The organism is Burkholderia sp. BCC1993, from assembly GCF_905339865.1.
Taxonomy (GTDB): domain Bacteria; phylum Pseudomonadota; class Gammaproteobacteria; order Burkholderiales; family Burkholderiaceae; genus Burkholderia.
Genome location: NZ_CAJPGZ010000003.1, coordinates 169,615 through 284,957 on the forward strand (window position 1 = coordinate 169,615; position 115,343 = coordinate 284,957).

Below are 115,343 nucleotides of genomic sequence, written 5' to 3' on the forward strand. Positions count from 1 at the left end.
AGGGGCCTGGACACGGACAAGCCTCCTGCTCGTATCCACAGTGACGGGAAGGCGAACAAGCGTTAGCACCCTCGTTCGCCACCTGCCGCTGTGGTTGCCGTCAAGCCATCCGTCGTACGTTTCGCTGCGCAATCGCTAGATCCAGGTTGTCCTTTGCGACACGGATTGCGCTGTCGAAGCTTTGTTCCGTTGAGACGTGTCGATTATCGACACTGACGAACCAGCTTTCGCCAGAGACGCACCAGCGAATACGCCGCTCTTCAAGTAGCGAGGAGAACCAGCGCCAAATGGCCGCATCTTCATCGTTGGCAGCTCGAGCCGCGTTGACCCTTGCTTGTGTCATGTCGTTGTAGATATCCATACCCACCTCGTCGAACGTTGATCCCGATGTGCGTCAGCGTCCGGACATTCAGAGCTCCGCGTTCCTTGTCTCGGGCCCCATGAGTGCGCCAACACTGGCGACAATCCCGCCGATGACCAGTAGCGCGATCGGTGCATATCGCAACGGCATCATGGCACCGAGCCAGTTCATATAGAACGCGTAGAAAGACGGAACGATCACCGACAGACTATAGCCGACGCCAAAACCAGTGGCCCGGACGCCCGTTGCGAAGCGTTCGTTGATATACGTGACGATGACCGCCCACGCCGAACTGACGGTGATGGCTAGGCCGCATACGAGCAAGCCGATGTGAACGAGGCTCGCGCCCTTCGCTTCGATCAACGCGTATAGCAGAACGGCACCGATCGTCGACGAAAGCGCGCCGATCGCAGCCAGCATCGCCCGTCTGCCGATCCATTGCCCCAACATCCCGGCGCCGACATAGGCGAGACACAGCACGGTATAAGAGATCATCAGCGTGGTCGTCATCTCGAATGCCGATAGGTGCAGGGTTTTCAGCAGGATGCCCGTCGGCAGGAACAATCCGACCACGTTTTGCGTGAGCCAGAAGCCGGTCATCATCAGCAGCACCTGCATCAGGTTGCGAAACTGCTGGCCACTGACAAGTCGCGTCGCGGATGTCGCTTCAGGTTTTCGCGCGGATTTTCCCGCCCACACTTCGGACTCGGAGACCTTGCGGACGTAATACACGGCCAGCAACCCGGCCATCGCCGCGCCGAGGATGAATGGAATGCGCCAGCCCCACATGGCATACGGCGAATCGGGACCACCGAGCGGGAACAATTCGAACATGACCATCGCCATGACGCTAATCGCGACGTACGCAGCCGGGAACCCCGCCAGGACCAGGCCGCCGACCAGGCCGCGCTGTTCCTTCCGCGAGTATTCGATCGCGAGTGGCAGTGCACCGGTGTATCCGCCACCGAGAAATATTCCGTCGACAAACCGCAGGAGGACCAGGAGCCAGTACGAGGCGATGCCGATCGACACATAGCCAGGAATGAGGGCGATCAACAAAGTCGCCACGCCGAAACCGGTCACCGACAAGATCGATGCTGTGCGGCGACCGACGCGGTCCGCGATTCGACCAAACAGGATTGCGCCGAGCGGGCGACCAAGCAGCGTCGTAATGAAGACAAGTGACTCCAGAATCGCCTGATGGCCGCCGGACACGGTCTTCGGCAGAAAATATGACTGTATCGGTGCGAGGATGATCACCGGCAGATAGATATCGAACATGTCAATGAACTCGGAAAACACCGCACCCTTGATGGCGCTCTTCCGTTTCTCGTCGATCGACTCGTCCATGGCCACATGTCTCGTGTGGCTAGCGCGTGCAACTTCCATTCTCGTCTCCAGTTTCATTTTCTCTCGATCAGCACACGTATTGATCGACGGATCAAGGCATACCGCCTCAATAGTCGATTCCTTACGCAAGCACGGACTGACCGACCGTAACCGACGCCTATCTTGGCAGTGCCGGCGAACCATCCGGAATCTATCGAAGCGATATTCGTGCCAAGGGCGCGCCGATCCGCTTCACGCGTGTAATGCAGGCGAGTTTGTATGGCCGACCGGAAGCCGTCGTATTCGGGTTCTTCGACAGCAGCGCCGCGCCGTGACCGCGCTGAAGACACTGAGGCGATAGCCTGTCTTTCAGGTCGACACGTCGTACAGGACAATCGCGCGGATAGGGAGGATCTCCGCGCGAGCTCTCCAGCTTTTCAGCCCGCCGCTTTGCGCAATAGATCGACAGTGGTCGACAGTCGCACGCCAAATGGTGCGAGTACGAGAGACGTGGCGCACGCGCGGTTCGTATCCATCCGGTGATTCGCATGATACGAACCGGCGCGCGGCGATTGCACCCCATTGACCGACTTGCCAGTCGTTTCTCGTTGCTTGACAACGAAGGGATCGCTTGTCTGCCTTAAGTCAACCGGTTGGAAGCCCGTCTGGGCTTCGCGTGACGAATGTACCAGGTGGCGACAAGGTGTCGTCGAAGCGAGCATAAACGGCTTCTCAAGACGAATTGGACTAGGCATTCAATTGCATAACGCCACACATCCGCTGTTGGGTGGTCAGGTACGGCTTGCACCATAGTCATCGCCCCCTCCAACTCTTTTCCGAGCCCGATTTTCCCGACGCATAACAAATTGCTCGGCGTTTTCCTTCGCCATTCGAATGGCGCAGTCAAAGCTTCGATGGGTTGCAACGTAGCGGTTGTCGACGCTGACGATCCAATTCTCTCCCGCAAGACACCAGCGAATGCGGTGTTCCTCCAGCAAAGGCGAGAACCATCGCCAGATTGCCGCATCTTCGACGTTGGCGGCGTGCGCCGCCTCCGCCCTTACCTTCTGTAAGTCGTCGAGAAGACTCATGTTTCGCCCCCTAGTCGACATTGACGCGCGGAACTCAGCCATCAAGCAAGGCAGCGTTCAGTTCCGGCACGAGCGTGAACAGATCGCCGACGAGGCCGTAGTCGGCCACGCTGAAGATCGGCGCTTCGGGATCCTTGTTGATCGCGACGATCACCTTCGAACCCTTCATGCCGGCCAGATGCTGGATCGCACCCGAGATGCCGACCGCGATGTACAGCTGCGGTGCGACGATCTTGCCGGTCTGACCGACCTGATAGTCGTTCGGCACGTAGCCGGCGTCCACTGCGGCGCGCGACGCGCCCAGCGCTGCCGACAGCTTGTCGGCCAGCGGTTCCAGCACCTTCGTGTAGTTCTCGCCGCTACCCAGACCGCGGCCGCCCGACACGATGATGCTCGCCGACGTCAGTTCCGGACGGTCCAGCTTCGTCACCTCACGGCTCACGAACTGCGACTTGCCTGCGTCTGCCGCGGCTGCGATCTTCTCGACCGCTGCGCTGCCGCCTTCCACTGCAACCGGATCGAAGCCCGTCGCACGCACCGTGATCACCTTGATCGCGTCCGTCGATTGCACCGTCGCGATCGCGTTGCCTGCGTAGATCGGGCGCTCGAACGTGTCGGCCGAATCGACCGCCGTGATGTCCGAAATCTGCGCGACGTCCAGCTTCGCCGCGATACGCGGCGCGATGTTCTTGCCGTACGCAGTCGCCGGCGCGAGGATGTGCGAATAGTCCTTCGCGATGTTCAGCGCGGTCGCTTCGACGTTTTCCGCGAGGCCCGCTTCGAGTTGCGGCGCGTCGGCCAGCAGCACCTTCGAAACGCCTGCAATCTTCGCTGCTGCGTCTGCCGCTGCTTGCGCATTGTGGCCTGCGACCAGCACGTGAATGTCACCGCCGACGAATTTGCCAACTTCGGCCGCCGCTGCCACCGTGTTCAGCGTCGCGGCCTTGATCGACGCGTTGTCGTGTTCTGCAATCACCAGAATCGTCATTTCTTTCCGCTCCCTCTTACAGCACCTTGGCTTCGGTCTTCAGCTTCTCGACCAGCGTCTTCACGTCCGGCACCTTCACGCCGGCCGCGCGCTTCGGCGGCTCCGCCACCTTCAGCGTCTTCAGACGCGGCGCGACATCCACGCCCAGGTCTTCCGGCTTCACCGTTTCCAGCGGTTTCTTCTTCGCCTTCATGATGTTCGGCAGCGTCACGTAGCGCGGCTCGTTCAGGCGCAGGTCCGTGGTCACGACTGCCGGCAGTTGAAGCGACAGCGTTTCCGCGCCGCCGTCGACTTCACGTGCAACCGTAGCCTTGCCGTCGGCGATCGTGACCTTCGACGCGAACGTCGCTTGCGGGAGACCTGCCAGCGCGGCCAGCATCTGGCCGGTCTGGTTCGAATCGTCGTCGATCGCCTGCTTGCCGAGGATCACCAGCTGCGGCTGCTCCTTGTCGACGAGCGCCTTCAGGATCTTCGCGACGGCCAGCGGCTCGACGCTGTCGTTCGACTCGACGAGGATCGCGCGATCCGCACCGATCGCCAGCGCCGTGCGCAGCGTTTCCTGCGCTTGCGCCACACCGACCGACACCGCGATCACTTCGGTCGCGACGCCTGCTTCCTTGAGACGCACAGCTTCTTCCACTGCGATTTCGTCGAACGGGTTCATCGACATCTTCACGTTCGCGATGTCGACGCCCGTGTTGTCCGACTTCACGCGGACCTTCACGTTGTAATCGACCACGCGTTTCACGGCTACAAGAACTTTCAAGTCACATACCTCTGAATTTCAATTGAGCTTTGGCGATTGCCAGCCATGACCTGCTTCCCTCGCCGCTCCGCGGATGGTTAGCGAAGGCCATCCACCCGGCGCAGTGACGCACCCATCGTGATCTTTCAAGATGTACACACTGCAGCATCACGGATGAAGGCCGGAGACTAGTCATGACGTCTGTATCAGGCCGCAAGCAGTGGAGTGAGGTCTGCCAGGATGAATCCGTGTCCTGCTTCATCCGCGAGACGCTCGAGCTCGGATTCGAGCAGAATGCGATCCTGCTGGCGAGCCCAGAACACCGGACCGCCCTCCCAGCGCGGGAAGCCATATCCCTGTACCAGCACGACGTCGATGTCGCTGGGCCGGCTTGCCACACCTTCGGCTAAAAGCAAGCCCGCCTCGTTCACCATCGACAGCAAAGCACGGCGCTGGATTTCTTCGGGTTTCAGCGTCCGACGAACAATGCCGCGCTGCGCGCTCGCCTGCAGGATCACCTCGCGGACAGTGGCATCGGTAGTTTTCGTCTGCTTGCCATCAATGTAGGTGTAGTAGCCCGCGCCCGTCTTACGTCCAAGACGACCGGACTCGCACAACCGGTCCAGAATGGCGACGTAGCGCTCGCGCGGATCACGCTTGGCGGCTTGTGACTTGCGCATACGCCAAGCAATGTCGAGGCCAGACAGATCCGCGACCGCAAATGGTCCCATGGCAAAACCCATGGTAGTCAATGCGTTGTCAATATCTTCAGGCCATGCTCCATCCTCAAGCATGAACTCGCACTGACGCCGGTACGCGTTGTAAATGCGGTTGCCAATGAAACCGAACGCATTGCCGGTCAGCACTGGCATCTTCTTGAGGGTCGTGCCAAGGGCCATGCCGGTGGCGAGCGCGTCAGGCGCAGTTTCTGCGCCTCGAACCACCTCGAGCAGCTTCATCACATGCGCGGGGCTGAAGAAATGCAGACCCAGCACTTCCTGCGGACGCGACGTCACTGCTGCAATCGCATCAATGTCGAGGTAGGACGTATTCGTGGCCAAGACTGCTCCGGCGCGCGCGTGAGCATCGATCTTGCGGAAAACGTCCTGCTTGACCGCGATATCCTCGAAGACCGCTTCGATCACCAAGTCTGCCTGCTGCAGCAACTCCCACGTCGTACCCGTAATCAGGCGTGAAGCATTCGACGAAGCGGACGCTGCCGAAAGCTTGCCTGCTGCTACACGCTCGTCATAGTGGTCGACGATGCGTTGGCGCCCCCGTTCAAGCGCGGCGTCATCCTGCTCAAGCAATAGCACGCTCAAACCGCAATCAAGCGCTGAAATTGCAATGCCGGAGCCCATCGTGCCTGCCCCAATGATCGCAACCTGTTTCACCTGACGCGCGGGTGCCTGGAGTTCCGGGGGAAGCTTGGTAGCTTCTCGCTCGACCTTGAACTGGTAGCGCAGGGCCTGAGCCGCCGTCGTGGGTACAAGCGAGAGAAAAAGCTCGCGCTCCCGTTTCATTCCCTCGTCGAATGGCAACGTAGAAGCAACGAGAGCGTCAAGCAGGGCACCATATGCAGGCTGGAGCCGTTGGCGTGACGTGAGTTTCTCCCGTTGTGCGGCAACGACGGCCTGGACCGCGGCGGCATCAAGTTCGCAATCGCGCGCTCGCGGATAAGGAACGCCTTGTTGAGCGAGCGCCATCGCGCGTGCAGCGGCCGTTCCAACCACGTCATCGGCTACCACGTCGTCGAACAATCCCGACTTCGCGAGCTGCCGAGCACTCTGTGGCTTACCGCCGGACATCAGCGAATGAGCGATTTCGATTCCCACCAAGCGTGGCAGCCGTTGCGTCGCGCCCGCACCGGGTATGAGACCCAAGGTGATCTCTGGCAGGCCGATCCGGGCCGTTTCATGCGCGACGCGCCCGTGGCAACCAAGCGCCAGTTCGAGACCGCCGCCAAGAGCCAAGCCCGTGATGGCAGCCACGACTGGTTTGGTGCTCGCTTCGATACGTGCGATGACGGAGCGAAGGATGGGTTCCTCGAGTTGGCGGGGCGTGCCAAATTCCGTGACATCTGCGCCGGCGGAGAACGCCTTCTCATTGCCCGCGAGGGCGATCGCACGAACAGCGGGGTTGGCCAGCGCGGCGTCGAGCTGCTGCACGATGCGCTCACGCACCGCGTGCGCCAAACTGTTGACAGGCGGATTGTCGAGCGTGATGACGGCGACGTCGTTGAGAATATCGGACATGGTCAACCTCACGCCGTCTTCATCAACTGCTTGCCGATCACAACCTGCTGGATTTGCGTCGTGCCCTCATAAAGACGCAGCAGTCGGACATCGCGATAGAACCGCTCGACCTTGTATTCGTTGATGTAACCAGAACCTCCGTGGATCTGAACCCCACGGTCTGCAACTCGACCCACCATTTCCGTGGTGAACATCTTGGCGCACGACGCTTGCATGCTGACGTCTGAGTCGCTCACACCAAACGGCTTTGCATCGTAGCGACGCGCCACAGACTGCACCAGAGACCAGCCCGCGAGCAGCTCGGCCTGACTGTCGGCCAACATCGCCTGAACCAGCTGGAAGTCTCCAATACGTTGACCGAACTGCTTGCGCTGTTGAGCATAGGCTACGCTCTCATGCAAGATACGGCTCGCCATGCCGCATGCGAGAGCCGAGATGTGAAGGCGGCCACGATCCAGCACCTTCATCGCCGTCTTGAAGCCTTTGCCGGGTTCCCCACCGATGATGTTGGCAGCCGGTACGCGCACGTTGTCCAAGATTACGTCGCAGGTCTTGGTGCCCCTTTGGCCCATCTTGCGGTCAGGCTTGCCGAGCGAGAGCCCAGGCAGGCCGGCAGGGACGATGAATGCCGTGATACCGCCGGGACCGGCCCCTTCAGTACGCGCCATCAGCGTGAAGGCGCCAGCACGCGGTGCATTGGTGATGAAACGCTTGGTACCGTTGAGAACGTAATCGTTCCCCTCTTTCACCCCCGTCGTCTTGATCGATGCGGCGTCCGAGCCAGCATCGGGCTCGGTGAGCGCGAACGACACGATCAGCTCGCCGCTTGCGATGCGCGGCAGGTACGCGGCTTTCTGTTCGCCCGTCCCGTCCATCAGGATCCCTTGAGAACCGATGCCAATGTTCGTACCAACCACCGATCGGAACGCGAGCGCGGTATGGCCCAGCTCATAGGCGACCTCGCACTCCTGAGCCATGCTCAAGCCGATGCCACCGAATTCCTCAGGAATCGAAATCCCGAAAAGTCCGATCTCCTTCATGTCATTCACGATATCGGCCGGAACCTCATCGTGTTCCTCAACGTAATCCTCAGCGGGCATGAGTCGCTCCCGGACGAAGCGCTGAACGCTGTCTTTGAGGAGCTGGAAGGTTTCTTGATCGAGCGACATGGTATCTCCTGTGAGTTTGAGGTATTGTTCGCTCATCGAAGTGATTTGACAATCACAAATACAATGAACATTCCGTCAAGGATTTTTGACACATCGGAACGCAATGGACGCCCAATCGCTCGCGCTTTTTGTTGACATCGTCGAAGCGGGGAATCTCAGCCTCGCCGCTCGGAACATGAAAATGAGCCGGGCCAATGTCAGTTACCACCTGACCCAACTCGAGAAATCCGTCGGCATGCAATTGATGCGGCGCACTACGCGCCGCGTTGAACTCACCGAGGTCGGCCAGCGCCTTTACAACCATGGCCGCGTCATTCGCGATGAAGTCTTGGCCGCGAGGGAATCGTTGGCCACCTTCGGCAAAGGGCTGCACGGTTCTGTCAGGCTAAGCGTGCCAACCGGTTTCGGGCACATGGTGATGTCCGGCTGGCTGATCGAATTCAAGCGCTCCTACCCGGACATTTCGCTTGATCTGCTGTTCGACAACCGTGTCGATGACCTCTTGCGTGATGAAGTGGATGTGGCCGTGCGCGTGATGTCCGAGCCGCCTCAGCAAATGGTTGCTGTCGAACTCGCCCAGGTGCGCTATGTCACCTGCGCATCGGCCGAGTATGCGCGTGAGCACGAAATGCCATCGCGCCTGGAAGACCTCGGCAACGTTCCACTGATCACGTCGGCCGTCGCCGGGCGCGATTTGAGAGTTTCGGCCTATCAGAATGAGGAGCGGCGTGAGCTGACGTTACACCCTTCGCTGGCGTCCGAGAACTTCCAGTTCTTGCGGGAGGCGATCCTGGCCGGGCTGGGAATCGGTCTTGTGCCAGACTATGTCGTCGAACAGGATGTGGCCGAAGGGCACGTAGTCAGTGCCCTGCACGACTGGCGCCTCAGCGTGTTCGGAACACGCATGTTCCTGCTGCGAATGCCCGGTCGCTACCAAACCCTTGCCACGCGAATTCTCATCGATTTCGTCGTCCAGAAAGCCCGAGCCTGGGCGAAATGATTCGTAAGACGTTCGAAGCTTTTTCTTCCGTCGTAACAAACGCGGCGATGTCTCCGCAATGTCCACTGCACAGTATGTTCGCTGCGCCGTCCTCGAGCCGGCCTTCGGCTAGTAGCGACGCATCTGTCTCGCCCGTCGACTAGGCCCGAGGGCATCAGTCAGCGATCGTAATGGCGATCTTGCCGAATTGATCACCGGAAGCCAGTCGATCGAGTGCTGCGTGCACGTCATGCAACGGGTAACGCGAGTCAATGACGGGGCTCAGCGCCTTGCGTGACACCCATTCGAGCAGGGAACGGTACTCGTCGAAACTCCCAAGCGACGATCCGAAGATCTGCAACTGCTTAACGAAAATGCGGTTCAGATCAGCGGGAGGCTGAGCCCCAGTCGTCGCACCGCAGGTCACGATGCGCCCGCCGCGAGTCAGCGACTTTAGTGCGCTCGACCAAACTGCCTGCCCGACGTTCTCGACCACGACATCGACACCGCGACCGCCGGTCAGCGCCATCACTTCCCTGACGACATCCTGGGTACCGATATTGATAGCATGATCTGCCCCCAGCTCGACGGCGCGTTTCAGCTTGCTGTCGTCGCGGGATGCGACGACAGCTCGCCCGCCCGATAGCTTGGCTAACTGAAGGGCTGCAAGCGATACACCCCCGCCGATACCGAAGATCAGCGCCGTCTCCCACGGTTTGAATTGCGCCTTCGTAAAGAGCATGCGCCAAGCTGTCAGATGGTTGACGCCAAGCGCTGCTGCTGCAACGAAATCAAGTGACTCGGGCATCGGAAACACGTTGGATGCCGGCAGCGAAATATACTCGGCCAGGGTTCCGTCCCGGTGTTCGCCAACATACTGGATCGACGTGCACAATGCGGAGTCGCCACGTCGGCAGAACTCACAGCGCCCACACGCTATACCGGGATGCACCACGACGCGTTGATCGCGTGCGAACAGTGACGACGGGCCATCGGTTTCCTCGATGGTTCCGGCACCGTCGAGGCCCATGATCTGCGGCAATTGGTGCGTAATGCCTGCGCCGCTGTCCCGCATATAGAGATCGACACGATTGAGCGTCGCGGCCCGAAGGCGGACGAGCACCTCGCCCGGTGCGCGGATTGGCATCGGCCGCTCGCCGATCTCGACGACTTCATTGCCGCCATGTCCTGTAATGTATGCAGCCCTCACGGTATCCTCTCGTCCAGTTTGTTGACTCAAAGCGAGACAGCGAGCCGAGTTGCCTGGTCGATCGCGCGCAGTGCGTCCAGTTCGCTGGCGACATCTGCGCCCCCAATCAGCTTCGGCGAAAGCCCGCGCGCCCGCAGCGCCTCGTAGAGACTGCGATTGGAATTCTGGCCGGCGCACAGGACGACATGGTCAACGGGCAATACGTGCGGCTTGCCGTCTACCGTATAGTGCAGCCCGTCGTCGTCAATCGCGTTGTACGTCGCGCCCGAGATCATCGCGACATTGGCCTTGCGGAGCTTGGCCTTCAGGATCCATCCGGTCGACTTGCCGAGTCCTTTGCCAAGCGGTTCGGCCTTGCGCTGGAACATGTGGATGCTGCGCGGCGGCGCAGCATGAGCGGCAGCTGGAACGATCCCGCCGGCGACAGCGTTGGCTGGATCCACGCCCCATGCGCGGAAGAATGCCGTCCTGTCGAGGGATTCTTCGGGATCACCCAGCAGGAATTCCGCGACGTCGAACCCGATACCTCCCGCGCCGATGATGGCGACGCGCTGGCCGACTCGGACCTCGCCCGTGAGCACGTCTACATATGAGACCGCCTTCGGGTGATCGACACCGACGATGTCCGGCACGCGTGGCGTGACGCCCGTCGCCAGCACGATCTCGTCGAACTCGCCATCGGCAAGCCGGTCCGCGGTGGCCGCTTCGCCCAGGCGCAGCGACACGCCAAGCCGCTCGAGACGGACGCGGAAATAGCGAAGCATCTCGTTGAACTCAGCTTTACCGGGTACGACCTTGGCCATGTTGAGCTGACCGCCCAACCGCGCGTCGGTCTCGAACAACGTGACGCGATGTCCGCGCTCTGCCGCGTTCACGGAAAAGGCCATCCCGGCTGGGCCGCCGCCGACCACGGCAATCCGTTTGGACGTCTGCGCCGGCCCGACCGGGAACTCGATCTCGCGACCGGCTCGTGGATTGACGAGACAGGTTGCCGTGCGCTCGGTGAAGATGCGATCCAGGCAAGCCTGGTTGCAGCCGATGCACGTATTGATTTCGTCGACCGCGCCGATGCGGGTTTTCTTCGCAAATTCGGGATCAGCCAGCAATGGTCGCGCCATCGACACCAAGTCGGCAACGCCCGTTGCGATCAGTTCCTCGGCCACCTCCGGCGTGTTGATCCGGTTGGACGCCATGACGGGAATCGAAATCGCCTGCTTGACGTTGCGGATCGCGTCGCGCCAGGCCGCTCGCGGCACCGACGCTGCGATCGTCGGTACGGAGGACTCGTGCCAGCCCACGCCCGTATTGATGAGATCCGCCCCGACCACTTCGATTTGCTGAGCGAATGCGGCAATTTCAGCACCAGTCATCCCGCCGTCAACGAGGTCGATGGCGGAAATCCGGTAAATCAGCATCGGTGCATTGCCGATTTGCTCGCGAACAGCGCGTACCACTTCCAGTGGGAAGCGGATTCGACTGTTGAAATCGCCACCGAACTCGTCGCTACGGTGGTTCGTGACGGCTGCCGTGAATTCGTTGATCAGATAGCCTTCGGAACCCATGATCTCGACGCCGTCGTAACCAGCCTCGATCGCTAATGCAGCAGTCCGCGCGAAATCCGAGATCGTTGTCCAGACTTCTTCGGTGCTCAACGCACGCGGAGAGAACGGGTTGATTCGCGCCTTGCCGAGCGAGGGCGCAACACAGTTCGGCACCTTCGCGTACCGACCGGCATGCAGGATCTGCAGGACGATTTTTCCGCCAGCCGCGTGAACGGCACGCGTCACCGCGCGATGCTCGTCGAACTGGTCGGCCCGATCGAACAACGGCCCTCCCTCCTCCATGACGCCCTCGGGATTCGGCGAAAAACCGCCGCTCAGAATCAACCCGATTTCGCCGGCAGCGCGTGCCGCGTAAAACGCGGCAAGGCGCTCGTGAGGCCGGTCAAGTGTTTCCAGTCGCGTGTGCATTGCACCCATCACCATCCGGTTGGGCAGCACAACGGATGCGACGGTAAGCGGGGACAGAAGCTTGTCGAAGGTCGCCATGGGGTGTCTCGTCATGTTGTATTGCGTGTATAGACACTCTAGGCCAGGTTTTACATTACGTCAATATCATGATATATATTTTCCTGGGTGCCGCGGGAAATGTCCGCATCAAGTACACTGTACGTTCATTATGCGAGGCATCGCATCACGTAGATGTCGTATGCATCCCTTGTCTGCCCGGATGCTGAGTTGGAGGGAAACCTGCTGACGGGGCGTGGGAATTGAGTCCTCACCATGGCTGGCGAGGTAGGCGCGGGGAAGGACCATGCCCCAGTTGAGGGAGGGGCGGCCGGCAGCACTTCTCTGCAATACATGTCGGCAAGACCATGGCCACCGTAGAATAGCGGTACCAATGCGTTCCGCGGCGCCATCGCGAATTCCAGATCAGCTCATGACAAATTCTGACCCGTCCTACGATCAATCCGTCTCATCCATCCACAACCGCCTGTTCTTTCGGCTGTTCCAGGCAGGGAACACGCTCGACAGGCAGACGATCAAGGCCCTGGGCATCACGACCGTGCAGTGGTCGGTGCTAGGTGCACTGTCGCGCCCACAAGTAGTTGACGGTATGTCGTTCTCCGAACTCGCGGATTATCTGGTGGTCAGCCGCCAGAGTCTCGATGGGGTATTGAAGCGGCTGGAGCGTGAAGACCATGTCGTGCGTATTGCGGACACCGTCGACAGGCGCGCAAAGAAGGTCGTGCTGACGCCCCAAGGCCGCGCATTCTGGGATAGCCTGCAGCCGAAAATTTACGAATTCTATCGGCAAGCATTGGCAAACTTTCGTTTCGACGACAAGGTATCGCTAGTTCACTTCCTGAATCAGTTGAACAACGGAATGAATGACGTGAACTTGGGCGACTCGCTCTCGGTCGGCGAGGCGAGCAATTCGGCGATATCGGCACACGATTGAGCGGATACGGCGGATCGGTTGCTGGTCCAGCAGCGCTCATGAGCGTACGATCGCTTCCTCGACTGTCGCGCAGCCCCCACTTTCGCCTCACAAACAGATAACGGCGCGGGTGGCGTAGTTCGGCCGGCCTGCAGCTGCCTACGGAATTTCCGTTATCACATCAACCCCGTCTGTCGCGCTTCGCTCTCGTTTCATCGATGGCGTCGATGGCTCGTCGCGTCATGCGGGCGCATATTTTTCGGATCTGACTCCGAAGGTGGTGGGTACAATACGCCGATATACGACTACAGGATGTCATTCCTTCCGCTCCACTCCGCGAAATTTAGCTGAAATATTGCGGAATCAGAAAAAATATACATCAATATATTGACGCATGTGAGCCTGCGTCGTATCGTGCAGCCGTCAACAGGATTGCAGATAGGACGGCGCATACGATTCGCTGTTGAGCATGATCACCCGCTTGAGGGACAGCCGTAATTTGCGGGCGGATCACGGCTGCCGCGAGCGCTCGTTGGCGCCAGTGGATCGCCGCTGCGATTATCGCGAGCAACGGCCTGTCGTCACGGTCACGATCTTATCCGGAGCGCATCCAGTACCTGTGACGCGAATCAGCAATGGCGCGCCTCCTTCAGCGCGTGCAGCCCTCTAACTTGTTTGCCCAAACGGATATTCACCATGACCTTCAGTCGAATCAGCGTCACCACCGGAGCGGTCGCCCGGATCGTGCTCAATCGCCCGGACAAGCTCAACAGCTTCGACGAGGCGATGGTGCTCGAACTTCATCGCGCGATCGATCAGATCGAGGCGGACAGTCAGGCGCGTGTGCTCGTCATCACCGGCGCCGGCCGCGCATTTTGCGCAGGGCAGGATCTCGCCGATCCCGCCATGCAGGCCGTTGACGGCAAGCAGCCCGATATCGGCAATCTGGTGGAGCGCGTGGTCAAGCCGCTCGTGATGAAACTCCAGAATCTGCATGTGCCGACCGTGGCTGCCGTGAACGGACTTGCCGCGGGTGGTGGAGTCGGATTGGCCCTGGCGTGCGATCTGGTCGTCGCCGCGCGCTCGGCCTATTTCCTGCAGGCTTTCTCGAAGATCGGGCTGACGCCCGATACGGGCAGTACGTGGTTTCTGTCTCAACGCGTCGGCACCGCACGCACCATGGGCCTGACGATGCTCGCCGACAAGCTGCCGGCAGCCAAGGCCGCTGAATGGGGGCTCATCTGGGACGTGCTGGACGATGCCGAATTTCCGGCCGGTGTCGACGCGCTGGTCCAGCGTCTGGCCGGCATGCCCACCAAGGCGCTGGTTCGCACCCGCCAGCTCGTCCAGGCCGCGAACGGCCATTCGCTCGAGCAGCAGCTGTCGACGGAAGCCACCACCATTCGCGAAATGGGATGGAGCAAAGACTACGCGGAAGGCGTATTGGCATTCAGCGAGAAGCGGGAAGCCCGCTTCACCGGCGAATGATGTGACGTTTCGCTGATAACGCATCCGCCATGGACTTCGCGGCGGATGCGTTGATGGTCAGCGCTGCGCGTCACCAATGGATCGAGATGCGATGGCGACCGACGACGCATACGGAGTATGACGCTCAGGCCGAGAACGAATGTTCGGGCGCCGGAAACGTGCCGGCCTTCACTTCCGACACATAGGCGCGAATGGCGGCGTGGATCGACGTCTGCCCGTCCATGAAGTTCTTGACGAATTTCGCCTTGCGTCCGAGATACGTGCCTAGTACGTCATGCAGCACTAGCACCTGCCCCGAACAATGCACGCCCGCGCCGATGCCGATCGTCGGGACGGTCAGTCGCGCCGTCGCCTGAGCGGCCAGTTCGGCAGGAATGGCTTCCATGACGATCAGTTGTGCGCCGGCGTCCTGCATCGCCATCGCGTCCTCAAGCAACTGGGTGGCTGCCGAATCGGTCCTGCCTTGTACGCGAAAACCACCAAGTGCGTGCACCGATTGCGGCGTCAGGCCGACGTGTCCGCATACGGGGATGCCGCGTTCGACGAGGAAGCGAATCGTTTCGGCAAGCCACGCGCCGCCCTCGAGCTTGATCATTTGCGCGCCGGCACGCATCAAGCGTGCAGCGTGCTCGAATGTGTCGGTCGGTGTCGCATACGTGCCGAACGGCATGTCGGTTACGACCATCGCGGTCCGGTTGCCGCGAGCGACCGATTCCGTGTGGTAGACCATGTGGTCAAGAGTGACAGGCAGAGTCGTCGAGTGCCCTTGCAGCACATTGCCAAGCGAATCGCCTACCAGCAGCACGTCCGTGCCGCACTGGTCGAGCAGCGCAGCGAAAGTCGCGTCGTAACACGCCAGCATCGCGATTTTCTCGCCGGACGCGCGCATCTCGTGCAGTTTGGGGATCGTGACGGTCTTGCGGTCGGGTTCTTGCAGGTAGGTCATGGTGAGGGAGATCAGTTCAGGAATTGCACCAGCGCGAGCGAGCGTTTGCCCGCGTTAGTGCGGGACCAAGCGGCGTCGCAAGTATGCAGGTTCGTGCGAGACACACATGCGGCCACGACGGTCTCGTCGAGGCCGGGTGGCGGATCCACATACGGAAGCGACAGGGCCGCAACGCGATTACAACGCGTTCGCGGAAACCCAGTCTATGCTTTTCGTCGCGCAAATTCTTACCAATTCAGGCGCAATTTCAACCCCTCGGTAGTACGATTTCTCTATCAATCTGGAGATGTGTAGTTGCTATGGTGCATGAACACGACCTCGACAAGACGGACCTGAAAATTCTCCGGGAACTCGCGGTTGACGGCCGATTGAGCTGGCGCGAACTGGCCGAACGGATCGGTCTGTCGCTGACGCCTACGCTCAGGCGCGTTCACAAGCTCGAGGAACAGGGGTTCATTCGCGGCTACGTCGCGCAACTGGACGAGCGCAAGCTGATAGGCGGGCTCAATGTATTCGTTGCAGTCACGCTTGAAAACCAGTCCGAGGCAGCGATCAAGCGTTTCGAGAAGGAAATCGTCGTCGCACCGGAGGTCATGAGCTGCTTCACGATGACCGGCGATGCCGACTTCATTCTACGGGTGGTCGTGCACGATCTCGACTCGTACCAGAACTTTCTCACGAAGACGCTGACCCGGATACCCGGCGTCGAGCACATTCGTTCGAGCTTCGCGCTGAAGACTGTGCTGAACCGGGCCTCGCCGATGCTGTAGCACGCGGTCGTCGCGGACACCACGCCACGCCAGCTGGCGTGGTCGATGGTGCCGAGGCATGCTGCCGCACACCCAGTGCGGCGGCGCGCTCCTAGGAAGACAGCGGCTCGTCGAACTGCGCCTCGTCCATCATGCTCAAGCGCTTGTACAGATAGGATCGCGAAATGCCGAGCTCCTCGGCAACCCGTTTCTTGTTGCCGCCGGTTCGCCGCATCGCGTCACGAATGAGTTCCGATTCGACGCGTTCCTTTGCTTCTCGCATATCGACAGTGCCCTTGTTCAGCACCGGCAATGCCTCTGCGGCCGGCTCGGCGAGCCTCGGCTGCACCGCACCTTCCAGGCTGCCGAAGTCGGCGATCGACAGCACCGGCCCGTCGCAAAAAATCGCGGCGCGTTCGATCGCATGTTGCAGCTGGCGGATGTTGCCAGGCCATTCGCGCGACTGCAGGAAGCGAATGGCGAAGTCGGCGATCGACTTCTTTGGCGCGCCGTGACGAATCGCGAAGGCTTCCAGGAACGTATCGGCCAGCTCCGGAATGTCTTCGAGCCGCTCGCGCAATGCGGGCAAGCGCAAGGTGACGGCACTGATCCGATAGAAGAGATCGAGGCGGAAGCTCGAGCTCGCGATCATCGCCTTGAAATCGCGGTTGCTGGCCGAAATTAGGCGGAAGTCGGAATGGCGTGCGCGGTCGCCGCCGATGCGCTCGAATTGCCCGTCCTGCAGCACACGCAACAGCTTGACCTGCATGTCGACCGGCATGTCGCCGATCTCGTCGAGAAACAGCGTGCCGGTGTCCGCCGCTTCGAACTTGCCTTTTCTCCCCTTGCGATCCGCGCCGGTGAACGCGCCGGGCTCGTAGCCGAACAGCTCGCTTTCGACCAGGTTGGGCGGCATCGCGGCGGAGTTCACCAATACCAGCGGTTTGTCGCTGCGCGGACTGAGCATGTGGATCGCGTGCGCGACCATTTCCTTGCCGGTCCCGCTTTCGCCGACCAGCAGTACCGGCACATCGAGCGGCGCGACGCGCAGGATGTCCTCCTTGAGTCGCCGAACCGCTTCACTGCTACCAACGATTTGATCGAGTCCGTAACTGCGGTTACGAATGCCGGACAGTTCGCGCTTGTAGAAATCGAGCTCCTGCTTGACGCGCGCGAGCTCGGCTGTCAATTCGCGCATCACTTCGGGTCCCTTGAACATCACCTGGCCGACCGCCGCCACCACGCGCTTGTTGCGATCGAAGATCGGCAGACGCGAAACGACCCGGGAGATCCCGTTCATCTCCTGTAATTGGGCCACCTGCCCTTTCCCGGTCGCGACCACTTCATGCAGCTTGGTATTCTCGATGACTGCCGTGACATGGCGACCGATGGCTTCGCCATGCTTCAGTCCGAAGAATTTTTCATGGACCGGGCTCATGTAGGCGATCTTGCCGGCCGTATCGACGACTATCATCGCCTTGTACGGGTCGGTGATGAAATGCCTGAGGATGTCTTCCGCGAGGTCCACTCCCGCAAGGAATTCGCTCAGCGCGTCGGCTTCCTGGAGCGCAAAAATCAGGAAGCACACCGCGTCGCGCGTGGGAATCGCCGCGACCGTCAGCGGGCGCTCGAACTCCGTCAGCGCGGACAGGCGCTTGACCGGCGTGCGGTCCCGATTGCGCCACAGCCGGCCGAGCGCCGTCGAGACCAGCGCGTCCCGACCGAGGCCGCTGGCAAACGTGGTGTTCCCGTCGTCGTCCAGGACGAGAATGCCTTCAGATTCGCGTTTCATGTCTCCCACCATGACAAGGGTCTACCTGGACCCTGAAGTGTATTTGTCGACTACACATCTGTTGTCGAACACTGCGCCAAGTACAGCATGAATACAGTGCGATTCCAAGTCGACAACCATGATTTCGCCGTCATTCATCGCGCTTCCGGACGCTGTGCGTCCGTCCACACTGAGTCTGCGGCAAACCGTATAGAGATTAAGCAAATTCCACGCCAAAAAGTTGGCACGGTCATTGCATTAGTAGCGGTACCCACTCAAACTCGATCGCAATGGACGCACTGAATACACTTCCGCTGGTTGTTTCCGGGTCCGGACTGCAATGCCTGCATGGCGTCCGGGTGCTCGACTTCACGACGTCGGTGGCCGGCCCGTATGGCACGTTGCTGCTGGCTGACCTCGGCGCGGAGGTCATCAAGGTCGAAAAGCGCCAGGGGGGAGACGACACCCGAAGCTGGGGGCCGCCGTTTCTCGATGGCGAATCGCTGTGGTTCCTGAGCATGAACCGGAACAAGCTGAGCATGACGATCGATCTGACCCGCGCCGAGGGGCGCCGGATTGCCCATGACCTGGTCCGGCAATCCGATGTCGTCGTGCTGAACACGACGCAGCGCGTGCAGGAAAAGCTCGGGCTCGACTACGCGACGTTGAAGACGGTGAACCCGGCGCTCGTGCATGTTTCCGTGACCGGCTTCGGTCTTCAGGGAGACCGGGCGGACCTGCCGTGCTACGACCTGATCGCGGAGGGGTATTCGGGCGTCATGCATCTCACCGGCCAGGCGGACAGGCCGCCCCAGAAGGTCGGCACGCCCGCCGCCGACTTGCTGGCCGGTCATGACATCGCGATGGCCGTGCTCGCTGCGCTGTTCGAGCGCCAGCGCACGGGCGCCGGAAAGCAGATCGACATCTCGATGGTTGCCACTTCCGCGCGCTTCATGGCACCGAGAATCGTGCCTTACCTGGGTTCCGGCGAATCGCCGATGCGCTCGGGCGGCACGGATTCGGTCATCGCGATCTACCAGGTTTTCGATACGGCCGACTTCCCGATCACGCTCGGCCTCGGGAACGATGCGATCTGGCATCGGTTCTGGGCAGCCGTCGGCAAGCCCGAATATGGTCAGGAGTCCTGCTTCGACACGAACGCGAAGCGACGCCATGCCCGCGAGCGGATCGTTGCCGCGATCGCGGATGTGCTCGGCACGCAATCGCGCGACCACTGGCTGCCGTTGTTTGCCCGGCATCGCATTCCCGCCGGACCGATCAACACGATCGATCAACTGGTCGACGACGCGCCGCTGCGCGAGGACGGCATGTTCTTTGCCGCTCAAGGTGTGGCCGGCCGCGTGCCGCAAGTCGGCCTCGGCATCCGCTTCGATGGCGGCAGCGCCGTCTATCGCAGCGCCCCCCCTGCCCTCGGGCAGGACACGGAACGCATTCTCAGGGATCACTTATCCATGTCCGCCATTTGCATCGCGGGCCTTATCGACGCAGAAATCGTTTGAACAGGAGACACGATGAACTACTCGGAAATTCTCTACGAGGAAGACGGCCCGATTGGCACGATCACGCTGAATCGCCCGGACGACGGCAACATGTTTACGGAGACGATGTGCCACGAGATCCGAGACTGCATCAACGCGATCCGGCGCGAAACGCGCACGCGGGTGGTCGTGATCACGGGCGCCGGCGGCAAGTTCTTCTGCACCGGCGGTCGCAAGGAAGGCATGCCGGACACCACGCTCTATGCGGGCGTGCTGCCGACGCTGGAGATGTACGAGAGCATCGACCGCCTCCAGAAGCCGGTGATCGCATCGGTCAACGGTTTCGCGGTGGGCGGCGGCAACGTCCTTCAGGTGGTCTGCGATCTGACCATCGCGAAGGAATCGGCCGTATTCCGTCAGGTGGGCCCGATGGTCGGCAGTTTCGACGGCGGCTACGGCACGTGGTACCTCGAGGACCTGGTCGGCAAGAAGCGCGCGAAGGACATCTGGTTCCGCAATCCGAAGATGAGTGCGCGCGAGGCGCTCGAGATCGGCCTCATCAACCGCGTCGTGCCGGACGACCAGTTGAAGGCCGCGACGCGCGAGTACGCGCTGGAAGTTGCCGAGCGCGGTGCATTCGCGCTCGCGTCGTTGAAGGGCGCGTTCAATGCGCGCCACGGCGGCGTGAGCGGCCTGTCGCGCATGGCGCACGACCTGCTGCTGCGCGGCTATCTCGACACCGACGAGCACGACGAACTGGCGGCCGCATTCGCGGAGCGCCGCAAGCCGGACCCGAGCAAGTTCGGGCATTGATGCGCGGATGACGCCATGCAGAATATCCTGACCCTTCACAACCCGCAGAACGCGCGAGACTACTACCTGTCCGGCGTATGGCAGCAGGAGACGCTCTACACGCTGGCCCGCCGGCATGCGCGCGAGCGTCCGACGTCATGTGCGTTGCGCGACGCCGACGTGCGCCTGACCTGGCGCGAGGTGGTCGACTGGGTGGACAGCGTTGCGGAAGCGCTCCACCGGCAGGGCCTGAAACCGGGCGACCGCGTCGGCATCTGGCTGCCCAACGTCGTCCATACGGCGATCGTCTTTCTGGCCTGTTCGCGTAACGGCTACGTCTGTTGCCCGTCCCTTCACCAGAACTACACGGTCGAGGAGATCTGCACGCTGCTGAACCGCATCCAGTGCCGCGCGCTGTTCGCGATGCCGGGATACGGAGCGGACGCGGATCGCCACTCGATCTTCGCGCGTGTCGGCGAGATGCCGGCCCTTGCCGCGGTGTTCGCGCTTCTCAACCCGGTGCAGGATCAGCCGGCCGACCTTGCCGGCGCCCTGCCGTTTCCGGGACGTCAGCCGCCGGCGGCCGTGGCGCCCCCGGACCTGAACCCCGACAAGATCGTCTACCTGGCGTTTACGTCCGGCACCACCGGACAGCCCAAGGGCGTCATGCACAGCGACAACACGTTGCTGGCCAACGGGCGCGAACTGGTCGAGGACTGGGGGCACACGTCGGATACGACGCTGCTCACGCTCAGTCCGATGAGCCACCACATTGCGACGGTCGCGATCGAGCAGATGCTGGTGGCCGGTCTCGAACTGGTGATGACGAACCTGCGCGGCGGCCAGCACGCGCTGGACTGGATCCTCGAGACCGGTGCGACCTATGTGATGGGCGTGCCTACCCACGCGATGGACATCCTGCAGGCCGTGCGCGATCGCAACCTGCGGACGCTGGGCGACGTGCGGACGTTCTACATGGCCGGGGCCGCGATTCCCCGGGAAGTCGCGCAAAAGTTTCTCAGCCTCGGCGTGACCCCGCAGAACATCTACGGCATGACGGAAAACGGGTCGCACAACTACACCATCCCGACCGACACGCCGGACACCATCGTTTCGACTTGCGGCCGCGCATGCCGCGGTTACGAAGTCCGCCTGTGGAAACAGGACAACTCGGACGTCGAAGCCGAGCCGGGCGAGATCGGGGAAATCGGCGGCCGTGGCGGACTCCTGATGCTCGGCTATTTCAGCAACCAGGTCGCGACGGAAACGTCGTTCAACATCCACGGCTGGTTCATGAGCGGCGACCTCGGCATGTTCGACGAGAACGGCTGCCTCGTGATCGTCGGACGCAAGAAGGATCTGATCATTCGCGGCGGACACAACATCCATCCCGCCCGGATCGAGGAACTCGCGATGCGTCATCCGCTGGTCGAGCGCGCCGCCGCGTATCCGGTACAGGACGAGCGGCTCGGCGAGAAGGTCTGCCTGTCGGTGATCCTGCGTACCGGTCAGCGACTCGAGCCGAACGACATGCTTGCCCACCTCGCCGACTGCGGGCTGTCGAAATACGACATGCCCGAGTACTACCTGTCGCTCGACGCCTTTCCGCTGACCGCGAGCGGGAAGATCCTCAAGCGCGATCTGGTCGAGATGACGCTGCGCGGCGAGTTGAAGCCCGTCTCGGTCCGCTACAAGGCGTCCGTTACCGCAGGAGTCTGAACATGACGATCGAACTGGATTTTTCCGGGCCTTACGCGGTACTGACGCTGAATCGCCCCGACGCACGTAACGCACTGCAGTTCTCGATGATCGAGGCATTGGCGCGAGCGCTCGACGACGTTGCCGCATCCAGCGCGCGTGCGCTGGTCGTGACGGGCGCGGGCCTCAAGGCGTTTTGCGCCGGCGCCGACATCAAGGAATTGATGGATCGCGCTCTGATGGACCAGCGCCGTGGCGCACAGCTCGGTCAGCGTACGTTCGCCAGGCTGGCCGCGTTACCGATCCCGTCCGTGGCGGTGCTGCACGGATACGCGTTCGGCGGCGGCCTCGAGCTGGCAATGGCCTGCACCTTTCGCATCGCGACGTCGCAGGCGCGCATGGGGCTGCCCGAAATCAAGCTGGGCCTGATTCCCGGATACGGGGGGACGCAGCGCCTGTCCCGCCTGGTCGGCGAGGCACGGGCCACCGAGCTGGTGATGTCGGGCCGGACGGTCGACGCCACCGAAGCCGAACGATGGGGACTCGTCAACCGGATCGTCCCCGATGGCGATCCGGCCGAGCTCGGCAAGGCATTCATGTCCGAGTTCGTCGGCTACAGCCGGTGCGCATCGCAATTCGCGCGCGAGGCAGTCGTGCGCGGCACGGCGACCACGCTCGGCGAAGGCCTCGACATCGAAGCGGATCTGTCGACGCTCGCATACCAGACCGCCGACGCGGCCGAAGGCATGCGGGCATTCATCGAAAAACGTACTCCGGAGTTCAAAGATGCATGATCGTCTCAACGGGACCGTCATCGTGACGGGGGCGAGTCGCGGGATCGGGGCGTCCATCGCGGCCGAACTCGCCCTTGCCGGATTCAACGTCGCGTGCCTGTCCCGGTCCGGCGAGTTGCCGAACGTGACGGACCTCGATGGGGAGGCGCGGCGCAGGATGATCGCGATACGCTGCGACATCACGGACGCGCCGGCAATGCATGCCGCGTTCGCGTCGGTGCCCGACGCATTCGGGCAGGCGGTCGTCGGCCTCGTCAACAATGCGGGCATACACTTGCAAGGCCCATCCGCGACATTTCCGCTCGCCGATTTCGAGCGTGTCATGTCCACAAACGCTACCTCGATCTTGCTCGCGAGCCAAGCCGCCTACCCGCTTCTGTGCGATTCGGGTTCGTCGCTCATCGTCAACATCGGCTCGTTCTACGACAAGCTCGGTGTCAAGGGCAACGCCGCCTATTGCGCGTCGAAGGCCGCGGTGGGCGCCCTTTCGCGTTGTCTCGCGGTCGAGTGGGCGCGTCAGGGAATCCGCGTCGTCAATGTCGCACCGGGCTACATCGAAACCGACCTGAATCGCGACGAGTTGAACGATGGGGCACTGCAGTCGTTCCTGAAAAAGCGCATTCCGCTGGGCGGCCCCGGCAAGGCCAACGACATCGGGCGATTCGTCGTGACCCTGTTCCAGCTTCCGGCAGCGTTCGTGACCGGCGAGACATTCTATGTCGATGGCGGTCAGGGCATCGCCCTTTGATGCAAGGACCACACATGAACATTCTGGAACGGCTTGACGCGCGCCTCCCGCTCTCCGAAGAAGAACGGATGATTCTCGACAGCGTCAAGGATCTCTGCCAATCGCAGCTCGCGCCCCGCGCAGCCGAATACGATCGAAACGGCACGTTCCCGTGGGAGAACGTACGGGCGATCAACGAACTCGGGCTCAATGCGATGTTCGTTCCCGAGGCCTACGGCGGCGCGCAGCTTTCCTACCTGTGCTATCTGGCTTGCGTGCGCGAGATCTCGAAGGCGTGCGCGTCGACCGGCATCATCTGGGCGACCAATTTCCACGCGATCAAGCCGCTCATCGAGTACGGCAACGAAGAACAGAAGAGCCGGCTGCTGCCGCGCATTGCCGAAGGCGGCCTCGCATCGCTCGCGATCACCGAGGCCTCGGCGGGGTCCGATGCGACTGGCATGCGCACCACCTTCACGCCCGATGGCGACGACATCGTCATCAACGGCGGCAAGATCTTCATTACCAACGGCGACGTCGCGGACCTGTATCTGCTGTTCGGCAAATGGTCGGAAATCGATGATGCGAAATCCGCCATTTCCGTGCTGATTCTCGAGAAAGGCACCGATGGCCTCCGCGTGCTCGGCACCGAGCACAAGATGGGGACCCGATCGTCGAGCACCGCCAGTCTGTCGTTCGACGGCTGCCGGGTGCCGCGCGCTAATCTCATCGGCAGTCCCGGCGACGGCCTGCGCATCCTTTTCGGGTCGCTCAATCGGTCTCGCCCCAGTATCGCCGCACACGCCCTCGGCATTGCGCGGGCAGCGTTCGAAGATGCGGTCGACTACATCAACGAACGCCGTCAATCCGGCAAGCGCATCCTCGAATTCCAGGGTATCCAGTTCATGCTGGCCGACATGGCCTCCGAACTGCTGATGTGCGAATCGTTGCTGTGGCAGCTGGGTGGGATGGTCGATGCTGGCGAGCAGGATTTTGGCGTCGAGGCGTCCGTGCTCAAGCAGCGGGCTTCCGATGCGGCGATGCGTATTACGACCGACGCCGTGCAACTGTTCGGCGGATACGGGTACTGCAGCGACTATCGCGTCGAGCGCTTGATGCGCGACGCAAAGATCACCCAGATCTGGGAAGGCACCAACCAGGTTCATCGTCAGCTGATCGGACGCAGCTTTCTGAAGAAATAGGAGACATCCATGACTACCATCCAGACCGTCGGCGTCGCCGGCGCGGGCACGATGGGCGCCGGTATCGCGATCGTCGCGGCCCGGGCAGGTTTTCGCACCATCGTGTTCGATACGCGACAGGAGGCGCTCGACAAGGCGCGTACCCAGACCGAAGCCTTTCTCCGGAAATCCGAAGAAAGGGGCAAGTTGCCTGTAGGCGGCGCCGCCGCGACCATGGAACGCTGGCAGGCGACGACCGACCTGGCGAGTCTCGCGCAGTGCGACATCGTGATCGAGGCCGTGTTCGAGGATCTCGCCGTCAAACATCAGATCTTCCAGGCCCTGGACAAGGTGTGTCCGGCGACGACGCTGTTCGCGTCGAACACCTCGACGATCTCGATCACTGAAATCGCCGGCGGCTCCGGCAGGCCCGACCGATTCGTCGGCATGCATTTCTGCCTGCCGGCGCAACTGATGAAGCTGATCGAGATGTCGCCGGGTCTTGCCACGTCCGACGAAACATTCCAGCGGGCATGGGCATTCGCCGAGGCGATGGGACAGAAGCCGGTCGCCACGCAGGATACGCCGGGTTTCATCCTCAACTACTTCCTGATTCCGTTCAACAACGACGCGATCCGCCTCGTCGAGCAAGGCGTGGCAGAGCCGGCCGATATCGACGCCGCGATCAAGACCGCACTCGGTTATCCGATGGGACCGCTCGAGCTGCTCGACCTCGTCGGCATGGACACGCAGAAGCTGTTGTGCGAAGCCATGCACGGACTGACCCACGAACCTCGCGCGGCATGCCCGCCACTCGTGCGGCGGATGATCGCCGCGAATCGCCTCGGCAAGAAAACCGGCAGGGGTTTTCATGTGTACAGCGACAACAAGATGTTCGGAGCCTGACATGCGCTATGAGATCGTCAAAGCCGGCGACAGCCGGTCCTTCCCTACCCCGCATCCGTTCCTGGAGCAGGCATCGACAAGCGGCGACGCACTGGTGTTCGTCGGCAGCGACGCAGGCCGTGCCTACGCGGCGTCCACCGGACTGGCTACGCGGACGTTCGTTGCGATCGAGCTGGGTACCGAGTGCCTGGGCGTCCATACGGGCGAGCACCGCGGGCTCGAAGGGAGCAACGTCGTCGGGTTCGCGCGGTTCCGGCTTGGCGACGCGGCACCGAGCCCGCTCGTCGAACTGGTCCGGCAACCGGATACGGCGGCGGCGGCCATCGATGCCGCCAAGGCCGCGTTTCAGGCCGCGGGGCTGGTCGTCGCGGTCTGTAACGACTTTCCCGGGCGCATCGTCGATCGGTTGATTCGTCCGTACTTCAATGCGGCGCTGCGGCGCCTCGACGAGAAACTGGCGAGCGCCGACGACCTGGACAAGACGCTCTGCCTGGGGCTCGGCTATCCCGAGGGGCCGATCTCGCTGCTCGAACGCACGGGCCTCGCCCACCACCATGCGATTACCGAGGCGCTTTACCAGGCGCTCGGCCAGGAGCCCTACGCCCCGGCGCGCCGCGCGCGTGTCGCCGCCGAACGGGCAAGCGGAGGAACGCAATGACGCAACCGCTCGCCGGTATCAAGGTACTCGATTTCAGTACGCTGCTTCCCGGACCGCTGTGTTCGCTGCTGCTGGCGGAGGCCGGCGCCGAAGTGATCAAGTTCGAACGGCCGGACCGGGGCGACGACATGCGCTCGTACGAGCCGAAGGTCGACGAGGACAGCACCAACTTCGTGCTGTTGAACCGAGGCAAGAAATCGGTCGCGATCGACCTGAAGGCGCCCGATGCGCTTGACCGACTGGCGCCGATGATCGAAGCGGCCGACGTGCTCGTCGAGCAGTTCCGGCCCGGCGTGATGGAGCGACTCGGCCTCGGCTATGCAGCGCTGGCGAAACGCAACCCGCGGCTCGTGTATTGCTCGATCACCGGCTTCGGGCAGGATGGGCCGCGCGCGCACGAGGCGGCGCACGACCTCAACTATGTCGCGGCGGCCGGCATGCTGTCGCTGACGGCCGGCGTCGACGGCAGCCCCGGCCTTCCGCCGGCGCTGATTGCGGACGTCGCGGGCGGTGCGTATCCGGCCATGATCAACATCCTGCTGGCGCTGCGGCAGCGGGACCAGACGGGCCAGGGCTGCCATCTCGACATAGCGATGGCCGACAACCTGTTCACCTTCCTGTATTGGGGCCTCGGCAGCGGTGCGCGCGGCCAGTGGCCTCGTCCGGCGTCCGAACTGGTGACGGGCGGGTCGCCGCGCTACCAGATCTATCGCACCGCCGACGACGCCTTTCTCGCGGCCGCACCGATCGAGGACAAGTTCTGGAGCAACTTCGTCGCGTTGGTCGGGCTGGATATCGAGACGCTGGCCCGGATGTCCCCGGCTCAGGCGACCGACGCGGTGGCCGATGCCATTGCGCAGCGTCCGCTGGCGTACTGGCTAGATCGATTCGCCGGTCACGACGTTTGCACGAGCCGGGTGGCGAGTCTCGAGGAGGCCTGCCGCGATCCCCATTTCGTCGCTCGTGGTGTATTCGACCATACGGTACGGACCGCCGCTGGTACCGCGCTGCCGGCCCTTCCGGTGCCGGTGGCTGCGGCCTTCCGCGCCCCATGTACCGATCGGCCGTCGCCCGCGCTTGGCGCCGACAATCTGCTCTTGAACCGGTAAGGGTCTAACGACATGAAAGCGATTGTGATCCAGGCGTTTACGGAACCGGAACACCTGAGCATCGGCGAGTTACCCGATCCGCATGTCGACGACGACAGCGTCCTGATCGACGTCCGTGCCGCGGCCGTGAACTACCCGGACTTGCTGGTCGTCCGCGGGACCTATCAGGTGCTGCCCGAACGCCCGTTCGCACCGGGCAAGGACTCGGCCGGCATCGTGCGGGCCGTCGGGCGCAACGTGACGCGGGTCCGCCCCGGTGATCGCGTGGTCGCACAAATGGAGTACGGCGCATTCGCCGAACGGGTCAGCGTCAACGAGCGATCCTGTTTCGTGCTGCCTGATTCAATGCCGTTCGACGATGCCGCGGCCATGGGGTTGGTCTACCAGACCGCGTATTTTGCGCTCGTTGAACGCGGCGGGTTCCGAGAGGGCGAGTCGGTGCTCGTCACCGGCGCGGCTGGTGGCGTGGGTTCCGCGGCGCTCCAGATAGTCAAGGGACTCGGCGGGCGCGCGCTGGCGGCGGTCAGCGGGGCCGAGCAGGCAAGCGCCGTGACTGAGATGGGTGCCGACGCAGTCGTCGACCTGGCCGCGCCGAACCTGCGCGATTCGCTGCGCGAGCAGGTCCGCGCGGCAACCGGCGATCGCGGTGCCGATGTGCTGCTCGACACGCTCGGCGGGGACGCGTTCGACGCCGCGCTGCGTGCGATGACCTGGTGCGGCCGCGCGGTGGTGATCGGGTTCGCGTCGGGACGCATTCCCGAGGTCAAGGTCAATTACCTGCTCGTCAAGAACATCGCCGTCAGCGGCCTGCAATGGAGCGACTACCGTGATCGTCAACCCGAGAAGGTTCACGCGGTACAGCAGGCGATCTTCCGACTGTACGAGCAGGGCGCGATCAAGCCCAGGATTGCCGGCAGGCTCCCGCTCGCCCGCACCGGCGAGGCGCTGGCGAAGCTGGCCTCGGGCCAATCGTCCGGCAAGTATGTGGTGACGCTCGATTGATGATCCTGCGTGCGTCATGCAGCGGTCACGAGCTGACGCACTCCCCTGCCCCGTCGTTCCGGTGGGTCGTGCCGATCCACCGGAAGGACACGTTTCCGACTCCCAGCCTTCAGCAGAATGAACATGCAAACCACAACATCAATCCCGCCCCTCGAGACGATCGGCATCGTCGGCGCCGGCGCGATGGGCCGCGGCATCGCGCAAATCGCGGCGCGGGCCGGGCTCGCGGTGAATCTCTTCGATACGAACCCGCAAGCCCTTGACGCGGCCCGCGCGTACCTGTCCGACACCTTCGCCAAACTCGCCGACAAGGGCAAGCTGAGCGCCGACGACGGTGCAGCGGCGCTCGTGCGCGTACGCCCGTGTACGGCGCTCGAGGAGCTGACCGCCTGCGATCTGGTGATCGAGGCGATCGTCGAACGGCTCGACATCAAACGTCAGTTGATCAGCGAGCTCGAGGCGGTGCTGCGCCCTCAAGCCATCATCGCGTCGAACACGTCGTCGTTGTCGATCACCGCGATTGCCGCGGGCGCGAAGCATCCCGGACGCATCGCTGGCTATCACTTTTTCAATCCGGTGCCGCTGATGAAAGTGGTCGAGGTCATCGACGGACTGTCCGGAGATCCGGCCGTCGGCGATGCGCTGATGGCGCTCGCGCGCCGCATGGGGCATACGCCCGTGCGATGCAAGGACATGCCGGGCTTCATCGTCAACCATGCCGGCCGGGGCATGAACATCGAAGGTCTCAAGGTCGCGCAGGAAGGCATTGCGTCGTTCGCCGACATCGACGACATCATGCGCGAGCAGGCCGGTTTTCGAATGGGGCCGTTCGAGCTGATGGATCTGACCGGGCTGGACGTGTCGCATCCGGTGATGGAATCGATCTACAACCAGTTCTACCAGGAGCCGCGTTATCGCCCTTCGCCGATCACCGCGATTCGGGCGGTCGGCGGACTGGTTGGCAGAAAGGCGGGGGCTGGCTTCTATCGGTATGAAAACGGGCAGAAGCAGGTTCCGGCTGCGTCGGCTGCGCCGTCCGCCCGGCCGACCAGTGTATGGGTCAGCCGGGCGAACCGACGCGGGCACAACATGGTGGTCAGGCTGCTGGCCACGCTGGCTGTCACGCACGAGGCGGGAGATGCGCCGTCGCCCGATGCGCTGATCGTGGTGACACCGCTCGGACACGACGCGACCACATGTGCGGTCGACGAACGACTGGACGCGACCCGTGTGATCGCGATCGATACCCTGCTGCCGTTCGATGCCACGCGCCGCCGCACGTTGATGACCACGCCTGCAACCACGGCGACTGTCCGGGACATGGCACATGGGCTCTTTGCGAGCGACGGCGTACCGGTGACGGTGATCCGCGACTCCGCCGGGTTCGTTGCGCAACGCATCGTCTGCTGCATCATCAACATCGCCAGTGACATCGCCCAGCAACGAATCGCATCGCCGGATGATGTCGACCGCGCCGTCCTTCTCGGCCTCGGCTATCCGAAGGGGCCGCTGGCACTCGGGGATGCGATCGGCCCGCGCCTGGTGCTGTCGATATTGCAGAACCTCGCCGCCCTTACCGGGGACATGCGCTACCGCCCTAGCCCGTGGCTCTGGCGTCGGGCCGAGCTCGGCATCTCGCTCCTGACGGACGGCGCGTGAATACGCTCGTAGCCGAAGGGCGTTTTCAAATGTAAGGATGCCAGTCTGCGAGAGAAATGCTGGTCGCCTCGACGCGAACACTTCGCGCAGACTGGCGCGCGAAACTCAATCCTTAAGCGCGCATCCGCTTTGCGCGACCGCCTGGAATGCCTTGTCCTTCGGAATGACCTTGATGATCTTGAGCAGGTCCCAGTCCCCCTTCGATTCGGCCGGCTTCTTCGCCTCGGCCAGATACATGTCGTGGAACATCTGCCCGTTCGCGGCAATACGGCCGTTCTTCGCAAAGAAATCGTTGATCGGGGTCGCGCGCATTTTTGCCATGACCTTGTCCGAGTCGGCCGTTCCGGCTGCCTGGACTGCCTTCAGATACTGCGTGACGGCGGAGTACATGCCCGCCTGGACCATCGTCGGCATCGCGCCGGTCTTCGCGAAATAGCGCTTGCCGAACGCGCGGGTTTCGTCGTTGTAGTCCCAGTAGAACGCGGTCGTGAATTGCAGGCCTTGGGCAGCTTTCAGGCCCAGCCCCTTGAGATCGCTGTCGAAGATCAACAACGGTGCGACAACCTGCTTGCCGCCACCGAGGCCGAACTCGGATGCCTGGCGAACCGCGTTCTGGGCATCGCGTCCGGCATCGGCGAGCGCGATCACCTGGGCCCGCGACGCTTGCGCCTGCATCAGGAAGGAAGCGAAATCGGATGCGGCAAGCGGATGGCGGACCTCGCCGATCACCTTGCCGCCAGCTTGTTCGATGACGGCCGACGCGTTTTCCTTGAGGGAACGGCCGAACGCATAGTCGGCCGTGATGAAGAACCAGTTCTTCTTACCTTCTTCTACGATGGCTCGAGCTGTACCGTTCGCCAGTGCGTAAGTGTCGTAAACGTAATGGATACCGTAGGGCGAGCATTGCTTCCCCGTCAGCTCAGTCGTCGCGGAGCCGGCGAAGATCGTGATTTTCTTCTTGGTCAGGCCGATCTTCTGCAACGCCAGCGCCGAAGCGGAATCCGTCGATTCGATGATCATGTCGACGTTGTCCCGGTCATACCATTCGCGCGCACGCGTCGCGGCCACATCGACCTTGTTCTGGTAATCGGCACTCACGATCTCGATAGGCTTGCCGAGCACCTTTCCGCCAAAGTCGTCCACGGCCATCTTGACGGCGGCAACGCCACCGGTGCCGCCGATTCCGGCATACACGCCCGTCATGTCGACCAGAACACCGATCCGGAACGGGTCTCCCCCGGCAAACGCCGGCTGCCAAAGCACGGCACAGCAGGCGATGGCGCAGGTGCGCAGCATGGTGATCTTCATTGAATGTCTCCTGTCGTCGTTGTCGTCGGAACGCATGTCTTGTCGCAAAGACGCGGTTCCGCACTGATCTAGGTGCAACAAGGATGCCAGCACGCTTCCCGTGTCGCGGCGCGGACGCTGCGACCGATGTCCTCCTTCGCGTTCTCGGACATGTACTTGCTGAGTACATTTGTGTCCGGAACGTTCACATGTCGGCGAACGTGCACGAGCCCGTGCCAATGCGGCGAGCGCTGAGGTTCCCACACCGGTGCCGTGGCATGCACGTGCGCCGCGCGAGCGGAAAGTGCTGCAGCGTGCTCGACCGCGACACCAAGCGCGACTGAGTCGGATCCATCGCGCTGTCAGTGCGTTCAATCTTGGCGGATTCACCTTGTTAGTTCATTCGTACCATTAAATGCGTGCGTAATAGTTCATCAGTATTTAATTTTGCGGATCCGGTAATTCAACTTGGTGCAAAACGTTCTAAACGGCGCCATAAACTTACTCATCATTGGAGTAGTTGAATTCTGGAGACATTCGTGAGTACTGAGCTGACGCCGCATCGCGCTTCGAGCGTGGCCCAAAGCCAACAACGCACCTTCATCACCGGCATCCAGGCGCTGGTCCGCCTGCCGATGATTCAACGCGAGCGCGATCGGGCGCTCGGCCTGAATACCGGCGGCCTGATTTCCGGATATCGCGGATCGCCACTCGGCGTATATGACCAGCAGTTGTGGAAGGCATCGAAACAGCTCGCCGCGCACGACATCGTGTTCCAGCCGGGCCTGAACGAAGACCTCGCCGCGACCGCGCTGTGGGGCGCACAGTTGCATACCGTCTTCGGCGACACCAAGGTCGATGGCGTCTTCGGCATCTGGTACGGCAAAGGCCCCGGCGTCGACCGGACCGGCGACGTATTCCGCAATGCCAACATGATGGGGACGTCGAAGCTCGGCGGCGTGCTCGCGATTTCCGGTGACGATCACGCCGCACAGTCGTCCATGTGGCCTCACCAGACCGACGGCATCTTTCACTCCGCGTCGATTCCCGTCCTGCAGCCGAGCAATGTCCGCGAGGTGATCGAGTTCGGTCTGGCCGGCATCGAGATGTCGCGCTACACCGGGCTGTGGGTATCGCTCAAGACGATCGCTGAAGTCGTCGAAACCGCGGCGACGATCGATATGGCGACCTGGCCGACGTTCCAAGCGCCGACCGATTTTCCGATGCCCGCGCACGGCCTGAACTGGGATCCGACGCTGTCGTGGCCCGCCCAGCGCGGCGAATACGAACGCCGGCTGATCGACGAGCGACTGCCGGCGGCGCGCGCATGGGCACGGGCTAACCGGCTCGACCGCGTCATCGTGGACGCGCCGGCGAAGCGCCTCGGGATCATCACCGTCGGCAAGGCGCATCAGGACTTCATGCAGGCGTGCCGCGATCTCGGCCTGAGCGACGAGACGTTGCGCGACATGGGGGTATCGGTTTACAAGGTCGCGATGAGCTGGCCGCTCGAAACCGACGGCGCAACCGAATTTGCCGCCGGGCATAACGAAGTGCTCGTGATCGAAGAGAAGCGTGCCAACGTGGAGGCCCAGCTCAAGGAGGCCCTGTTCCATTGGCCGGATGCGCAGCGTCCCGCCATCTCGGGGAAAACCGACGTGGCCGGCAACATGCTGCTTCCTGAAGTCTGGGAATTCAGCGCCTATCTCGTCGCCGGCGTGCTGGTGCGCAGAATGCAGGCCAACGGAATCGATTCGCCCGAGTTGCGCGATCGTCTCGCCGAGCTCGACGCGGCGGCCAAGAAGCCGTCCACCGCGGTCATCCCCGTGCGTCGGCCGTTCTTCTGCTCGGGCTGTCCGCACAATACGTCGACACGCACGCCCGACGGCTCGATCAGCAGCGGTGGGATCGGCTGTCACGTGATCGCGCTGTCGCAGCCGGAGCTGAAGACCAAGGTGGCCAGCCACATGGGCGGAGAAGGCGCGCAGTGGATCGGTGCGGCGCCGTTTTCCAGGACCGCGCACGTGTTTCAGAACCTCGGTGACGGCACCTATCAGCACTCCGGCCTGCTCGCCATTCGTGCCGCCGTTGCGGCGAAAACGAACATCACGTACAAGATCCTGTACAACGATGCCGTCGCGATGACGGGCGGACAGCCGACCGAAGGCACCAACGATCCGGCCCGCATCACGCGCCAGTTGCACGCGGAAGGCGTCGAGAAGATCGCGTTCGTGACCGACAACCCGGCACGCTGGCAAGGCGATCGCGACCTCGCACCGGATGTCGGCGTGTACCATCGCGACCAGCTCGACGCAGTGCAGCGACAACTGCGCGACGTGCCGGGCGTCACCGCGATCGTCTACGAACAGACCTGCGCGGCCGAAAAGCGGCGTCGCCGCAAGCGCAAGGAAATACCCGATCCGGATCGCCGGGTCTTCATCAACCAGGAAGTCTGCGAGGGCTGCGGCGACTGCTCGGTTCAGTCCAACTGTATCTCCATCGAGCCGGTCGACACGCCGCTCGGTCGCAAGCGCGCGATCAACCAGAGCGCCTGCAACAAGGATTTCTCGTGCGTGAAGGGGTTCTGTCCGAGTTTCGTCGAAGTCGAAGGCGTGAAGGTCCGCAAGCCCGACAGCAAGCGACTCGTCGGAATGGAAGCGGATTACCTCGCCACCCTCCCCGCCCCGGTGCTGCCGGCACTCGCCGAGCCGTTCAACATCTATATCACCGGTATCGGCGGCTCCGGTGTGCTGACCATGGGGGCGATCCTGGGTGCCGCGGCGAGCGTCGACGGCCTCGCCTCCACGGTGCTCGATTTCACCGGCATGGCGCAGAAGAACGGCGCGGTGGTCAGTCAGGTGCGCATCGCCGCGACGGATGACCAGATCGCGGCGTCGCGGATCGGCGAGGGCAAGGCCGACCTGCTGCTGGGGGCCGACCTCGTGGTGTCGGCGGCGCCCGATTCGCTGCTTCGGCTGTCCCAGAAGCGAACGTCGGCCGTGCTCAATCTCGCCCCGACACCGACGCCCGATGTCGTCAGCAACCGGGATGCCGCATTGCCGACGAAGCTGATGCACGATCGAATTCGCAATCGGTGCGACGCCAACGCGTTTCATGCGTTCGATGCCGGTGCGATCGCCCAGAGCATCTTCGGCGACACGCTGCCGACGCATACGCTGATGCTGGGCTATGCATGGCAGAAGGGCCTAGTGCCGCTGAGCCGCGAGGCGATCGATCAGATCATCGAGCGCAACGGCGCGGCGGTCGAAATGAACAAGTCCGCGTTCAACTGGGGGCGCATCATCGCGGCCGTGCCGGACGCGTTGAACGTGATCCAGGTTCCCGCGGGCGCGTCGAAGGCAGAGCCCGCCAAGCTGGACGATCTCGTCGCACTGCACCGGAGGCGGCTTGTCGAGTACCAGGGGGAAGGCTACGCGAAGAAGTATGCCGATCTCATCGCACTTGCATGCCATGCGGAAGCGAAGGCCGGCGGCAAAGGCGATGCGTTCGCCACCGCCGTGGCTCGGAGCGCGTACAAGCTAATGGCGTACAAGGACGAGTATGAAGTCGCCCGACTGTATTCGACGCCGGAGTTCCGCGAATCACTGATGGCCCAATTCTCGAACGCCGACAAGGTCTCGCTGTGGCTGGCACCGCCGCTCTTTTCCGCTGTCGACCCGCGCACCGGCCGCCCGAGGAAGCGCAAGTTCGGCCCATGGATCTTTCCGGTCCTGAAGGCGGTCGCCGGCTTGCGTGACCTGCGCGGCACGGCGCTCGACGTATTCGGCTACACGGCCGAACGCCGCGCGGAACGACGTCTCATCGCCGAGTACTTTGACGATATTCGCGGCGTGTGCGAATCCCTGACCGAAGGCAAGCTCGAACAGGCGACCGCGCTGGCATCCTTGCCCCTGGAGATTCGCGGCTTCGGCCCCGTCAAGGAGCAGGCATTGCGTGAGCATGTCGGGCGGCGAGCCAGCGCGATCGCGGCGCTTTCAGCGCGTGCCGGCAACGGTGGCGATTCGCGCAGCACCGTCAAGGCCGCATAAGGCGTGTAGTCGGTTCGAAGCCGGTTCGTGATGGACGATCGTTCCGGCAAATGGGATGAACTCCGATGCCTCCGTGGCGCGGCGCATCCTGAAGGCCGCGGAACGGCCGCGAGACCCTGTGTCTCGCGGCCGGGCTCCTTCCGCAAAGCCTCTCCCCGAAAGCTCCTCCTCGAAAGCCTCGCAATCACCGCGGTCCGAAGGATTGCGCCAGTGCAACCTCAAATGGGTCGCCCGTTCAGTGCTGAAATAGCGAGTCGCGACGGCTGCATGGCCTGCCGTAATCGTGCCCGGCGAGGGCGTGCCGAAACCGAAAGTGCTGCAGCGTATTCCTGACTGTGCGTGCTTGCGCAAATGCCGCTGTCTGTCGCCTGGAATCAATGTCATGGCACTTCTGACAACAGGACGTGCATATGCAAGCGGCGCTGTAACCGGCGCGAATGTCGTGTGTGCCGGCCGGCCCAGTGGTTGATCAGCTTGGAAACATGCCGTTGCAGTGCACGGGCCGAAGATCAGACCGAGAAGGGACGGGTGTTGTGTGTGGGGAATCGGTGCGAAGCCGTCGTTTCGGATCACTGACGCGCGATCAGGTTCAGGCGCTTCGCCGAAATCGAGACCGAATGTCTGCGCGTGGAAGCGCTGTGCGCCGTCGATCGCTTGAGGATCGACGTCGGGACGATTCGTTTGACCTGTATCGCCCCTTCCCGATTCGTGTCGCACGTGCAAGTAGGAGACAGCAGCTCAGCTATGCTCCGCCGGCCCGTTGCAGGCCGGCGGCGTCATACGTCAACCGCCGAGATACGCCTGCTTGATCCGGTCGTTCGCCAGCAGGTTCACGCCCGTATCGGCAAGCACCACACGTCCCGTTTCAAGCACGTAACCGCGATCGGCCACGCCCAGCGCCTTGTTCGCGTTCTGCTCGACCAGGAACACCGTGACGCCTTCGTCGCGGATCGTCCGGATGATGTCGAAGATCTGTGCAATCACGAGCGGTGCAAGACCAAGCGTCGGCTCGTCGAGCAGCAGCAAACGCGGCTTGCTCATCAGCGCACGGCCGATGGCCAGCATCTGCTGCTCGCCGCCCGACATCGTGCCGGCCCGCTGCGTCGCACGCTCCTTCAGGCGCGGAAATAGCTTGAACACGTGCTCGATGCCGTCGTCGATCTCGTGACGGCTCGCGAAGAAGCCGCCCATCTTCAGGTTCTCGAGCACCGTCAGGCTCGGGAACACGCGCCGCCCTTCCGGCGAGATCGCCATCCCCTTGCGCATGATCTGGTGCGTCGACATCGCGGTGATGTCATTGCCCTCGAACAGCACGCGGCCCGACGATGCGCGCGGCGTGCCGCACACCGTCATCATCAGCGTCGTCTTGCCGGCGCCGTTGCTGCCGATCAGCGTGACGATCTCGCCCTTCTTCACCTCGATCGACACGCCCGCGAGCGCTTCGACCGCGCCGTAGTGCGTATGGATCTGTTCCAGCTTCAGCATCACTCTTCCCCCAGATACGCCTTGATCACGCGCGGGTCGTTGCGAACCGCTTCCGGCGTGCCGATCACGATCGGCCGGCCGTGCTCCATCACGAGGATGCGGTCCGACACGCCCATCACGAGGCTCATGTCGTGTTCGATCAGCAGCACCGACACGCCGAACTCGCGGCGCAGCTTGTCGATCAGGTGCTGCAGCTCGATCTTCTCCTGCGGATTGAGACCGGCCGCCGGCTCGTCGAGCATCAGCAGACGCGGCTCGGTGATCATGCAGCGCGCGATCTCCAGACGCCGCTGGTGCCCGTACGACAGCGTGCCGGCTTGCCGGTTGGCGACCGACTTCAGCCCCATCCGTTCGAGCCACACGGCCGCGCGTTCGAGCGCTTCCTTCTCGGCGCGGCGATACGCGGGCGTCGAGAACAGGCCGGGCAGCAGCCCTGCCTTCACCTTGCGATGCTGCGCGACGAGCAGGTTCTCGACGACGGTCAGCGACTTGAACAGGCGGATGTTCTGGAACGTCCGCACGAGGCCCTTCAAGGCGATCTTGTGGCTCGGCAGCCCCGCGATCGGATGGCCGTCGAGCACGACGTCGCCGCCGGTCGGCTTGTAGAAACCGCCGACGCAGTTGAACACCGTGGTCTTGCCTGCGCCGTTCGGCCCGATGATCGCGAACACTTCATCGCGGCGCACGTCGAAATCGATGCCGTCCACCGCGAGCAACCCGCCGAAGCGCATCTGCAGCCCGGCGACCTTCAACAGTTCTGCATTCGCGCTCATTGCGGCAGCTCCACGTGGGGACGGCTCGCGGGCAGCAGGCCCTGCGGACGCCACATCATCATCAACACCATCACGAGACCGAAGATCAGCATCCGGTACTCGGCGAAGCCGCGCGCGACTTCCGGCAGCACGGTCAGCAGGATCGCCGCGAGAATCACGCCGAGCTGCGAGCCCATCCCGCCGAGCACGACGATCGCGAGAATCAGCGCCGATTCGATGAAGGTGAACGATTCAGGGTTCACGAGGCCCTGGCGTGCCGCGAAGAACGCGCCGCCGAGGCCCGCGAACGACGCGCCGAGCGTGAACGCCGACAGCTTGATGCGCGTCGGGTTGAGACCCAGCGAACGGCATGCGATCTCGTCGTCGCGCAGCGCTTCCCACGCACGGCCCATCGGCATGCGGATCAGGCGGCTCGTGACGAACAGCGTGAAGCCCACCAGCAGCAGCGCGATCAGGTACAGGAAGATCACCATGTGCTCGCCGCTGTATTCCAGCCCGATCAGTTCATGGAAAGTCTTCGCGCCTTCGACGCTCGCCGAGCGCGCCATCTCGAAACCGAACACCGTCGGCTTCGCGATGCCCGAGATGCCGTCCGGGCCGCCGGTGAGGCTCGTCAGGTTGTTCGCGAGCAGGCGAATGATTTCGCCGAAGCCGAGCGTGACGATCGCGAGATAGTCTCCGCGCAGCCGCAGCACCGGGAAGCCGAGCAGGAAGCCGAACGTCGCCGCCGCGATCGCGGCGAGCGGCAGGCACTCCCAGAACGACAGCCCGAAGTACTGGTTCAGCATCGCGTACGTATAGCCGCCGACCGCGTAGAACCCGACGTAACCGAGATCGAGCAGGCCCGCGAAACCGACCACGATGTTCAGCCCGAGGCCGAGGATCACGTAGATCAGCGCGAGCGTCGCGACATCCACCGCGCCGCGCGAACCGAAGAACGGCCACACGAGCCCGACCGCGAGCAGCACCCACACGACCACGCGCTGCTGCTGCGCGCCCATCGCGGGCATCGCCGGCAGCTTCACCGCCGATTTCGCGCGCACGAGCCACGGCTTGAACAACTGGAACAGGAACACGGCCGCGACCGCGATCCATACCGGCCGCCAGTGCGGCGTGAGCACGACCTGATAGCCGTCGAGCTTCAATTGCAGCCCGAGCACCGGGATCGTGAGGATCGCCGTCAGGAACGCGGCGGCCGTGGCATTCTTCAGCGCCTGGCCGAACGAAGCGTCGGCGGCCGGGCGGCGAACGGAAATGACTGTACTCATCTGCGTCTCCCTTAGACCTTTTCGATGTCCGACTTGCCGAGCAGGCCGGTCGGGCGGAAGAGCAGGATCAGCACGAGCAGGCCGAACGCGACGACGTCCTTGTACTCGGCCGGCATGTAGCCCGCGGCGAAGGTTTCGGCCAGGCCGAGCAGCACGCCGCCGAGCATCGCGCCCGGGATGCTGCCGATCCCGCCGAGCACCGCGGCGGTAAACGCCTTGATGCCCGCGACGAAGCCGATATACGGATTCAGCTTGCCGATCGTCAACCCGATCAGCACGCCGCCGACGGCGGCCAGCATCGCGCCGAGCACGAACGTGAACGAGATCACGCGGTTCGTGTCGATGCCGAGCAGGTTCGCCATCTTCATGTCCTCGGCGCACGCGCGGCACGCGCGGCCCATCCGCGAATGCCCGATGAACAGCGTGAGCGCGATCATCAGCACGACCGTCACGCAGACGATCATCAGGCGCGAATACGGAATGGTCACGTCGAAGTCGCCGCCGAGATGGATGTCGAATGCGCCGGAGATCAGCACGGGCACGGACACGTCGCGCGCGCCCTGGCCGATCTGCACGTAGTTCTGCAGGAAGATCGACATGCCGATCGCGGAGATCAGCGGCACGAGGCGCGGGCCGCCGCGCAGCGGCCGATACGCGACGCGCTCGACCGCGAAGCCGTACAGGCCGGTGACGATCACCGATACGATCAGTGCGGCGCCGAGCACGAGCGGCAGCGGATAGCCGGCGGAGATGCCGATGGCGGTCAGGGTCACGAGGCCCACGTACGCGCCGATCATGTAGATCTCGCCGTGGGCGAAGTTGATCATGCCGATGATGCCGTAGACCATCGAATAGCCGATGGCGATCAGCGCATAGATCGCGCCCAGCGTCAGGCCGTTGACCAGCTGCTGGGCGAATTGCGGAAAGAAGTCAGTCATGGAGGTCGCTCTGGTCGGCCGCAAGGGCACTCGATCACGGCAACGATGCGAAGCGCCCCGCCCGGTACGCGGGCGGGGCGGGCGAGCGAAGATGGCGATCAGTTCGCGGCGACGGTCTTGGTCGCGTTCTTGTGCCACGTGTACACGACGAACTTGAACACCTTCAGGTCGCCCTGTGCGTCATACGCGACCTTGCCGATCGGCGTGTCGAACGTCGTCTTGTGCATGTACGCGGCGACCTTGGTCGGGTCGGTCGTCTTCGCACCGGCGATCGCGTCGGCGATGATCTTCACCGCTGCGTACGACGGCATCTGGAACGGGCCGTTCGGGTCGCGCTTCTTGTCCGCGAACGCCTTCACGAGCGCCGCGTTGGCCGGGTCGGCCGAGAAGTCGGCCGGCAGCGTGACGAGCATGCCTTCCGAAGCCGGGCCGGCGATCGCCGTCACGTCCTTGTTGCCCACGCCTTCAGGCCCCATGAACGTGGCCTTCACGCCCTGCTCGCGCGCTTGGCGCATCAGCAGGCCCATTTCCGGGTGGTAGCCGCCGAAGTAGACGAAATCGACGCCTTGCGACTTCAGCTTCGTGATGATCGCCGAGTAGTCCGAATCGCCGGCATTGATGCCTTCGAACAGCACGACCGGGATCTTCGCGGCTTCGAGGTCCTTCTTCACCGACGACGCGATGCCCTGACCGTACGACTGCTTGTCGTGCAGGACGGCGACCTTCTTCGGCTTCACGTTGTTGATGATGTAGTGCGCGGCGGCCGGGCCTTGCTGGTCGTCGCGGCCGATCGTGCGGAAGATGAAGTGGCGCTTCTTGCCTTCGGTCAGTTGCGGCGCGGTGGCCGACGGCGTGACCATCACGATGCCTTCGTTCTCGTAGATGTCGGACGCGGGGATCGTCGCACCCGAGCAAAGATGTCCGATCACGTACTTGATCTTCTGGCTGACGATCTTGTTGGCGACGGCGACGGCCTGCTTCGGCTCGCATGCGTCGTCCATCAACATGACTTCGAACTTGTTGCCGCCCGCACCGCCTGCTGCGTTGATCTGCTCGATCGCGGTCAACGCGCCGGCCTTCACCATGTCGCCGTATTGGGCGACCGAACCGCTCATCGGACCAGCGATGGCGATCTTCACGATTTCCGCTTGCGCGTAGGAGCCGCAAATGGCCAACGCAGTCGCGACAGCAACAGGATAGAAAGAGAAAGAAGGCTTCATGATAGGTTCAAAATGAAATATCGCAACGAGACGGCGAGCAGGTGCATGCTCGCCGAAACCGTCGCTACGGAGGGGAATCCAGCGCTACTGTGTATTTGCCAAAACGAGCGTGCCGACTGCAATCCGAACGATCCGAAGTCTCAGGACATGCGCGGGCGTCGGTCGCCCGCATCCCGGCACTCGTTATCCTCATCGGCCGCCACGTCATCTCGCCGAAACCGTGTCGGGCGCCCAACGCCCGTCACCAGGACGCAAACCTGCCGGATGAAGGTCTCGCGTTGCAGGCCGGTGCCATGACCCGAAACCGTGCCCCATGCGCGGCACATCCACGCACTCGAGGGAGCGCGTCAATTCACGATCCGGCTGCAGGCCGGTGCGCGGTGGCGTGCGATCGACCGACCATCACGTTACGTCCAGCGAGGTCGATCGCTTCGCTTTCCGCAGCGACGATGCCCGGATCCAGGCATCATCACGAAGGGGTCTGGCATGCCGCGCGGCACATGCAACGCATCGTTCAGAACAGGCGATTGAGCCAGTTGTGGTGATCCGCCGCACGGCCGTTCTGAATGTCGAGCAATGCAGCTTTGAGACGTGCAGTGACCGGGCCACCCGTGCCGTCCCCGATCGTGAACTCGTGGCTGCGCCCTTTCACCTTGCCGATCGACGTGACGACAGCCGCCGTTCCGCATGCAAACGCCTCCACGACGCGCCCGCTCTTCGCGTCAGCCTGCCACTGGTCGATTGCATACGGCTCCTCGCACACGGTAATGCCCAGATCCCGAGCAAGCGTGATCAGCGACGCACGCGTGATGCCCGGAAGGATCGTGCCGGTCAGCGGCGGCGTCTGGATCGAGCCGTCGTCGAACACGAAGAACACGTTCATGCCGCCGAGCTCCTCGATCCAGCGCCGCTCGACCGCATCGAGGAACACCACCTGGTCACACCCTTCGCGAATGGCTTCCGCCTGCGCGGCCAGGCTCGCCGCATAGTTCCCGCCACATTTCGCATCGCCGGTGCCGCCAGGCGCGGCCCGCGTGTAGTTCTCCGACACCCAGAGCGTGACAGCCGACGCGCCGCCCTTGAAGTACCCGCCGACAGGCGTCGCCACGACGCAGTAGAGATATTCGGGAGACGGCTTCATTCCAAGCACGGCCTCGGTTGCGATCATGAACGGGCGGAGATAGAGCGCCGAGCCCTCGGTCGAAGGGATCCATTCCTTGTCGACGCGAACGAGTTCGCGAACAGATTCGACGAACAGCGCCTCGGGCAGCAATGGCATAGCAAGGCGTTCGGCGGAATTGCGAAAGCGTCGGGCGTTCGCGTCGGGACGAAACAGCGTGGCACCGCCGTCAGGCAATCGATAGGCCTTCATGCCTTCGAAGATCTCTTGCGCGTAGTGAAGCACCAGCGTTGCCGGGTCCAGGCTGAACGGACCACGCGGACCGATCTTCGCGTCGTGCCAGCCATGCTCTTCCGAATACCGGATCGTCGCCATGTGGTCCGTGAACACCCGCCCGAAACCGGGGTTCTCGAGCAATGCAGCGCGCTGGTCGGCCTCGATCGGGCTGGGGTTGGGTTCGAACTGGAATGCCTGCATGCCGGTGGTGTTCATCTCTGTCCGCTCCTTCGTTTGCAGCGGGATAACCCCGCCATTCATTGGAGTTGATACTCTACCCCAAAAAAAATAACGTTTGGTTGCGTTTATGCCTTATTATCGATAACGTTTGGAATTCAAAACACGCTGCGTTAATATCGTTGGCATCGGATGCCACAAACGATGACGAGACAGACAGAACATGGAAAATCTAGACGAAATCGATCGCAGCATTCTTCGGACGCTGCAGCAGGACGGACGTATTCAGAACGTCGAACTGGCCGATGCGGTGGGATTGTCGCCTTCGCCGTGCCTGCGACGCGTGCGCATTCTGGAAGAGTCGGGCGTCATCGAGCGATACGTCGCGCTCCTCAACGCAAAGAAGGTCGGCGCCGGTTTGACGGTCTTTGTCCGCATCTGGCTGACCAGTCAAGATGCCAAAACGGTCAACCACTTCACCACCGAAATACAAAAACACCCCCAGATCGTCGAATGCCATCTGATGGCAGGTGATTGCGATTTCCTGCTTCGCGTTGTAGCGGCCGATCTGGACGCATACCGCCAGCTTCAGATCGCTCATCTGACGCGCATCAAGGGTGTGCAGAGTGTGAAGACCGAAATTCCGATTCAGCAGATCAAGCTGACGTCTTCGCTGCCGATCTGACTCCCTGTCGACACGGCACACGCACGATGAGGGCCGGCAACCACGTGCTTTTGTCACGGCGGCGTGCGCCGATGCACGGTACGCGCTACGGACCGCTCCAAGCGGCCGCCAGCGTTTGACGGAAGGCGTGGCGCTATAGCACACTACTCACCAAGCTCATCCGGACGGAATCGATCAATCATGTGCAAAGCTGCGTGCGGCCTCCTGGTCAGCCGCCATGATGGACGGTATTGTGCCCTTCAAATAGTCGACCCAGGTTCGAATCTTCGCATCGACATATTGCCGGGACGGATACATCGCATACAACCCCATCTGTTGCGACTTGTATTCCGGGAGCACCCAAGCCAGTTCCCCATTACGCAATCCTTCAATTGCTGAATAGATCGGAATCAGGCCGACACCGAGCCCCTCCCGAACGCAAGCGGCCAGCACCTCCGGTGTATTAACTTCCAGCATTGCCGGCCGGAGGCGAACCGACTTCTGCTTGTCGGGTCCATCGAAGGTCCAGGCGTTCATCGGAAACTCCGGCGTGTTCAGGTGGACGCAGATATGCTCCACGAGGTCATTTGGATCTCGCGGGATACCATGGGCATCAAGGTACGCCGGTGCTGCACACGCAATGCTGAATGCAGCGCCGATCCTCTGTGAAATCAACGCCGAATCAGACAACGCCACGGCAGCGACGATCGCCATGTCAAAGCCTTCATCGATCAAATCCAGTGAGCCGTGAGCGAGCGTCAGTTGAATCCGGACTTCTGGAAATAGACGCTGATAATCACCGATCGCCTTGATAAGGTAATGCTGTCCAAATCCAACGGGAGCACGCACGCGCAGCTTTCCTGACGGACGCGCATGCGCCATCCCTACCTCAGCCTCTGCCTGATCGACATGCGCGAGAATCTGCAAGCAGTGTTGAAAGTATCGCTCGCCGGCTTCCGTCAACGCAACGCGACGCGTTGTCCGATTCAGGAGTCGCACGCGAAGGCGCCGCTCGAGATCGGAAATCGCACGCGAGGCATGCGCGATTGTGAAGTCCAGGCTCAATGCTGCGGTAGTGAAGCTCCCTGATTCGGCGACGCGCACGAACGTGCGCATGTTTTGAAGTGTGTCCATCGAGACTTCCAGGTGCTGCTGGCCGTGCGCGCCGCGAAGCGATCTCCCTTAATGTTAGCTCGTCACTCGCACTCGACGAATCGCAAAAAATGAAGGATCAACTGATTCCGGCAAGGCACCGATGAGACATGAATAGGCGTTATCGGTAGCCGACACGGTGCAGTCGAATTCAGACGCCGGAATGCCCTTCCTTCCCCGCCTCCGTCACGACGCGCAATCCTCCGAGAGGATCGTTCTCATCGTGCGACCGTCACGATAATGCACGTGCCAGGCCAGCGCCTCTTCGAGGACATGTGGCGTTTGCCCGCCCATTGCGCCGGCACGCTTCACATAGTCGCGAAGTGCGTCCCGATATAGCGGATCCGCGCACTGCTCGATGATTTGCACTGCGCGCTCACGCGGTGCCAGACCACGCAGGTCAGCAAGGCCATGCTCCGTCACGATGACGTCGACATCGTGTTCGGTATGATCGACATGCGACACCATCGGTACGATGCTTGAGATATCACCGTCCTTCGCAATCGACTTGGTCACAAACACCGACAAATGGGCGTTACGCGCAAAATCGCCTGATCCACCGATGCCATTCATCATGTGCGTGCCACCAATGTGAGTCGAATTCACATTGCCGTAGATGTCGCATTCCAGTGCCGTGTTGATCGCAATCACACCGAGCCGCCGGATCACCTCGGGGTGGTTGCTAATCTCCTGTGGTCTGAGAACCAGGCGTGACTTGTATCGATCTATCTCGGCAAGGAAACGCTGCTGGACCGATTCCGACAGCGCAATCGCGCATGCCGATGCAAACTGGAGGCGTCCCGAGTCAAGCAAGGCGATCGTGCTGTCCTGCAGGATCTCGGAATACATCCGAAGATTGCTGAACGGCGATTCGACCATTTCATTCATTACCGCATTGGAAATCGTTCCAACACCTATTTGCAATGGCTGCAACGATGGTGGGAGGCGGCCTGTACGGACTTCACGGATCAGAAATTCGTTGAGGTGACGCGCAATATTCTGCGTGTCCTCGTCAGACGGCAGCAGGGTCGTCGGCGAATCGTTGACCTGCGTGAAGACGATCGCGGCAATCTTCTCCGGATCGACCTGGATGAAGGGCAAACCAACTCGCTGCTCCGGTGCGATCAGCGGAATCGGAAGACGATGTGGCCGATCGATCGGAACGTACACGTCGTGCAGACCTTCCAACGCCATCGGCATATTCAGGTTGATCTCCACGATAACGCGCTTCGCCATCGACGCGAAATCGGCCGATGCCCCTACCGATGTGGTCGGCACAATGCCGCCACTTTCGGTAATCGCTGTTGCCTCAATGACAGCGACATCCATCGGGCCCATATATTTTCCGCGCAACTGCTCGACCATTTCGGACAGGTGCTGGTCGATATACATCACGACCCCGGCATTGATCTTTCGACGCAGCGTCCCGTCCGATTGGAACGGCACCCGTCGGGTCGTAACGTTCGCGTCGGCCAGCACCTTGTCGATATCGTGACCGAGTGAGGCACTAGTAATGAGCGTCACCCGCGTCGCTTCACGCGCCGCACGCTTCGCGAGGGCAAACGGCACTCGCTTGCAATCACCCGCGTATCCGAAACCGCTCATGCCGATGGTCATGCCATCTTTGATCAGTGCAGCTGCCTCCTCTGCTGTCGTTACCCGGCTGCGCAATCGGTCGCAGCGAATCCGCTCCATCTCCATCGTCTCTCTCCTGAATCTGTTTCCGTGGTCACCAAACGCTTGATCTACCGGCCGGCTGATTGACCGACTCTCTGGGGGCGCGCTGCCGCTTAATCGGCAGCCAGAATGTCTGTTCACAATCGTTCGTCATGCGATGCATTGGATGTCATAAATCAAGGCCAATGATTCGCAAGAGCGTCATAATGGATCAGACCGTTGCCGCATTCCATTTCAAATTCGCGAAAACAATGCGCAGCTTTTCGTAACAATCGACTTTCAGATCGGCAGGTTCATCACGCATACAGATTAACGGCACCGACCAATGCGTCACGCCTCTTGCACAAAGAATTCGCACCTACTCCGCGCACGTCTCATCAGAATGCGTCCTCAACCATTTCCAGAGTGGCATCGGCACCATGAACGACCGTATGACTGTGCGCTGCCGAGAGTGGCAATACATGTTCGGCAAAGAAGCGACTGGTTGCGATCTTGCCTTCAAGGAAAGTCGGGGCTTCGGCGTTGCCTTGCAGAAGGCGATAAGCAGCCAGGGCAGCACGCCCCATCTGCCACCCGCATGTCACGGTGCCGAGCAGATCTAGAAACGGCACAGAAACCGCCAGCGCACGTTTGGGCGTTTGCGCATAGGTCTCGGCCAGGAAATCGACGGCACGGGACAGATCACCAATGGCCCGACGAAGCTGCACGCCGATCGCCCGGAGGTCCGCATGGTCTGCAGTCTCCAGCGCAGTTTGAGCGTCTTCCATGGACCGGATCAACGTCCGAATTGTCTCCGCACCGTCCCGACCGATCTTCCGCCCGACGAGATCCATCGCCTGGATTCCCGTCGTGCCTTCATAGATCGTCGTGATCCGTGCATCCCGCAAGAACTGCGCAGCTCCTGTCTCTTCGATGAAGCCGGTTCCACCGTGAACCTGAATCCCCATTGACGCGATATTCAACCCGGCCTCGGTGAACCAGCCTTTTGCGATCGGCATCATCAAGTCGACGAACGCCTGGTGCGAGACGCGCTCCGCGCGATCCGGATGTGTTTCCGCTTTGTCCATGCTGGCCGCGATGACGAGACTTAGTGCCCGCATCGCTTCGACACGCGCCTTCATGCTCATTAGCATGCGCCGAACGTCCGGGTGCCGAATGATGGGCACTTTCGTGCCGGAACCGGATCCGGCCTCGACACCCTGCACGCGTTCTCGCGCGTAATCGCGCGCCAACTGGTAGGCGCGCTCCCCAAGGCCGATACCTTCCAGGCCGACCGCGAACCGTGCGCCGTTCATCATGATGAACATGTTTTCCAGGCCATGGCTCTCTTCACCTACCAGATAACCCACGGCGCCGGCATCGTCCCCAAACGCCAGAACGCAAGTCGGCGTCGCATGAAGGCCGAGCTTGCGCTCGAGCGACACGCACTTCACATCGTTGAAGTCACCAAGGGTGCCGTCCTCGTTCACGAGACGCTTCGGGACCGCGAACAACGAGATCCCCCGGGTTCCGGCGAGAGCACCATCTACGCGCGCCAGTACCAGATGGACCACGTTCTCGGCAAGGTCATGATCTCCGTACGTGATGAAGATCTTGGTACCGGACAAACGATAGGTGCCGTCCCCGATCGGTCTCGCCGCCGTACGCACAGCGGACAGATCCGAACCCGCCTGAGGCTCGGTGAGTACCATCGTGCCCGTCCATTCGCCAGTTACCATGCGCGGAAGGAACTTCTCTTTTAATTGCGCCGATCCAACATGCTCGAGGACGTTGATCGCACCGCGCGTGAGCATCGGCAGCAACGCGAATGCAACGCTGGCACCGTTCCACATCTCGTCCACGGCGGCCGCCACGACACGTGGAAGATTCTGTCCGCCCAGCGCAGCGGGAACCGATAGCCCGTTCCATCCACCACGGACGAACTCAGCGTACGCTTCCTTCCAGCCTGCCGGCATCCTGGGATGGCCGCTCTCGAGACGGGCACCTTCGAGGTCGCCCGTACGATTGATCGGCGAGATCACCTCAGCGGCGAATGCGCCGGCTTCTTCGAGAATGGCGTTCACGACGTCGGGTGTCGTTTCCTCGTATCCCGGAAGTTCAGCAACGCCGTGCAAGTCGGCAAGTTCCTGCAGCGCAAACTGAATGTCCTGAATCGGTGCCAGGTATTGGTTCATGGATTGTCTCCTCAGAGCGACTTCGTCTGTATCTCGCACTCGTCAGCGTGCGTCGTCCGGTTGAACCGGTATGTTCTCGCGTCGCGTGAATGCCACGCGGCCGGTCCGGCAAAGGCGGGGCACCGACAAATCCCGGGGACGGCCGGACGGCGCCCGAGAACACATCGGGGCCGTCCAGTCAGACCCGCGCGGGATGCGCGGCTCGCGCAGCACGTCAGGTGCCGACGAACGTTGGCTTTCGCTTCTCGAGGAACGCGTGCATGCCTTCGCTCGCATCCGAGGTCTGAGTCGCGGCGACGAACAGATCAGCTTCAAGTCGCAAACCGTCTTCGAGCGATACGGTCAGCGCCTTCTCCACCGCCGTTTTGGCCAAGCGCAACGCAGCCGGGAAGCGGGTGCCCAATCCATCAAGGAAACGCGCCCCCAGCTCGACCGGATCTCCAGCCTCCACAACCTGATTGATCAGACCGATACGATCCGCCTCCTCCGTGCCGATCAGCCGACCGCTCGCTATCATCTCGAGCGCGCGCGATTTGCCGACCAGCGCAGGCAGACGCTGCGTACCCCCGTAGCCGGGAATGAGGCCAAGCTTGATCTCAGGGAGACCGAACCGGGTGTCCGTCATCGCGATCCGGAACGTGCAGGCCATGGCCAGCTCGAGCCCGCCTCCCAGCGCGACCCCTTGAATCACAGCCAGCGACGGAAAAGGCAACTGATCGAGCTTTGCGAACGTGCATTGGCCGGTCCGCGCGGCGGCGCGATGCGCGCTCGAGCTTCGATCCTGCAATTCCTTGATGTCCGCACCCGCGCAAAACGCCTTGCCGCCGGCCCCCTTGAACAGCAACGCACGGGGCGCGGACGCAGCCGCTTCGTCGATCAGTGCACCGATCCGCTCGATCATGTCGGCGTTCAACGCGTTCATCGCCTCCGGTCGGTTCAGCGTGATGACCGCGATATCGCCGTGATGCTCCAGTACGACGCTCATGCTTCGGTGCCTTCGTCGGGTGCCGGGCGGAAACGCGGCTTGCGCTTTTCCATGAATGCCGCGACGCCTTCGTGCGATTCGGGGGTGCCGTAGTACAGTGCCAGCGCCTGCATCCCGAGCCCGCCGATCCCGCGAATCGAATCGGAGTCCGCATTGAACGACCGTTTCGCAATCGCAATCGCCGTCGGGCTGAGCTGGAGAATTTCCTGGCACCAGCGGTCGACCTCGGCGTCCAGTTCGCTCATCGGCACAACTGCGTTGACAAGCCCCATCGCGAGCGCTTGTTGCGCGGTATAGCGGCGGCACAGGAACCAGATTTCGCGCGCTTTCTTCTCGCCGACGACGCGTGCCAGGAACGCCGTCCCGAAGCCGGGATCGACCGAGCCGACCTTCGGACCGACCTGCCCCAGCTGAGCGGATTCGGCTGCGATCGCCAAGTCACAGCACGTAACGAGCACGTTTCCGCCGCCGATCGCATAGCCGTTCACGCGTGCGATCACGGGCTTCGGAACGTCGCGAATAACGCCCTGCAGTTCCTCCACTGGCAGGCCGATGATGCCGCGACCGTCGTAGCCACCGTCATGGGCGGACTGGTCGCCACCGGTACAGAACGCTTTCTCGCCCACGCCGGTCAGGACGATCACGCCGATCGACTTGTCCCAGCCGGCGCGTTGAATCGCGTCGATGAGTTCGTCGCAGGTCTTGCCACGAAATGCGTTGTATTTGTCGGGGCGGTTAATCGTGATGCGGGCGACGCCCGCCTTGGCTTCGTACAGGATATCGGTATAGTCGCTCATGTTCGAATCACCCATGCATGGTCAAGCCACCGGAGACGGAAATGACCTGTCCGGTGATGAAATCGGCGTCATCGCTCGTGAGGAACGCTACGATGCCGGGGATGTCGGCCGGCTGGCCGAGACGCTTCAACGGGATCGCGCGCAGCAGACCGTCGTACACCTTCTGCCCGAAATCACCTTCACCCATGAAGGAGCGCAGCAGCGCCGTATCGGTCGGTCCCGGGCAGACGACGTTCACGCGCACGTTCTTGCGTGCACACTCGCGTGCGACAGTCTTGCTAAACGACGTAATGCCACCCTTGCATGCCGAGTACACGGACTCGCCCGACGAGCCCACACGGCCCGCGTCCGACGCGATGTTAACGATCTTGCCGCCGCCCTGCTCCACCATGATCGGAAGCACGGCGTGATGAAGATTCAACGGCCCCATCAGATTGATCGACACAACCTTGTTCCAGAAATCAGGGGTCGTCTCCAAAAATGGCATCGCAACGTCCCAACCAGCGTTGTTGACGAGGGCGTCGATCCGCTTCAGGTCGCCATGGACCTGCTGGATCGTGCGCACGACAGCAGCATGGTCGGTAATGTCCAGCGGCAACAGGGTGAGGCGATCCGAATATTCCTCAAGGCCGTTTTTCAGATCGTCGAGACCTGACTGGCTCAGGTCCAGGCCAACGACGTGAGCGCCTTCTTCGCAGAAGCGCTGCACGAGACTTTTGCCGATACCACCTGCGGCGCCTGTAATGACGACGACTTTGTCTTTGAGACCACGCATTTCCAATACTCCTTGGTTGATAGTCGTTACTCGGCGAAGGCGTCGTGTCTTTCGGAGTTCGAGAGACATTGTTATCGTCTTCGCGTCGCGATACAGCCGTTAGATGAGGCAGGCCATACCTGCAGTGAGCGTCGCCGCAGGTCGGAGCGGCTTGCGACGCGGATTAACCTCAGCGAGGCGAACAACTCGGCATCGAGAGTTTCTTCCCGGCTCATGCCGGTTTACACCGCCCTCCCCAAGTGTTGACGAGCCGCAGGCGCCTCACGGGCTCACACCTGCCGCGCAACGATGACCTCCGCCGCATGCTTGCGAAGCGCAAACTTCTGGATCTTCCCGGTCGCGGTCCGCACGATCGGTTCGAAAATCACGTGCTTGGGCGTCTTGAAGCCAGGGAGCTTCGCCCGGCAGAAGTGGATTACATCGTCCTGCGTAATCAGACCAACGTGATCGGGGTGCAATTCGATGATCGCGCACGGCACTTCACCCCATTTCTCGTCCGGTACGGCCACAACGGCGACGCCTATCACCGCGGGATGCGTGCTGAGCACCTCTTCGACCTCGATGGAGGACACGTTTTCGCCGCCCGAAATGATGATGTCCTTCGAACGATCCTTAATCTCGATGTAGCCGTCCACGTGCCTCACCGCGAGGTCCCCGGTCCGGTACCATCCTCCCGCAAAAGCTTCCCGGGTCGCCTCGGCATTCTTCAGATATCCTTTCATGCCGAGATTGCCACGGAACATGACTTCGCCCATGGTCTTCCCATCGGCCGGAACCGGCTCGCAGGTCTTTGGGTCGGCGACGATCAACTCCCCTGCGACCGCGGTGCGGACACCCTGGCGCCCCATACGGGCAAGTCGGTCGTCTTGCGGCAGGTCGGCCCACTCGTCCTGCGGCACACATACCGTGTTAACCCCGTGCTGCTCGGTCATCCCGTACACGTGGATCACCTTGAAGCCGAGTGCCTCCGTCTGCTTGATGACGCCGACCGGCGGCGATGCGCCGGCGCAAACGACCGAAATGGGGGTTGCAGGTTTGGTCCAGTCGGCGGGCTTGCCTGCTACCAGCGAACTCAGCACTGCAGGGGCGCCGCAAAAGTGCGTTACGCCATGCCTCGCGAGTGCGTCGTAGATGTCGTCGACAACGACCTTGCGCAGACAGACGTGTGTGCCGGCGACCGCGGCAAGCGCCCATGCATAGCACCAGCCGTTGCAGTGAAAGAGCGGCAGAGTCCACAGATAAACCGGCGTTCCGATATTCAGCCCGGCATAGATGACCGTGCTCAGTGCATTCAGATACGCGCCGCGATGGTGATACACAACCCCTTTCGGGTTACCTGTCGTGCCTGACGTGTAGTTCAGTGCAATCGCATCCCACTCGTCGTCCGGATACAGCACTTGCGCGTCACTCGGAGCATGAGTGAGGAAGACTTCATATTCGATCGTGCCGACCGGCACCGTGTCGGGGACATCGTCGTCGCGAATATCAATGACATCGATGTGCATTCCCGCCAGTGCAATGGCTTCACGGGCAACGTCTGCGAATGGCTGATCCACGAACAACAGGCGCGTTTCCGAATGCTTCAGGATGAACGCTATGCCGGCCGCATCGAGCCGAATGTTGATGCAATTGAGAACGCCTCCGGACATCGGCACGCCGAACTGCGCTTCGAGCATGGCCGGCACATTCGTGGCAAGAATTGAGACAGTATCGCCGCGCTGGATGCCGGCGCCAATCAGACTGCGGGCGAGACTCCGGCAACGTTGCGCATATTCACGCCACGTATAGCGCCGGTTCTTGTGGATGACAGCGGTACGATCAGGAAAAACCTCGGCCGCGCGGTCGAGCAACATAATCGGCGTCATCGCCTGGTAGTTGGCCGGATTCCTGTCCAGTCCCACGTCAAATTTGTTGCTCATGTCTCGCTCTCTTGGTCTCGTCACAAAGAAACTGTCGGCCGCTTGACCATCGTGCATCGCGCATCGCGCAGCGCATTCGTTCCTGCGGCTACGTCAACGCCGCAGATCGGGCACGACTTCACTCCCCTCAACCGCGACACGTCGAGCCGGTCACGGCAGCAGTAAGTAGCGACAACTACATAGTCAGCCAACCGCCTATACATGTCAAGTACTTGACATGTATTTCCACGAAAACATAGATACACCCCATATTGCGCCGCACAAACACAGCAACTAATGACATGTATATGTCACTTTCACTGACGATGTCCAAGTTAAACGCAACGGAGACTTCGCGATAGGCAGTCTGGAATCAAGGCTGAAAAAAAAGGGGGGTGCCCCTATGTCTTTCGTCAAGCGTTAGGGGCTGACTTGGGTTGGTAAATGGTGCCGTCACGCAGCATGGCGAACAGGACGTCGCAGCGTCGCCGTGCCAGTGCTATGAGCGCTTGGTTGTGGCGTTTGCCTTGCTGGATCTTGCGTGAGTAATAGGCCCGTGAGACTGGGTCCCGTAAGGCAGCGAAGGCGGAGAGGAACAAGGCGCGCTTGAGCACCTTGTTGCCTCGCCTGGATGGGTGCTCGCCACGAATCGACGAGCCTGAGCGCCGTGTGACCGGCGCAAGGCCAGCGTAGGCCGCCAGATGAGCGGCCGAAGCGAAGGCCTTATGGGCAACTTCGGTCAGGAGTCTGGCGGCGGTCCTGACGCCGACTCCCGGCATGCTGGTCAGGACCGGCCAAAGAGGGTGAGCAAGCACCAGCCGCTCAACTTCGGCGGCGATTTCGTCACGCTGCGTGCGCAAAGCGGCAAGTTGCTGGGCTAAACGGGGCATGACGATGGTGGCGGCCTGCGTGCCGGGCACGATCACGGCTTGTTCGCTCAGTGCCTGAACGATCTCGACCGCTAAGCCTTTGCCCATACGAGGAGCGAGCTTGGTCAGGCGATTGGCGAGCGTCTTCTCGCTGGCGCCGGCAAGCGCGGCGGGCGACGGGTAGCGCTCAAGCAGATCGAGCACCGCCGGATGGTCGAGGCGCGGTCCGAGAACGCGCTCGAGCGCCGGATGGATTTGAGTAAGCAGGCCGCGAATGCGGTTGCTGGTCTGCGTGACCTGAGCGGCGAGATCATCGTCGAAGCCGCACAGCATGGTGAGCTCGGCGAGTTGCTCGTCGGCCAATCGAAGCGAGCGCAGCGTATGCGGCATCGAGCGAGCGGCTTCGGCGATGATGGCGGCGTCGCGAGCATCGGTCTTGGCTTCGCCGGCGTGCAAATCAGCGATGCGGCGCATGGCCAGTCCGGGCAGATAGGCGACGAGTACGTCTTCAGCGCGGGCGACGGCTACAGGAAGCGCACCGATGGTGGAAGGCTGATCGACGACGAACAGCAGTCGACCGTGAGTCTTGAGTTCGGTGATGAGGGCGCGCAGCTTGGCCTCGTCGTTGGGCAGCGCCTTGTTATACAGACGCTTGCCGTTTCGATCGAGTGCGACGGCGTGATGCTGGCCTTTACCGACGTCGACGCCGACGAAGACATCGACGGCATCACGTTGTTGTGTGTCTTGCATCGCAGTTTGTGCAGAGTGAACGGGTTGGCCTGCAACAACGGTGGCAAGTCTCGGCATCCACGTTACGGACGGCGTCGGGATATCCCGGCCAAACCCCTATCAGCGATCACCAGCCACCCACCAGACCCGGCGACAACACCCCCCGGATCATGACTGCGACTGGGGGCGGGAATCATACCGGGCCTGGCTGGCCAAAGCCCCGATTATCGGGGCGTGAAGATAGTAACGGGGGGGGGGGAACGAGGCGCCTATTGCAGCAAGCTCGGCAAGGAGCATGAGCGCCCCGCGGCACCAAGATGCGACAGGATGACCGCGTTTCAAGGCGAGCGCGCAAACACGGTTGCATACGACGATTTCAATTGAACACTTAGCTCGCATGCCCGATCGACGTCTTCGCTGGACCGTCACGCGAAAGGTCGCGCAATCAGTCGCGGCGTCACCCAGGAGGCAGCGAGACGTCGTGGCGACAACCGATGCACGCGAGTGCCCAACGGTCAGTGCGCGGGCGTGCCCTGCGCAACCGCCTGGCCTGCAATGAGTCGGTCGATTTCGATGTCGTCGTAACCGAGTTGTCGCAGAACGCTACGACTATGCTCACCCAAATATGGCGCCCTACGCGGTGCGACTTTCGTCACCCCGGCAATCTGCAATGGACTACTGACCGTGTGAGTGGCATCACCGCACGGGTCGACCAGCGGCACGAAGATGTCGTTCGCATACATCTGCTCGTCGTTGACGATCTCTTCCATGTTCTGCGCGACACCGTAGACCACGCGACACTCATCGAAGAGCGCCTTCCAGTACACGAGCGGATGCTGGGCGAATGCGTGATCGAGAATGCCAACCAGGATACTGGCATTCTTCGCGCGCGCGTCACCGTCGGCGAATCGCGCATCGGTCAATAGAAACGCCAGTTGCATGGCTCGCGCGAACCCCTGCCAATCCTTGTCCTGCAGCAGGATAAGCAGCAACCAGCGGCCGTCCGCAGTTCGGTACGGATTGAACAGTGCATTCTGCGGAGTCTCGCGGTTCAGCGCCCGATCGAATCGCGCACCGTTCAACCCACCCTCCACCCACATCGCGGACGCCCACGCTCCCTGGGCAATCAGCGACGTTGTGACGTGGCTGCCTTTGCCAGTCTTCTCACGGCGATACAGACCCGTCACGATCGCCGAATAGAGTGTGCACGCGGCCGCATGATCGCCGATGCCTGGAACAGGAACGGCTGGTGGACTGTTACCGTCCCGGGTGATGTCCATTAGCCCGGAGCGAGCCCAGTAGGCGGTCACATCGAACCCTGGCTTGTCGGCTTCCGGCCCCCTTGCCCCATATCCGGTGATATCGGCATATACGAGCCGCTCGTTGAGCGCTGAGAGCGCCCCATACGTGAGGCCGAGTTTCTCCTTGACGCTCGGAGGGAAATTCACGACAGCGACATCGGCCCACTTGATCAGACGGGCGACCACATCTCGCGCGTCGGGTGACTTGAGATCCAGCGCGAGGCTTTGCTTGTTGCGATTAGTTAGTTGCCAGGGATAGTTGTATTCGCTGGCCGGATTGGGCGGCGCCTTGTAGAAATGACGATAGGGGTCTCCTGCGCCTGGCGGCTCGATCTTGACGACGGTCGCACCGAAATCGGAAAGGATCGTTGTGGCAGCCGGTCCCGCGACGTAACTTGCAAAGTCGACAACTTTCAGCGTCGAGAAGATGCTTTCGGTGGCTTCCATGGCATGTATGAACGCAATCGATGATGGATGGCCGCGCAATTCGGGCCTCGTCGATGGCCTCGAGACGCAGTCCCAATCTCCTGGCGGACCGTGCCGTTACGGCGCGCGCCATCACCATCTGCCTGCCCATGCTAGTCAAGCAGGGAATGTACGTCAAGTACATTACACATTTCATACTTCATATCGCCATATTTCCACACAAAACCGTCAATCCAAGGTGGAAAGATCGATATAAATGTCATGTTCATGTTGAGTTAGCCCAAGGTGAGCTAGAATGCGGCAACCATGTGCGGACGCTTGGCCAAGGGTTTCGCTGGGCACCGCGCCGCCCAGAGAAACCCGTGGCACTTGAGCACCGCGGCGGCCTTTCGCCCGTCGAGTCATGTGAAGTATCGAAACAGTCGCGCTCGCGACGTCGACCATGCAGCGTCGACAGAACGCTGAACAGGCGTAGCCGCCCTTGTGCCGGTGTCCGCAAATGGAGCGTCTTCCAAGGAATCGACCACGCTTGATGCTTATCGTTACGCCGGACTCCGGACCCCATTCGAACGGGTCACCGGTGCTCCCGCCCGGTTCGCCCCGACGATCTTGTCGCGACAGCCATTCGCCACGTCGTCAAAACACAGTCCGTTTCACGCTGACCAGATCGAAGATCTGTTGTACTTGGTTGCGCATGCGAGGCAGGCGAAGACAGTCGAAACGTGGCCCGCCACGACGCCCGCAGGCCGATGGCGCTGTCATTCGTACCGACTCCAGTGACACCCGCAACAAGACATCGTCGGAATCATTCGATCCCATCATTTCCAAGAGATCAACATGCATGACCCGCGCGAATCCACGGCATCCCGAATCCGCCGCCGACGAATTGCCCTCCCGCTCGTTGCGATCGCCTTGATCGGCACGTCCTTGACGGCTGCGTGGGCCTGGTCTGCCGGATGGATCGGAAATCAAGTCACAGCTGCGCGCTTTATCGATGTCATGGAACAAACCAACGGAAAGGTATATGCAGGCTTCCGCCGCGCGCACAGCAAGGGAGTATGCGTGACCGGTCGGTTCCATCCGAGATCCGCGGCGACGTCGCTATCCTCGGCTCGAGTTTTCCGGCAAACCGATGTGCCGGTGCTCGGACGTCTTTCGATTGCCGGCGCCGATCCGCACGCACCCGAGGCAACCCAGCGCGTACGAAGCTTGGCTTTGCTGCTTCGCACTGACGACGGGCAGCAATGGCGCATGGCCATGAACAGCTTCCCTTTTTTCCCGGTGTCCACGCCGCAAGGATTCTACGAACAGCGCCTCGCAGTCGCACCTGATTCAGCAACCGGCAAGCCGCACCCGGCAAGGTTGAGCGCCTTCTACGCGGCTCACCCGGAAGCGCGCCGTTACGACGCATGGGCGAAATCAGCCCCCTGGCCCAGTAGCTGGGCCAACACGCAATTCAACGGTGTCGATGCTTTCCGCTTCGTGGCAACCGATGGTACGCGACAATACGTCCGGTGGTCGATGCGGCCGCATGCGCCATTCGTTGCGATGAATGCCGAGCAGCGTGCGCGCGCCGATGGCGATTATCTGAGCGAGGAGTTCGAGCGACGCCTGACCCTCGGCCCCGTGCGTTGGGATCTCGTCGTCACACTGGCTCAGCCGGGCGACCTTGTCGACGACCCGTCGCGTCCATGGCCGGACGGGCGCACACAGGTGATTGCAGGGACACTGGAACTGGACGGGCTCATGCCACAGGCAACCGGAGCGTGCCGCGACGTCAATTACGATCCGCTCGTACTTCCGGACGGAATCGAACCATCCAACGATCCGGTCCTAGCGGCACGCTCTGCTGTCTACGCCCAATCCTACAACCGCCGCGAACGCGAGATTGCTCGTGGGCAGGCATCTGATGCCATTGGACTGGAAGCTCGCAGATGACCCGTCCCACCCATTTCAACCGACTCGCCCGCCTGTTGCATTGGACGATGGCGGTACTGATCGTCGCAATGCTGTTCATTGGCGTTGCCATGGTTGCGTCGCTTTCGCTGCGCCCATGGCTGCTCGATCTGCACCGGCCATTAGGCATCGCAATCGGTGTGCTTGTGCTCGTGCGCATTGCAAATCGTCTGTTCGGACGATCGCCGGCGCTACCTGCCGATCTGCCCCGATGGCAGATCGTAGCAGCGTACGGTTCCCACCTGTTGCTGTATGTGTTGATGATTGGTCTGCCACTAATTGGTTGGGCCATGCTGTCGGCGGGCAACTTTCCCGTGGAGCTCTACGGCAACGTTACTCTGCCTGCGATTTGGCCAACGAGTCCGATAGCATATGCAAGGTTGCATTTGGCTCACGTATGGCTGGCTTTCGCTCTGTTCGCGACAGTCGTCACTCATCTGTGCGCAGCATTGCATCACGCATGGGTGCGCCGGGATAGCGTGTTTTCTTCAATGGCCAGCGGTCCCGTGCGTTGATCGCGACAGATTGGCGCCTGCCCATTATCGATTGGATCCCGACAAGACCGGGCGAAGGGCCCGATCGACCTCTGTGCGACGAGCGGCGCACGGCTCATGGGGGCCGGTCTCGTCGTCACGGTCAATCCGGTCGAGGAGGGGCTGCAGAAGGCGAAGACGATGGGCGAGGACGCACTGCTCGATCCGACGAAGCGCGACTTGGTTGAGGAAGTGATGAAGCTCACGCAGGGCGTGGAGCGGACGTCGACGCCGAATGTCGCGGCCGGGGACCGGACGATCAGGAGGTGCGTCAACGTCGCGCGGCCGGGCGGCACGATCTCGAGCGTCGGCATCAACTCGAAGAGCATTCCTATCCCGCTGGACGGCTTCGGCGCCGGTCTCGCCAACAAGCGCATCGTGACGTCGAACTGCTCGGGCGGCAAGGAGCGCATGCGCCGACTGCTCAACGTGGTGTCGAGCCAGCGCATCAAGCCAGACCATCTCGTGACGCACCGCTACTCGCTCGACGACGTCGTGGAAGCCTATGACCTGTTCGGCCATCAAGGCGACGGCATCGTAAAGCTGGCGTTGAAGCCTTCACCGGCTTCGTCGTCACGTGAATAATCGGACCGCGCCGCGCTCGCCTCCTCAATCGTCGATGCAGCTCTGCCGCCTGCACGCTGGAACCCGGCGTGTCCGGCTGTTCCGAGCCCGGCTGCCCGCTCCGCAGGCCCATGGTCTGGCGCGGGCGGATCAACGACCTTCGAACTGCGGTTTGCGCTTCTCGACAAAAGCCTGCACGCCGTTTGCGAAGTCGGCTTCCACGACGCACGCGACAAAGCTCTCCTGTTCCGCAAGCAACTGCTCGGATAGCGTGCGGTTCAACGACTCGTTGAGCAATCTCTTCGTCCGGCCGAGCGCGCGTGTCGGACCTGCGGCAAGGCGTGCCGCGAGGGCGCGCGTGGTATCGACCAGATCCCCGGTGGGCACGACACGGTTGACCAACCCCAATTCCAATGCCCGCTGCGCGTCGAAACGATCGCCTAGCAGCGCAATCTCCATGGCCCGCTTAAGTCCGACGACGCGCGGCAGGCCGTATGTGCCGCTCCCATCGGGGCTCGCGCCGATGTTGCAATAGGCCATCGTGAAATAGGAATCGGTTGCAGCCACAACTAGATCACAGCTGTTCATCAGCGACAGTCCGAATCCGGCGACGGCCCCGCGCACGCTGGCGACGACCGGCTTTTCCATGCGTCGGATACGGATGATCGACTCGTGAACGTCGCTGATGAACCGCTCGAACAGGCGGCGGCGCTCGTCGGGAGGTTGGCGGAGGGTCGCGTGAAATGTCTTGATGTCGCCGCCGGCCATGAAATGTTCCCCGGCGCTTTGCAAGACGACGGCACGAACCTCGTCGTCGAATTCCACACGCCCCACCGCGTCGCGCAAGCACTCGGTCAGCGTGTAATCCAGCGCATTGAGGGCCGTTGGCCGGTTGAGCGTAACGGTGGCGACACCTGTTGAGGCGTGGATATCGAGCAGGACGGCGTGCGTCGTCATTCGGGGCTCCTTTGCGGGATTATCGCGACTGTCGATGCAACCCTGCGCCGGTTCCGAATCCATGTCGGTTCGCCCGGCAACGGTTCATCGCGGATGTCGGCCCGAAACGAAAATCAGTGCAGCGATGCTTGCCCGTGGACCGGGCATTCGACGCGGCGCATCTCCCTCGATTCATTTCGTGACCGATAGCTATCTGCCTTCACTTCACGCGAACTTGGCGTCGCATTCGTGGATCGGTGCGCGCCCTTCCCTGACTCGCCGCGCCGGCCTCATTGCGGCGGAGCAGCCCGGACATCAGCAATGCGATGCATTGGTCGGCGACTTGCTCCGAGCTCAACTCGCCGTCGGGCCGATACCACCGGCCGATCCAGCTGAGGGCGCCTGCCAGGGTGAAGGCCGCGAGTTTCGGGTCCACCGATGCAATGGTGCCTTCGGCGATCGCCGATTCGATCAGATGCCGGAATTCATGATCGATTTCGGCCTTCAATCGACGCAGTGTTCGACGGCGATCCAGCGGAAGCGGCTCCTCACCCACACATATCACACACTTGCCGAAGTCCATCGTGACCGCTTCGGCATAGCGGCGCATGGCTGCCGCAAGCTTGTCGATTGCAGTGCCCCCGGATTCGGACGCTTCGGCGACGGCGTCGCGGATCATCTGCAACCCGATACGGACACACTGAAACAGTATCTCGTCCTTGCTCTTGACGTAGTAGTAGAGCGTCGGCTTGGTGACGTTCAGGCGCTCCGCGACTTCGTCCAGCGACGCGGCGTGAAATCCCTTCTCGTTGAATACTTGCGCTGCGGTCCGCAGCACGGCCGCACGTTTGTCTTCACGTTCGCCCTCCCGCTCATGCTTCTTCGTCCAGGGCGACCGGACCGGTTGCGTGTCGTCCATGTTTGACAATCAATCGGCTGCGCGAGCGAGGTCGGCAGGCGACGTTACTCACGAGTAAATAAATTACTCTGAAATATAGTCGCCGATATGCGCGGTGTCAAACCGGTGGCCGGCACGACCAGTTCACGCAAGCTTCCGAAGCCGATCATTGCGCGCCTTGCACCTCAATTGAGGTCGATCAGACGCGATTGCAGGTTCGTTTGCTGACGAGCGCGCGATTATGAGCGCGGAACCCTCCGGTGGTTTCACGCGTGAACAATGCCGTCAGAACAAAAGCAACGATCGTGAGACTCGATATGAGGTAGAGCGCCTTGTTGTAGCCCGACGCGGAGCCGAAGTCACAATCCTCACCAATAAGCGCTCCGAGCACGAATGATCGGTCAGTTCAGAGATGTACGGGCATCCCCGCTTACGGGTAGTGAAGCGGGATGCATCTGATCCGAATGCAGTGGGAAGAGCCTTTGAGATGCACCCCAATGTGGCGACGTTGCCCGTGAACCGTTCGACGCGATTTGCATCGGGATCAAACGATTCCAAGACTCCGACGAGACGCGTCGATCAGACGGGCGGAACGCCTTCGATGCTGACCTCACGACGGCCTGATGGCTCGCTCTCGCTGCCGCGCTCGACCCGTCTGCTCATCCAGAACAGAACGACGAACCCCACCACACCGACTGCGGCAATCAGCAGCAAGCCCGCGCTATAGCTCCCGGTCCTGTCGCGAATGACGCCCATCAGAACGGATTGCACGAATCCGGACAGATTGCCGATCGAAGTGATCATCGCAATGCCGGCCGCGCCTATGGTCGACCTCGTCAGAAGGTTCGGCAAGGTCCAGAAGATCGGCAGCGCCGACATCAGACCGAGCGCGGAAACGGAGAAGGCGACGATCTGTGCGATCGCTGATGGGACAAAAACTGCCGCTACCAGACCGGCGACAGCCAGCCCGAGCGCGACGAGCGCATGGCCACGACGCTCCTGATGATGATCGGAACTGCGCCCCCACAACACCATCCCGACGGCGCCGATCAGGAACGGAGCGGCGGTCGCGAAACCGGTCTGAATGATGCTCAGGTGGGCTTCCTTCATGATTTGCGGCAGAAAGAAGGCCAACCCGTATGAAATGCCTGCCAGACAGAAGTAAATATACGCGAGCCCCCACAGCTTCCCGTTCCTGAGGATCGCCACGATGCTTTCATGCCGATGCCCGACTCCCTGCGCCCGCTCGGCGGCCAATGTCGCGACCAACCACCGCTTCTCTGCGCAGTTCAACCACTCGGCATCCTCGGGCTTGTCGCGCAGCACTTTGAACACCACGAGTGACAGGAACAGTGCGGGCATCGCCTCGACGACGAACATCGTCTGCCAGCTCTTGAGCCCCCAGAGACCGGATCCGTTGATCAGAAACGCGGATACCGGGGCACCGATGACGCTGGCCATGGGTATCGCTACCATGAACGTGCCGACGTAAGTCGCCCGCCAGCGACTCGGCACCCAGAGCGTCAGGAAGAAGATGATGCCGGGAAAGAAACCGGCCTCCGCGGCTCCCAGCAGCAATCGGACGACATACAGGCTCATCTCACCCTGGACAAGCGCCATGGCCGCCGAGAGGACGCCCCAGGTGAACATGATGCGGGCGATCCAGCGACGGGCGCCGAAGCGTTGCAATGCAATATTCGAAGGAATCTCGAACGCGAAATACGTGATGAAGAACAGCCCCGCGCCGAGCCCGAACGCGGCATTGGACAATCCCAGGTCCTGATTCATCGTCAGCGCGGCATAGCCGACATTGACGCGGTCAAGATGGGAAACGACATAGCAGACAAGCAGTAACGGCAAGAATCGCCGCAAGACCTTGCGCATGCAACGTTGATCGACGGCATCCATGTCTCTTCCATCCTTCGCATATAGTGCCGCCAAGCACAAGCTATACCGGATTCGTCCGTTCGAATCGGTTATCGCCATGCCGGGCAGCTTGTTGTGTGGTGTTTGAATGCGTCCGGCGGATCAACTGTCGTAACGAGGCAGCTCGCGCTCCACGAGCCTGACCGCGGCGTCGAACCCGACCTGCTGATAGCTCAGTACCCCGCCGGTGTCGATCGCGTCATCCGCGATATCGAGTTTCGCGAACTGGTCGGACGTATGCTTGCGCACAACTTCCGGCGGATAGATCAGTTTGCTGCCGCCTGCCAGGGCGGCAATTTGGGCCTGGCACGCGCGCTCCAGGTAATAGATGACGGTCCACGCGTCCGCTACCGTATTGCCTGCCGCCAGCAGCCCATGGTTGCGGAGAATCATCGCCTTGTTGTCGCCGAGATCGGAGACCAGTCGGGCACGCTCGTCCGCGTCCGATGCGATGCCTTCGTAGTTGTGGTACGAGAGTCGTCCGTAGAATTTCAACGCATGCTGACTGATCGGCAGCAACCCCTCCTCCTGTGCAGAAGCGGCAATCCCGGCTGCCGTGTGGGTATGGATCACACAGGCGACGTCATGTCGCGCCATGTGCACGGCCGAATGGATCATGAAGCCCGCCTTGTTCACACGCTGACGCCGGTCGGACCGTGCGTCCACGATGTTGCCGTCCATGTCGATCTTGACCAGACTGGACGCCGTGATCTCATGAAACATCTGACCGTAGGGGTTGATCAGGAAGTGGTGCGCATCCGTACCGGGAACGCGCGCGCTGATATGGGTGTATATGTGATCGGTCATCCGGTGATACGCGATCACCCGGTACAGCGCGGCGAGTTCGCAGCGAATTTTCCATTCCGTGTCACTGTATTCGTATGCCATCGTTGTCTCCTTTTGATTGTCCTGACATGCTCGAAACGTATGCGCATGAACGGGCGTCGGTGCAACGCCCGCCCCTTCCGACGATGATGCGTGTCGCGCTCTCAAGCGACACGGGCAAGATCACTCGCCTTGCCAGACCGGCGAGCGCTTGCCGATGAATGCGTCGACCCCTTCCTTCGCATCGCGACTGGACCAGAGGCGGCCGATCGCCGGATGCGCCCAAAGCGCGGGATTTGCAACGCCGGCCATCGCGGGGGTTTGGCCGACGACCTCGATCGTGGCGGCAATCGCAACCGGTGAACACTCGAGAATCGACGTCGCGTAGCGCATCGCCGCGTCCAGAAGCCGATCCGGCGATACGACTTCGTTGACGAGCCCGAAGCGCAGCGCGGTTTCCGCGTCAATCGACGTACCAGTCAGCAGCATCTGCATCGCGAATTTCAATGGAATATGCTGCGCGAGGCGCTGCAGTCCGCCTTCGATGGCAGCGAGACCGACTCTCGGCTCGGGAAGGGCAAAACGCGCGGTATCCGCGGCAACGGCAAGATCGCATGCGAGAAGAATCTCCACGCCGCCGCCCAGCGCAACACCGTTGACCGCCGCAATGACGGGCTTGCGCCGCCGAAAGCGCCGGCTGAGCCCCGCGAACCCGGACAACGGCTTCCTTGCCGGGTCGAGATCGTCCTTGATGTCACTGCCCGCACAGAACGCATGGGGCCCCCTTCCGGTAATGATCGCCACCCGTAGCGATGCGTCTGCCTCGAAGCCGTCGAAGATCCGCGCGAGCTCGTGATGCGCGTCGACGTTCAGCGCATTCCGGAAGTCGGGACGGTCGATGGTGACCACGAGTACCTGATCGCGAACGTCGCATGTCGTAAACCGGAGTATCATGAGCCCATCCCCACGTCGATTTTGAAGTACCCGTCATCGATGACGACAGCATCGCGCAACGGGGCACGTACCTGGAATCGAACAGCGTCGGATCGTGATTGCCAGATCTCGAGCATCAGGTCGTCGCCCGGATAGACGGGGGCGGTAAAGCGAACGCGCATCTCGCGCACCAAGCCCGGATCGTTTCCTGCGATCGCCCTGACGAGTGCATGCCCGACGATCCCGAACGAACACAGGCCGTGCAGGATCGGGCGTTCGTATCCCATCGTGGCGGCGACGGCCGGATCGACGTGCAGCGGGTTGTCATCGCCGCTCAGGCGATAGATCAAAGCCGTATTCGGCGCGACGCGAAGCGGGATGCTTCGATGCGCGTCCTCGGTGGGCATCGGCTCCCTCTCCACGCGCGGAAACGCAGGCCCACCCCACCCGCCGTCGCTTCGACAAAGCTCGGTGCTCGTGACCGATGCGATCGGCGTGCCGGCATCCGCGTCGATGATGTCGCGGGACGTCATCAACACGGCGCCCCGGTCCGGCCCGCGGTCATAAAGCCCGTCGACTCGCGTCCGTCCGACCACCGTTCCTTCGGCACGGATCGGCCGATGAACGACCAGATTCTGTTCGACGTGCAGCACCGCGCGCCAGTCGATGCCCGTTTCGGGCCGGCGAATCCAGAACCCCGGATAGCCAAGTACGACGGCCATGGTCGGCAATGCGCTCAGCGCCTCTTCGTAGACATACCGGAGATCGTCAGGATCGTGCGGGACTGCACCCGCGCCGACACCCAGCGCATAGAGAATCGTGTCCCGCTTCGTATACCGGTGTTGCACGTCCGCGAACGTCCGGTTCGCCAAGGCGGCGTGGTCGATAGCCAATTCACTCCTCCATTTCCGTGTCATCGCAGGGAATTGATCGTGGTGCCGATCTCGGGCGCGGCGTCGCGCCCTGGCTTGTCCGCATGCCCTCCGTCGTTTCCGGAAACCGCGATGTTCTCGAGATACGTTTCACGGGCGGTGGCGACGGCGATCAGCGAAAGCAGCCCGCCGATCATGATGTAGAGCGCCAGCGGCCACGACGCGCCGCTCGACGCGAACAATGCCGCCGCGACGAACGGGACGGGCCCGCTCGTGATCAGGCCGCCGACCTGATATCCGATGGCGGACCCCGTGTAACGCAGGCGTGTCTCGAATTGCTCCGGCATGAAGCTTGCGATCGGGCTGTAGGTACTGGCATGCAGAAGGGGCAGCGCGAGCATCAACGCCAGAAAGACGTATACCGGCTTGCCGCTGTCGATCAGCCAGAAGAACGGATACGCAGACAGCACGACGAGTAGCGAGCCGCCGAGCAGCACCGGGCGACGCCCGTACCGGTCGGCCAACAGCGCGAACAACGGGATCGTGAAAATTTGCACGAACGACGCCGCGCAGACGGCGCCCAGCACGATGTCCCGGGAAATCCCCGTGCGTTCGGGGGCGTAACGCAGGATGAACACCGTGGCCAGGTAGAAGAGGATATTCGGCGACGCAATCGCGAAGATGGTCACGAGCAGCGGCCTGGGCGCGGTCCGGATCACGTCGACGACGGGAAAGCGCGCCTCCTGCTTGCGCTCCCGCACTGCGGCGAACGCGGGCGTTTCCTCGATCTTCATGCGGATATAGAGGCCGAGCAGCACCAGCACCGCACTGCCGATGAAGGGCACGCGCCAGCCCCAGCTCATCATGTCGTCGGCGGGGAGTTTCTGGACCAAATAGAACGATGCCGTCGCCAGCACGAGCCCGGCCGGAATCCCGCACTGCGGCCAGCTTCCGTAGAACGCCCGTTTGCGCGGCGGCGCATGCTCGACCGCCATCAGCACCGCTCCGCTCCACTCCCCGCCGATCGCGATACCCTGCAGGATGCGAAAGAACACCAGCAGGACCGGCGCCAGTATCCCAACCTGATGATAGGTGGGCAACAGGCCGACCATGGCCGTGGACACGCCCACGATCGACAGGCTGATCACGAGCATCGCCTTACGTCCGAGCCGGTCGCCGAAATGGCCGAACACGACCCCGCCCAGCGGCCTGGCGACGAACGCCGCCCCGAATGCAGCGAATGACGCCAGCGTGCCGGTCAGCGCATTCAGGTTCGGGAAGAAGATCTTGTTAAAGACGAGTGCGGCTGCCGTGCCAAACAGAAAGAAGTCGAAGTATTCGATCAATGTCCCGATGAAGCTGGCTGCGGCGACCTTGATGATGCCGGTACGCGCCGAGGTTCCGTTCGAACTGCGCATGCTTGTCTCCAATGGTGTTCTTCATGACTCGCGTGCCGCCATGCACAGCGATGCGACGTGCCGGCATCGCGATACGCGAACCTGGTTTTCCGGTCGGCATGCGTGCCGACGGCATCTGCTCCGGTCACTCGCCGAATTCACCTCACGGTCAACCCACCATCGACGACGATCGCCGTGCCATGGATGAAATCGGCGCCCGGGCCGCACAGGAAGAGCGCGACGCGAGCGATGTCCTCCGGCCGCCCCAGGCGCCCCGCAGGTACGCGCTTGAGTGCGCGAACGCGTGCCGAATCCTCGTCGTCGAGCACGGCGCGGGTCATCGCCGTGTCGATCATGCCGGGGCAGATCGCATTCACGCGGATGCCGAACCGGCCGTAGTCGCTGGAAAGCTGCCGCGTGAAGCCCAGGACCGCGTGCTTGCTCGACGTGTAGGCCGCGCCGCCCGCTCCCGCCTTGAGTCCGGCAATCGAAGCCATGTTGACGATCACGCCGGCCTGGCGTCGGATCATGTGCGGCAGCACTTCATTCGTGATGCGATACAGCGACTTGACGTTGACGTCGAAAACCCGATCCCAGCGCGCTTCGTCCGTCTCGAGGCTTTCCCTGAAATCGTCGAGAACGCCGGCGGTGTTGCACAGGATGTCGACGTTCTCGAATGCCTCGATCGCCGACGCCACGACGCGATGGATATCGTCGATGACGGTCAGGTTCGCGTTCACGCAAAACAGGCGACCGGCGTGGGATCCGGCTGTCGACATGCGCTCGAGGCGGTCGCGGTCGATATCCACCGCCACCACGCGTGCGCCTGCCGCCAGAAACAGGTCGACCTGGGCGCGCCCGATTCCTGACGCGGCACCTGTAATCAGCGCGACCTTGCCCGCGAGGTCGACCATTGCAGCGGGGTGCTCCGAATGGATTCCATTCATGCGGACACCTCGCGAATCCCGTTCCAGCGCACCGGCTGAGGCACGAGCCGCCCGCCCCTCACCTGGGCCGACAGTTCGCGCTTGAGGATCTTCCCGCTCGCGGTCAGCGGGAAATCGTCGATGCAGATGAAGTACTCCGGCATGTCGTACTTGGACAGCCCGGCGTTGAACAGGTGAGCGAGGATGTCATACGCATCGACCGGGACCCCGTCTGACGCGATGATGCCGAGGCACACTTTCTCTCCGAGGCGTTCATCGTCGACCGGAAATGCGGCTGCCTTGACGACGCGTTCATGTCTCAACGCAAGCCCCTCGATCTCCGCCGGGTAAATGTTGTGGCCGCCGCGGATGATCAGATCCTTCGACCGTCCCGCGATCTCCAGGTCTCCACGCTCGTTGAATCGGCCGAGGTCGCCACTCATGAACCAGCCGCCGGCATTGAACGACGCCTGGGTCGCCGCGGTGTTGTTGAAATAGCCGAGCATGAGCGACGCGCCTCGCCCGCCGATTTCGCCGATTTCTCCCGGTTCGGCTTCGACATCGCGATCGTCTGCGCGGAAGATTCGCAGCTCGTAGCACGCATTCCCGCGCCCGACGGTTTGTCCGACCGTCCGGATCAGCGTGTCGATATCGTCGGTCGGAATCGTCGACGTATGCGAACCGTTCTCGGTCATGCCGTACGTGTTCTGAGGCTTGATGCCCCGTGCCGCGAGACGACGTGCAAGCTCGGCCGGAATGGCGGTGCCCGACAGATAGAAGACGCTGACGTCACCCAGCCGGTCGAGTCCACGTGCGTCCAGCTCGCGGAGGATGTCGATCGCATGTGTCGGCACGCCCATCAGATAGCGGGCCTCCGACGCGATGATGCGGTCGAGCGGATGTTCGCCCTTTCGCAAGTCGTTCACGACGAACTCGCATCCGCACGCGAGGCACTGCTCCAGCCCGACCGTCGCCAGGTGATGGCTGAGCGGCCCGAGGCAGTACATGATCAGATCGTGCGTATGCCCCCAGTCGGCCACCATCGCCCGCCCGTTCGCCAGCAGCGTGTTGTCGCTGTGCATGACAGCCTTGGGCTGCCCGGTCGTTCCCGACGTGAACGCGAGATAGGTCACCTTGTCGGGATTGTCGTTGACCGGCTGCTGCGGCCCCGTCGGCTCACCGCGCGGGAACGCCCGCAGGTGCTCGAGGTGATCCGTCGGCGTCCCGTCGCGATGCGGAAATGCGTAGACACGTCGAATGCTGGCGATCGACCCGACATGCTCGAACACATCCTTCACGTCCGCGTCGGCGCCATATCCGGGCTGACCCACGAAGGCCGAAACCGAACAACGGTCGAGCAGCGACAGCACCTCGTCGACCGTGTGATTCTGATGCAACGATAGCGTGCAAATGTAGCCGTTTCGCGAACATGCAAGCATCAGCACCACGCATTCGACGCGATTCGGAAGCCATCCGGCCACCCGGTCTCCCATCCGCACGCCTGCATCGTGAAGGTCGGTGGCCACTGCGTCTGCCCATCGAGTGAGTTCTCGCCATGTCAACCGCTCACGCGAATCGCGCAACGCATAGCTTGTCGGCCGCGCGTCGGCATGCTTTCGCGCCAGTGTGTACAACGTATCGTTCTGCCACACGCCTCTGGCGTAGTATTCGCGCGCAAGCATCGGATCATGCAGTGTCAGCATGTTCGAACGCATTTACGTCTCCAAATCTAGTTTTGTTTTTCCGAATCGATCGGCACCGATTCGCCATTCCAAATGAAATCAGGCGTGGCTTCTGACGTTGACAACGACCTTGCCGCGCACATCGCCGTTCCGGACGAGCGTCATCGCTTCCGCGGCCTCCTCGAAGGCGAATGCACGCATGACTACAGGACGAACGTAGCCGGCGCGCCAGAGCCCGAAAATGCTTTCCTGCGCTGCCCGCACCTTCTCAGGGGCACGCTCGCGGTAGTCGCTCCATTGCAGGCCGGCAATTGAAATGTTCTTGAGCAGCAGGTAATTGACCTTCACCGAGGGAATCTCGCCCGCGACAAACCCGATGATGACCACGCGACCACACCATGCGGCCGCTCGAATCGCGCCGTTGAAGAACTCGCCGCCGAGCGGGTCAAGGATGACGTCCGCACCGCGCCCGTCCGTGATCGCATGAACCTGTTCGCGCACACTGTCCCGCAAATTGCCGCCGGACAAGTCGATCACGTGATGAGCGCCGGATTCCAGGACGACCTGTCTTTCCGCCTGACTCCGGACAGCGGCGATCACCGTCGCGCCCAGGCCGACCGCAAGCTGGACGGCTGCGAGGCCGACACCGCCGGCGGCTCCGCCGATCAACACCGTCTCTTCGGATTTGTACTGACCGCGCTCCATCAGCGCGAACCACGCCGTCTGATAGACGAGCCCCATGGCGGCCGCCTCCTGATACGCCATCTCGTCCGGCACGCGAAATGCCTGCGAGGCGGTGGCAAGCGCCTGCTCTGCAAGTGCACCGAATTCGATTTGCGACATCACTCGATCGCCCGGAAGGTATGCTGTGACGTCAGGGCCGATGGCCCGTACCACGCCGGCAAAATCCTTTCCCGGCGCGAACGGACGTTGCGGTAACAACTGATACGTGCCGGCAACCGTGAGAATGTCCGGAAAGTTGATACCCGCAGCTTCCACGTCCACCAGAATCTGTCCGGGGCCCGGTATCAGGTCCGGCACATCCTCGATACGCATCGTCGACGGTTCGCCGTGTTCGTACACTTGATAGCTACGCATGAATCTACCTTTGTTGAGATGAGAAAAGCAGATGCAGTTCGCGCTCCAATCCGCTTATGGCGGAGCAGTCGCATTCACAAACTTTCATCGTTCTGAATTGATCACCCACAAGTCACCTTTGGTTGAGTTCCGCCGGTCACATGCCTCATTGTTCGGACAGTCGTTCGTCGCCAGACGATCGCAACCGTCGCAATCACGACATGATTGCCAATTCAGTAGAGCATTCCTCGGGTCTGCAAGTACCATGCCAAACAGACAAATCATGAATTCCTTAATAAAATCATTGCCGTCAACATCGTAGTCGCAGCCAGACATTTGTCTCTCAGGTGTGCACAGAAGACTTTGGAACACACATTGTGTCTTCCCGGACGACACTCTCGCGAGGCGCGGGCGACCATGTTCTTGCACCTACGGCTTTACCGAAGGCAAATCGTTTTGAGGCGGTTCGCGTCGAAGGCGTAGGATGTCGGCGTCCATAATTTGCGCTAGCCGTGTTCACCGGAGCACTAACAAAATTAGTATCCCGTCTAGCGTAAGAGTGCTGAGTCGTGGCAAGGATCCCAGTACGTCATCGTTGACGATGTAATGCAGGTTTCCGCCTCGGAGAAGGGGCCCAAAACAAGATCAGCTTGCTTGTTGGGCGTCTGCCTTCGCCACCAGTAAGGCCTTCATGTTGTCGATCCGCCGTACCGTCGACGACACTATCAGTATCCCTAATCGTAAAAAATGGAATGTCGTCGGCCGATGTACAAGATCTGATGCTGACGCTCAACAGATCGGCCATCGAACAGGCGATGGACGCCGAGATGTATCTGCATCGGGATACCCTCCGGGTCGACCCAAGCTACCCGGTCAGGCCAACGCCACTAATAGCGCCAGGCAACGAGGTCATCACCGATCGCGGCCCCGTGCGGGCCGACGTTCCCCGCGATGAGGACTGCGGCCTCGGGCGCACGCTCCAGGCGATGTACCCAGTAGTGTTCTTCGACGCCCTACGTAACAAAATCCGTGACGGCGGCGTTATCAACAACCATGTCGTTAATCTCGCCCTAGGCATCGAGGCCGATGAACAGCGCTGCGTGCTCGAGAAAACGGTGGCGTTCCTCTCTTCGCGGAAGGTACGGCATGCCAGCCACCGGCCGACGTCCTCGCCATTCCGTCGAGCGTTCACCGTCGCCATCCGGGCATGCCATCGGATCATCACGCGAATCGCCAGGCTGATTGGACGGCCAGGGCTTGGATATGTATGTAAGCATGCACTTATATATCATCATATTGATGCATGTTTACGCTAAAAACAGGGTTAACACCCGCATGCAGCATGTTTACTCTCGTAACAATGACAGCATATAGTCACAAATGCGCGCCCAACCTTTGCGCCAAGCCCATCGACGGAGACTACTCATGCGCCGCATAGACGTATACGAACTGGCTGACAGAGCCAGATTTAACGCATTTCATGCCAAGGTTTTGATCTGGTGCCTGTTGGTAATTGTCATCGATGGTTACGACATCGCAGTCGCTGGTGCCGCGTTGCCGTCGATCATGAAAGACATGGGCGTCGAAGCATCGACGGCCGGCTTCATGGCCAGTTCCGCTCTCTTCGGGATGGTTTTCGGGGCGATCTTTCTCGGCGCGTTATCGGAAAAAATTGGACGCCGCTGGACGATCTCCATTTGTGTCTTCTTGTTTAGCGTGTTTACCGCAATCGCGGGGCTCACTCACGATCCTATTACATTCTCCGCGATGCGCTTCATCGCCGGCCTTGGAATCGGCGGAGTCATGCCCAACATTGTGGCGCAGATGACCGAATACTCCCCTCGTAGGATTCGCAGTCTATTGACGACGGTGATGTTTTCTGGATACGCCATTGGTGGAATTCTCGCTGCGGTGATCGGCAAGCAGTTCATAGCGGAATTCGGTTGGCAGGTGGTATTTCTCGTGGCGGCGGCACCTGCAGCGCTAATCCCATTCATCCTGACATCGATGCCGGAATCTCTTTCGTTCCTTATTTCACGAAAGGACGATGCTCATTTGCGAAAGGTAGTTGGCAATATTGATCCGAGCCTCAAGTTGACTGTCGCAGACACCTTGCTGATGCACTCTCAGGATCGTGAAGCCGGCGCTCCCATGGCAAAACTCTTCCAAAACGGTCGAGGTATCAGCACGATCATGTTCTGGATTGCGTTCTTCACGGGACTTTTCATGATCTATGCATTAAGCACTTGGCTTACCAAGCTTATGGCGATGTCGGGCTATAGCCTAGGCTCGGCACTGAGCTTCGTAATCTCACTGAATGTCGGTGCCGTAATTGGCGCGATTGCGGGTGGTTGGCTAGCGGATCGCTTTCACATTAAATGGGTTCTGGTCTGCATGTATGCCCTCGGCGCGATTTTCCTCTACCTGATGACTCTCAAGACATCGACCGAAGTACGGTACGCAATAGTCGCAGCCGTCGGGGCATGCTCCACTGGCGCGCAAATCGTGGCATACGCGTACTGCGGGCAATTTTATCCGACGGCAATTCGCTCGACGGGAGTTGGCATGGCCTCAGGTATTGGCCGATTGGGAGCAATCGTGGCACCTGTGCTGATCGGATTCATCGTCTCCTTGAAGCTTCCCCTCGAACAAAACTTTCTCGTGATCGGGTCGGCAGGAATCGTCGGCGCCCTTGCACTGGCATGCATCAACCACCGCCTGTCAGTGTCTGCGCAAAAACGCGGTGCGCAGGACTCCCCTACCGTACCGGAACCCGAGAAGCGTCTTGATCTTCAAGCTTGACCGATTCGTTTCATTTGCCACCGCGAAGTTTCGGTATACCCGGCCAAGACCTACAGTACTTCGTACGCCGACCGTCGGGTGATACTCGGAATTTCGCGTGTTAGGAAGAAGGTTCCGAGGTTGGTATTGTGGTCGCATCGCGGGTAAGACAACGCGAACCGAGTGATCGCATGCTGCCAAGCAGGGACACCCGTCCACTGCGCAACGAATTCGTAGCAACAACCGGAACAACTTCAGCGTGACTTCCGCTGACACGGAATCACATGCAAGATGCGAGTCTTGACTGCCGTTTCAGCGAAGACGTGTGCTGATCGCTTCCAGAATGCCCTCCGCCAGACGCCGAGACTGATCGCCCTTGTCGCAGGCCAATCCGTTCAGATGCAAGCAACCTAACAACATGACGCCGTCGGCATCTTCAGTGGCGTCGACGTCGATAAAGACCAGCATCACGTCGTCGATCTCGATCGGAACAGCGAGCGTCTGTCAACGAGGCGCTCGCCCAACGACGCGGTCAAGCGTCGGGCCTTCATCGCCTAACTCGAGACTCGCGGTCGACGACTGCTGTTCGTGTCGATTAACCCTCCACCGTCAATACACTCCCTGGAGCGGTCGCCCGCGTCGAAGGCGAACTCGTCTCCTATCCGTTCGGACCGGCCATTCGCCGCGTCACCCTTGAACTGCACACCCACGAAATCGAGATCGATCCCCGAGACGCGGCAATCATTGCCGAAACCCCTCGCTCGATGCCGCATACGCCGTGCTCGCTTCGACGACGATCTCGCTGTTCAGATTACTCAAACCAGCAACCGCATTCACGGCATGCTTATTTGGATCCATCTGACGCTCCGCTCGCGAGCGCCCCGACGTGTATTGCATCATGCCATTGATGCATATTCCAGACTGAATCCACCACCGCACCTAAGAATTCGTATATCTTGCGTGTTCGCGGGTAGCCGCATCGTCATGTATATGTTGTAATTCACCTATGCAAACCAGCATGACGGAAACTCGCGGAACTCATCGGCCCCTCCCATGTCGCCGCGAGCAGCGATGTTAGCCGCTGGCGGCCCCCGCCGCTATGATCGGACATTAAGGATGTTTACCGGTCGAGCAACGGCTCAGAGTAGCGAGACCCAGGTTCCCGGCTGATATGACTCCCGCTGTCAATCGGGAACGATTTTCAGTTTTCGAGGGGTTTCATTCGAATTCCCTGAGGGCGGCGTAGCAGTACGTCTCGACGGTGGATCACGCTGATATCCGCGGGTTGGCTACCGCATTACAGAGGTCCGCCCGATGAGCCTGCCGCTATCTAGCGTCGCAAGTCGAATCGGATTCGTTGCGTAGCCGAGTCGCGGGTTACTCGTGTGCCGGGCTACGCCGCCTTCAGGGAACTCTTTGCTCGGTGATTGAGGACTCGCGCTCGCCTGCTCAAGCCTCGCGCCTCTGCGGTTGCGAGGCAAGCGACATGGCAAGCTGGCTGATGTCCCAGATAAACCCGCTCAGTTCACGGGCGACCGCGACCACGGCGATGTTCTTCTGCTTGCCGCGTGCAACGAGCGTTCGATAGCGTCGGCACAGGCGCACCTGCGCGTCCCACGCTCGATCTACGATGGGCTTGGGAATCCCTTCGTGGCGGCACTGAATCTCCGGACTGACACGAGCCGGATGCTGATAGCTCCATGCCGATTCGACGAGCAGCTTTCTCGCATAACTGTTGCCATTCTTGGTGATACTGCCCTGACGGCGCTTCTCGCCGGACGAGTGCTCGCTCGGCGTTACGCCCAACCATGCCATCAACTGGCGGGGATGCGTGAAGCGTGACAGATCGCCCAACTCGGCAAGCATGCCGACCGCCGTGGTGAACTGCATGCCGCGCATCGTTTGCAGACCCAGTACTGCCGGGTAAAAGCGCCAGGCAACCACTGCCTCGCGCAGCGCAGCTTCCAGTCGATCGCATTGCGCAAGACGATCCTCGATCGTGCGTCGATGTTCTTCGAACGCCAACTGCTGCCATGCGCTGTCGAACGCAAACGTGCTCAGCCAGCGCCGGTGTGCTGCCCTCCAGTCGGCTCGACCGGTATAGCCGACCCCATGCGAAAGCAGAAAGGACTTCAGCCGCTGACGCGCACGCTTCAGATCATCCTTGGCACTCACCCATGCCCGTGCCAGATCGCGAAACGCTTCGTCTTCGACGGTAGGGACATAGACTTCCGACAGGTCGCCAGCCCTGAGCGAACGCGCCAGTTTGATCGCGTCGCGCCGATCGGTCTTTACGCGCTCTCCCGGCTTCCTTGGAATCAGGGACGGTGCACACACCATGCAGTCGATTCCCTTCTGCTGAAGTTGACGGTAAAGCCCGTAACCACATGGGCCCGCCTCGTAGACAATACGGATGCGCGACGCCTTCGATTGCAGACGCTTGCATAAGCGATCGATATCCGTCTTCGTGGTGCCGACCTTGCCGAGCAGTTCAACCTCGCCCATGCCGAGCGCATAGGCGGCCGTGATCGACTCCTTATGGACATCGAGCCCGACGTACAGCGTGCTATCGTGTTCCATGCTGGCCTCCGTGCTGGAAATCGCCGGGTGCGGCCCTGTCCGCACCGTGCGGCTCTGGCAGCAATGCTAACCCGCGTTTGATTCCTCACGGCAGGCCAGCCTTTGCCCCACGGGAGTCATACTGACTAGCTAGCCTGGTCCGATTCACAGGTAACCCATGACAAACTTCGACCCTTCGTACGATCAGTCCGTATCGTCCATCCACAATCGTCTGTTCTTCCGGTTGTTTCAAGCTGGCAACACGCTCGACCGGCAGACGACCAGGGCGCTAGGCATCACGACAGTGCAATGGGCGGTACTAGGCGCACTATCGCGCTCCCAGGCGGCCGACGGAATGTCGTTCTCGGAACTGGCTGACACTCTCGTCGTGAGCCGACAAAGTCTTGATGGCGTCCTGAAGCGGCTGGAGCGCGAGGAGCATGTGCTGCGCGTGGCCGACACAGTCGACCGGCGGGCGAAGAAGGTCATGATGACCCCAAAAGGCCGAACGTTCTGGGACAACCTGCAGCGCAAGATCTACGAGTTCTATCGGCAGGCAGTAGCGAGTTTTCGCTTCGACGACAAAGTATCGCTGATCCACTTCCTTAATCAGTTCAATAAAGGTATGGACTACGTGAAACTCGATGATCAAAACGAGAGCGAATCGCTTGACTTGGCGATATCACTACAGGAAATAGACTGAGTCGAAGCCACGATCTTCCTGAATATTCTCAGCTCTCAGAAGAATTCGTGATAATGTTGGCCTTTGCAAAAGATAATGCACCGCGACTTGCATTCGTTATCGCTACCCGATAAAAATCGAACATGGTATAGCAATACTTCGATCCTTTCTTGCAAATCGCATGTAACTCTTGGCAACGTTGTCCGCCCAAATACAGCCTATAGAATTCGACTGTAAATTACTGCTGCTCGCCACACATCATCATTATGCATTCCGCATGGACCGCACATTACACGGCACACATGTGCCCTCAGGCAGCATCAGCGACACCATCGCATACGCTGCCTGAGTCAAACCCCGGGATCCAGGCACAGTCCATCGTGTTACCCAAGATCCCGGTGAAACTTCATAAGTGGCCGTTCCGCCACGTGGGTCGATCCCCTTGCCTTGCAATTGGGGCTCCCATCCACCAACGCATTGATTACTCGACACGACACGCAGAACGGACAAGGTCTCATAGGCAGTCGTAGCTCGCTGCGACTGTAGGATTCCCGCTGACGAAGGTGATCTTCTTTGGATACACGCAAATGGGCATGCTGCGAGTCGTATTGCCGCTGGTTGCCTGCAACGTGACCTTGTCGGGAACCGCCCCCTTTTCCACCCAGTCGGTGAGTAGGCTATACATCTGGCCCGGCGCGAAATTCGGAATGATAGCCGCGGGATTCGATGTGCCATTGGGAGTGCTGTGCCCGAGACCTGGCACGAGATACAGTCGATAGAAGTTTTGAACGGCCGCCATGCTCCCCATCTGCGCCGCAACACGATTGTAGTAGTTAATTGTGCCCTGCGGGGCGATTAACTCGTCGGCCAGACCATGGTAAGTGAGAAGCTTGCCTCCACGATTTCTGAATGCCGACAGATCCGGATTATCAGTATTGATGCCACCGAACTCGGACTGCAGCGCAACCCCGCGATCATAAGCGTTCGACAGCTGGACATATGACAACTGCTTCCACAGCGATTGTCCATTGCCTGTCGCATTAGTGAATCCGGTGCCTGCGACAGTCGGATTCTGAAGTTCCAGGGCCACCATGTCGGACGCTATGATGAACTCTTGATTAGGATTGGCCAATCCGAGGAAGAACGGTGAATAGAAAGCGGTCCCACGCGTCAGGCCGAACCAGCGGTGATTCCCGTTACCCATAAGCGTGGTTGACGACGCTTGCGACCATCCATTGTCGACTGCGGGGTCTGGCACGCTGCTATCAGCCGTCATGCCATACCAGATCTTATTGACTACCTGCGCCTGCGTTCTTGTCACGCAAGCGGAAGTTGCATTCGTGCCGCCATCGGAGACGCAGAGCACGTTCGGATCCTTTAGCGGATCATACGCGCAGCTAGACGGATCGATGATGTATCCCAGGTGCTGTCCGCCGGTGATGTCACATGCGGCGATAGCTGCATTGGATACCAAATCTTCCTGTTCCGTGCTTAGCGGTGTGCCGCCGAGATCTCGTTGGAACACGATCTGTGGATACAGTTCGCTAGTAATGAATCGTGTCCAGTTGATCGCCGGGTACAGCGCAATTATCCCGTCGAAATCGTTCGGATTGTTCTGGGCAAGGTTCAACCCTTGGCGCCCCCCTGTCGAGCCGCCGTCCCAATACGAGAACTTTGGGACGCGTCCGTAGTAAGCCGCTGCGAGCGCCTTTGTCTTTACCGCTTGTTCATGAACAGCTCGCGATGCGAAGTCGGTCCAGAGGGTGCTGTTGATGGTCCCGTCCGGATTCATCGCAAATGACCCCACGCCCGGAATGGTGTGCCCAGTGTCGGTCGTCGATGAAACGGCACCTTCGTTACCGGCAACACTTGCCGCCGCAACACTGGCAATAGCGGTCGCAGAGCCCGCGGTTCCACCCTGCCAGCCGCTACCTCCGATCGCATGGACACGGCCGTTCCAATTTGACCTCGACGGCAGCCAGATCTCGATTCCGATTCCAGCTGAAGTCGACGGGGCACCGGCCGGCCCGGCGTTTCCGGGGCCAACGCTGAGCTTTACCATGCAGACGTCATTAGCCGCGGTCTGCGCGCTGCCACTGCTCTCGTCTCCAAGGACGAGAGGGTCCCCTTTTTTGAATGCTTTCACCGCTACTACCGACGTTTGAGCATCCGGCTTGAACGACGTCTTAAGCGTGTCGTCGCATACCAGAGACGCGTTCACTGCCGAATTGCTATTGTCTCCGTTGCAGGCAGTGAGCACCGGAACTGCGAACATGCAAGCTACCGCGCCTAAACGCGCATTCCTAATCCTCGATCGTTTGGATAGGTTCATTTTCATCTCCTCTCGCGTGGCGTCTTTCACTCGACATTGCCGGGCAACTTGGTGGGACCTAGACTTCCCTGCCCGCGGCCGTATCACCTCGGAGCGGACGATAACGGCGCTAGTCGACACGGGTCTATCGAAATTCGACTGCTGCGTTTCAACTTTCTGCTGTCTGGCGCCATGGGTTTCCCCGAGGTTGTGAACGGCCAACCGAGAGCCTTAGAATGCTTCCGGGATTTTTGGCAATGTGTTTTTGCTCTGCTATCAGATACGACGGAGATATCTCTCCTTGAAGTCAGACTGGGGAACTTGCGATACCGCGTCCGGAACCGACGGCGACAAATTGCTCATCCCCGTGAGACGTGCCCACTCGTCTTGGTCTGGACTCCCGATGATGATTCAGATGCTTCCGGGAGACGCCGAAGTCACCAATTTGATACCAAACCATCATTCTCTCGCCATAGCCCGCTCGGGCCGCAGGAGACGCCGATACGCGAGCCGCAACTATGTTCGCGACCTTGATGCGTCCCCGATGATGTTCGATCTATATAGTGACAACTATTGCGTCGATCACGCGACTTGGCAGGGCGTCCGGGGCGAGGTAGTGGGTGTGCAGTTCCCGGCCGTGATGGTGAATCAACTGCTGCATGCTCAAGGCAGCGGCTTCCATTTGACGACAACCCACGAATTGTTCGATGCCCCCCTCACTGAGCTGACGATATCGCTTTGGTACGAGGCAGAGGCAGGTGGCCCGCGGGGCGCACTCTACGCGCAGGGTCTCTCCATCGCTTTGTTGGGCCTATTAATAGAGCGCTATGGGGCATGTCGCCGAGCCGACACGAAGTCCAGAGCGAAATTTTCCACTTCGGAGCGCTTGCTCCTCCGCGACTATATTGCGCAAAACCTCGCCACGGATCTTTCGGTCGAAATTCTCGCAACGCTTGTCAGCATGAGCCCGTCGCACTTCTCTCGCGCCTTCAAAGCGACTTTTGAAATGGCACCGTATGGCTATGTCACCGAACGGCGTATCGAATCTGCTAGCCGGATACTTCAATCGGATACGAGTCGCTCCATTGCTGACATTGCGTATGGTCTCGGTTTCTCAAGCCAGTCGCATTTTACGGAAGCGTTCCGACGCAAGATCGGCACGACGCCGGGGCGATGGCGTTCCAGAAATTGACGAGCGGGTAGCTTCCGCTGTTCCTGACTGCGAGAGCGATAAACAAGGCGGACTTCGACGAGCCGGCCCGTCCGTAGCTGGACATCCGCCTGCCTTCGATCGACGCACTGCTGGCCGCAGGGTCGAGCGCAATCGTGCGAGTCTCAACGGCTCCTATGAACGGAGCCATGCCGAGTCCGCCGTTACCGAGTTCTCGCTTTCGCCGTACGGTGCGGGAGATTGCAAATTTCTGCTCCGCGCTGCTGCAGTCAAGCTGGATACATACCATCAGTTCCAGATCGATCACCTGACGAGAAACAAGGGCGCGTAGAGTGTGAAGACCGAGATTCCGATTCGGCAGATCAACCTCATGTCCTCGCTGCCGATCTGATTCGGCAGGAACGTGGCATTCGGCATGGCATCGCCCGCCACGAAGCGCTGACGGCAACCGCCCGGCGTGCCGCGTAGTTCGGCATGTCGATCCGGAAAAACTCACTCATCATCGCGCAAAGGGACGCACCGCATCCTGATCGGTTGCCATGATCGCCGGCATCGTGCTCTTCAAATAGTCGACCCAAGTGCGAATCTTCGCGTCGACATATTGCCGGGACGGATACATCGCATACACTCCCATCTGCTGCGACTTGTACTCGGGAAGTATCCAGGCGAGTTCCCCGTTGCGCAGCCCGCCAATCGCTGAATAGATCGGAATCAGGCCGATCCCCAGGCTTTCCCGCACGCCAGCGGCAAGCGCTTCCGGCGTATTGACTTCCAGCATCGCGGGCCGAAGTCGAATCGTCTGCTCTCCGTCTGGCCCGCCGAAAGTCCATACGTTCATCGGGAATTCCGGCGTGTTCAAGTGGATGCACGTGTGCTCCAAGAGATCGCCGGGATCTTGCGGGATCCCATGCGCATCGAGGTAAGCGGGTGACGCGCACGCGATACTGAACGCGGCGCCGATTCTTTGCGAAATCAGTGCCGAATCCGACAGCGCTATCGCCGCAGCGATGGCCACGTCATAGCCTTCGTCGACGAGATCAACCGAACCATGGGCAAGCGTGAGCTGCACCCTAACGTCTGGATAGCGTCTCTGATATTCACCGATCGCTTTGATCAGATAGTGCTGACCAAATCCAATAGGCGCGCGCACTCGTAGTTTTCCAGACGGACGTGCATGTGCCCTCGCCGCTTCCGCTTCGGCTTGATCGACATGGGCGAGGATTTGCCGGCAGTGCTGGAAATATCTCGCCCCGGCTTCGGTCATCGCGACGCGACGTGTCGTTCTGTTGAGCAACCGAGTTCTCAGATGGCGCTCGAGATCGGAGACCGCGCGTGACGTATGGGCTGTCGTGAAGTCAAGGCTCGATGCGGCCGCAGTGAAGCTTCCCATTTCGACGACGCGCATGAATACGCGCATATTTTGAAGTGTATCCATAGAGCGTCCAGATGTGACCTGCCGCGATTGTTGCACGGTCCGCAAAAAACATCATTGCAATCCACTTAAAAGCAGATTGCAAAGACGGCGATTTATCGCAGCATTTGCAAAAAATACAATCTGTTCCACCCTGGGAAGCCGGTCCGGCATGGTCCTTGGGCGTATCCGGATTCAAAATATGGATGTCGTGAAATCGCCAAAACCCGCGCGAGCGGCGGAATGGTCCACCATCGCGACGGACTGGCTCCAGACGGACGGCCTCACCTGGCTGTATATGGCGAAGGTCCTACTCGCGGTGTTTCTGTCGCTCTTCATTGCGATGAAACTCGAGCTCCCGCAGCCGCGCACGGCGATGACCACCGTGTTCATCGTTATGCAGCCACAGAGCGGCATGGTGTTCGCGAAGAGCTTCTACCGGATCTGCGGCACGCTGGTCGGCCTAGTCGTGATGCTAGCGCTCGTCGGCTTGTTTCCGCAGCAACCAGAGCCATTCATCGTATGCACGGCCCTTTGGGTCGGAATCTGCACGGCCGGTGCCGCACGAAACCGGAATTTCCGCTCATACGGCTTCGTGCTCGCTGGCTACACGGCTGCGCTGATCGGTATACCGGCGTCCCAGCACCCCGACAGCGCTTTCCTGTCCGCGTTGACGCGCGTCGCCGAGGTGGTGCTCGGGATCGTCTGCGCCGGCGCCGTTAGCGCGCTGGTGTTCCCGCAACATATCGGGCCTCGCATGCGTACTTCGGCCGGCACGCGCTTCCAAACCTTTGTCGACTACGTCTGCGCGTTGATGGGCGGGCGTATCGATCCCGACAGCATCGAGTCGGCCAACGCCGATTTCATCGCGGATGCCATCAGCTTTGAATCCTCGAGAAGCATGGTGCTCTTCGAAGGCCCAGAGGGTCGGCGGAGAACGGTGCGATTGGCGCGTCTCAATGCGGAATTCATGGCGGCGGCCACACGGCTTCATGCACTCCACCAGCTGATGGACAGACTACGGACGTCGCAATCCGCGGCCGTCGTTGTCGCGTTGCACGAGCACTTCAGAGAGATTCCGCCGCTACTCTGTCGAAATGGGACGTCGTCCGAAAAGCCGGAGGATGCGGCCGTAGTCGCGAATCAATTGCACGCGTACAGGACAACATTGGCCGACCGAGCGACGAAGCAACGAAGCCTGTTGACCAACGAATCGGCGATCGCCCTGTTGGAATTCGAGACCGGCATCGAGCTTCTCCGCCGATTTGTCGACGACATGCAGGCCCTGGCCGCAACGTATGCGTCCTTGGTGGGCTACGGTCATGCCCGGGACGACTGGGATGGCACATTTGAACCGAAGACGAGCATGCTCGCAGCATGCGTAGCCGGCGTGCGCGCCGCGCTTGTCGTAACGCTGCTCGGATCATTCTGGATCACCACCGCGTGGCCCAGCGGCACGACTTTCACGCTCGTCGGGGCCGCAATTTGCGCACTAGTATCTTCCACCGCGAATCCGAGCCGCACCGCGCGGCAAATGGCCGGCGGGACGATTCTCGCCGCCATCGCCGGCATGCTAGCGACATTCGGCCTCTACCCTCGGATTGACGGCTTCCCGCTGCTGTGCGTCGCACTCACGCCATTTCTGCTGCTGGGCCTGTTCATGTCGGTTCGGCCACAATGGGCGGGGTACGGCGTTGGCTATTGCATCTTCTTCTGCTTTCTTGCCGGGCCGGACAATATGACTGTCTTCGCGCCGGACGCATTCATCAACGACGCCATCGCCCTCGTCCTGGCAATGCTCGCGTCGTCACTTTCATATGCGGTATTTGCGCCCCCGGCCGCCGCATGGCTGCGTCGTCTACTGCTGATCGAAATCCGACGGCACATCATAACTGCGTGTGACATGCCGGTGCGCCGCGACGTTAGGCACTTTCGCTCACGCTTCGAGAGCAGCGCTCGCGATTTGGCCTTCCAACTTCTTGTGTTTTCCGGATCCGGACCGGCCGCGCGGAAAGAAGCGTTGCGGTGGTTCTTCATCGTGATCGAAATCGGTAGCGCGATGATCGATCTTCATCAAGCCTGCTATGCGCCGCTAGTCGAAAAAACACCTCGTGACGCAAAGTACTTTGCAGATTTGGACACATTGCGAAACCGGATCGGGGGGCTATTTCGCCATCCGACTCGGGCACGATTCAATCGAGCATTGTCGGCAACACGTGCGGCAACCGATGCGGCGACGCCGTTCCTCGAGGAAATGTCAGCAACCGAACTCTCGGACGAGCGTGGTCGGCGCATCTGGCAGATCGTCGGACACCTACATCTCATTCGTTCAGCGTTGCTCGATCCTCAATCGCCACTTGAAGAAGTGATCGCGAAGGGTAACTCCGAGGCGACGCGGAGCACATAGCATATCCAGACGGAATGCCGGTGCCTATACGAAATTTTCGCCTCAACCAACAAGCCGTACATCGAATACGACCTTACTCGGACTGCGCACGAACAATGGTTGTGCAGATGATGGCCCACCCTTGCTCAGGTCGAGCAAATCACCCGGTGCGTCTATATCATTCAAATTCACGGAGAAAAGCCCACGATGTGTAAAAGCAAGTTCATATTTTCGATCGCGCTTATCGTCCCCGCATTTGCGTTTCCCCAAACCAGCCAACCGTTGTCGCGCGTGCAGGTGTTCGACGATCTGGTTCGATATGAAAAGGCTGGCTATTCCCCGGCATTGAGCACCGATGCGTCTTACTATCCTTCAGATCTGGAGGCAGCCACAGCGCGAATAGAAGCCGCCCGCTCACATATGGTCGACTACGGCGCGACGGCTAACGGAAATGTCGAATCGAGACGTTCGACTGATTCGATCGAGCATTGAACCTCCGTTTCCTGCCGTGGCCTTTTCGACAGGCAGGACGTGGCCGTCAGCGCCCCATGCCCGCACGATTACCGGCCCGAAGAGGACGGCTTTTGCTCGAAACTCGCTCGAGCCCGCACTGCCAATGGTGGGCCGTGAATGCGCTGCAGGTCGGCACCTTTTTTCCTGAACCCGGGATGCGCGACGATGCATCGGCGAGGAACGATGGATGCAAAATCGGATAAATCGTCACAGGCTGTAGAACCGAGATGCACGAGCGCTATCGGTAGGGAGCGCGGCACCGGCAGACACAGAAGCTCTATGCCAGCGTGCAACCCGGCACTGCGGTGACGACAGACCGGTGCGCACGCTGCAACTACATCGCCCACGATCACAGGCTCGCGCATCTCCGATACCGGCGCTTCTACGCCGAGTCTTCATTGAGACCGAGGACTCGGTGCCTGGAAGCACTATCGTTCATGGGCTCCTATCCAGCTCACCGTCGCCACGCTAGGCGGCACACAATTTTGCATCATGTATATGATGAATAGTCCATGAAAATCACCTCCACCCCGCCAAATCCATCGTAAAAAAACATAGCCAAGAACGCATATTATATCATGATCTTGTTGTATTTTGTTACCGATGCGCTAGAATAGGTCGGCCGCCGCAAGCGCCGGTATTGATGCGGGTGTGAAACCGACTGGGGCGACTGCCAACTTGCAGGACGTAGGTCTCACGCCCGAACTCTAGGTTGCGCAACTCAGTGCGGTCCTGGTGCAGGAACGCTATTTGGGCAGCGCATTTGGCCCTAATGTTTTGCAGGGTACGAGGCAACAGCGTCAGGCAGCCCCTGCTATTTCAGCGCTATTTTCACAGGAACCCCACCATGCTAGATGCCTATCTGTACGCCGGGCTTAGGACGCCGTTCGGCCGAGTCGGGGGCGCGCTCGCCCCAGTCCGCCCTGACGATCTCATCGCCGCTGTTATTCGTCGCGTTGTCGAAGACAGTCCATTTCGCGCCGACCAGATCGAGGACGTGGTCTTGGGTTGTGCGTGCCAAGCCGGCGAGGACAGCCGAAACATCGCTCGCCATGCTGCACTATTGGCCGGCCTGCCTGCTAGCACGCCGGGCCAGACTGTGAATCGACTCTGTTCGAGCGGCCTCGCCGCAGTCCTTGACACGGCTCGAGCTATCACCGCCGGAGAAGGTGAACTATATGTAACAGGTGGTGTGGAAAGCATGAGCCGCGCTCCCTTCGTCGTCGCCAAGAGCGAGGCAGCGTTCGGTCGGGAGTTCAAGGTTTATGATTCGGCGATCGGCGCCCGTTTTCCGAATCCTGCGATTGAACGTGAGTTCGGTGCCGACACGATGCCGCAAACCGCCGATAACGTGGCCAGTGACCTCGCCCTGACTCGCGATGACAGCGATCGCTTTGCGGCAGGCTCTCAGGCAAAGTTTGCCGCTGCGCAGATGTCTGGATTTCTCGCCGGCGAAATCCTTCCGGTTTCGGTGCCTACCGGCAAAAAAAGTCCGCCCAAAGTGATCGAGGTAGATGAGCATCCTCGTGCGGAAACCACAATAGACACATTGGCGGCGCTCCGCCCGCTTCACGCGGGGGGCGTGACGACCGCCGGAAACGCATCAGGCGTAAACGATGGCGCAGTGGCATTACTCGTGGGAAACCGGGCCGTCGGCGACGAGGCCGATACCAAGCCCATGGCTCGAATTCTGGCGGGTGCCGCAGCTGGCGTTGAACCTCGAGTGATGGGCATCGGGCCAGCCTACGCGATTCCCAAAGCGCTTGAACGGGCTGGATTGACGCTGAGCGATATGGACGTCATCGAGATCAACGAGGCGTTCGCTTCGCAAGTGCTCGGATGCCTGAAGCTATTAAACATTGCGTTCGACGATCCGCGCGTTAATCCGAACGGCGGTGCCATCGCAGTCGGACATCCTTTGGGCGCATCCGGCGCGCGTATTTTGCTGAATGCCGCACGAGAGCTCGAGCGACGCGGCGGACGGTATGCGGTGGTCAGTCTGTGCATTGGAGTTGGGCAAGGATTGGCGGTCGTCATCGAGCGGGTCTGAGTAGGACCGGGGATCGAGAAGCAACACAAAAAAGTATGTCGGAACGGCACTTCATCTATTCCGTTCCGACATGCCATTCGTCGATTTGCCAAAGTGGCACGGCGAACGTGTGCGTATTCAGACTACTCTATTGTTTCCCTGACCTGGTCCACCACTATGAAAATTGCCTTCATTGGCGGCGGTAACATGGCCGCCGCACTCATTGGCGGCTTGATCCGCAAGGGCGTATCCGTCGAGCATCTGTACGCGATCGCACCGAGCGAGGAAACACGCAAACGCAACGAGGAACAGTTCGGGATCCGCACCAGTATGGCCGCCGACGGTGCGCTCGCCGAATACGATGCGGTTCTGCTTGCGGTCAAGCCGCAAATCGCAAAAACCGTGGCCGGATCGCTCGCACCTCACTTGAGCGCGCATCAGGTCGTTATCAGCATTCTCGCTGGAGTCCGCGTCGAAGACCTGTCTCGCTGGCTAAATGGCCACGCTCGCATCGTGCGCGCAATGCCAAATACGCCCGCGCTAATTGGAATGGGCGCGACCGGCCTCTTTGCCAGCAGAAGCGTGGACGCGGCGGGCCGTCAACTCGCCAGCGACGTGCTCAGCGCCGTCGGCCAGACGGTCTGGTTCGACGACGAAACGAAGATCGACGCGGTTACGGCCATTTCGGGCAGCGGCCCAGCTTACGTGTTCTATTTCATTGAGGCTCTTGAGGACGCAGGGCGCCGGCTCGGAATGGACGAGCAGCAGAGTCGCGCGCTCGCCATCGCAACCTTCGCAGGTTCGGCCCAGCTCGCGCTGCAGTCTCACGATTCGCCGGCAGTACTGCGCGAGCGCGTGACGTCCAAGGGAGGTACGACAGCGGCGGCGCTCTCGTCATTCGATGCCTCCAACATCAAGGATGCGATTGTGTTCGCAGCATTCGCGGCGAACGCCCGTGCAAAAGAAATGGGCGAGGAATCCAGCAAACAATGATGTTGAGCATATTGTTCGACGAACTCGTTTCGCTCAATTGATCCGAGCGTATCTTCTCTAGCCGCCTGAAAATTGAAATGGCGCAAACAGGCCGAAATCAGCCTTCCAGGAAATCATGACCAGTTCCGCTACCAAAGTCTTGGGAGAAGATTTCGTCTTTCCCCATCCTCTCGATCAGCTACCCCGCCGTCTCTCGGATTTCACTGATCTACGCATTGAACGGTTTATCACAAGCGACGGCGTCGAGCTCGCCTACTGGACTGCGGGCGAAGGGGCGCCAATCATCTTTGTTCCGGGTTGGAGCGCGAGCGGAGCGCACTACATCAATGTGCTCTTTCTGTTGCGAAAGAAGTATCGTGTGTACGTTCTTGACCCTCGGAATCAGGGGCTTTCACAGCGCGTCAATTTTGGTATGCGTATTGCACGATTTGCTATGGACCTCAAGGAATTCTTGGACCACTTGGGAATCGATCGTGCGCACTTCTGTGGATGGTCTATGGGCGCTTCCGTCATCTGGGCCTATATCGACTTATTCGGTACCAGAGCAATACGAAAGGCAGTTTTCGTGGACGAGCCCATTTCAATTTACTGTCACTCAGACTGGAGCGAAGCGGAACGTTTGGCAGCAGGCGGCATGACGACGTCGGTCGAGAGAATGATTGCCGCGTTCGTCGATGGCGCGTCAACAAACAGCTTGATTGTTGATGCGAAGGTGGTCGAACGATATCTCACACGAGGATCAAAGCCCTACGAAAACTCAGAGGCGTTCGCGAACTATTTCATCAGGAACGATCCTGCCTTCCTGAAACTCGTTCTTTTCGATCACGCAACCAATGATTGGCGTGATGTGTTGCGAAGCAAGATCAACATTCCGACCGCCCTGTTCACCGGGGAAGAAACGAATAATGTTCCGAGTCAGCGTTGGGCTCAATCCGTGATCGAAGACGCAAAACTTCACATCTACACCAGGGGCGATGAAGGAGATCACTTCCTGATGTTTAAAAACCCCTTTAAGTTCACGAACGATTTATGTGCGTTCCTTGAATCCGTGGATTAGCACCAACCTGACGATTCACCTTCTCTTATTCCAAATGAGATACCTTCGCTCATGGCGGCTCACGCAATGCAACGACCCACTGGCTTAGAGTTTTTCCCACACTACCTTTAGACTAGTTGCTACTCCGATAGGAAGTATCGATTGCCTACTTTTCTCATCGATACGGTAAGCCACACTTCCATTTCGCGTGCCACGATTGCGAGCAATTACACGATCCAGGCACATACATTTTGATTTTTTAAGGACCTCCATCATGCCCGTTGTGCGAGTAAGCTGGTTTGAAGGTAAGGACAGCGCTGCCAAGAAGGCAGTCGCAGCCGAGATCACCGAGAGCATCTCCAAGAATACTGGCACCGATCCAAAGTACATCTACGTCATTTTCGAAGATGTTGCGCCGTCGGATTGGGCTGGCGGTGGCCAACTTTTTGGTGAAGCATCGGCAACATCCTGAAGCTATCCGCTTGTGAATCGTCAGGAGATGGTTTCTCGCTGCGGGAAGCAAGCCATCGGCGCAACGCCGCCGATGGCGCGATTTGAAAAATGCGAGGTATAGTAATGCTACCAGCGTACCAATATGCTGAATTTTCACCGTCGACGATCACTTACAATCTAGACCGACATTTTTTCCAACGCATAGTGAATCTGAGGCTCTAGCTTCAATTTGACTGACCCGCCTTTGCATCCAAGCGTCCCGGACAAAGAGGTAGTCGTCAGTAGCCGCTTTTCGGGCCTCGTCGAACGGTAAAGCCTGCGCTCTTGCGTTGGTCATCTGCACGAGAGTCAACCCATTGGCAACCGTTGCATTTGACACTTTGCCGATTGGAGAAATCTGTTGGTCTCCAAACATCGCAACAGAATCTCGAAGTGTCCGGGGCCCCATAAGAGGAAGCACCAAATACCGCGAATCACGCCATCCCCACGCCGCAAACGTCTGACCAAAATCAGCGTCCTCCTTCTGTATTCCAAGACCGGTCGCCGGATCAAAAATCCCGCCAATTCCTACCGTTGCATTTACGACAAATCGACCTAGAGACTTTGCAGCCCTTCCCGGCCTGCCTTGCAGAATTTGATTGACAGCAGAGGCCGGTTCTTTCAGGTTTCCAAAGAACTTTGTGACACCTGTCTGCACTACGTTGGGCGTAATGGTGTCGTACACTTTCGCAATAGGATGAGTAACAAACCTGTCCAGTACGTTATTTACGCCGTGCATACGACGATTGAAACCCTCCCAAGGGTCATTCACCATTACATTTTTTTGCTCCAAATCAAATGCGCGATGAACTATCGAAGCTGATCCTTCGTTCCTTGCCACAGAGGTGATATCACGCCCATCCAACGGTCCGACGATCTCTTGACCCGCCGACACTTCCCGGGCCCGCTCATCCGCAATTTCTGACGTCGACTGCGTCAGAGCCGGCGCATAAACCGACAAGCCGATTTCCTCCTGCCTCTTGACATTCCCAGCACATCCACAAATAAATGTAGCAATCCAGATTACTAGTACGATGCGAGCCGAATTCATCGAATTTCCTCTTTCATATTTGAATGTCGAGCCATTTCTACACGTGCCCACCCTATTACTTTATGACCGATTTACTTACTTCCCACTTACACGCTCGAACGGCTCTTATCAAGCATCGACGTCAGCGTCGCCGGTCAGATGTGCGGATAATCGGAGAAAATGTTGACATAGATGATATGTTGACCCCATCAATCTTCTCGCAAACCATTATCTGCGAAGAAAACAGTAAACCTCGCTCCAGACGATTGATTTTTGACCGATATTGACCACCCATGCGCACGCACAATCTCGCTGCAGATAGCGAGGCCTAACCCGGCTCCCTCATGGATCGTACCAGGGGCTCGCCAGAATCGCTCGAACAAGAACGGAAAGTAATCGGGGTTAATTCCCGGCCCCTGATCTTGAACGTGTATCGCGTCCGAGACTACGAGGACATGCACGGTTGAACTCGGTGGAGAAACGTTGATCGCATTTTCAATTAGATTCTTTAACAGAACGAAAAATGCCCCTTCGTCGGCAATCACATGCTTCGCCGGGCTGAACTCACTCACCTCGAGTTTGACATGCATGCTATTGGCCTTTCGACCCAAGTAATCGGTGACATCCTGCACGGCACTCGACACCTTCACATCACGAAAACTGAAATTCTGCTCTTCGCTCACTTCGGCTAGATGAAGAAGTTGCCGGACTTGTCTTGCCATCAGATCGATTTCCGAGATCAGTTGCTCTTTATCGTCTATATCTGGATGGAGTTCGATTCTCCCTCTAATCAGAGTCAGCGGCGTTTGCAGCTCATGAGCAGCCGATGAAATAAAGCGATGCTGAACAATATATCCATTTTCCAGGCGGTCGAGTGTTTCATTAAATGCCTTGATCAACGGCTTTATTTCCAACGGAATATCGACAGTAGACAAGCGCGCAGTTATATTTCGTGGCGTAATGAGTGCAGCTTCGCTAGATGCATTGCGCAACGGCTTGAGCACTCTGCGTACTGTCAACGTCATGGCAAGCCCAAAGACGATCGTCGCGAAGAACAGAAACAGGATTCCTTTCGCAACTCTGCGAATGGGCTCGATTTCCTCACTCGCGATGATATCCACTAACTTCTCATCGATCGATGTTTGAATAAAGAAGCTTGTCGCACCTCGTGGCAGCCGCAGCGTAACAACCTTGAAAGTCCCCTGCCTATCCGTGACACTGGATTCCGTTCGCGTTATGAGACCGTTGATCCTCGGCCATTTCATGCGGCCTGCCCCACGAGAAGCCGCCACGACCTGCGCGCGACCATCCAGTATCTGATAGCTCGCAGCCTCGGGAAACGTATCAAAGAACCAAACCAGATGCTCCGGCAACCGGACCGACAATCCATTATGTTGCTCATCGAACTCGACGTAGGTAGCAACGTTACCGGGGCTAATCACTTTGTCGGGGCGACCGAGTATCTGTTCTGGAAAATATTTCAATACGACAACTATGACACCCGCCAGCAGCGCAGTACTGACAGTCAACGCGATAATACTCGTGAAAAGCAATCTCGCGGCCAAGCTTCTAACCCAATAGCGCAACCGGTCTAGCATACTGTCACCACGATCGATCTTTCCGGTTAAAGTGCATACCCAGCATCTCGAACGGCATGTATCAGTCGAGGAATATAACCACCATGCATCAGGACTCTACGCGAGCAATGCCCCATCGATCCACTGATCGGGAATTTCTCGAACCATCCGGATGGATGGACGTTGCAATCGCTTCCCTCAATCGAACACGCCCAGACAAGTACGAAGAGTCACATATTTCGCTCGAGCCATTTGAACTGAGTGATGGCTCAGGCGAAATCATGTGTCGCGTTCACCTGCCAACCGTGTACCCACATCACTGGCACTTCGCGTCGTTTCGCCCGCATTCAGTGCAAAGCCCGCGCCCCTCACGTTGCAAATCCATGTGTCCGCTCCGAGCGCCCGCAACTTCTTACGCAGGCGGTGCAACGTTACCTCGAGTGCATTCGGTGTAACAGCCTCTCCTAATCCCCACGCTGCATGCTCCAGTGCCGCATGCCGGACCGTCCGACCTTGTGCGGACGCGAGGCATTGCATAATCTGCAGTTCAGCCGGTGCCAAGAGAACTGACTCCTTCCCGCGATACATCGACCGCTCCCGAGGATCGATGGACACATCACCGTACTGCACGACAAGATCGGTCAGCGCCTGTGGCCGGCGCATCAGGGTTCTCACACGAGCAATCAACTCACTCATCGCAAATGGCTTGGTCACGTAATCGTCCGCACCACTCTCTAGCCCGTCGATTCGATCATGGAGCGCATCGCGGGCAGTCAGCATTAGACAGGGTGTCATACAGCCCGTGCCACGCAGCGACCGCAAAAATGCCAGACCGTCACCGTCAGGCAACGCCCGATCGATCAACAGCACTGCGTAGTCTCCAATGGAAATCCCATTTCTCGCCTCCGACAGGGTATTGAAATGATCCGTTTCGATCCCGGCGGACGAGAGCGCCATTCGCACCATCTCGGCCAGTCGGTGATGATCCTCTATGAGTGCAATTCTCGACATACTGAAGCACTTATTTGAATTGATACGAATAGACAAGTCTCGCCTGAGGAATGAATCGACGCCCCACGATCGGACTTTCCGTCACACTGTTACCGAGACGAGTTGCCCCGACATCGATGCCAACCATCTGCTGACGCGTGATCCGGTAACTGGCGCGAGTTCCGACAGAAACATTCCATGTGGATTCGCCTGTATAAGCGGGCCGCCATGCACGAGCCTCCCAAGGGCGAACACCATAGTAGTAGTCGACGTATTTCGCGCTCCACCAGTTTGCCCCAACATAAGGCTCTAGACTCCATCGTCCAACCTCGAACGACCTGTTAAAGTCTACGTTCCCGACCGTGCCCTTGTTTCCGCCAAGCAAGAACCCACCGGATAGGGTACCGACAGAGGTCCTCCATTCAAGTGAGGGGCCATACCAGAATGCTCCACTTCGTTTCTCCATATCATTCAGTACTGGCGCGTCACTACCCTTGAACCCGTCAAATAATGCCGCCCGTCCACGCAAGACGACACTCACGTCGCTCCATGCGCCGATCTTCATATCCATTGTCGTACCGGCGACATGCACCCATTTGTTGTCAAAGGTGACTAATGGGATCGGCAGATAGCGCGTGCTATCCCCCTTATAGGGAGACGGCATTACCCCAACGCCGGCCCCCAAACCCCAGTGTGTAACGTTCGGTGAATTATTCAAGAACGAAAACCCGTCAGCGAACTTTCCGAAGGGTTGAGAGTCGGCATCCTTGGCCAGACCCGAGACGGGTTGCAACACAATCAGCGCCATCGCCGACACCAAGGCAGGATTCAAGCAGCACGCTTTCTTCACAGTCGGTCCTCATGTTTGTTCACAAGACTGGAACGACTGTATTGCGGATCGACTTACCAGATACTTACGCTCGTTGACGGCCCGGCTCATTCTCTACACCAGCGCCGCACGTTTGAATCGCTCCGAAAACTGGGCCGGGTCAGCGAGACGCTGCTAAATACAACCGCACTGGCCGGTGCTGATGAGGATTGCCCGTGACCGATGGGGCTACCACCCGGTCAAACTCCGGATCTTCGGAATCAACACTATCGGCGGGCCATGTCTCCAATCCATGGTCCGCCGATATCGCCGCTTGTAGATCGAACGGAGCCTCTGGCGGTGGTACGCTGCAACGCACGTGTTCCGCGATAGCCGGCCCGCTATACGGCTCAACAGTAGGGGACATTCATGGCTGGCTCGCGATGACATCGCGACAACCTGGATGTTCAGCCCAGCATTGTACTGGAGCCATCGACTTGGCCGCCAACCACGTCACCGCCGACAGCCGCAGCGCGAGGCGCCCAGAATCCAATAGAGCCGGCTGACGGCTCAGGCTTCGTCGTAGGGGGTGGTCTCATGAATGGCGCCCGCACCGACATCAAACTTGATAGCTACTTGTTAGCCATCTTCATAGCTGAACAGGGTTAAGCGCCTATGTGGAAAGCCACGTTCATCGCAACGGCATCACTCATATAGCGACAGTTCCACGCCAACCTTTAGGCAAAGCTCGCGTTTACCACAGTAATCATGCCTCCTTTCGGGGACATGAATGCACGGCTTGCGACTAGACGTTCATGTGAGCGCCCCATGGAACGTCTCGAGATCCGTGCACATGACGAGTCGGCATCCAGGACCCGCTCGCGCTATCTGAGCTCGCCGACGACTAGCCCGAAATGATAAAGGTGAGGAACATCACGTCCAGTTTTTTCGAACTGGAAAAAGATGCGCCGGAAGTCTTTGAGGCGCCGAAACAGGCGCTCGGCTTCGTCTCTACGCTTGTACATTTCTCGACCATATTCGCGTGGGCGAGGGCGGTTACTTTTCGTTGTAACGACGGGAATGGACTGCCTGATTTCTTCGGATTATTTCAGTCTCGGAGAACCACCTCGATCGCCTCTGTAAAACAATACTGCCGCTTAAACTCGTTGGGCGTCAGATAAGCCACTCCCCAACGCGCATCGAAGGGCATTGTAGCGACGTACAGTGCTCGATCACGACCTTCGCCTCAAGGTGCATCCCCAACCATTCTCGGCTCGTACATTCGAGCCCCGAATTTACCGTTGACGCTTTCATCCGGTCCATTGTTTGACAGCCCATCAGTCGCCTCGCCTCATTTGCATGCGCGCCCGTTCCGGGCGCGGTCCACATACAAAGAAACAGATGTGAACTGAGGAATTCAGCGACGCGCGAAACCTCGGCATACAGCCAATGACCGACCGCGCGATTGCGCAGAACCTGCACTTCCACCGTGCAAGCCGACTTGCCGTCGCGCTGGGGCACATGGCGGGGCCGGCTCTGGATCGTCGATCGCGATCCATCGCTTCGGATCCAACGCGTTCGAGCACGTCGAGAACTCGACGGCACCGAACTGTCCGCCGCACCTATTTCTTCGCACCGCAGTGCAACGACAGCAAGGTGCGCTCGTCGGCGCGGTTCATCGCATTCGAGCGAGTTACCTCACCGTGCGTCATTCGGCTCCGCGGTATCGGAGGCTCGCGCACCATCACCAACAGCAGCGGTGGTGCGCGACCCACCCGATCAAACTAGGGACCTTGCATGCGTGCCACCCGATCCTCTCGTGAGACTCGCCGCTTCCTAGCACCCGAATTCTCTGGTGGCAGCAGCTCGGCAATCGGACAAGCATCAGCCCATTGCTGAACCTCGTGTACGAGCCATCCTACCCTCCGGCCCGATAGCAGTCGCGGCTCAGGGAAGCTCTTCTCACGTACAAGCTTCTGTACCGTCGCCGGTGATAGTGAAAGTGCCACTGCCACTTCTTTCAGAGAGAAACAGATCTTCATTGCGACTTCACCTTTCGTCTGTTGCCGTTGATTCCCTGCGCGCGGAGGCGTTGTCAACGCGACAACAGGAGAATCGATGAGGTACGGCAAGCCCTTCATGCTTACGATAGACCGCGCACATACAAATTTAATGGGTGATGTCACGCGTGGCAAACGCACTTACAGAAACAAAATTCTGTTTGTCGGCGCTTCCATTGGACGATAGGTTTCCTCGAAGTTCCGCTACAGTCCTCTGCTAAAAGAGGCTGAGCCGAAATTCCTTGCAGCTCTGCCCCTTGGCGTTGATCCTTTTCAATTCAGGGATGGTGGAAATCCTATTCGGGCGGCATGTTCAGGAGATGAACATTGTTTCGCGCCTTACTTGTCGCGATGTCGTTGGGCGCAATTGCTAGCCGACCGTAGAGGTTACCGTCTGAAGTCAGCGTCAGAAATTTGGTCGCGAAAAACAGCCTCGCATGTCAGGCTCAGCGTCGCACGGTCCACACGCGAGATCGAGGCACGATCCAAGCGCGCGATATCCGATTGCTACCCACCCTCGAACACCAGCCACTACAATCGGTATCGCTGATCTACTTCTTAGCGGGATACGTCGCAGCGATCGATTCCAAGCGATGCGACAACTGCGTGAGCCACTCGCGCCGCTCCCTGTCATAGGTGTGTCTGTTGTAGACGCCGATGATTCCAGGTTGCACATGGCCGAGGACGGCCTCGGCAATCTCATTGGGACATCCCATCATTGCAAGCAAGGTCCGGGTTGTGCGTCGAAGATCGTGGGCTGACCAGTGCGTGACCGGCAAACGCGGCCGGTCGTGTTTCGGTGCGACCTTGCAATATGGTTGATGATAATAGACGCCGTGCTGGACCACGGTCTGGTCCATCGACGTCCCGCGCGACGATGGAAATAAGAAGGTTCCCTTGACCTGATCGAGGCGCCGTCGCACAACAACCTCAGCGCGACCGATCAGCGGCACGCGCAGATCCGTTGCCCTCTCGTTTTGCAGCCCCTTGGTCTTGTGTTTGGGGATAGTCCACCACAGGCCGTCGGCTTCCTCCGCCACCTCGGTACTCTCCATGGCGACGATCTCGCCGCCCCTCGCGCCGGTCCAAAGATAGAGCGTCAACGCATCAGCCACATTCAAACTGAAATTTGGCAACCACCGAATCAATGTGCCGAGTTCGTCAACCGACAGCACTCGTTTCTGCGTCCCTGTGTATTTCCCTTCGACCTTGCGCCCTTTGCTCTTCAATCGCCCTCTTAGAATATCCTTCCACCAATTCGCTGTGTTTTCGGGAAGGCGCCCGGCATCAAGCGCATAGTTCCAGGCACCACCAAGCTCCATGCGAAGGCGCGCCGCGAGAACAGGCGTCGACCGATATGAATCGAGGAAATCGAACGCCTGGGCGCGTGTGACGGTCGCCGCGCTTGCATTCGCAATAGGCCCCAGCATCGCCTTGAATATACGGGCGACCTCGATCGCTCCCTTTGTTTTCCGATTTACCTCTATGTACCCTTCCAGATAGTCGCGACACAGCTCCCTGACGGTGTACGTGGCCGGTGAGGGACGAGCAGCGGCTGCTTCCCGCTTTCGACGTAGAGCGGAAAGCTCGGCGCCAGAATCGCGCTCGACGCGGCTCTTTTCCCACGCAGATATCGCTGCGGCAAACGACATTGCGGGCCATTCGCCGAGCTTTACCTGCCGCATGCGGCCATCGACCGGCGACTTGTAGCGATATGTCCATGACTTGCGACTCGTCCAAGCTTGGAGGCGAAGTCCCGGAAACCCCTCAAAGGTCATGTGCTCGCCGCTCGGCAGCGCGGCCGCGACGCGTGCATCAAAGCGCATTCTTCCCTCAGCGTAGGTTTTCCCAAGGGAAGCATACGCGGCGTAGGTTTCGTGCACAACGCCGCGGAAACCTACGCCGACGCAGCAAGTTTAGCCAAGCGGAGACAAGCGTTGACACAACGAAAGAGCGCGGAAAATTCTTTAATTTTCGTTGCAATTCAATTACTTAAAGACGTCCCCGGATCAATTCGGACCACCTCGGACTAGTCCGAAATTTCCCCTACTCGTTCTCTTCGAAGTAATGCCCGAACTTGACCTGCTTGGTCCGGATGTAACGCTCGTTTTCCTCGCGCACGGGCACGGCGAGCGCCACGCGTTCACACACGGGAATGCCGTGCTTCACGAGCGTGTCGAACTTCTTCGGGTTGTTGCTCATCAGTCGCACCGACGTCACGCCGAGGATCCGCAGGATCGCGGCGGCCGAATCGTATTCGCGGGCGTCGTCGGGCAGGCCGAGGTCGAGATTCGCTTCGACGGTGTCGCGCCCCTGCTCCTGCAGCGCATATGCGCGGATCTTGTTGCTCAGGCCGATGCCGCGCCCCTCGTGGCCGCGCAGATACAGCAGCACGCCGCGATCTTCCGCCGCGATGTAGCGCAGCGCGAGATCGAGCTGCTCGCCGCAATCGCAGCGGAAGGAGCCGAACACGTCGCCGGTCAGGCATTCGGAATGCAGCCGCGTGAGCACGGACTGCTCGCCGGTGACGTCACCCATCACGAGCGCGAGATGTTCGGCATCGCTGCCCGATACGCGGAAAGCGTACGACGTGAATGTACCGTAGCGCGTGGGCAGCGACGCGGTGGCGACGAGCGTCACGCACTCGTCTGCCTGGCCATTGCCCTGCGTGGGCGATTGGGGACGCGAAGACATCATGAATTCAATCGAAACGATCTGGAATGTAGGAGTTGTGTGGATAGTGCGTGACCGGAGTTTACCGCTAATCTGGAAACGTCACGCGACTGCCGCAGCAGGCCCGGCTATACTGGGCCCGTCGGGTACCGCGCATCACGCCCTGCCTTCCCTGCATCGTCCCGCACACGGAGAAAGCAAATGAGCACGACTGTCGCGCAAATTCTCAAAGCCAAGCCGGATTCCGGCCGCACGATCTACACCGTCACGAAAGCCGATTTCGTCTATGACGCCATCAAGCTGATGGCGGAAAAGGGAATCGGCGCATTGCTGGTCATGGACGGCGACGACATCGCGGGCATCGTCACCGAGCGCGACTACGCGCGCAAGGTCGTGCTGCAGGACCGCTCGTCGAAGGCCACCCGCGTCGAGGAAATCATGACGGCCAAGGTGCGCTACGTCGAACCGTCGCAATCCACCGACGAGTGCATGGCGCTGATGACCGAGCACCGGATGCGCCACCTGCCCGTCATTCAGGACGGCAAGCTGATCGGCCTGATCTCGATCGGCGACCTCGTGAAAAGCGTGATTGCCGACCAGCAATTCACGATCAGCCAACTCGAACACTATATCCACGGCACCCCGACGGTCACGTCCGCCTGATCCGTCCCAGCAAAAAAGGCCCAAACGCGCGAGCGTCTGGGCGGGAAAGCCGCCGGAATGCGGCGACGGAGGTTCTGCTCTGCTGACGCAGACGCGCGCAAGCGGCGCACGTCCCGTCGGTCACGTACTGTGCTCGGGCAGACCCGGCGATGTTCAGTTGCCGAAGTAGACGGAGTTCACGGGATTCGGGGCGTCATGCGTCATGCGGCGGCCCGATTGGCCAGCGCCCGTCGCCACCGCACCATAACCGCTCGTATCGGCTTGGGCGAGCATCGGCTGGTTCGGCTGGATCCGTTGTTCCGCGGCCTGGATGTTGTCCGGATATTGCGAATCGCTCGCGAGCGGCTTGTAGCCATTCTGTTCGAGTTGCACGAGCTCGCCCCGGACCTGGTCACGAGTCAAGCCCTGCTCGGACTGTGCGAACGATGCGATCGGGGCGGCAAGAACGGATGCAGCGATCGCTGCGTAGATGATCGACTTCATGGTGGACCTCCGAAATATGTTCTCTTTTGACGTCGCTCCCGGCGGGACTGTCTGAAGCGATGGATCAAGTGTAGTGCTGGCGATACCAAGGGGAAACCCTTGGTTTGAACATACAGCGTTGCATTTTCGGAAAAAATCGACCGCTGTCACCGCGTGTGATCGCTATTACTTAAATCATTTTCACAACAATGCCTGACGAAAGGCCGACAGCCGAAGCACCGATCCGGAAGGTTGTGTTGTAGAATCGTAAGGTTTTATTCGACTGTCGATACCCTATTCATCATGTACGCGCCCACGTCTCTCTCGGTGTCGCCGCCCGGCCCGGTCGGCGTGCGCGTGCGCGCCGGGCAGCCGGCGCACCCCCTCGTTCGACGCACGGCCCAGGCGCCGCTCGCGCCTGCCCGGCGCCTGATCTGACGGCTCGGTCTCCTTCCCGGAGCCAGGTCAGACAGGCTCCGGGCGATCCCCATAGGCACGCCCCGCCTGCCCCATGCCGATCATTTGGAGAACTGCCATGAAACAACGCCTTTACCAGTTGACCGAACTCGACGTTGCTCGCCTCGAGAAGCACGCCGAACACAACCCGCGCTTCCAGACGATGCTCGACACGCTGCTCGAGCGCGCGGACATCGTGCAAGCGGACGCCATCAAGGCAAACGTCGTCACGATGAACTCGCAGATCACGCTGCTCGACGAAGCGACCCAGGAGCAGGCCACCTGGACGATTGTTTATCCGGACGCCGCCAATCTCGAGCTCGGCCGCCTGAACGTGTTCTCGCCGGTCGGCATGGCGCTGCTCGGCACGCAACGCGGCCAGCTGGTGAAAGTGCTGCAGCCGAGCGGCGCCGAAAGACTGATGAAGGTCGCCGCGATCGTGTTCCAGCCGGAAGCCAACGGCGAATACACGCGCTGATGCTGCTGCGGCCGGCAGCACACATGTCGGCCACACCAAGCAAAAAGCGAGGCTCAGCGCCTCGCTTTTTTGCGTCCGGACGATACACAGCCTCATCGCAGCCCGCGTCGCTGATGCGGCGGGCGAAAAAAAAGGCGCCCGAAGGCGCCTTTTTCGATACTGCGAAGCTGGTTACCCAGCCGTCACGCTTAGAAGCGGTGACGCAGACCAACCGTTGCTGCGGTTTGGTTGATCGACGAGCTCGGCAGCGTGTTGACGTCGCCGTTGTAGATGGATGCGCCAACGCCGTTCTTCGCAGCGCGCTGGTACACAGCTTGTGCGTAGACGTCGGTGCGCTTCGACAGCGAGTAGTCAGCTTGCAGGCCGAACTGGTTCCAGTGCGTGCTTTCGCCAGCAACCTTCGCGTTCGTGTACGTGTACGCTGCGCCCAGGCCCAGAGCCGGCGTCAGGTTGTACTTCGCGTTGACTTCGTAGTTGTCAGCGTGGAACGTAGCCGCGCCGTTAGCTTGGTTGTCGACACGCGATTGCGTCCATGCTGCGCCAACTTGCGCCGGGCCGAATGCGTATGCAGCAGCCGCGCCGTACGTGCGCAGGCGGCCTTGGCCGTTGAACAGAGCCGACGACGAGTCAACTGCGCCCGTGCCGTTGTTGTTCGGGTTGTTCGCTTGCGAGTAAGCTGCACCCAGCTTCAGGCCCTGGTACTGGTACGACACGCCGCCGCTGTAAGCACGGTTGTTGCCGAAGTTCGTGCTGTTCGAGAACGAGTACGTGCCGCCGAATTGCAGGCCAGCGTAGTTCGCGCTTGCGAACTTGATCGTGTTGTTAGCCGAGTAGCCGCCGTTCGTGCTCAGGTTGTCGTTGTTGAACGGGTGAGCGAAGTACGTACCGCCCCACGAGCCCGTTGCGGTCAGCGGTGCCAGGTAGTCCTGGACGGAGTCGTACTGCTTACCCAGCGTAACCGTGCCGTACTGGCTCGACAGGCCGACGAAAGCCTGGCGGTTGAACATGCCGTTGTTGTTCGCGAACTTGCCGTTGCCGATATTGAAGCCGCTTTCCAACGTGAAGATCGCCTTCAGGCCGCCACCGAGGTCTTCCGAACCACGCAGGCCGAAGCGGCTCTGGTCAATGCCCGAACCCATCGACCACAGCGACTTGCCTTGGCCGGCTGCGTTCTGGACGTTGCTTTGGTAGGTGATGCCTGCGTCCAGCACGCCGTACAGCGTGACGCTGCTTTGCGCGTGAGCGACGGTAGCGAACGATGCTGCAGCTGCTGCAACGATCAGAGTCTTGTTCATTCGTGGAGCTCCCTTCTAAAAAGAGGCAGGTCTCGCGACCTTGTTCATAAACGGTCTGCAACCGTCCGGGAGCGCCATCGGTCCTTCTGGCCGCGCCCGGATAGTTGCCCGTTTGGGAACCGTGAGTTTAGGGGTGTACCCTAGGGGTGCGATCTGCAAATAAAGAAATAAGCTTTTCCAGAACTAGAAATAATGAAAGTGGGGACGCGTTATAAGTATTTGTTTTAACGTCTTTTTTTGACCTATTGACGGATGCTTTTTGGAGGCTTTCATCCCACCATTCTTTCGTGTCATCGTCTTGACGGTTGCATAGAAACAACAAACGGAATCGATGGAACCACACGAAAACGGTAATTTTTACCCAAACCAATCTCAAATATTGGGCCTGGCCGCCTAAAACGCAGAGACTGAACGGTAAACATTCGGCCGCGCGGCCGTAGCCGCCCCCATTGGCCGTCGGCGCCAACTCCAACGGGGAGATCGGCGGCGGCGCCCCGGCTGCCGCCGGGCCGTCGTGACATGCGGTAACAGCCTTAACTGCCCGCGTAACCCGGCTCCGGGACCGGCAGGCTAATGTAAGGCGGCTCCGACTACCTATATAGAGGACACGCGATGAATCGACGCTCGTTGCTGCGCGCCGTCGGACTGACCGCCGCCTTCGCCGCCACCGGCGGCTGGCTGCGTACCGTCTCGGCTCAGCCCGCTCCACCCGGGTACCGGCCGCCCGGACCGCCTCCGGGCCCCGGCAGGCCGCCTTATTCCGATCGCCCTGGCTTCGCGCCGCCTGCACCGCGGCATGATCGCCGGCCGCCGCCTCCACGGCCGCACGGCTATGTCTGGACCGACGGCTACTGGCGCTGGCAGCGCGGCCACTATATATGGGTGTCCGGACGCTGGGCCGCCCGCCGCCCCGGGCGCAGGTGGGTACCTGGCTACTGGCGGCGCCAGGGTCAAGTGTGGGTCTACGTCGACGGCACCTGGCGTTAAGTCGTCCGCGCCGGCCGTCGGTCGGCGCGAATCCGCCGCTTCCACGCCCTTGCCGATCGACACGCCGCCCTGTCCTGCATACGAGCTGCCCGACCGGGCGGATGCCGATCGCGCTTGCCCCGGTCACGACAGTCGTCGGCGCCCTTCAAACGCCGATCGCCACGCGTGCGTTGCGCCCTTCGCGACACCGCATGCGAAAGCAGCGCCCCCGAAACGTTCGGATAACGAAATCATCTGCTGCTGCCGCAACGCACGCATCCCGTCGCCGGTCGTCACGCGACCGCACGACGTACTCCGCTCAACGCCCGCTGCTTTCCTGCTCGCGCACGCGGCGACGGGCCGCGCAAATCGCACGATGATGTTCGTCGGCCCAGCGAATCAGCGCGTGCATCGGCGTCAGGAACGAACGCCCGAGGTCCGTCAGCGCATATTCGACGCGTGGCGGCACCTCGGCATACAGCGTGCGGCTGACGAAGCCGTCCTGCTCGAGCCGCTTGAGCGTGCGCGACAGCATCTGCTTCGACACGTCGCCGATCGCACGGGCGAGTTCGTTGAAACGCATCGTGCCGCCGGACAGCGCCTCGAGCACGAGCAGGCTCCACTGGTCGCCGATGCGGTCGAGCACATCGCGGATCGGGCACGGCTGATCGAATTCGACGGATTCGTCGGCGGACGGAAACGACATGACGGGATTCTCTTTCACGGGTAATGCACGGTCACCGCGGTGTGACCTGTTCACACCGTGGTGACTTCTTGTGACGGGTTCGCGGCAACTGTACCATTCGATCGACTCGATGGCCGAGCGGATTTGCCAGTTCTACGAAGCATGCGCACGCGCACCGTCGGCACCCCGTCGTCCGCCGATGACGACGATCGGCGTCATCCGCAGTCTCACACCGCGCACCGCGCGTCCGTCCACGCATCTCCAGACAAGGAACCTGCCGCATGTCATCGCTCCGCTCGCCCGTCCGCACCGTTGCCGCGTTCGTCCTGCTTGCCGCATCGACCGCCGCGCTGGCCGCCGGCCCGGCCGCGCGCGACCTGGCCGCCGAGGAAGCCAACCGCCAGCTCGTGCTGACGTTCTACGACCGCTTCTTCAACAAGCACGAAGCGCTCGAGGCTGCCGCCGTCGTCGCCGACGACTACAAGCAACACAACCCGCACGTGCCCGACGGCAAGAAGCCGTTCGTGTCGTACTTCGTCGGCGCGTTCCAGAAGAACCCCCAATCGCGCGCGCAGATCGTCCGCAGCGCGACCGACGGCGACCTCGTCTATCTGCACGTGCATGCGACCGAGCGCCCGGGCGATCGCGGCGAAGCGGTCGTCGACATCTTCCGCGTGAAGGATGGCAAGATCGTCGAGCACTGGGACGTGATCCAGCCGGTGCCCGAAAAAACCGCGAACGGGAACACGATGTTCTGACCGGGCGGGCTGCGCGCCGATGCGCGGCCGACCGCTTCGCGCACTTGAACGCGGCCAGCGCACCGGCCGCGCGTGCGTCAGGCGACACCGAGCGCGAGCACCTGCCCGGTCGTCAGCACGTCGCCGAACGTATCCGACAGCGCGGCCAGCGTCGCGCGATGGAGGTCGCGGTGCGGCACGGTGCCGCCGTCCGCGACATCGAGGTCGCGCGTCGCACATGCGTCGTCGACGACGATCACCGCATAGCCGAGCGGCACGGCATCGCGGGCCGCGCCGGCGACGCACGCGTGCGTCATCAGCCCGGTGACGATCAGCGTGTCGATGCCGGCCGCCTTCAGGCGCGCGTCGATGTCCGTCGTCGGGAACACGCTCACCGAGGTCTTCTTCACGACCGCGTGATGCGGCGCGGGCTGCAGGTCCGCATGAAAGCGGAAGCCGTCGCTGCCGTCGGCGAAGAGCGTGCCATCGGCCGCGCCGACGTGCTGGATGTGGAACACCGGAATGCCGGCGCGATCGGCGAACGCGATCACGCGCTGCGCATTGCCCAGCGCGCGCGGCCCTTCCGGAATCGGCAGGCGGCCGCTGAAATATTCGTTCTGGAAATCGATCACCAGCAGTGCGGTGCGGGCGGCATCGATCGACGTCGGCGCGTTCGCGCCGGCCAGGGTACGGATGGTCGGATGTTGCATGGGTCGCTCTCTTCTACTCCAGGTTGGCACATCGAACGGAACGGCGGTCCGGCAGGGCCGGCGCTGCCGCACGCGGCCCCGCGCCGGATTGCCGCCGTGGGCTGACCCGCCGTGACCGCGAGGCGCCAGTGTCGGGCCGCGCGGTCACGCGCGACAGCGGCCCGCGGGACAACGTCCGACAGGATCGGGCCAACCTGCGCGCAACCGTCTACGACAGCGCGGCCGCGCGCCCGCCGGCCTGCTTGCGCCCGTAGCTCACCATCATCACGAAGCTGAGCAGGAAGCCCGCGCCGCCGATCAGCAGCAGCCCGATCTCGCCGAATACCGGCAGCAGGTTCGTCAGCGCGCCCGTCACGACCCATGCGACGGCCATCACCGAGCCCGCGACGCCGAGCGCCCAGCCCTGCCGGTCCTCGCTGACGGCATCGGAAAACGCTGTATACATGGTCGTGTAGGCGACCATGTCGAAACAGCCGACCACCATCGCGAGCGCCCACAGCACCGGCTCGTGCGGAAACAGTGCCGACACGATCTGGCCGAGGCCCGCGACGAGCAGGCCCGTCTTCGCGATGTCGACCACACGCCACACGCGCAGCATCAGCCGTACGACGAACAGCAGGCCGAACACGAAGCAGATGCCGATCACGCCGCTGAACAGCCCGAGCCGTGCGCTCGTATAGCCGAACTTCGCCTGCAGCAGCAGCATGATGGTCTGCAGGTAGAGTCCGTAGCCGACCTGCATCAGGAAGAACACCATCGACAGGAACGCGACGTTGCGCTGACGTGCGGCTTCCCCGATGATCCGCAGCGGCAGCAGCGGATCGATGCGCGTGTCGCCGCGCGGCGCGGCCGTGTCGCGATACGACGCCCAGGTCCAGAACGCGCACACGAGCGAGAGCGCGGCGACGAGCACGAACGGCGTGCCGTAGTCGAACAGCGGCGAGATCGTCCGGTCGGACGTGACGCCGCCGAGCACCGGGCCGACGATCACGCCGGCGCTGAACGCGAGCGACATGATGCTCATGTTGTACGCCTTGTTCCCGGGCGTGCTCAGGTCGGTGATGGCCGCCTGCGCGATGCCCTGGCAGCCGGCCATCAAACCGGTGAGCCCGCGGCCGGCCAGCAGCAGCGCGACGCTCCCTTGCCACGCGCCGGCGGCCATCAGCGCGTAGCCGGCCGCAAGGCCGAGCACGCACAGCAGCAGGATCCGGCGGCGGCCATAACGGTCCGACAACTCGCCCATCAGCGACGAGCCGAAGAACATGCAGAGCGGATAGATCCCGTAGCCGACACCGAGGTAGAAATTGCGCGCGTGTTCGCCGGCGTCGGCCGGCAGGATGCCCGCGTGCGGATCGCTGAAGATCGCGGACATCATCGGGTAGACGAGCCCGAACCCCATCGCATCGATCGCGATGGCGAGCAGGCAGGGGCCGAGCAGCGTGTAGTCGAGCCGGGACATGGCGACCTTCCGGACAGAGTGGATGATCGCGCAAGCGTAACGAGCGGGCGGCGGCCCCGGTAGGCCGCTGCCCGCGATGCTAACCATCGGCGGCGCCGATACGCCGCATGCCGCCCGGGCCGATGGCTGATCGACCCGAACGGCGAACGACTATTTGACGCTCAACGGCTCGCCCGAAAACTGCCGGCGCGCGAGCACGCACGGCGCGCCGTCGTGCATGAACACGCTCGCGGCCAGCCCGAACGACGCAGCGAACAGCACGTACCACGCGGGCGCGACGGGCGACCCGCTCGCACGCGTCAGCCAGGTGACGATGAACGGCGCGAAACCGCCGAACACCATCACGGCGACGTTGTACGCGAGCGCGACGCCGGTCGATCGCGATCGCGTCGCGAACTGCTCGGCGAGCGTGGTCGGCGCGGGACCGTAGCAGATGCCGATGATCGTGCAGATCACGAGCTGCATCACGAGCAGGCGCCCGACGCCCGGCGCGGCGGCCAGCCACGAGAACAGCGGATACGTGAGCGTCAGCAGCGACAGCGTGCCGGCAATCAGCACGGGCCGCCGGCCGATGCGGTCGGACACGATCGCCGCGACCGGAATCGTCACCGTCAGCAGCGCGACCGCCACCATCTGCACCTTGAATACCTGGTCGAGCGGCAGCCCGAAGGTCTTGTGCACAAACGTGGGCATGTTGACGAGCATCACGTAGAACACCGCCGTGCCGGTGATCGTCTGCCCCATCGACACCAGCACGCCGCGCAGGTTGTCGCGCAGCACGCGCGACACGCTCGCCGGTGGCTCGACCGTCGACTTGCTCGCATCGAGGAACGCTTCGGTCTCCTCCATGTGACGGCGGATCCACAAGCCAACCGGCCCGATCAGCAGCCCGAGCGCGAACGGCACGCGCCAGCCCCAGCTGTGCAGCGCCGCATCCGACAGCGACTGCGTGGCCCACGCGCCCATCGCCGCGCCCGAGAACACGGCGAGGCACTGGCCGATCAGTTGCCACGAGCCGTACAGGCCGCGCCGGTGCGCGGGCGCGCTCTCGACCAGGAACGCGGTGGCGCTCGCGTATTCGCCGCCGGTCGCGAAGCCCTGCAGCAGCCGCGCGACGACGATCAGGATCGGCGCCGCCGGGCCGATCGTCGCGTACGACGGCGCGAACGTGATCAGCGCGATCGACAGCGTCATCAGGAAGATGATGAGCTGCATCGCGGCCTTGCGGCCCTTGCGGTCCGCATAGAGCCCGAGCAGGATGCCGCCCACCGGACGCATGAAGAAGCCGACGCCGAACGTCGCGAGCGACATCAGCAGCGACGCATACTGGCTTTCGGCGGGAAAGAACAGCCGCGCGATGATGCCGGAAAAGAAACCGTAGACGATGAAGTCGTACCACTCGAGGGTATTGCCGACGACGGCGGCAATGACTTGCCGATGCCGCGTGTTCCGACGTAGGTCGCGCATGCTTGTCTCCTGCAGTCTCGTGGGGCCGTGCCGGCCGCCGCCCGGGCGGGCGATCGCGAACCGCTGCGCGCGACGGGACACGCAAGATCGTCCCGCGCCCGAGCGCAACCGGCATGAACCGATCATAGGGACGCCGAAAACCCGCATCAATTAACGGGAGCGGTCGATACTTAGCCGCAGATTAAACGTCGTTATCGCGTACCGCCGCGATGCGGATATTCCGGACATTCGCGCATTGTTGCTGCCGGCGTTCTGCGGCAGAATCGTCGATCGCCCTTCCCGCCGCCCCGACCATGCGCAATCGCATCAACGAAGAGATCACCTTCCGCAAGCTCGAGGTGCTTCTCGCCTTCATGGAAGCCGGCAGCCTCGCGAAAGCCGCCGAGGCGCTCAACGTCAGCACGGTCAGCGTGCATCGTGCGCTGCACACGCTCGAGGAAGGGATGCATTGCGCGCTGTTTCGCCACGAAGGACGGAACCTGATTCCGACCGACGCCGCGCAGGTGCTCGCGGAGGTCGCGGGCGACGTGCTGAAGACGATGACGGACGGAATCCGCTCGACGCGCGAAGCCGCCGGCTACGGCGCCGGGCAATTGAAGATCGGCTCGCTCTATTCGCTGACGATCCGTACGGTGCCCGAGGTCGTGATCGCGCTGAAGGAGCGTCGGCCCGAGCTGCAGGCCGAGCTCGTGCTCGGCTCGAACGCCGACCTGCTCGACAAGCTGCGGCAAGGCGCGATCGATGCGACGCTGATGGCGCTGCCCGAACCGGACGCCGAAATCGAGTCGATCGCGCTGTTCGAGGACGAGATGTTTTTTGCGGCGCCGGTCGATTCGCCGTATGCGCGATGCGAGGCGATCGATCTCGCCGCGTGCGGCGACGCGCCGTTCGTGTCGCTCGGCGAAGGTTTCGCGACGCAAGACGGTTTCACGAAAGCGTTCCGGGCCGCGGGGGTCACGCCGAACGTCGTGATGCGCGTGGGCGACATCTTCTCGCTGATCAATCTCGTGTCGGGCGGTGTCGGCCATTCGCTGCTGCCGGGCCGCGTGCGCGATCTCTTCTCGCACAAGATCGCGCTGGTGCCGCTCGCCGGACCGACGATCCGCCAGACGATCGGCCTGAGCTTCCTGCATCGGCGTGAACGTGATCCGAACCTGCTTGCGCTCGCAACGGTGTGCCGGCTGACGGTCAAGAGGCCGAACGCGGGGTAATGCGCGGATCCGGTTTACGCGCTTCGTCAGCTTCGGCTCCTCCCTGCTTTCCTGCTTTCCTGCTTTCCTGCTTTCCTGCTTTTCCGCTTTCCCCGCTTGCCGCTTGCCGCTTGCCCGCTTCCTCGCTTCCTCGCCTTCCTCGCTCGTCCCGTCCTGTACGCAAATCCGTCGTCAGCGATGCAGCAGCGCCGTCCGGATAACGTGCAGCTAGTCCGTTTGGACGGCACGCCGCGCCGCCTTTGTTGCCATCATGACCGTCATTCATCGCGCGCCGGATGCCGCACGAAACGGCGCCGCGCCCGCCACGGAGACACCATGAACGACCCTATCCTCGGCCCCATCGACCAGATCGGCTATGTGGTCGCCGATCTCGACCGCAGCATCGCGCGCTGGCGCGCCCGCCACGATGTCGGCCCATGGACCGTGTTCCGCAACGTGCGGCTCGACGGCCGCTGCCTCGGCGAAGCGACGACGGTCACGATGGATGTCGGACTCGCGTATCGCGCCGATCTGCAGATCGAACTGATCCACGTGACGAACGACGCGCCGTCGCCGTACCGCGATGCGCACGGACAACTGCTCGCGGGCCTGCATCACGTCGCATGGGTGGTCGACGATCTCGATGCCGCCGTCGCGCAACTTACGGCGCGCGGGCTGCGCGTGGTGTTCGACGCGCATAACCCGGCCACGCGCGTCGCCTATCTCGACGACGCCGACGATCCCGGCGTGCGCGTCGAAGTGATCGAAGGCGCAGGCATGCGCGCGATGATCGCGCACGGCATCGCCGAAGCGCGTACCTGGGACGGCGCCGATCCGGTCCGCATCATCGACGCGTCGGCCGCCGCCTGAGCGGACCCGCACGCGCCCCCCTACACTCACAGGAGCACACACGATGAAACGACTCGAAGGCAAGGTAGCGCTGATCACGGGCGGCGCCCGCGGCCAGGGCGAGGCGGAGGCGCGCCGATTCGTCGCCGAAGGCGCACGCGTGGTGATCGCCGACGTGCTGGACGACGCGGGCCGGCGCGTCGCGGCCGAACTCGGCGACGCCGCCCGCTATCAGCATCTCGACGTGACGAACGAAGACGACTGGCACGCCGCCGTCCATGCGACGCTCGCGCATTTCGGCCGGCTCGACATCCTCGTGAACAACGCGGCGATCCTGAAGCTCGTGCCGATCGAGTCCTGTTCGCTCGACGACTATCGCAAGGTGATCGACGTGAACCAGGTCGGCTGCTGGCTCGGCATGAAATCGGCACTGGCCGCGCTGAAGGATGCCGGCGGCGGCTCGATCGTCAACGTGTCGTCGACGGCCGGGATGGAAGGCGTGGCCGGCGGCAGCGCCTATGTGTCGAGCAAGTTCGCGGTGCGCGGAATGACGAAGGCCGCCGCGCTCGAGTTCGGCCGCTACGGGATCCGCGTGAACTCGGTCCACCCGGGCGGCATCGACACCGTGATGGCGCGGCCGCCGGAATACGCGGATTTCGACCCGTCGTCGATCTACAGCGGTCTGCCGATCGCACGCATCGGCAAACCCGACGAAGTGGCCAGCCTCGTGCTGTTCCTCGCGTCCGACGAATCCGCGTATTGCACGGGTTCCGAATTCATCGTCGACGGCGGGATGCTCGCAGGCAGCACGTTCCACTGATCCGCGTTCCGGTCGACATACGCCCGCCTGCATGGCGGGCGTTTTCGCTTCCAGCGAGCGACGTGATCGACCAAGACCGTCTATTAATACGAATTCCGAATCAATCGCCCGGAAACGACAATGCCGCCGGCGGTTCTTTCGCACGGCGGCATTGTCGTTTCCGAAGCCGATTCGAAGCCAGATGCAACGCGGCGCTCAATACCCCTTCGGCTGAATCGCCGGGGCGCCGACACCGCGCGCCGCCTGCCTGCCGCCGCGCACGAGGAAACGTCCGCGCGCGCCGTACACGCCTTCCGCTTCCGGATACACCGTCAGCAGCACGAAATACAGCAGCCCGCCGACCACCAGCGACACCGGCACGCTGAGATCGAGTCCACCCGCGAGGTTGCCGAGCGGCCCGACGAACTGGCCCGGCAGGTTCACGAACGACAGCCCGATGAACGCCGCCGGCAGCCACGCGCCCATCGCGCGCAGGTTCCAGCCATGCGTGAACCAGTAGTGGCCGCCGCGCAGCCCGCGGTTGAATACCTGCAGGTCGTCCGCGAGATAGAAACCGCGGCGTGTCACGTAGCCGATCACCATGATCGCCATCCACGGGCAGCTGAACGTGTCGATCAGCGTCGAGAACGTCGCGACGCTTTCGACGAGGTTGAACCAGAAGCGGCCGACGAAGATGAACGCGATCGCGATCGTGCCGATCAGCAGCGTCGCGCGCACACGGTTCAGGAAGCGCGGGAACATGCTCGACACGTCGAGGCCCGTGCCGTACAGCGCGGTCGTGCCGGTCGACATCCCGCCGATGATCGCGATCAGGCACATCGGCAGCAGGAACCAGCGCGGCGACACGGCGAGCAGCCCGCCGACGTAGTCGTTCGACGCGATGAACGCGGGCGCCTTCGACGCGATGATGGTCGCGGTCGCGAGACCGAAGAAGAACGGCACGAAGGTCGCGATCTGCGCAGCGAACACGGCGGCCATCACGCGCCGCTTCGGCGTCTGCTGCGGAATGTAGCGCGCCCAGTCGCCAAGCGTCGACGCGAACGACACCGGATTGCTCAATGCAACCAGCACGGCGCCGACGAACGCGGCCCAGAAGCCTGCGCTGCCCTGGTTCAGCGTGCCCGCGTAGTTCAGGTCGAACATCCCCGCGAACGCGAACAGGCCAGCGACGAACAGCAGGCTCGCCGCCCACACGGCGATCTTGTTGACCCACAGCATGAAGCGAAAGCCGTAGATGCAGACGATCAGCACGAGCACCGCGAACACCATGTACGCGGCGCCGAGCGTGAAGCCGTTGACGGGCAAGCCGACCATGTCGTGCGCGCCGCCGACGAGCGCATCGCCCGAGCTCCACACCGCGAGCGAGAAGAACGCGATCGACGTGAGCAGCGCGAGGAACGACCCGACGATCCGGCCGTGAATGCCGAAATGCGCGCCGGACGACACGGGGTCGCTCGTGCCGTTGCGCGGGCCGAACAGGCTCATCGGCGCGAGGATGCAGGTGCCGGCGAGCACGCCCAGCACGATCGCGCACATGCCGGCCTTGAACGACAGCCCGACCAACACGGGAAAGCTGCCGAGCACCGACGTGGAAAACGTGTTGCAGCCGCCGAACAGCAACCGGAACAGATCGATCGGGCGCGCATAGCGCGATACGTCGGGAATGCGCTCGAAACCGAACGATTCGACTTGGGTAATCCTGCCTTCAGTCATTTGTCTCCAGCTCCTCTGGTGCGTCGGTACGGCCTGCGACTGCGGCCATACGACACATCGTCATCGATTTGCGGCCACTCTAAACCGGATCGGGCAGCGCAAATATCACGCATTCGAGACGTTTACGACGAGGGAGAACAATGTTTCGCGACGGGGAATCGGCCGGTTGCCGCGCCGCGCGGGCGGCGCGGGCGATGCAAGGTGCGCTGACCGATGCGCCGGGCTGCCGCCGGCGCGCGAGCCAGCCGGCGATCCGGCCCCGCTGAACGGCCGGACGGCATCGCCGTGAGACAGGCGCACGGAGCGCCATGCCGATTCACGGGACCGGCGCCGCATCGACCGTCGTCAGTCCATGCGACGCCCTTGCGGACCGGCAACGGGGACGCAGGCGCCCACCCGGCGACGCGAAGTCGATCGCCCGGCGGGCGGACGCAACGCCCCTGCCCGCCGCGCGACCCGCGCCCTACTGCCCCGATTGCGCGAGCGGACCGGGTGCTTGCTGCGCCGTTCCCGACGGCCAACCGCCCGCGAGCGCCTTGTACAGCGCGACCGTCGATGCCGCGCTGCGCATCCGCCCGTCGGCCGCCGCGTCCTGCGCCTGCAGCAGCGTCCGTTGCGCGTCGAGCACTTCGTAGTAGTCGATCGCACCGGCCGAGAAGCGCGTCTGTGCCAGCTGTGCCGCACGAGCGCTGTCGTCCGCCGCGCGCACGAGGTGCGCGGTCTCCTCCCGCGTGCGGGCGACACGCAGCAGCGCGTTCTCCGTTTCCTCCAGCGCGCCGAGCACGGTCTGCCGGTACTGCGCGAGCTGGCCGGCCGCTTCCGCGTCGCTCGCCGCGATCCGCGCGCGCACGCGGCCGACGTCGAGGAACGACCAGTCGATGCCGAGCGCGATCAGGTTCGTATCGCTGCCCGCACGGAAGAATCCGTAGCTGCTCGTCGCGCTGCCGAGCAGCCCCGACAGCGTGAAGCGCGGAAACAGGTCGGCTGTCGCGACGCCGACCCGCGCGGTCGCCGCGTGCAGCCGTGCTTCGGCGGCAGCGACATCGGGGCGGCGGCGCAGCAGGTCGCCCGGTGTGCCGGGATCGATGTCGGCGGCAAGCGCCGGCAGCGGTACCGGCGCGCCTTTCGATGCGGCTGCGTTCGGCATGTCGAACCGGCCGATCAGCGCATCCGGCGTCTGCCCGGTCAACACCGCGAGCCGATGCTCGTCGACGCCGATCGCCGCTTCGTACACGGCGATCCGCGACGTCGTCGATTCGTACTGCGCGCGCGCCCGCGCCGCATCGAGTTCGGAGCCACGTCCCGCGCCGACGCGCGCATTGATCAGCGCGAGCGTTTGCTTCTGGTTGTCGGCGTTCTCGCGTGCGATCCGCAGCCGCTCCTGCGAGCCGCGCAGATCCACGTACGTGCTCGCGACCTCGCCCGCGATCGCGACGCGCACCGCGCGCACGTCGGCCGCACTCGCAGCCGTTTCCGCCCGCTGCGACTCGATCGAGCGGCGCACGCGACCGAACAGGTCGAGTTCCCACGCCGCATTGATCCCGACATTGGAGATCGGCGTATCGCGCTGGCTGCGCGGCGCGCCGAACGCCTGGTCCTTGCTCATCAGCTGATGGCCGATCCGGCCGCTCGCGGTAATCGTCGGATAGCGGTCGAACACGGCCTGCGACAGCAGCGCGTTCGATGCGGCGTAGCGCGATACGGCGACCTGCAGGTCCTGGTTCGCGGCCAGCGCCGCATCGATCAACTGCGTGAGCGCCGGGTCGCCGAAGCCGCGCCAGAATGCGGCATCGGCAGCGGCCGACGCATCGGGCGGCGACGCATCGGGCGTGGCCGGATGCGCGTCGCGCGCGAAGCGCGCGGCGGTCGCCGGGTCGGGCCGCTTGAAATCGGGGCCGACCGCGCACGCGGCGAGCATCACCGACATCGCGAGCGCGGAAAGACGGAATGCGGCGCTCATCGGTTTTCTCCTTCGAGGGTGCCGTGCTGTTCGCTCCACACTGCCGGCGTGCCGCCCGCGAGCTTGCGGATCGCCACATAGAACACGGGCGTGAGGAACAGCCCGAACAACGTGACGCCGAGCATCCCCGCGAACACGGTGACGCCGGTTGCCGCGCGCACTTCGCTGCCCGCGCCGCCGCCGATCAGGAGCGGCACCGAGCCCGCGATGAACGCGACCGACGTCATCACGATCGGGCGCAGCCGCAGCCTGCACGCCTCGAGCGCCGCTGCGATCGCGCCCTTGCCCTGGATTTCGAGTTCGCGCGCGAACTCGACGATCAGGATCGCGTTCTTGCACGCGAGCCCCATCAGCACGACGAGACCGACCTGCACGAACACGTTGTTGTCGCCGCCGGACAGCCACACGCCGAACAGCGCCGCGCACATGCACACCGGCACGATCAGGATCACCGCAAGCGGCAGCGTCCAGCTCTCATACAGCGACGCGAGCACCAGGAACACGAGCATCACCGCGAGCGGGAACACGACGATCGCCGCGTTGCTCTGTGTGACCTGCTGGTAGCTGAGATCGGTCCATTCGAGCGTGATGCCCGGCGGCAGCACGTCCTTCGCGATCTGCTGCAGCTTCGCGATCGCCTGCGACGACGACATCGCCTTCGGATCGGCATCGCCGATCAGGTCCGCGGCCGGATAGCCGTTGTAGCGAACGACCGGGTCCGGCCCATACGCGGGTGCGACCGTCACCATCGAACCGATCGGTACCATCTCGCCTTTCGCGTTGCGCGTGCGCAGGTTCGCGATGTCCGCGGCCGTCTGCCGGTGACCGGCATCGGCCTGCGCCATCACGCGGTACACGCGGCCGAACGCGTTGAAGTCGTTCACGTACATCGAGCCGAGATAGACCTGCAGCGTGTTGAACAGGTCGGTGAGCGCGACGCCTTGCGCCTTCGCCTTCAGCCGGTCGACCTTCACCTCGAGCTGCGGGATGTTCGCCTGGTACGAGCTGACGGGGTAACTCATCCCCGGCGTCTTCGCGACCGCGGCCTGGAATGCCGTCAGTGCCTTCTGCAATTCACCGTAGCCGAGCCCGCCGCGATCCTCGAGATACAGCGAGTAGCCCGAACCGTTGCCGAGGCCCTGGATCGGCGGCGGCATCAGCGCATAGGTGATGCCGCCGCCGATCGCCGCGAAGCGCGCGTTCAGGTCCGCGTTGATCTGCGCGGCGCTGCGGTGACGCTGGTCGAACGGCTTCAGGATCACGTACGAGTTCGTGATGTTCGGCGTGTTCACGCCCTGCAGCGCGTTCAGCCCGGCGAAC

Annotated in this window: 92 protein-coding genes and 4 pseudogenes (1 of these 96 running past the window's edge); 37 read left to right on the forward strand and 59 right to left on the reverse strand. The window is 61.3% G+C overall.

Features of this window, described 5'->3' with window-relative positions:
- Positions 1–100: 100 nt before the first annotated feature.
- The 7 genes from U4Y91_RS05860 to U4Y91_RS05890 all read right to left on the reverse strand — a co-directional run bounded on the left by U4Y91_RS05860 (position 101) and on the right by U4Y91_RS05890 (position 7,938).
- A complete protein-coding gene (locus U4Y91_RS05860) occupies positions 101–361 on the reverse strand; it encodes a hypothetical protein (RefSeq protein ID WP_321804030.1) in 261 nt (86 codons plus the stop codon).
- 48 nt (positions 362–409) lie between these two features.
- Positions 410–1,711 (reverse strand): MFS transporter, encoded by a 1,302-nt coding sequence (locus U4Y91_RS05865; RefSeq protein WP_321804032.1) that lies wholly within the window; start codon positions 1,709–1,711, stop codon positions 410–412.
- Between the two features lie 770 nt (positions 1,712–2,481).
- Positions 2,482–2,781 (reverse strand): hypothetical protein, encoded by a 300-nt coding sequence (locus tag U4Y91_RS05870; RefSeq protein ID WP_321804033.1) that lies wholly within the window; start codon positions 2,779–2,781, stop codon positions 2,482–2,484.
- Positions 2,782–2,815: 34 nt separating this feature from the next.
- Positions 2,816–3,769: an electron transfer flavoprotein subunit alpha/FixB family protein gene (locus tag U4Y91_RS05875; protein WP_321804034.1), complete on the reverse strand. Its 954-nt coding sequence runs from the start codon at positions 3,767–3,769 to the stop codon at positions 2,816–2,818.
- Between the two features lie 16 nt (positions 3,770–3,785).
- Positions 3,786–4,535: an electron transfer flavoprotein subunit beta/FixA family protein gene (locus U4Y91_RS05880; protein WP_321804035.1), complete on the reverse strand. Its 750-nt coding sequence runs from the start codon at positions 4,533–4,535 to the stop codon at positions 3,786–3,788.
- A gap of 185 nt (positions 4,536–4,720) precedes the next feature.
- Positions 4,721–6,769 (reverse strand): 3-hydroxyacyl-CoA dehydrogenase NAD-binding domain-containing protein, encoded by a 2,049-nt coding sequence (locus U4Y91_RS05885; RefSeq protein WP_321804037.1) that lies wholly within the window; start codon positions 6,767–6,769, stop codon positions 4,721–4,723.
- An 8-nt stretch (positions 6,770–6,777) separates the two neighbouring features.
- Positions 6,778–7,938, reverse strand: coding sequence for an acyl-CoA dehydrogenase family protein (locus U4Y91_RS05890; RefSeq protein WP_321804039.1), 1,161 nt, complete (start codon positions 7,936–7,938; stop codon positions 6,778–6,780).
- Positions 7,939–8,041: 103 nt separating this feature from the next.
- Here U4Y91_RS05890 and U4Y91_RS05895 point away from each other — a divergent pair, with 103 nt between their 5' ends.
- Positions 8,042–8,938 carry a LysR family transcriptional regulator gene (locus U4Y91_RS05895; RefSeq protein WP_321804040.1) on the forward strand — a complete coding sequence of 299 codons (897 nt, stop codon included), beginning with the start codon at positions 8,042–8,044 and terminating at the stop codon, positions 8,936–8,938.
- Between the two features lie 154 nt (positions 8,939–9,092).
- Here U4Y91_RS05895 and U4Y91_RS05900 read toward each other — a convergent pair whose 3' ends face one another.
- Both U4Y91_RS05900 and U4Y91_RS05905 read right to left on the reverse strand, forming a co-directional pair.
- Complete coding sequence (locus U4Y91_RS05900) at positions 9,093–10,127, reverse strand: zinc-binding dehydrogenase (RefSeq protein WP_321804042.1); 1,035 nt, start codon at positions 10,125–10,127, stop codon at positions 9,093–9,095.
- A gap of 26 nt (positions 10,128–10,153) precedes the next feature.
- Positions 10,154–12,175 carry an NADPH-dependent 2,4-dienoyl-CoA reductase gene (locus U4Y91_RS05905; RefSeq protein ID WP_321804044.1) on the reverse strand — a complete coding sequence of 674 codons (2,022 nt, stop codon included), beginning with the start codon at positions 12,173–12,175 and terminating at the stop codon, positions 10,154–10,156.
- Positions 12,176–12,566: 391 nt separating this feature from the next.
- On the opposite strand from U4Y91_RS05905, the gene U4Y91_RS05910 reads away from it, so the two are divergent.
- Together U4Y91_RS05910 and U4Y91_RS05915 are read left to right on the forward strand one after the other, a co-directional pair.
- Positions 12,567–13,088 carry a MarR family transcriptional regulator gene (locus tag U4Y91_RS05910; protein WP_321804045.1) on the forward strand — a complete coding sequence of 174 codons (522 nt, stop codon included), beginning with the start codon at positions 12,567–12,569 and terminating at the stop codon, positions 13,086–13,088.
- A 675-nt stretch (positions 13,089–13,763) separates the two neighbouring features.
- Positions 13,764–14,555: an enoyl-CoA hydratase-related protein gene (locus U4Y91_RS05915; protein ID WP_321804046.1), complete on the forward strand. Its 792-nt coding sequence runs from the start codon at positions 13,764–13,766 to the stop codon at positions 14,553–14,555.
- A gap of 124 nt (positions 14,556–14,679) precedes the next feature.
- On the opposite strand, the gene panB is transcribed toward U4Y91_RS05915, so the two are convergent.
- Positions 14,680–15,501: a 3-methyl-2-oxobutanoate hydroxymethyltransferase gene (gene panB / locus U4Y91_RS05920; RefSeq protein ID WP_321804048.1), complete on the reverse strand. Its 822-nt coding sequence runs from the start codon at positions 15,499–15,501 to the stop codon at positions 14,680–14,682.
- A 299-nt stretch (positions 15,502–15,800) separates the two neighbouring features.
- On the opposite strand from panB, the gene U4Y91_RS05925 reads away from it, so the two are divergent.
- Positions 15,801–16,271, forward strand: a complete 471-nt coding sequence (locus U4Y91_RS05925) for an Lrp/AsnC family transcriptional regulator (protein WP_321804050.1) — start codon at positions 15,801–15,803, stop codon at positions 16,269–16,271.
- Positions 16,272–16,362: 91 nt separating this feature from the next.
- Here the strand turns inward: U4Y91_RS05925 and U4Y91_RS05930 are convergent, their stop codons facing one another.
- Positions 16,363–18,042 (reverse strand): sigma-54 interaction domain-containing protein, encoded by a 1,680-nt coding sequence (locus U4Y91_RS05930; RefSeq protein WP_321804052.1) that lies wholly within the window; start codon positions 18,040–18,042, stop codon positions 16,363–16,365.
- A 269-nt stretch (positions 18,043–18,311) separates the two neighbouring features.
- On the opposite strand from U4Y91_RS05930, the gene U4Y91_RS05935 reads away from it, so the two are divergent.
- From U4Y91_RS05935 to U4Y91_RS05985, 11 genes are all read left to right on the forward strand, one after another.
- A complete protein-coding gene (locus U4Y91_RS05935) occupies positions 18,312–19,541 on the forward strand; it encodes a CoA transferase (RefSeq protein ID WP_321804054.1) in 1,230 nt (409 codons plus the stop codon).
- 12 nt (positions 19,542–19,553) lie between these two features.
- Entirely contained in the window at positions 19,554–20,333 is a 780-nt protein-coding gene (locus tag U4Y91_RS05940) for an enoyl-CoA hydratase-related protein (protein ID WP_321804056.1), read from the forward strand.
- Positions 20,334–20,348: 15 nt separating this feature from the next.
- Positions 20,349–22,031: a class I adenylate-forming enzyme family protein gene (locus U4Y91_RS05945; protein ID WP_321804057.1), complete on the forward strand. Its 1,683-nt coding sequence runs from the start codon at positions 20,349–20,351 to the stop codon at positions 22,029–22,031.
- A 2-nt stretch (positions 22,032–22,033) separates the two neighbouring features.
- Complete coding sequence (locus U4Y91_RS05950; RefSeq protein WP_321804059.1) at positions 22,034–22,804, forward strand: enoyl-CoA hydratase/isomerase family protein; 771 nt, start codon at positions 22,034–22,036, stop codon at positions 22,802–22,804.
- Positions 22,797–23,552 (forward strand): SDR family oxidoreductase, encoded by a 756-nt coding sequence (locus U4Y91_RS05955; protein ID WP_321804060.1) that lies wholly within the window; start codon positions 22,797–22,799, stop codon positions 23,550–23,552. Before U4Y91_RS05950 ends, U4Y91_RS05955 begins: the two co-directional genes overlap by 8 nt.
- A gap of 14 nt (positions 23,553–23,566) precedes the next feature.
- Entirely contained in the window at positions 23,567–24,733 is a 1,167-nt protein-coding gene (locus tag U4Y91_RS05960) for an acyl-CoA dehydrogenase family protein (RefSeq protein ID WP_321804061.1), read from the forward strand.
- Between the two features lie 9 nt (positions 24,734–24,742).
- On the forward strand, positions 24,743–25,618 hold the full coding sequence (locus U4Y91_RS05965) for a 3-hydroxyacyl-CoA dehydrogenase family protein (RefSeq protein ID WP_321804062.1): 876 nt from the start codon (positions 24,743–24,745) through the stop codon (positions 25,616–25,618).
- Between the two features lies 1 nt (position 25,619).
- Positions 25,620–26,276 carry a 3-hydroxyacyl-CoA dehydrogenase family protein gene (locus U4Y91_RS05970; RefSeq protein ID WP_321804064.1) on the forward strand — a complete coding sequence of 219 codons (657 nt, stop codon included), beginning with the start codon at positions 25,620–25,622 and terminating at the stop codon, positions 26,274–26,276.
- Complete coding sequence (locus U4Y91_RS05975) at positions 26,273–27,385, forward strand: CaiB/BaiF CoA-transferase family protein (RefSeq protein ID WP_321804065.1); 1,113 nt, start codon at positions 26,273–26,275, stop codon at positions 27,383–27,385. The genes U4Y91_RS05970 and U4Y91_RS05975 overlap by 4 nt, the downstream gene beginning before the upstream one ends.
- 12 nt (positions 27,386–27,397) lie before the next feature.
- A complete protein-coding gene (locus U4Y91_RS05980) occupies positions 27,398–28,387 on the forward strand; it encodes an NADPH:quinone oxidoreductase family protein (RefSeq protein ID WP_321804067.1) in 990 nt (329 codons plus the stop codon).
- A gap of 123 nt (positions 28,388–28,510) precedes the next feature.
- A complete protein-coding gene (locus U4Y91_RS05985) occupies positions 28,511–30,046 on the forward strand; it encodes a 3-hydroxyacyl-CoA dehydrogenase (RefSeq protein ID WP_321804069.1) in 1,536 nt (511 codons plus the stop codon).
- Positions 30,047–30,151: 105 nt separating this feature from the next.
- Here the strand turns inward: U4Y91_RS05985 and U4Y91_RS05990 are convergent, their stop codons facing one another.
- Positions 30,152–31,354: an ABC transporter substrate-binding protein gene (locus U4Y91_RS05990; protein ID WP_321804071.1), complete on the reverse strand. Its 1,203-nt coding sequence runs from the start codon at positions 31,352–31,354 to the stop codon at positions 30,152–30,154.
- Positions 31,355–31,968: 614 nt separating this feature from the next.
- On the opposite strand from U4Y91_RS05990, the gene U4Y91_RS05995 reads away from it, so the two are divergent.
- Complete coding sequence (locus tag U4Y91_RS05995) at positions 31,969–35,382, forward strand: indolepyruvate ferredoxin oxidoreductase family protein (RefSeq protein WP_321804393.1); 3,414 nt, start codon at positions 31,969–31,971, stop codon at positions 35,380–35,382.
- 783 nt (positions 35,383–36,165) lie between these two features.
- Here U4Y91_RS05995 and U4Y91_RS06000 read toward each other — a convergent pair.
- From U4Y91_RS06000 to U4Y91_RS06025, 6 genes are all read right to left on the reverse strand, one after another.
- Positions 36,166–36,867, reverse strand: a complete 702-nt coding sequence (locus tag U4Y91_RS06000; RefSeq protein WP_321804073.1) for an ABC transporter ATP-binding protein — start codon at positions 36,865–36,867, stop codon at positions 36,166–36,168.
- On the reverse strand, positions 36,867–37,640 hold the full coding sequence (livG, locus tag U4Y91_RS06005) for a high-affinity branched-chain amino acid ABC transporter ATP-binding protein LivG (protein ID WP_321804074.1): 774 nt from the start codon (positions 37,638–37,640) through the stop codon (positions 36,867–36,869). Before livG ends, U4Y91_RS06000 begins: the two co-directional genes overlap by 1 nt.
- Complete coding sequence (locus tag U4Y91_RS06010; protein WP_321804076.1) at positions 37,637–38,908, reverse strand: high-affinity branched-chain amino acid ABC transporter permease LivM; 1,272 nt, start codon at positions 38,906–38,908, stop codon at positions 37,637–37,639. The genes livG and U4Y91_RS06010 overlap by 4 nt, the downstream gene beginning before the upstream one ends.
- A gap of 11 nt (positions 38,909–38,919) precedes the next feature.
- Positions 38,920–39,846 (reverse strand): high-affinity branched-chain amino acid ABC transporter permease LivH, encoded by a 927-nt coding sequence (gene livH, locus U4Y91_RS06015; RefSeq protein WP_069748923.1) that lies wholly within the window; start codon positions 39,844–39,846, stop codon positions 38,920–38,922.
- A 98-nt stretch (positions 39,847–39,944) separates the two neighbouring features.
- Entirely contained in the window at positions 39,945–41,066 is a 1,122-nt protein-coding gene (locus U4Y91_RS06020) for a branched-chain amino acid ABC transporter substrate-binding protein (RefSeq protein ID WP_321804078.1), read from the reverse strand.
- 514 nt (positions 41,067–41,580) lie between these two features.
- Complete coding sequence (locus U4Y91_RS06025; RefSeq protein WP_321804080.1) at positions 41,581–42,678, reverse strand: branched-chain amino acid aminotransferase; 1,098 nt, start codon at positions 42,676–42,678, stop codon at positions 41,581–41,583.
- A gap of 184 nt (positions 42,679–42,862) precedes the next feature.
- Between U4Y91_RS06025 and U4Y91_RS06030 the strand changes: the two genes are divergently transcribed.
- The gene (locus tag U4Y91_RS06030; protein WP_321804082.1) at positions 42,863–43,324 is read left to right on the forward strand and encodes an Lrp/AsnC family transcriptional regulator; all 462 of its coding nucleotides are present in this window, start codon (positions 42,863–42,865) and stop codon (positions 43,322–43,324) included.
- A 174-nt stretch (positions 43,325–43,498) separates the two neighbouring features.
- On the opposite strand, the gene U4Y91_RS06035 is transcribed toward U4Y91_RS06030, so the two are convergent.
- The 9 genes from U4Y91_RS06035 to U4Y91_RS06075 all read right to left on the reverse strand — a co-directional run bounded on the left by U4Y91_RS06035 (position 43,499) and on the right by U4Y91_RS06075 (position 56,107).
- A complete protein-coding gene (locus U4Y91_RS06035) occupies positions 43,499–44,437 on the reverse strand; it encodes a LysR family transcriptional regulator (protein ID WP_321804083.1) in 939 nt (312 codons plus the stop codon).
- A 204-nt stretch (positions 44,438–44,641) separates the two neighbouring features.
- Entirely contained in the window at positions 44,642–46,156 is a 1,515-nt protein-coding gene (locus U4Y91_RS06040) for an acetyl-CoA hydrolase/transferase family protein (protein WP_321804084.1), read from the reverse strand.
- Positions 46,157–46,509: 353 nt separating this feature from the next.
- Positions 46,510–48,306, reverse strand: coding sequence for an acyl-CoA dehydrogenase (locus U4Y91_RS06045; protein WP_321804085.1), 1,797 nt, complete (start codon positions 48,304–48,306; stop codon positions 46,510–46,512).
- A gap of 214 nt (positions 48,307–48,520) precedes the next feature.
- On the reverse strand, positions 48,521–49,291 hold the full coding sequence (locus tag U4Y91_RS06050; RefSeq protein WP_321804086.1) for an enoyl-CoA hydratase/isomerase family protein: 771 nt from the start codon (positions 49,289–49,291) through the stop codon (positions 48,521–48,523).
- Positions 49,288–50,088, reverse strand: coding sequence for an enoyl-CoA hydratase-related protein (locus tag U4Y91_RS06055; protein WP_321804088.1), 801 nt, complete (start codon positions 50,086–50,088; stop codon positions 49,288–49,290). Before U4Y91_RS06055 ends, U4Y91_RS06050 begins: the two co-directional genes overlap by 4 nt.
- Positions 50,089–50,095: 7 nt before the next feature.
- A complete protein-coding gene (locus tag U4Y91_RS06060) occupies positions 50,096–50,863 on the reverse strand; it encodes an SDR family oxidoreductase (RefSeq protein WP_321804089.1) in 768 nt (255 codons plus the stop codon).
- Positions 50,864–51,132: 269 nt separating this feature from the next.
- Positions 51,133–52,782, reverse strand: a complete 1,650-nt coding sequence (locus tag U4Y91_RS06065; protein ID WP_321804091.1) for an AMP-binding protein — start codon at positions 52,780–52,782, stop codon at positions 51,133–51,135.
- 392 nt (positions 52,783–53,174) lie between these two features.
- The gene (locus tag U4Y91_RS06070) at positions 53,175–54,380 is read right to left on the reverse strand and encodes an IS110 family transposase (RefSeq protein ID WP_321804092.1); all 1,206 of its coding nucleotides are present in this window, start codon (positions 54,378–54,380) and stop codon (positions 53,175–53,177) included.
- A 494-nt stretch (positions 54,381–54,874) separates the two neighbouring features.
- Entirely contained in the window at positions 54,875–56,107 is a 1,233-nt protein-coding gene (locus tag U4Y91_RS06075) for a CoA transferase (RefSeq protein WP_321804093.1), read from the reverse strand.
- Between the two features lie 816 nt (positions 56,108–56,923).
- Between U4Y91_RS06075 and U4Y91_RS06080 the strand changes: the two genes are divergently transcribed.
- From U4Y91_RS06080 to U4Y91_RS06090, 3 genes are all read left to right on the forward strand, one after another.
- Positions 56,924–58,024 (forward strand): catalase family peroxidase, encoded by a 1,101-nt coding sequence (locus U4Y91_RS06080; RefSeq protein ID WP_321804095.1) that lies wholly within the window; start codon positions 56,924–56,926, stop codon positions 58,022–58,024.
- The gene (locus U4Y91_RS06085) at positions 58,021–58,557 is read left to right on the forward strand and encodes a cytochrome b (protein WP_321804097.1); all 537 of its coding nucleotides are present in this window, start codon (positions 58,021–58,023) and stop codon (positions 58,555–58,557) included. Before U4Y91_RS06080 ends, U4Y91_RS06085 begins: the two co-directional genes overlap by 4 nt.
- A 63-nt stretch (positions 58,558–58,620) precedes the next feature.
- Positions 58,621–59,160 carry a zinc-binding dehydrogenase gene (locus U4Y91_RS06090; protein ID WP_321804395.1) on the forward strand — a complete coding sequence of 180 codons (540 nt, stop codon included), beginning with the start codon at positions 58,621–58,623 and terminating at the stop codon, positions 59,158–59,160.
- 129 nt (positions 59,161–59,289) lie between these two features.
- Here the strand turns inward: U4Y91_RS06090 and U4Y91_RS06095 are convergent, their stop codons facing one another.
- The 10 genes and pseudogenes from U4Y91_RS06095 to U4Y91_RS06140 form a co-directional block, all read right to left on the reverse strand.
- Positions 59,290–60,096, reverse strand: a complete 807-nt coding sequence (locus tag U4Y91_RS06095) for an enoyl-CoA hydratase/isomerase family protein (RefSeq protein ID WP_321804099.1) — start codon at positions 60,094–60,096, stop codon at positions 59,290–59,292.
- Between the two features lie 199 nt (positions 60,097–60,295).
- The gene (locus U4Y91_RS06100) at positions 60,296–60,994 is read right to left on the reverse strand and encodes a TetR/AcrR family transcriptional regulator (RefSeq protein ID WP_321804101.1); all 699 of its coding nucleotides are present in this window, start codon (positions 60,992–60,994) and stop codon (positions 60,296–60,298) included.
- Between the two features lie 558 nt (positions 60,995–61,552).
- A complete protein-coding gene (locus U4Y91_RS06105) occupies positions 61,553–62,881 on the reverse strand; it encodes an MFS transporter (protein WP_321804103.1) in 1,329 nt (442 codons plus the stop codon).
- Positions 62,882–63,001: 120 nt separating this feature from the next.
- Positions 63,002–63,808 (reverse strand): annotated as a pseudogene (locus U4Y91_RS06110) (class II aldolase/adducin family protein); the annotation flags it as partial.
- A 99-nt stretch (positions 63,809–63,907) separates the two neighbouring features.
- Complete coding sequence (locus tag U4Y91_RS06115) at positions 63,908–64,633, reverse strand: enoyl-CoA hydratase-related protein (RefSeq protein ID WP_321804106.1); 726 nt, start codon at positions 64,631–64,633, stop codon at positions 63,908–63,910.
- Positions 64,634–64,674: 41 nt separating this feature from the next.
- Entirely contained in the window at positions 64,675–65,550 is an 876-nt protein-coding gene (locus tag U4Y91_RS06120; protein WP_321804108.1) for a MaoC/PaaZ C-terminal domain-containing protein, read from the reverse strand.
- Between the two features lie 20 nt (positions 65,551–65,570).
- Positions 65,571–66,947: an MFS transporter gene (locus tag U4Y91_RS06125; protein WP_321804110.1), complete on the reverse strand. Its 1,377-nt coding sequence runs from the start codon at positions 66,945–66,947 to the stop codon at positions 65,571–65,573.
- A gap of 137 nt (positions 66,948–67,084) precedes the next feature.
- Complete coding sequence (locus U4Y91_RS06130) at positions 67,085–67,840, reverse strand: glucose 1-dehydrogenase (RefSeq protein WP_321804112.1); 756 nt, start codon at positions 67,838–67,840, stop codon at positions 67,085–67,087.
- 29 nt (positions 67,841–67,869) lie between these two features.
- The gene (locus U4Y91_RS06135; protein ID WP_321804113.1) at positions 67,870–69,567 is read right to left on the reverse strand and encodes a class I adenylate-forming enzyme family protein; all 1,698 of its coding nucleotides are present in this window, start codon (positions 69,565–69,567) and stop codon (positions 67,870–67,872) included.
- 66 nt (positions 69,568–69,633) lie between these two features.
- Entirely contained in the window at positions 69,634–70,632 is a 999-nt protein-coding gene (locus U4Y91_RS06140; RefSeq protein ID WP_321804114.1) for an NADPH:quinone oxidoreductase family protein, read from the reverse strand.
- Positions 70,633–71,348: 716 nt separating this feature from the next.
- On the opposite strand from U4Y91_RS06140, the pseudogene U4Y91_RS36740 reads away from it, so the two are divergent.
- Positions 71,349–71,717, forward strand: a pseudogene (locus tag U4Y91_RS36740) (transposase); the annotation flags it as partial.
- A 319-nt stretch (positions 71,718–72,036) separates the two neighbouring features.
- Positions 72,037–73,413 (forward strand): MFS transporter, encoded by a 1,377-nt coding sequence (locus tag U4Y91_RS06150; protein WP_321804115.1) that lies wholly within the window; start codon positions 72,037–72,039, stop codon positions 73,411–73,413.
- A gap of 291 nt (positions 73,414–73,704) precedes the next feature.
- On the opposite strand, the gene U4Y91_RS06155 is transcribed toward U4Y91_RS06150, so the two are convergent.
- Together U4Y91_RS06155 and U4Y91_RS06165 are read right to left on the reverse strand one after the other, a co-directional pair.
- A complete protein-coding gene (locus tag U4Y91_RS06155) occupies positions 73,705–73,863 on the reverse strand; it encodes a hypothetical protein (protein ID WP_321804116.1) in 159 nt (52 codons plus the stop codon).
- A gap of 978 nt (positions 73,864–74,841) precedes the next feature.
- Positions 74,842–75,972 (reverse strand): IS110 family transposase, encoded by a 1,131-nt coding sequence (locus U4Y91_RS06165; protein WP_321804118.1) that lies wholly within the window; start codon positions 75,970–75,972, stop codon positions 74,842–74,844.
- Between the two features lie 157 nt (positions 75,973–76,129).
- Between U4Y91_RS06165 and U4Y91_RS06170 the strand changes: the two genes are divergently transcribed.
- Positions 76,130–76,654: a MarR family transcriptional regulator gene (locus U4Y91_RS06170; protein ID WP_321804120.1), complete on the forward strand. Its 525-nt coding sequence runs from the start codon at positions 76,130–76,132 to the stop codon at positions 76,652–76,654.
- A gap of 493 nt (positions 76,655–77,147) precedes the next feature.
- Here U4Y91_RS06170 and U4Y91_RS06175 read toward each other — a convergent pair whose 3' ends face one another.
- Positions 77,148–78,965 (reverse strand): tannase/feruloyl esterase family alpha/beta hydrolase, encoded by a 1,818-nt coding sequence (locus U4Y91_RS06175; protein WP_321804122.1) that lies wholly within the window; start codon positions 78,963–78,965, stop codon positions 77,148–77,150.
- 382 nt (positions 78,966–79,347) lie between these two features.
- On the opposite strand from U4Y91_RS06175, the gene U4Y91_RS06180 reads away from it, so the two are divergent.
- The gene (locus U4Y91_RS06180; RefSeq protein ID WP_321804124.1) at positions 79,348–80,136 is read left to right on the forward strand and encodes an AraC family transcriptional regulator; all 789 of its coding nucleotides are present in this window, start codon (positions 79,348–79,350) and stop codon (positions 80,134–80,136) included.
- Positions 80,137–80,614: 478 nt separating this feature from the next.
- Here the strand turns inward: U4Y91_RS06180 and U4Y91_RS06185 are convergent, their stop codons facing one another.
- Complete coding sequence (locus tag U4Y91_RS06185) at positions 80,615–81,550, reverse strand: LysR family transcriptional regulator (RefSeq protein WP_321804126.1); 936 nt, start codon at positions 81,548–81,550, stop codon at positions 80,615–80,617.
- Between the two features lie 178 nt (positions 81,551–81,728).
- Between U4Y91_RS06185 and U4Y91_RS06190 the strand changes: the two genes are divergently transcribed.
- The 6 genes from U4Y91_RS06190 to U4Y91_RS06215 all read left to right on the forward strand — a co-directional run bounded on the left by U4Y91_RS06190 (position 81,729) and on the right by U4Y91_RS06215 (position 88,955).
- Entirely contained in the window at positions 81,729–83,933 is a 2,205-nt protein-coding gene (locus U4Y91_RS06190) for an FUSC family protein (RefSeq protein WP_321804128.1), read from the forward strand.
- A gap of 186 nt (positions 83,934–84,119) precedes the next feature.
- Positions 84,120–84,404, forward strand: coding sequence for a DUF4148 domain-containing protein (locus U4Y91_RS06195; protein WP_321804129.1), 285 nt, complete (start codon positions 84,120–84,122; stop codon positions 84,402–84,404).
- A gap of 868 nt (positions 84,405–85,272) precedes the next feature.
- The gene (locus U4Y91_RS06200) at positions 85,273–86,475 is read left to right on the forward strand and encodes a 3-oxoadipyl-CoA thiolase (protein WP_321804130.1); all 1,203 of its coding nucleotides are present in this window, start codon (positions 85,273–85,275) and stop codon (positions 86,473–86,475) included.
- 156 nt (positions 86,476–86,631) lie between these two features.
- Positions 86,632–87,447, forward strand: coding sequence for a pyrroline-5-carboxylate reductase (gene proC / locus U4Y91_RS06205; RefSeq protein WP_321804131.1), 816 nt, complete (start codon positions 86,632–86,634; stop codon positions 87,445–87,447).
- A gap of 115 nt (positions 87,448–87,562) precedes the next feature.
- A complete protein-coding gene (locus tag U4Y91_RS06210) occupies positions 87,563–88,504 on the forward strand; it encodes an alpha/beta hydrolase (protein ID WP_321804132.1) in 942 nt (313 codons plus the stop codon).
- Positions 88,505–88,757: 253 nt separating this feature from the next.
- Entirely contained in the window at positions 88,758–88,955 is a 198-nt protein-coding gene (locus U4Y91_RS06215; protein ID WP_321804134.1) for a 4-oxalocrotonate tautomerase family protein, read from the forward strand.
- A gap of 147 nt (positions 88,956–89,102) precedes the next feature.
- On the opposite strand, the gene U4Y91_RS06220 is transcribed toward U4Y91_RS06215, so the two are convergent.
- The 9 genes and pseudogenes from U4Y91_RS06220 to ribA form a co-directional block, all read right to left on the reverse strand.
- Positions 89,103–90,026, reverse strand: coding sequence for a VacJ family lipoprotein (locus U4Y91_RS06220; RefSeq protein ID WP_321804136.1), 924 nt, complete (start codon positions 90,024–90,026; stop codon positions 89,103–89,105).
- Positions 90,027–90,214: 188 nt separating this feature from the next.
- A complete protein-coding gene (locus U4Y91_RS06225; protein WP_321804138.1) occupies positions 90,215–91,534 on the reverse strand; it encodes a sensor histidine kinase in 1,320 nt (439 codons plus the stop codon).
- Positions 91,535–91,861: 327 nt separating this feature from the next.
- Positions 91,862–92,593 (reverse strand): response regulator transcription factor, encoded by a 732-nt coding sequence (locus tag U4Y91_RS06230; RefSeq protein ID WP_321804397.1) that lies wholly within the window; start codon positions 92,591–92,593, stop codon positions 91,862–91,864.
- Between the two features lie 10 nt (positions 92,594–92,603).
- Positions 92,604–93,380: a MipA/OmpV family protein gene (locus tag U4Y91_RS06235; RefSeq protein WP_321804140.1), complete on the reverse strand. Its 777-nt coding sequence runs from the start codon at positions 93,378–93,380 to the stop codon at positions 92,604–92,606.
- Between the two features lie 904 nt (positions 93,381–94,284).
- Positions 94,285–94,462, reverse strand: a pseudogene (locus tag U4Y91_RS06240) (IS5/IS1182 family transposase); the annotation flags it as partial.
- Positions 94,463–94,488: 26 nt separating this feature from the next.
- A pseudogene (locus U4Y91_RS36745) lies at positions 94,489–94,704 on the reverse strand (IS3 family transposase); the annotation flags it as partial.
- Positions 94,705–95,164: 460 nt separating this feature from the next.
- A complete protein-coding gene (locus U4Y91_RS06245; RefSeq protein WP_321804142.1) occupies positions 95,165–95,521 on the reverse strand; it encodes a helix-turn-helix transcriptional regulator in 357 nt (118 codons plus the stop codon).
- Positions 95,522–95,991: 470 nt separating this feature from the next.
- Positions 95,992–97,266 carry an integrase family protein gene (locus U4Y91_RS06250; protein ID WP_321804144.1) on the reverse strand — a complete coding sequence of 425 codons (1,275 nt, stop codon included), beginning with the start codon at positions 97,264–97,266 and terminating at the stop codon, positions 95,992–95,994.
- Positions 97,267–97,486: 220 nt separating this feature from the next.
- Positions 97,487–98,137, reverse strand: coding sequence for a GTP cyclohydrolase II (gene ribA, locus U4Y91_RS06255; RefSeq protein ID WP_044846712.1), 651 nt, complete (start codon positions 98,135–98,137; stop codon positions 97,487–97,489).
- Positions 98,138–98,314: 177 nt separating this feature from the next.
- On the opposite strand from ribA, the gene U4Y91_RS06260 reads away from it, so the two are divergent.
- Positions 98,315–98,776: a CBS domain-containing protein gene (locus U4Y91_RS06260; RefSeq protein WP_321804146.1), complete on the forward strand. Its 462-nt coding sequence runs from the start codon at positions 98,315–98,317 to the stop codon at positions 98,774–98,776.
- Between the two features lie 153 nt (positions 98,777–98,929).
- On the opposite strand, the gene U4Y91_RS06265 is transcribed toward U4Y91_RS06260, so the two are convergent.
- The gene (locus tag U4Y91_RS06265) at positions 98,930–99,259 is read right to left on the reverse strand and encodes a DUF4148 domain-containing protein (RefSeq protein ID WP_321804148.1); all 330 of its coding nucleotides are present in this window, start codon (positions 99,257–99,259) and stop codon (positions 98,930–98,932) included.
- 514 nt (positions 99,260–99,773) lie between these two features.
- Between U4Y91_RS06265 and U4Y91_RS06270 the strand changes: the two genes are divergently transcribed.
- Positions 99,774–100,172, forward strand: a complete 399-nt coding sequence (locus tag U4Y91_RS06270) for a GreA/GreB family elongation factor (RefSeq protein ID WP_321804150.1) — start codon at positions 99,774–99,776, stop codon at positions 100,170–100,172.
- Between the two features lie 188 nt (positions 100,173–100,360).
- Here U4Y91_RS06270 and U4Y91_RS06275 read toward each other — a convergent pair whose 3' ends face one another.
- Complete coding sequence (locus U4Y91_RS06275; protein WP_044846708.1) at positions 100,361–101,467, reverse strand: porin; 1,107 nt, start codon at positions 101,465–101,467, stop codon at positions 100,361–100,363.
- A 612-nt stretch (positions 101,468–102,079) separates the two neighbouring features.
- Here U4Y91_RS06275 and U4Y91_RS06280 point away from each other — a divergent pair.
- Positions 102,080–102,454, forward strand: a complete 375-nt coding sequence (locus tag U4Y91_RS06280) for a hypothetical protein (protein ID WP_321804151.1) — start codon at positions 102,080–102,082, stop codon at positions 102,452–102,454.
- Positions 102,455–102,752: 298 nt separating this feature from the next.
- On the opposite strand, the gene U4Y91_RS06285 is transcribed toward U4Y91_RS06280, so the two are convergent.
- Entirely contained in the window at positions 102,753–103,139 is a 387-nt protein-coding gene (locus U4Y91_RS06285; RefSeq protein WP_321804153.1) for a helix-turn-helix domain-containing protein, read from the reverse strand.
- A gap of 260 nt (positions 103,140–103,399) precedes the next feature.
- Between U4Y91_RS06285 and U4Y91_RS06290 the strand changes: the two genes are divergently transcribed.
- Positions 103,400–103,876 (forward strand): nuclear transport factor 2 family protein, encoded by a 477-nt coding sequence (locus U4Y91_RS06290; protein WP_321804155.1) that lies wholly within the window; start codon positions 103,400–103,402, stop codon positions 103,874–103,876.
- Between the two features lie 77 nt (positions 103,877–103,953).
- Here U4Y91_RS06290 and U4Y91_RS06295 read toward each other — a convergent pair whose 3' ends face one another.
- The 3 genes from U4Y91_RS06295 to U4Y91_RS06305 all read right to left on the reverse strand — a co-directional run bounded on the left by U4Y91_RS06295 (position 103,954) and on the right by U4Y91_RS06305 (position 107,491).
- Positions 103,954–104,565 (reverse strand): cysteine hydrolase family protein, encoded by a 612-nt coding sequence (locus tag U4Y91_RS06295; RefSeq protein ID WP_321804157.1) that lies wholly within the window; start codon positions 104,563–104,565, stop codon positions 103,954–103,956.
- A 208-nt stretch (positions 104,566–104,773) separates the two neighbouring features.
- Positions 104,774–106,024 carry an MFS transporter gene (locus tag U4Y91_RS06300; RefSeq protein WP_321804159.1) on the reverse strand — a complete coding sequence of 417 codons (1,251 nt, stop codon included), beginning with the start codon at positions 106,022–106,024 and terminating at the stop codon, positions 104,774–104,776.
- A 150-nt stretch (positions 106,025–106,174) separates the two neighbouring features.
- The gene (locus U4Y91_RS06305) at positions 106,175–107,491 is read right to left on the reverse strand and encodes an MFS transporter (RefSeq protein WP_321804161.1); all 1,317 of its coding nucleotides are present in this window, start codon (positions 107,489–107,491) and stop codon (positions 106,175–106,177) included.
- A 293-nt stretch (positions 107,492–107,784) separates the two neighbouring features.
- Here U4Y91_RS06305 and U4Y91_RS06310 point away from each other — a divergent pair, with 293 nt between their 5' ends.
- The 3 genes from U4Y91_RS06310 to U4Y91_RS06320 all read left to right on the forward strand — a co-directional run bounded on the left by U4Y91_RS06310 (position 107,785) and on the right by U4Y91_RS06320 (position 110,350).
- On the forward strand, positions 107,785–108,702 hold the full coding sequence (locus tag U4Y91_RS06310; protein WP_321804163.1) for a LysR family transcriptional regulator: 918 nt from the start codon (positions 107,785–107,787) through the stop codon (positions 108,700–108,702).
- A 315-nt stretch (positions 108,703–109,017) separates the two neighbouring features.
- Positions 109,018–109,551 carry a VOC family protein gene (locus U4Y91_RS06315; protein WP_321804165.1) on the forward strand — a complete coding sequence of 178 codons (534 nt, stop codon included), beginning with the start codon at positions 109,018–109,020 and terminating at the stop codon, positions 109,549–109,551.
- 43 nt (positions 109,552–109,594) lie between these two features.
- Positions 109,595–110,350: a glucose 1-dehydrogenase gene (locus U4Y91_RS06320; protein ID WP_321804167.1), complete on the forward strand. Its 756-nt coding sequence runs from the start codon at positions 109,595–109,597 to the stop codon at positions 110,348–110,350.
- A 195-nt stretch (positions 110,351–110,545) separates the two neighbouring features.
- Here the strand turns inward: U4Y91_RS06320 and U4Y91_RS06325 are convergent, their stop codons facing one another.
- From U4Y91_RS06325 to U4Y91_RS06335, 3 genes are all read right to left on the reverse strand, one after another.
- The gene (locus U4Y91_RS06325; RefSeq protein ID WP_321804168.1) at positions 110,546–112,063 is read right to left on the reverse strand and encodes a purine-cytosine permease family protein; all 1,518 of its coding nucleotides are present in this window, start codon (positions 112,061–112,063) and stop codon (positions 110,546–110,548) included.
- A gap of 463 nt (positions 112,064–112,526) precedes the next feature.
- Positions 112,527–114,023, reverse strand: a complete 1,497-nt coding sequence (locus tag U4Y91_RS06330; protein ID WP_321804170.1) for an efflux transporter outer membrane subunit — start codon at positions 114,021–114,023, stop codon at positions 112,527–112,529.
- A protein-coding gene (locus U4Y91_RS06335; RefSeq protein ID WP_321804172.1) for a multidrug efflux RND transporter permease subunit crosses the window boundary here: on the reverse strand, positions 114,020–115,343 show its 3' portion. Its footprint extends 1,850 nt past the window's final position; the window shows 1,324 of its 3,174 coding nt (coding positions 1,851–3,174); its start codon lies beyond the right edge, outside the window — the gene reads right to left on this strand; it ends in the stop codon at positions 114,020–114,022. The genes U4Y91_RS06330 and U4Y91_RS06335 overlap by 4 nt, the downstream gene beginning before the upstream one ends.

What these genes read in the sequence shown, in the direction of transcription:
- U4Y91_RS05860 (WP_321804030.1), bottom strand. Translation starts at nt 361, where the DNA reads ATGGATATCTACAACGACATGACACAAGCAAGGGTCAACGCGGCTCGA.
- U4Y91_RS05865 (WP_321804032.1), bottom strand. Translation starts at nt 1,711, where the DNA reads ATGGACGAGTCGATCGACGAGAAACGGAAGAGCGCCATCAAGGGTGCG.
- U4Y91_RS05870 (WP_321804033.1), bottom strand. Translation starts at nt 2,781, where the DNA reads ATGAGTCTTCTCGACGACTTACAGAAGGTAAGGGCGGAGGCGGCGCAC.
- U4Y91_RS05875 (WP_321804034.1), bottom strand. Translation starts at nt 3,769, where the DNA reads ATGACGATTCTGGTGATTGCAGAACACGACAACGCGTCGATCAAGGCC.
- U4Y91_RS05885 (WP_321804037.1), bottom strand. Translation starts at nt 6,769, where the DNA reads ATGTCCGATATTCTCAACGACGTCGCCGTCATCACGCTCGACAATCCG.
- U4Y91_RS05890 (WP_321804039.1), bottom strand. Translation starts at nt 7,938, where the DNA reads ATGTCGCTCGATCAAGAAACCTTCCAGCTCCTCAAAGACAGCGTTCAG.
- U4Y91_RS05895 (WP_321804040.1), top strand. Translation starts at nt 8,042, where the DNA reads ATGGACGCCCAATCGCTCGCGCTTTTTGTTGACATCGTCGAAGCGGGG.
- U4Y91_RS05905 (WP_321804044.1), bottom strand. Translation starts at nt 12,175, where the DNA reads ATGGCGACCTTCGACAAGCTTCTGTCCCCGCTTACCGTCGCATCCGTT.
- U4Y91_RS05910 (WP_321804045.1), top strand. Translation starts at nt 12,567, where the DNA reads ATGACAAATTCTGACCCGTCCTACGATCAATCCGTCTCATCCATCCAC.
- U4Y91_RS05915 (WP_321804046.1), top strand. Translation starts at nt 13,764, where the DNA reads ATGACCTTCAGTCGAATCAGCGTCACCACCGGAGCGGTCGCCCGGATC.
- panB (WP_321804048.1), bottom strand. Translation starts at nt 15,501, where the DNA reads ATGACCTACCTGCAAGAACCCGACCGCAAGACCGTCACGATCCCCAAA.
- U4Y91_RS05925 (WP_321804050.1), top strand. Translation starts at nt 15,801, where the DNA reads ATGGTGCATGAACACGACCTCGACAAGACGGACCTGAAAATTCTCCGG.
- U4Y91_RS05930 (WP_321804052.1), bottom strand. Translation starts at nt 18,042, where the DNA reads ATGAAACGCGAATCTGAAGGCATTCTCGTCCTGGACGACGACGGGAAC.
- U4Y91_RS05935 (WP_321804054.1), top strand. Translation starts at nt 18,312, where the DNA reads ATGGACGCACTGAATACACTTCCGCTGGTTGTTTCCGGGTCCGGACTG.
- U4Y91_RS05940 (WP_321804056.1), top strand. Translation starts at nt 19,554, where the DNA reads ATGAACTACTCGGAAATTCTCTACGAGGAAGACGGCCCGATTGGCACG.
- U4Y91_RS05945 (WP_321804057.1), top strand. Translation starts at nt 20,349, where the DNA reads ATGCAGAATATCCTGACCCTTCACAACCCGCAGAACGCGCGAGACTAC.
- U4Y91_RS05950 (WP_321804059.1), top strand. Translation starts at nt 22,034, where the DNA reads ATGACGATCGAACTGGATTTTTCCGGGCCTTACGCGGTACTGACGCTG.
- U4Y91_RS05955 (WP_321804060.1), top strand. Translation starts at nt 22,797, where the DNA reads ATGCATGATCGTCTCAACGGGACCGTCATCGTGACGGGGGCGAGTCGC.
- U4Y91_RS05960 (WP_321804061.1), top strand. Translation starts at nt 23,567, where the DNA reads ATGAACATTCTGGAACGGCTTGACGCGCGCCTCCCGCTCTCCGAAGAA.
- U4Y91_RS05965 (WP_321804062.1), top strand. Translation starts at nt 24,743, where the DNA reads ATGACTACCATCCAGACCGTCGGCGTCGCCGGCGCGGGCACGATGGGC.
- U4Y91_RS05970 (WP_321804064.1), top strand. Translation starts at nt 25,620, where the DNA reads ATGCGCTATGAGATCGTCAAAGCCGGCGACAGCCGGTCCTTCCCTACC.
- U4Y91_RS05975 (WP_321804065.1), top strand. Translation starts at nt 26,273, where the DNA reads ATGACGCAACCGCTCGCCGGTATCAAGGTACTCGATTTCAGTACGCTG.
- U4Y91_RS05980 (WP_321804067.1), top strand. Translation starts at nt 27,398, where the DNA reads ATGAAAGCGATTGTGATCCAGGCGTTTACGGAACCGGAACACCTGAGC.
- U4Y91_RS05985 (WP_321804069.1), top strand. Translation starts at nt 28,511, where the DNA reads ATGCAAACCACAACATCAATCCCGCCCCTCGAGACGATCGGCATCGTC.
- U4Y91_RS05990 (WP_321804071.1), bottom strand. Translation starts at nt 31,354, where the DNA reads ATGAAGATCACCATGCTGCGCACCTGCGCCATCGCCTGCTGTGCCGTG.
- U4Y91_RS05995 (WP_321804393.1), top strand. Translation starts at nt 31,969, where the DNA reads ATGATTCAACGCGAGCGCGATCGGGCGCTCGGCCTGAATACCGGCGGC.
- U4Y91_RS06000 (WP_321804073.1), bottom strand. Translation starts at nt 36,867, where the DNA reads ATGCTGAAGCTGGAACAGATCCATACGCACTACGGCGCGGTCGAAGCG.
- livG (WP_321804074.1), bottom strand. Translation starts at nt 37,640, where the DNA reads ATGAGCGCGAATGCAGAACTGTTGAAGGTCGCCGGGCTGCAGATGCGC.
- U4Y91_RS06010 (WP_321804076.1), bottom strand. Translation starts at nt 38,908, where the DNA reads ATGAGTACAGTCATTTCCGTTCGCCGCCCGGCCGCCGACGCTTCGTTC.
- livH (WP_069748923.1), bottom strand. Translation starts at nt 39,846, where the DNA reads ATGACTGACTTCTTTCCGCAATTCGCCCAGCAGCTGGTCAACGGCCTG.
- U4Y91_RS06020 (WP_321804078.1), bottom strand. Translation starts at nt 41,066, where the DNA reads ATGAAGCCTTCTTTCTCTTTCTATCCTGTTGCTGTCGCGACTGCGTTG.
- U4Y91_RS06025 (WP_321804080.1), bottom strand. Translation starts at nt 42,678, where the DNA reads ATGAACACCACCGGCATGCAGGCATTCCAGTTCGAACCCAACCCCAGC.
- U4Y91_RS06030 (WP_321804082.1), top strand. Translation starts at nt 42,863, where the DNA reads ATGGAAAATCTAGACGAAATCGATCGCAGCATTCTTCGGACGCTGCAG.
- U4Y91_RS06035 (WP_321804083.1), bottom strand. Translation starts at nt 44,437, where the DNA reads ATGGACACACTTCAAAACATGCGCACGTTCGTGCGCGTCGCCGAATCA.
- U4Y91_RS06040 (WP_321804084.1), bottom strand. Translation starts at nt 46,156, where the DNA reads ATGGAGATGGAGCGGATTCGCTGCGACCGATTGCGCAGCCGGGTAACG.
- U4Y91_RS06045 (WP_321804085.1), bottom strand. Translation starts at nt 48,306, where the DNA reads ATGAACCAATACCTGGCACCGATTCAGGACATTCAGTTTGCGCTGCAG.
- U4Y91_RS06050 (WP_321804086.1), bottom strand. Translation starts at nt 49,291, where the DNA reads ATGAGCGTCGTACTGGAGCATCACGGCGATATCGCGGTCATCACGCTG.
- U4Y91_RS06055 (WP_321804088.1), bottom strand. Translation starts at nt 50,088, where the DNA reads ATGAGCGACTATACCGATATCCTGTACGAAGCCAAGGCGGGCGTCGCC.
- U4Y91_RS06060 (WP_321804089.1), bottom strand. Translation starts at nt 50,863, where the DNA reads ATGCGTGGTCTCAAAGACAAAGTCGTCGTCATTACAGGCGCCGCAGGT.
- U4Y91_RS06065 (WP_321804091.1), bottom strand. Translation starts at nt 52,782, where the DNA reads ATGAGCAACAAATTTGACGTGGGACTGGACAGGAATCCGGCCAACTAC.
- U4Y91_RS06070 (WP_321804092.1), bottom strand. Translation starts at nt 54,380, where the DNA reads ATGCAAGACACACAACAACGTGATGCCGTCGATGTCTTCGTCGGCGTC.
- U4Y91_RS06075 (WP_321804093.1), bottom strand. Translation starts at nt 56,107, where the DNA reads ATGGAAGCCACCGAAAGCATCTTCTCGACGCTGAAAGTTGTCGACTTT.
- U4Y91_RS06080 (WP_321804095.1), top strand. Translation starts at nt 56,924, where the DNA reads ATGCATGACCCGCGCGAATCCACGGCATCCCGAATCCGCCGCCGACGA.
- U4Y91_RS06085 (WP_321804097.1), top strand. Translation starts at nt 58,021, where the DNA reads ATGACCCGTCCCACCCATTTCAACCGACTCGCCCGCCTGTTGCATTGG.
- U4Y91_RS06095 (WP_321804099.1), bottom strand. Translation starts at nt 60,096, where the DNA reads ATGACGACGCACGCCGTCCTGCTCGATATCCACGCCTCAACAGGTGTC.
- U4Y91_RS06100 (WP_321804101.1), bottom strand. Translation starts at nt 60,994, where the DNA reads ATGGACGACACGCAACCGGTCCGGTCGCCCTGGACGAAGAAGCATGAG.
- U4Y91_RS06105 (WP_321804103.1), bottom strand. Translation starts at nt 62,881, where the DNA reads ATGGATGCCGTCGATCAACGTTGCATGCGCAAGGTCTTGCGGCGATTC.
- U4Y91_RS06125 (WP_321804110.1), bottom strand. Translation starts at nt 66,947, where the DNA reads ATGCGCAGTTCGAACGGAACCTCGGCGCGTACCGGCATCATCAAGGTC.
- U4Y91_RS06130 (WP_321804112.1), bottom strand. Translation starts at nt 67,840, where the DNA reads ATGGTCGACCTCGCGGGCAAGGTCGCGCTGATTACAGGTGCCGCGTCA.
- U4Y91_RS06135 (WP_321804113.1), bottom strand. Translation starts at nt 69,567, where the DNA reads ATGCGTTCGAACATGCTGACACTGCATGATCCGATGCTTGCGCGCGAA.
- U4Y91_RS06140 (WP_321804114.1), bottom strand. Translation starts at nt 70,632, where the DNA reads ATGCGTAGCTATCAAGTGTACGAACACGGCGAACCGTCGACGATGCGT.
- U4Y91_RS06150 (WP_321804115.1), top strand. Translation starts at nt 72,037, where the DNA reads ATGCGCCGCATAGACGTATACGAACTGGCTGACAGAGCCAGATTTAAC.
- U4Y91_RS06165 (WP_321804118.1), bottom strand. Translation starts at nt 75,972, where the DNA reads ATGGAACACGATAGCACGCTGTACGTCGGGCTCGATGTCCATAAGGAG.
- U4Y91_RS06170 (WP_321804120.1), top strand. Translation starts at nt 76,130, where the DNA reads ATGACAAACTTCGACCCTTCGTACGATCAGTCCGTATCGTCCATCCAC.
- U4Y91_RS06175 (WP_321804122.1), bottom strand. Translation starts at nt 78,965, where the DNA reads ATGAACCTATCCAAACGATCGAGGATTAGGAATGCGCGTTTAGGCGCG.
- U4Y91_RS06180 (WP_321804124.1), top strand. Translation starts at nt 79,348, where the DNA reads ATGATGATTCAGATGCTTCCGGGAGACGCCGAAGTCACCAATTTGATA.
- U4Y91_RS06185 (WP_321804126.1), bottom strand. Translation starts at nt 81,550, where the DNA reads ATGGATACACTTCAAAATATGCGCGTATTCATGCGCGTCGTCGAAATG.
- U4Y91_RS06190 (WP_321804128.1), top strand. Translation starts at nt 81,729, where the DNA reads ATGGATGTCGTGAAATCGCCAAAACCCGCGCGAGCGGCGGAATGGTCC.
- U4Y91_RS06195 (WP_321804129.1), top strand. Translation starts at nt 84,120, where the DNA reads ATGTGTAAAAGCAAGTTCATATTTTCGATCGCGCTTATCGTCCCCGCA.
- U4Y91_RS06200 (WP_321804130.1), top strand. Translation starts at nt 85,273, where the DNA reads ATGCTAGATGCCTATCTGTACGCCGGGCTTAGGACGCCGTTCGGCCGA.
- proC (WP_321804131.1), top strand. Translation starts at nt 86,632, where the DNA reads ATGAAAATTGCCTTCATTGGCGGCGGTAACATGGCCGCCGCACTCATT.
- U4Y91_RS06210 (WP_321804132.1), top strand. Translation starts at nt 87,563, where the DNA reads ATGACCAGTTCCGCTACCAAAGTCTTGGGAGAAGATTTCGTCTTTCCC.
- U4Y91_RS06215 (WP_321804134.1), top strand. Translation starts at nt 88,758, where the DNA reads ATGCCCGTTGTGCGAGTAAGCTGGTTTGAAGGTAAGGACAGCGCTGCC.
- U4Y91_RS06220 (WP_321804136.1), bottom strand. Translation starts at nt 90,026, where the DNA reads ATGAATTCGGCTCGCATCGTACTAGTAATCTGGATTGCTACATTTATT.
- U4Y91_RS06230 (WP_321804397.1), bottom strand. Translation starts at nt 92,593, where the DNA reads ATGTCGAGAATTGCACTCATAGAGGATCATCACCGACTGGCCGAGATG.
- U4Y91_RS06235 (WP_321804140.1), bottom strand. Translation starts at nt 93,380, where the DNA reads ATGGCGCTGATTGTGTTGCAACCCGTCTCGGGTCTGGCCAAGGATGCC.
- U4Y91_RS06245 (WP_321804142.1), bottom strand. Translation starts at nt 95,521, where the DNA reads ATGAAGGGCTTGCCGTACCTCATCGATTCTCCTGTTGTCGCGTTGACA.
- U4Y91_RS06250 (WP_321804144.1), bottom strand. Translation starts at nt 97,266, where the DNA reads ATGCGCTTTGATGCACGCGTCGCGGCCGCGCTGCCGAGCGGCGAGCAC.
- ribA (WP_044846712.1), bottom strand. Translation starts at nt 98,137, where the DNA reads ATGATGTCTTCGCGTCCCCAATCGCCCACGCAGGGCAATGGCCAGGCA.
- U4Y91_RS06260 (WP_321804146.1), top strand. Translation starts at nt 98,315, where the DNA reads ATGAGCACGACTGTCGCGCAAATTCTCAAAGCCAAGCCGGATTCCGGC.
- U4Y91_RS06265 (WP_321804148.1), bottom strand. Translation starts at nt 99,259, where the DNA reads ATGAAGTCGATCATCTACGCAGCGATCGCTGCATCCGTTCTTGCCGCC.
- U4Y91_RS06270 (WP_321804150.1), top strand. Translation starts at nt 99,774, where the DNA reads ATGAAACAACGCCTTTACCAGTTGACCGAACTCGACGTTGCTCGCCTC.
- U4Y91_RS06275 (WP_044846708.1), bottom strand. Translation starts at nt 101,467, where the DNA reads ATGAACAAGACTCTGATCGTTGCAGCAGCTGCAGCATCGTTCGCTACC.
- U4Y91_RS06280 (WP_321804151.1), top strand. Translation starts at nt 102,080, where the DNA reads ATGAATCGACGCTCGTTGCTGCGCGCCGTCGGACTGACCGCCGCCTTC.
- U4Y91_RS06285 (WP_321804153.1), bottom strand. Translation starts at nt 103,139, where the DNA reads ATGTCGTTTCCGTCCGCCGACGAATCCGTCGAATTCGATCAGCCGTGC.
- U4Y91_RS06290 (WP_321804155.1), top strand. Translation starts at nt 103,400, where the DNA reads ATGTCATCGCTCCGCTCGCCCGTCCGCACCGTTGCCGCGTTCGTCCTG.
- U4Y91_RS06295 (WP_321804157.1), bottom strand. Translation starts at nt 104,565, where the DNA reads ATGCAACATCCGACCATCCGTACCCTGGCCGGCGCGAACGCGCCGACG.
- U4Y91_RS06300 (WP_321804159.1), bottom strand. Translation starts at nt 106,024, where the DNA reads ATGTCCCGGCTCGACTACACGCTGCTCGGCCCCTGCCTGCTCGCCATC.
- U4Y91_RS06305 (WP_321804161.1), bottom strand. Translation starts at nt 107,491, where the DNA reads ATGCGCGACCTACGTCGGAACACGCGGCATCGGCAAGTCATTGCCGCC.
- U4Y91_RS06310 (WP_321804163.1), top strand. Translation starts at nt 107,785, where the DNA reads ATGCGCAATCGCATCAACGAAGAGATCACCTTCCGCAAGCTCGAGGTG.
- U4Y91_RS06315 (WP_321804165.1), top strand. Translation starts at nt 109,018, where the DNA reads ATGAACGACCCTATCCTCGGCCCCATCGACCAGATCGGCTATGTGGTC.
- U4Y91_RS06320 (WP_321804167.1), top strand. Translation starts at nt 109,595, where the DNA reads ATGAAACGACTCGAAGGCAAGGTAGCGCTGATCACGGGCGGCGCCCGC.
- U4Y91_RS06325 (WP_321804168.1), bottom strand. Translation starts at nt 112,063, where the DNA reads ATGACTGAAGGCAGGATTACCCAAGTCGAATCGTTCGGTTTCGAGCGC.
- U4Y91_RS06330 (WP_321804170.1), bottom strand. Translation starts at nt 114,023, where the DNA reads ATGAGCGCCGCATTCCGTCTTTCCGCGCTCGCGATGTCGGTGATGCTC.